We start from the raw sequence: 115,343 nt of genomic DNA, 5'->3' as shown, positions 1-115,343 counted from the left end.
CCTCAGCCTGACAGGCAAGAATTAAAGATAACTTAAGAATTCAAACCGCTGATCCGCTCCGCTCTCAGCGCAGCCTCACAACTCAGATTATTGTGAGATAATCGCCGCAACAATCGGAGAAAAACCATGACACACAGCACCTCACTCAACGGCCAAGTGGCGCTCATCAGCGGAGCCGCACGCCGCATCGGCGCAGCAATTGCCCATACCCTGCACCACGCGGGCATGAACGTCGTCATTCACTACCGCAGTTCGGTCAAAGACGCAGAACAACTGCAACTGGCACTGGAAGCCCAGCGCCCCAATTCGGTTTTACTCTTACAAGCCGATCTGCTGCAAACCGAGACGCTGCCCAAATTGGTCAAAGAAGCCACTCAGAAGTGGGGACGGCTCGACCTGCTGGTGAACAACGCCTCCAGTTTCTACCCCACCGAAGTCGGCCAGATCACCGAGGCACACTGGGATGACCTGATGGGCAGCAACCTCAAAGCGCCGCTGTTTCTCTCCCAAGCCGCCACCCCCGCGCTGCAAAAACAGGGCGGCAACATCATCAACATCGTTGATATTCACGGCCTGCGCCCGCTCAAAGGCCATCCCCTTTACTGCGCTGCCAAAGCGGGCTTGGCCATGTTGACCCAATCGCTGGCCAAAGAGCTCGGCCCCGAGATCCGCGTCAATGGCATCGCGCCAGGTTCCATTCTCTGGCCTGAAGGGGAAGCGGAAGTCAGTAACGCCGTGCAACAACAGATCACCGAACAAAGTGCGCTCAAACGTCAAGGCGGTGCTGAAGACATTGCCAACACCGTGCTCTTTTTGGTGCGCGATGGCGGCTACATCACCGGACAGATCATTGCTGTGGACGGTGGCCGAATGCTCAGCGAACGTTAGCCTAAATTAAGTCGGCGCAGTATAACCAATAATCGAAGCTCACTCTTGCAGAAAAATGGCCGACAGCTAGGGCAACCATTTCGTTCATATTACAAACGTGCCCGCATCATCATGAAAAAACTTAATTTAGCGCAACAATTTTGGCTGCTCGGTGGCCTGTTTAGCATCGTGCTCTGCTCGGCGATGGGCTTTCTTTTTATCACCACTTCGTCTATTAGCCAGCTCAGTTGGCGCACCGCCCATCTGGACATTCCCGCTCTCAATCACGCCCACCTGATTAAGCTGAATGTGATCCAAGTCCAGCAGTGGTTGACCGACATCAGTGCCACTCGCGCTCGGGACGGCCTTAACGACGGTTTCAAAATCGCAGCGCAAAGTGCTGAGGCATTTCATAAACAAGCCCAACAACTCCAGCAGCTTTACCCACATCACAGCGACGAGCTTGAGCAGATGGAACAGAGTTTTGATGCTTATTATCAAACCGGAAGAAATATGGCACACGCCTACATCAACGGCGGCCCCGAGGCGGGCAATTTGATTATGAGTGAGTTTGATCGTGTTGCCGAAACCCTCAGCGAGCAGGTTGATCTGCTGCTCAAAGAAGTCACCACACGCACCCAACAAACCGCCGAAGAGCAAGAGTCTGAACTACGCCATCTACACGTTGCAGTAGCCGCCAGCTTTGTGCTGCTCGCCACCAGCATGATTTTGATCATTGTGGTTATTTTACGCGCTTTTGGCGCGTTTCCGATCATTCTTAAACGGCTTAAAATGCTCGCTCAAGGCCATCTTACCAGCGATAAATTGAACATCCAGCGCGACGATGAAGTGGGCCAACTCGCCCGCAGCGTTGAAGAGACCAGTCACAGCCTAAAAACGGTGATCAAACAGATCTCTTGTGCATCAGACCATGTCGTCAACGCTGCCGATGAACTCTCCAGCAGTACCCTTCACACCCGCAATCACATGCAACTGCAACAGAACGACATCGAACATATGGCACACTCCATTCAAATGATGAGTGGCGTGGTACTTGAAATTTCTCAAAATGCCTCCTCAGCAGAAAAATCGGCACAACACGCCAAGGAAGAGGCCAGCAACGGCAAACAGGTGGTCAATATGACCATTGAGGCCATCAACGCCTTGGCCGATGATGTAGAAGCCTCTTCGCAAGTGATTAATAAACTGGATAAAGAGAGCAATAATATTGGCGGTATTTTAGACGTGATTCGGGGCATCGCCGACCAGACCAATTTATTGGCTCTGAATGCCGCCATTGAAGCGGCGCGCGCAGGTGAACACGGGCGTGGCTTTGCGGTGGTGGCCGATGAAGTGCGCGTTTTGGCTCAACGCACCCAAGAGTCCACTCAAGAGATTCAACAGATGATCGAGCAATTACAGTTCAATGCGCGCAACGCGGTACAGGCGATGGAACAAGGGCGCAATCGAGCCGAAGAGAGTGTGAAAAAGGCGCGTTCCGCTGGAGAACGACTGCACAGAATTACCACAGCGGTCAAAACCATCAGCAGTATGATCAGCCAAATTGCCGCAGCGGCCACTCGTCAGGGGAAAATGGCTCAGGAGGTGAGTCACAGCATCAGCAATATCCGCAGCAGTTCTCATGCGACCGCCGAAGATGCCAAACAGACGGCACAGTCCAGCGAGACTCTGCGCAGCTTAGCGCTGCAAATGGAACGGGTGGTCAGTCACTTTCAAACCACACCGTCCAGATCGTGATAACAGCCTCTAGCTTTTAGAGACGTAGCGATGAAACATGGCTTTATGAATGTCGCCCAAACTGACCACCCCCAACAGACGCATACCACCCTTTTCTTCTACTGCCACGGGGATACGCCGCAGCCGTTGCTGCACCATTTTAGAAGCCGCCCGTAAAATGGGCAGTTCAGGATCAACAAACAGCACCTCATCACTCATTAAATCCGATGTTTTCAGTGAAGCAATATCGCCGTAATTATCCGACAAAGTTTCAAAATCAATCGTCGCCATACCGTCCATGATGTCCGCCAAGCTCGGAAAAAGATGGTGTAATACGTCTCGCTCCGCGATAAAACCCACCATTTTATCATCGTCTGTCACCACCGGCAGGCCACTGATACGATAAAGACACATAATCGAAGCCACCTCCATCATCGGGGTTTCAGGGGTAACGGTTCTGACCGCAGTAGACATAATGTCTTTAATCAACATTCTCGATTTGCTCCTAAATAAACGAATTACATCAGGCATATGATGCATCAAATTACTTTTTATCACAAGAAACTGAAGAGGAGCTTAGCTCCGCTTCAGACCAGAGGCGGCAGACGTTTAACCCGTGACCACTCGTTTCAATTGCGCCCATTTCTCTTTTACCGAAGTGGTGCGAATGGTCTGTAACAACTCAGCCAGCTTGAAGGCGTGATGACGCTCATAAACCACACCCACTTGCGGCATATCCGCCAAACCCACGTCACGAGCGTGTTCCACAAACCCCTGGTTTTTTCCAGAAAAAAGCACCTGGCATGGTGGTCGGAATCACCAGCACATAAAACAAAGCACGGCCAATAATCGCACTGCTCACGGTCATCAAGGTCAAAGCAGACAGCGTCCACACATTACTCAACTCCCCAAAAGCCATCGACAACGCCAGCACAACGGAAGCGGCCAACAAACCATTTCTAAGCCAATAAGGATAACCGTAGGTGGTCACTTGCTCATAGAACGAAGCCGCCCCCTCACTGTGCGCCGCTTTCAAATCACGACCATGAGCAAACAAACCAACCCCTTCCAAGGCCAAACCCAGCGCAACGCTCAAAGAGAGCAGCGTTGCTAACTCAGAGGTTAAACTGCCTCGTAACAGCGCCACCAGCATCAACAGCAACGCCCCCAAAACCAAACCGGTACCGGTAAAGGTCGCTGCCGTCTGCCAATGATCCCAAAACGGACGCGCTTTGATGCGGTAGAGCTTGTACATAAAGTACCCTCCCAACGCCACACCCAACAGCGCCAACAGAGCCGAGCCTTTTTGTGCCAACAGAGCCAGTGGTGAATCAAAAAAGTTAAACAACGTGTAACCCGCCAAACCAGCAAAAAAGGCCGACACACCGGCAATCTCACGACTGACCGGCGAATGCTTGAGGTTGTAAAAACCGCGATAAAAATAGTGGGGTTTGCCCAGATGCAGGGTGAGCTTGAACAAACCAACGCCCATCAAGGCCACCAAAACCAACAACGCCGGTAAAAAGGCCGAACTCTCTTTGAAATCCACAATCGCAGCCAAGCCCAACGAGCCCGCCAACGCCAACAAAACAAACGCGCCCATCACCGCCTGCACACTGAGGGTAAAAGCAATGTGAGCATTTTCATGGGAACCCAACAGACGCTTCAAATTCCAAGAACGCTTGAAACCGTGTTTCGGATCCAGCTCCGGTTTAAAAATACCCTGCTTATCGTCTTGATGGTATTTCAACGCGGTACTGTCCACCCGTGTCATGTCACGCGGTGGCGTGGCTTTTTGCTCAAAACGGATGTTTGGATGAGTAATCTCAGGATCAGGAAAACCAGGAATGGAAACCTTAGCCTGCTCACGCCCTTCAGGGATGTTTTCGATCACGCCAAAGTCCAGCGCCTTACCCAAACAAGCTGAGACACACGCGGGTTTCAAGCCTACTTCGAGGCGATCCACACACATGTTGCATTTGCTCACCTCGCCCTTAACCGGATCAAGCTGCGGCGCGTTGTACGGGCAAACCCAAGTACAATAACCACAACCGAAACAGATGTCGGGGTCTTGCAACACCGCACCGTATTCGGCAAATTTGGTGTACGCCCGCGTTGGACAGCCCTTCAAACAGACCGGATCATCACAATGGTTGCAGGCCATTGAAATGTTCATCCGCTGGTAAGCAGGATAGGTTCCCCCCTCCACAAACCCCACCGAACGGAAAGAGATGTGAGCGGGATTGTCGTTTTTCTCGCTGCACGCCGATTCACAAGCGTGACAGGCGATGCAGTTATCGGCATTAAAGAAGAAGCCGTGCTGTTTGTAGCGATTGGGGTTATCACTTACGCTCTCATCGCCATTAATATTTAGGCTCTGACCGTAAAGTGAGTCTCCCTCAGCGGTCGTATCAATGGGCAGACCGTAACGGTTCTTCTCTTGGCTGGTTGGATCGTTAAGCAGCGCGTACGCTGGTTCATTTTCTCGTCGTTGAAACATACTTACCCCTTAAAACGTACGCATTTCCATGCTTAATTTAGCTGCTGCCTGCTGATCATCCAATTTTTCAATCCGCACCGCCGACTGTTTGTAAGCCGGTTGACGCGAATGAGGGTCTAACAGACCCAAGGTCAGGCGATTAGCGCAGTCATGGAAGTGAAAAGGCAAAAAGACCATGTTTTTCGGCACTCGCTGAGTCGGTTTGGCCATCACGATGGCATCAGAACGACGCGAGACCAAACGCAGATACTCCCCTTCCAAAACACCCAGTTCATGCGCCAGATCGGAGTTGATTTCGATAAAAGGGATCGGGCTGTATTTGTTGTTTTCACCAATCTTGCCGGTCTTGGTACGACCGTGCCAATGCTCAACCAAACGCCCCGTATTGAGCCAAATAGGAAACTTCTCATCCGGCACTTCGTTGTTATCAATAAAGGGCAGAGGGATTAGTTTCGCTTTGCCATCGGGATAACGGAAGGTGGTCGGCTCGGTGTAAAGACGCTTGCCGCCTTTAGGCGGTACCTCACCGTTTTTCCGCTGCTCTTCGGTGTAAGGCCACTGAATGCCACGGTGTTTTTCGATCAGCTCGTGATCCAAACCGGAGATGTCCGCCAACCGCCCCTTGGATAAACCGCCCATCTCCAAAAAGATGTCTGGCGCTTTTTCAGGGAAGGTCACTTTGCCATCAGAGTTAAAACGCTCCGCCATGCGGTTGAAAATCCACAAATCAGGCTGCGCTTCACCCGGTGCCTTACTGATTGGGGTCACCAAATTAATCCGTCGTTCGGTGTTGGTCATTACCCCCTCTTTCTCCGCCCATGTACCCGCTGGCAGATAAACGTGAGCGTATTGGGCGCTCTCGGTGTCCTCATAACAATCCTGCACCGCGCAGAACTCCAACTTCTCCATCGCTTTGCGAATCCGCGAGGTGTTGGGCAACGAGGACATGGGGTTGGTGGCAATCAACCAGATGCCTTTGATCTGCCCCGTTTCGATGGCCTGATAAATATCGGTCTGGAACATGCCGCGTTTTTTCGGGAAAAACTCAGGGTCAATGTTCCAAAATTGAGCAATCTCTTCACGGTCTTGTGGGTTTTCCAACGCCCGATAATTGGGCAGACCAGAACAAGACGACCATTCGCGGGTTCCCATCGCATTGCACTGGCCTGTAATGGAGAGGCTGGTGCCACCGGGTTTTCCGATGTTGCCGGTCAACAAGGCCAAGTTGTTGATCCCCACCACCCCATCGGAGCCGTGAGTGGATTGGTTGATCCCCATCGTCCAGAACTGCATCGCCGCTCCGGCATTGGCAAACAGACGCGCCACCAAACGAATGCTGTCTTCGTCAATGCCACAGATCTTAGCTGCCGTGGTGGGATCGTATTTGGCCACCTCTTCTCGCAGCGCGTCGATGCCGTTGGTATTGGCTTCGATGTAGGCTTTATCTTCCAACCCTTCATCAAGGATCACGTGCATAAAGGCGTTCTGCAACACCACATCCGTACCGGGAGTGACGGGCAGATGAATGTCGGCGTTTTGCGCCAACATGGTGACCCGAGGGTCAATCACGATCAGCGGAAATTTACGTTCTTCCTGTGCCTCTTTCATCCGCCAGTAAATGATCGGATGCTGCTCAGGCAAATTGGAACCCCACGCGATCAGACAATCGGTGTGCTCAAAATCTTCGTAACAGCCCGGCGGGCCATCGGAACCAAACGAACGTTTGTAACCGGAAACCGCCGAAGCCATACACAAGGTGGTATTGCCGTCGTAGTTGTTGGTGCCGATCAGACCCCGGGTTAATTTGCCCAGCGTATAAAACTCTTCCGTTAGCATTTGACCGGTGGAGATAATCGCAAAAGAATCGCGACCGTACTTCTCTTGAATGCGGACAATTTCATCATGAACCTTATCCAGAGCGGCATCCCAATTGCTCTCTTGCCACGGCTGATGCCATTGATCACGAATTTTTGGGATCAAACCCCGTCCGGCAGAATCAAACAGCTCATGTTCAACAATGCCTTTCAGGCACAGTTTGCCCCGATTAACGTCGGCATCGGCCACGCCACGAGAGGAGACCGGTTTGCCTTCTGCATTAAGACCCACTTCGATGGAACAGCCGGTGGAACAGTAACCGCACGCGGCGTACTTCCACTCCACCACGCCTTTATCGGCGATCTTAATCGGATTCTTTTTACTCCGTCCAAACAGCATACGACCTCCTACTCTGCCAGTGGTTCTGGGGTCAATTGCAACTGCACCTGACCCGCTTCAACCCGCACCGGAAACAAATTGGCACAGCCTTCGTCCACGCCCAGTGCTTTGCCACTGGTGAGATCAATTTTCCAGTTGTGCAGCGGGCAGGTGACGGAATTGCCGTGCATAATGCCCTGCGACAACGGCCCTTGTTTGTGCGGGCAAGCATCTCGAATCGCATAAACCTGATCATCCGAACCGCGAAACACGGCAATCTTCAAATCACCTTTATTCACCACCCGAGCACCCAAAACGGGAATCTGATCCAATGCCACTACGTTAATCCAATTGCTCATAACCTAAACCTCCACAACTTCAATGGAACGGAATTCATTCTCTTCTGCACCTTCAGCACGCGCTTTCCAAGGGTCAATCTGAGACTGTTTCTGTCCCACTTTAAAACGCTCATGCAGACGTTTGCGCTCCGCTTCGTCTTCCACCACACATTGCTTAATATGTTCCAGCCCCACTCGTTCCACCCACGGTGCGGTGCGTTCTAAATAGTGCGCCTCTTCACGATAAAGCTGGGTGAAAGCACCACAATATTCCAGCACCTGCTCTTCCGTATCAATCTTGCAGAGCAGATCGGTCATGCGCAGTTTAATCCCGCCGTTGCCACCGACATGCAGCTCGTAACCGGAATCGACACAGACCACCCCAAAATCTTTAATCGTCGCCTCAGCGCAGTTACGCGGGCAACCGGAGACCGCCAGCTTAAACTTATGCGGCATCCACGACCCCCACGTCAGCTCTTCCAGCTTGACCCCAAGGCCGGTGGAGTCTTGAGTACCAAAACGACACCACGTTTTGCCCACACAGGTTTTCACCGTTCGCATCGCTTTACCATACGCATGACCTGAAACAAAACCGGCAGCGGAAAGGTCTTTCCACACCAGCGGCAGATCTTCTTTTTTGATCCCCAACATATCAATCCGCTGGCCACCGGTGACTTTCATCTCCGGCACATCAAATTTATCGCAGACATCCGCAATCGTACGCAGGTCTTTCGGGGTACAGAGACCACCAAACATGCGCGGGATCACCGAGTAAGTGCCGTCTTTTTGAATGTTGCCGTGCGCCCGTTCGTTGATAAACCGCGATTGAGCATCGTCTTGATACTCTTCAGGCCAACGCGCCAAAAGATAATAATTCAGTGCAGGACGACAGGCGGCACAACCGTCTGGGGTCTTCCATTCAAAGAAATCAAACACCGCTCGCATGGATTTCAGTTCATGCGTTTTGACCGCCGAGATCACATCATCGTGGCTGTGCTCGGTGCAACCACAGAGTGCCTTTTTACTCGGTGCAGCGCTGTAACCTTCACCGACGGTGCTGGCCAATAAAGACTCCACCAAGCCGGTACAGGAACCACAGGAGGCTGATGCCTTGGTGTGGGCGCGCACATCGTCCAAGGTAAACAGGCCTTGGGTCTGAATCGCACAGACAATCTCACCCTTGCTAACGCCGTTGCACCCGCAAATCTCAGCGCCGTCGGATAACATCGCCACCCGCGCTTCATCACCGTGTCCGGCATCACCCAAATCGTGCTGACCAAACATAATGGTGCTGCGGAAATCACTGATGTCGGTGCCTTCACGCAGCAGTTGGAAATACCACGTACCGTCCATCGTGTCACCGTACAACACCGCACCCTTGATGCGGTTGTCGCGGATCACCAATTTTTTGTAGACCCCTTGCGAGGGATCTTGCATCAACAAAACCTCATCGCCTTCGCCTTCATTAAAATCACCGGCGGAGAAAAGATCAATGCCGGTCACTTTCAATTTGGTCGAGGTAACGGAACCCTCATAAAGGCTGTAACCCAACTGAGCCAAATGGTTAGCACAAACTTTCGCCTGCTCAAACAACGGAGCCACCAAGCCGTAGCAGTTGCCACGATGCTGAACACACTCACCGACGGCGTAAATTTTAGGGTCATAACTCTGCATGGTGTCGTTCACCACCACGCCGCGCTCGCAGTAAACACCCGAATTTTGCGCCAATTCGATGTTGGGGCGAATACCCACCGCCATCACCACCAGATCTGCATCGATCTTCGAACCGTCGGCAAACTGTACCGCCGTAACCCGCTCATCACCCAAGATCGAAGCCGTCTGCGCTTCCATCATAAAGGTCATACCCCGCTCTTCGAGCGAGGCTTTTAACATGGCCGAAGCCGGAGGATCCAACTGACGCTCCATCAAGCTGTCGAGCAGATGCACCACGGTCACATCCATGCCCTGTTTCATCAGGCCATTGGCGGCCTCCAGCCCGAGCAGACCACCGCCGATCACCACCGCTTTTTTATGCTGCTGTGAAGCGGCCAGCATGGTGTCAACATCAGCAATGTCTCGAAAACCCAACACACCTTGTTTATCAATGCCCGGCAGAGGAATCATAAACGGGTTGGAACCCGTGGCCAAAATCACGCGGTCGTAATCGGCGGTGGTGCCATCGGCACACACCACCCGCTGTTGAACACGGTCAATTTCGGTGACCAGCTTGCCCGTATGCAGAGTGATGTTGTTTTCCGCGTACCATTCAGGCGTATTCAAAATAATATCGTCGATGGTCTGTTCACTGGCCAGCACAGGCGAGAGCATAATACGATTGTAATTACCGTATGGCTCCGAGCCAAAGACGGTGATTTCATATTTCTCTGGCTCCAGCTTCAGCAGCTCCTCAACCGCACGCATACCTGCCATGCCGTTACCCACCAGTACCAAACGTTGTTTCATTTTTTTGACCTCGACAAATGCCCACTTGAGGGGCTTTAAAGATTGATTTGTTACTTAAAAAGCAAAATACATACCACTTAAAGATATATGTTTTTTAATTAAATAAACTATTGATTATTAATTACTTTTATAAAACACTTCTCTATTGACCCATCTGAATAATCTTAAATCGGGCATAAATTAGTGCCTAGACAAAAAAATGCACCAATTTGGTGCTGACAAAAAACCCCTGAACAACACCCCACTACCGCAATTGAGGTATGAGCTAAAGCAGCACAACTGATCTAATCAAGACACCACAGTCCACCTTAATGGCTACACTTCAGCGTAGTCAGGAACTGAATTGTACAACAGGCAAAGGAAAGCCCATGACACTCAAAAAAATCTTTTATATCCCCCTGTCGATTTTTCTCTTCGGCCTCAGCGCTCTGGCCAGCGCCGTTGCCGAACACGGTGCAAGAGACCCCCACCCGCAGCAAGTTGATCCAGTTGGTCATGAGATTTTTTTCAACGCCGCTGGTCTCTATCTGATTCAACTGCAAAATGACGATGTTCTTGTTGTACAAGCCGATGCCATTCTGGACAAAAAGGTCTGGGAAAAAGCCTCTGGAGGGAAACACGACCATTACAATCTCTTTGCCAAAGACAAAAACTACATCTGCCAATTGATCAGCCAAAAAGAGAAACAAGATGCGGTCGATAAGATGCTAACCGACTACAGCCAACAGGTGAAAACGGTCTTTGATCAACGTCGCAAAGCAGCCACTGAGAAAAAAATTGCCAATCAAGAGTTACCCAAACAGGGGTTGAAAGACAGCAGCGCAAGGGTAGTGAGCATGTCAATACACACATGGTCGGGCTGACTTCTGGGCAATATAAATTAGCGTGCAGTAAAACCTAGGCGAGCATAACCACCATTTAATCCATCCAACTGTAGGGGCAATCCCTTGTGGTTGCCCTAATTACGATTGATTATTGTTTTGGGCATACACAAGGGATGCCTCTACGGGTACGGCAAAAATTTGTGCTTACGTTCAACAAAACCGTTTTAAGCAACGAATAAAAAATCAACCTACAAAACCTCTTCAACCTCTTCAGCCACCACCTGCTTATCAATCTCTTCCCGAATCCGACCAAAGTCCGCTGGTCTAACGTACTGCATCAGCTCTTTGCCTTCATCGTCTACAGTAATCGCCAATCCCTGTTTGGGGTAGAGCCAATACGCGATGTTCTCTTTTAAAGTAATCTTCTCATCCGGCAAACCAAAACGACGCAATAACAGCTCAGGCTCCCAATTGATCGTCGGCAAATAATTCAGGCTGCGAATTTTCCAATCCACAATGGTGTTCAGATCCGCCTCGGTCAGCTCGTATTTCAATGAACCACTGGGCATAGGAGAACGACTCACATTGCGCTTGGCAAACTCTATTAACTGCGCTTGAGTCGCCTCAACCTCACAGATCAAACCCACCCGCAGACCCGACAACAACACATTTTCAAAATAGGCTTCCAGAGCAAGCTCATTATCTGGGTTTTGAAACAGGCCAACGCTGGCCGGTTTGGCCACTTTGACCCGCGCCTCTTGCAAAATCGATTGACCCAAAGTCAAACCAAACACCTTCAAATCACCGTTAGCCAACACCTCATGCTGCCACGGCAGATCCGTCATGCGATAAGTGCGATCACTGGGAGCCAACACCCAAAAAAGCCAAACCAACACCGGCAGAGCCAGCAACGTATATTTTAATATTCTCATGTTGATTCTCTACTCCACCGCACCGGCTGACATCGCCTGCTGATCGGCATGATAGGACGAGCGCACCATTGGCCCACTGGCCACATGCTGAAAGCCCATCTTTTTCCCGATCAACGCCAACTCATCAAACTCCTCAGGAGTGACAAAACGCGCCACCGGCAGATGATCGCGGCTCGGTTGCAAATACTGCCCCAAGGTCAACATCTCACAGCCGTGGGCGCGCAGATCCAACATCACCTGCTCCACCTCAGCCAGCTCTTCACCCAAACCCAACATCAAACCGGACTTGGTAGCGATGCCCTTAAAGCGCGCCTTGAAATTTTTCAGCAGATCCAACGACCACTGATAATCCGAGCCAGGACGAGCGGCTTTATAAAGGCGCGGCACCGTCTCCAAATTGTGGTTAAAGACGTGGGGCAAATTCTGACCCAAAGCCTCCAGCGCCACTTCCATACGACCACGAAAATCAGGCACCAAGACCTCGATCTGAATTTTAGGATTAGCCGCTTTAACCTCAGCAATGCACTCGGCAAAATGCCCTGCACCGCCGTCACGCAGATCGTCCCGATCCACCGAAGTGATCACCACATACGAGAGCCCCATCAGCTGAATGGTCTGCCCCAACTGCTTGGGTTCATCTTTATCCAACGGGTTAGGCCGACCGTGAGAGACATCACAAAAGGGGCAGCGACGGGTGCAGATGTCACCCATAATCATAAAGGTCGCCGTACCGTGGCTGAAACACTCGCCCAAATTGGGGCAGTTAGCCTCTTCACAAACGGTGTGCAAATTTTTCTCGCGCAGCAGCTTTTTCAACTGCTGTACTTTGGGATCACCTTGATGGGCGGCGCGAATCCAGCGCGGTTTACGCACCATTTTTTCGGTGCGTTTGATCTTCACTGGAATGCGCGACAACTTGGCCGCGCCCCGTTGGTGGTGTTCAGGATCAAGGCGAGAGGGGGCAGTAACGGAGGTTTTATCAGACATAATCGTTAGGAAATTCAGTGGTAAAATGAGGGCTATTGTAACCCAGTTCCATCAGCAAATGCTCGCTCAGACGCGCTCGCACCTCAGCCAAAGAATCTTCCACACCCAAATCGTGCAGCCGCGTCACCTTCAGACCCTGATAACCACAGGGATTGATGCCCGCAAAGGGGCTTAAATCCAGATCGACGTTCAAACTCAACCCGTGATAACAGCGCCCGTGGCGCACGCGCAAACCGAGCGCGGCCACTTTAGCCGCATCAACATAAACCCCCGGCGCATCTGCTCTGGCCAGTGCCGTAATATCGTATTCCGCCAGCAGCTTAATCACGCTCTGCTCCATCAACGTCACCAACTGGCGCACGCCCAACTTACGTCGGCGCAGATCCAACAACAGATAGAACATCAACTGACCAGGTCCGTGGTAAGTCACCTGCCCACCGCGATCCACCTGCAAAACAGGAATATGACCGGGGTTGAGCAGATGCTCTGCCTTACCCGCTTGGCCTTGGGTAAAGATCGGCTCATGCTCCAGCAGCCAAAATTCATCGAGACTCTCTGGTTGACGCTGATCGGTAAAATTCTGCATCGCGTGCCAGATCGGTTCGTAATCACACAATCCCAATTGACGCACAATCAAATCATCTTGAGCCATCACAGCGCCATTAACACCTGCTTACTGGCGGTCAAGGCACGGTAAATGTCATCCAAATGCTGCTGACTGGTGGCGTTGACCGTCACCGTCAGCGAGGTGAATTTACCCTTGCTGCTGGGGCGATTTTTCACCGCACCCTCACCCAGATCAGAAACGTGCTGGCGCACAATGGAGATCACCAAGGCTTCAAATTCAGTGGAGTTTTTGCCCATCACCTTGATAGCAAACTGACAGGGAAACTCAATTAAACTCTCTTCGCTCATGATTTATCCTCCTGCAGACGACACTGTTGGCGTTTAAATATTTGATAACAGTCCCGCAGGGTCTTCCAAACCTTCCCTGGCAGACCGGAACCCACAGGCTGACCGTCTAACTGCGTTACCGGCACCACCTCACGGGTCGAGCTGGTGAGCCAAATCTCATCTGCACTCTGTAACTGCGCCAAAGGCACCTCCTCTTCTCGGTGGGGCAGACCGTATTCAGCGGCCAGCTCCAAGACCAGATCACGGGTCACGCCTGGCAGCAGTTTGGCACTTTTCGGTGGCGTGATGATCACCCCTTGCTCAACAATAAAAAAGTTACTCGCCGAACCTTCGGTAACCACAGCCGGTTTTCACCAGCAACGCTTCACTGGCACCGGTTTCATAGGCCTGCTGTTTAAGCAGCACATTGGGCAACAGAGCGATGGTTTTCAGATGGCAATACTCCCAACGAATGTCGTCCATCGTCACCGCTTTGATGCCATTGTTTATCACCTCAGGCGACAGAGGAAGAATCGGGTTGCTCATGGAGAAAACCGTTGGCTGCATCGGTTCTGAGACCACATGATCGCGCCGTGTCTGCACCCCTCGCGTCAACTGCAAGTAGACGTTCTGCTCTGGCTCGCTGCTGTGATCCACCACCTGCTGCAAAATGTGTGTCCACTCAGCCTCGCTGTGCGGATTGGCCAGACGAATGCCATCCAAACTGCGCTGCAGACGCGCCAAGTGCTGCGGCAGACGGAACAGCTCACCGCCGTAGGCGGGAATCACTTCGTAAACACCGTCACCAAACAAAAAACCACGATCCAAAACCGATATTTTCGCCTCAGATAAAGGCAAAAACACACCGTTCAAATAGGCCACGCCACGCATAACTGCACCTCTTTCCAACGTTAAATCAATCTTCAACAACGAAAAAGCGCAGCCAATGCTGCGCTTTCCCTAAGCAAGCATACCGATGAGATTAGTTAAAACGAGTCAATGGACTCCAACACCGTATCCCAACTGCGCTGGAAGAAATTGCCCTCAGGCACCTCTTTCAACGCCACCAACGGCTGCTCTTTCACCAATTTATCAAACAGATGCACCTGCACTGTACCCAAGGCCGTGCCTTGTGTTATCGGAGCGGTAATCGGCTCTTGCAACTCCATATTGGCTTTCAAATCGCCGTACTGATCACGCGGAATGGTGATGTAAAAATCATCACTAACGCCCAACGGCAACTCACTCACTTCGCCCTTCCAGATCCGTGCGCGATTCAACACCTGATCTTTGCTGTACAACTTGTAAGTACGGAAAAAGCGGAAACCGTAATCCAGCATCTTCTGACTCTCACGAGCACGGGATTTTTTGCTCTTAGCGCCCAATAAAATCGAAATCAGACGCATCTCACCCCGTTTCGCCGAACTGGCCAGACAATAACCGGCGGATTCGGTGTGACCGGTTTTCAGACCATCAACGCTGCTGTCACTCCAGAGCAGTTTATTGCGGTTGTACTGCGGAATGTTGTTATAAACAAACTGCTTTTCCGCGTACATTTTATACTGTTCAGGAAAGTTATTAATCAGTGCGCGCGCCAGCTTGGCCAGATCTCTCGCGCTGGTGTAATGCTCTGCGTGAGGCAAACCGGTGCTGTTCATAAAATGCGTATCAGACATGCCCAAGCGATCCGCATAGAGATTCATGTGACTGACAAAACTGTCTTCGCTGCCCGCCACAAACTCCGCCAGAGCCACACTGGCATCGTTACCTGATTGAATGGTCAAACCACGCAGCAGATCTTTCACCGACACCTGTTTGCCCACTTCAATGAACATGCGGGAGCCTTTCATACGCCAGGCTTTTTCACTGATGGTCACCAAGTCAGCGTCGTTAAACGTGCCTTTTTCCAACTCATTGTAAACCACGTAAGCGGTCATCAGTTTAGTAATGCTGGCAGGCTCAATGCGCGCACTCGACGCACGATCCATCAAGGTATGGCCACTGTCAAAATCAATCAACAAGTAACTTTTGGCCGCAATCGACGGCGGAGCCGGAATCGGCATTGGTGCTGCATTCGCCACTAAGGTGAAAAAAAACAGCACCAAACTAAGAAGTGTTGCAACAAACAAGTGCCTACCGTTTTTCAGCTCAGAGGCAACTTCAGAAATAGAAAACATGTGGGTAATAATCACTCTGCTAAAGATCAAAAAGGGAAGAATGGTAACGCGCTTCCAAATAAAAAGGTAGATCTAGTCCGCATCGCGCAATAATGAGTAAGAAAATATACCCTCTTGTTCCAAGCTCTGCGCCACTTGATCGGCCTGCTGCTGATTTTGCAAAGGCCCAATACGCACCCGATAAAGCTTAGTAGGATCACGGGCGGCATAAAGCGTTACACCCTGACGACGGAAGAGACGCTGCAAACGACGCTGCATCGCCCATGCATTAGCCTCTTCACGGTAAGCTCCCACTTGAATCGACAACCCCACTGACTCATTTGATTCAACTTTATCGAATTCTCGTTTTTCGCCCTCAGAGGAGAGATCCAAAGCCCGCACCTCAACCCGCCCCGTACCGGTAGCCAAAATGCCCAACTTAGCCGCAGCGGCGTAGGAGAGATCAATGATGCGCTTGGCGTGAAACGGGCCACGATCATTAACCTTGGCAATGATCTTACGACCGTTGTCCAGATGGGTAATTTCAACGTAAGTTGGCAGAGGCAAGCTGCGATGTGCCGCCGTCACAAGATACATATCAAAGGGTTCGCCGCTGGAGGTGCGGCGACCGTGAAATTTGCTGCCATACCAAGAAGCAATGCCCTTCTCCTGATACCCCTTGCTGCTCGGCATGACGTAATAACGTTTGCCAAACACCACATAAGATTTGGGATTACCGTACCGGCTGCGCGGCTCCATCTTAGGAATTGGGTCACGAATCTGAGACGGGTCTAAAACTCGACCCGGCCCATCGCCCTCATCGGGTTTAAGCGTTGTCCCACCGCACGCACTCAACAGCAGCGCAAACAACAGAACAAAAGGAAAACGCATCACTGCGAGAGACAGCACACTACTTAATCATCTCTTGTTGACGCTTTTTAGCGATCTCTTCACTCAATTGATAGACCGCCATCGCGTACATGGCACTGTGATTGTAACGGGTAATGACATAAAAATTATGCCGCCCCAACCACACATCTGCGCCCTTTTTTTGTACAAATTCAGTAACGCTAAAGCGCTCACCTTTTTTGGCATCAACAGCAAAACCGGCTTTTTTCAACTGCCGTGCAGAGCGTTTTGGTTTCAGTTTTTTACTCAACAGCGACTTATAAGCATCCCCTTCGGGAAACAGCTGTTCCGTAACGGGCTGTCCCATTTTCCAGCCGTGACGCTTAAAGTAGTTGGCTACACTGCCAATCACATCGGATTTACTGTTCCAGAGATCTCGTTTGCCATCACCATCAAAATCCACCGCGTACGCACGATAGCTGCTGGAGATAAACTGCGGCATCCCCATCGCTCCAGCGTAAGAACCGGTCACCTTAAGCACATCAATAGACTCTTGCTCTTGCAAGAGTAAAAAGTGCTCCAACTCTTTGGTAAAAAATTTAGCCCGCTTGGGGTAATCAAAGGCCAAAGTGATCAACGTATCCAACACCGGCAGCGTACCCCAGCGTTTACCGTAATAAGTTTCAACGCCAATAATGGCCACAATGATCCTAGCGGGTACACCGAATTTTTTTTCCGCTCGTTCCAGCAAAGCGCGGTTGTCCCGCCAAAAGGCCACGCCTTTATTGATGCGATTGTCGGTCAGAAAAATACGCCGATACCGGTGCCACTGCATAACGCCTTCCGCCGGTTTGGCCATCGCTTTTAACACGACGTTTTGTTTCTCAGCGCCGCGAAATAACTCGGTCAACATCGCCTTATCCAGTTGATGTTTTTTTACCATCTTCTGAATAAATTGACGCACATCTTGACGATCACTGTAAGACGCTTGCGTTAACGAAGCGGCCAACAACAACACCGAACCCACAATACCCTGCAAAAGTTTACTGTTTTTCATATCCCTATCTTGCCAATAGTCGTCGATCTGATTGAATGGACATAAGAATGCCGAAACCCACCATTAGGGTCACCGCAGAGGTTCCCCCATAACTCACCAGCGGCAACGGCACTCCCACCACGGGTAACATGCCGGTCACCATACCAACATTCACCACTAAATAAACAAAAAATGTCATGCTCAAACTGCCTGCCAACATACGCGCATAACGATCTTGCGTCTGTGCAGCAATCATGAGGCCACGCACCACCACCAACAAATAGAGCAGCAGCAGCACCACCACCCCAAACCAGCCAAACTCCTCGCCAAACACCGCAAAAATAAAATCCGTCGAACTCTCTGGCAAAAAATCCAGCTGCGACTGCGAGCCGTTCAACCACCCCTTGCCATACAACCCCCCACTGCCAATGGCAATTTTAGATTGAATGATGTGATAGCCCGACCCCAAAGGATCGGATTCAGGGTTTAAAAAAGTCAACACCCGTTGCCGCTGGTAGGCGTGCATAAAAAAGTACCACATCACCGGCACCATCGCTCCAGCCACAACCAACAGACCGACGATCAAACGCAAACGCATACCCGCAAAAAAGAGCACAAAAAAACCGGCACTGCCAACCAAAATCGCCGTACCCAAATCCGGCTGCATACCGATCATCACGCAAGGCACCAGCACCAACAACATCGCCATCAAAATACGCACCGAACGGGGCGGCATGGCAAAGGCACTCAAATACCAAGCCACCATCATCGGCACTGCCAATTTCATCACCTCCGCAGGTTGAAAACGGATAAAACCAAGGTTAATCCAACGCTGTGCGCCTTTGCCCATTTCACCAAAAAACAGCACCGCCAACAGAGCCAGCAGGCCAAGCAGAAACAGCCACGGCGACCAGCGTTGCAAGGTTTGTGGTGAGACCTGCGCCAACAGCAACATGCCCACATAAGCCGCACCCAAATGCATTGCCTGTCGATTAACAATTCGCACACTCTCACCACTGGCGCTGTACAACACCAGCAAACCCACACCACAGAGCAGGCTGATCAAGATCAACAGAGACCCATCCAGATGAAAAAACTGCAAGATCATCCGCGACAGAGATGTAGGAGGGTTATTCTGACGTCGATCGTAACCGTAATAAGCCATCGACCTACTGCTCCTTCCGTGAGGAGGCAGCCCCTTCATCAAGATAATAATCTAAAATTTTACGCGCAATCGGTGCCGCCACCGAACCACCGCCGCCACCGTGCTCCGCGATCACAGCCAAAGCAATTTTCGGCTGATCAAGCGGCGCAAAAGCAACAAACAGAGCGTGATCCCGCAGTTTATAAGCCAAGGTTTTGGCATCGTATTTTTCATCTTGCCCCAAGCTGTAAACCTGTGCTGTACCGGTTTTTCCAGCAATCCGATAGGACGCATTAAGAGCCGAGCGTCGCCCTGTCCCTTGAGGTGCATACATGACGCTCTCCATAGAGTGAATCACCGCCTGCCACGTTTGCGCTTTAATGTCATTCAACGGCGTTAACAACTGACTGCTGCTCAACTTCACTTCACCGCCCAAAATATCTTGTGACCCCATCAATAAGTGTGGCTGTACTCGTCGCCCCTTGCTGGCAATCACCGACGTTGCCACCGCCAACTGCAACGGTGTAACCGTCATATAGCCTTGGCCAATGCCGGTAATGATCGTCTCTCCTGGATACCACGACTGTTTGCGATTGCGCTTTTTCCAAGCACGTGACGGCATAATGCCACTCGCTTCACCAGGAACATCAATGCCAGTACGATGACCAAAACCAAAGCGCTGCATAAAAGGTGAAAGCCGATCAATGCCCAGCTTCAAAGCCAAATCGTAAAAATAAACATCGCAAGATTGAGCAATGGACTGCTCCAAATTAACCAAACCATGACCGCTGCGCTTCCAGTCTCGGTAACGGCGCGCTTCATTGGGCAATCGATAAAACCCCGCACAAAACACACGATCATGGACTGAAACCACACCCTCTTCCAAACCAATCACACCCATCATCGGTTTGATCGTTGAACCAGGCGGGTATTGACCCGACACACTGCGATTGAAGAGCGGTCGTTCATCATTGTTACGCAATAAATCGTAATTTTTCTGGCTGATGCCATTTACAAATAGATTCGGATCATAAACCGGCTTACTGACCAAAGCCAAGACCTCACCGGTGCGCACATCCACCACCGCTGCCGCTCCGCTGTAATCGGCTAAGGCTTTTTCTGCTGCCGCCTGCAAACCTGAATCCAAGGTCAAATAGAGGTTTTTACCTGGCAAGGGGGCTTTTTTATCCAGTTCCTGCACCACTCTCCCCTGCACATTGACCTCTACCTGACGAAAGCCCACTTGGCCATGCAGCAAATTTTCATAATATTTTTCAATGCCTGTCTTGCCCGTATGGGTTGTGCCACTGTAACGAGCACGATCCAATTTTTTAGCTTCACGCTCATTAATTCGTCCCACATAACCAACCGTGTGTACGGCCAACTCTTTCAGTGGATAACTTCGATTCAGACGCACCACCACCTCAACCCCCGGAAAAAGGTGGCGATGCACTGAGAATCGAGCCACTTCCTGATCGCTCATATTAAAACGTACCGGCACCCCCTCTGAAGCACGTTTACGTCGATTGAGTTTTTTAAAGCGTTTGATGTCACGTTCACTCAAAGAGACGTACTGCTGCAACTGCTGCAAAGTCTCTTCCATTGAGGCAACTTCTTCGGCGGTAATCTCCAAACGATAGCTGGGAAGGTTTTGCGCCAAGACCACCCCATTACGATCAAAAATTTGCCCCCGAGTGGGGGCAATCGCCATCAGACGGACGCGATTTTTAGTAGAGAGGGTTAAATAATGTTCGTGATTGACTTTTTGCAGCAGAAATAGCCGTGCCAGCAAGACCACAATGATCAAACCGCACAACAGCCCAGCCAAAATCGCACGCTCACGAATGACTCGGGCTTCCCCACTGAAGTCACGTATTCGATCTCGTCGAGCCATAAACGCCACTCTATTGAAAACACCAAGAGAGACAAAACAATCCTGATTTCAAAATGGGATAAAACATGTGCTCAACAACTAGGTCGCATCATTTCCATAGCGAGTTATTGAATCAACAATCTCTTGTTTAGCCGCTGCTGCATCAGCCCAACCGTCCACCTTGGCCCACTTACCCGGCTCCAAAGCTTTGTACTGCTCGAAAAAATGAGAAATCTCATGCAAAAAGGTTTCGGGCAAGTCTTCCAGTTCATGCACATCTTTATACTGGCGGGTCAATTTATCAATGGGTACTGCGATGATTTTGGCATCCACACCGGATTCATCTTCCATACGCAGCATGCCCACCGGACGTACGGCAATAATCGCGCTGTTCAGCAAAGGCACCCGAGTGATCACCAACACATCCACCGGATCACCGTCTTCGGACAAGGTGTGGGGCACAAAACCGTAGTTGCATGGGTAATGCATGGCGGTACCGAAAAAACGATCCACAACCAACCCCCCGCTCTCTTTATCCAGCTCATACTTAACTGGCTCACCTTGTGCTGGGATTTCAATCACAACGTTCACTTCATCTGGAACGTTGTCACCAATGTCTAACTTATCCAAGTTCATAACGCACTCACTTCATCCGTCGAAAAGAAGGCATTATACAAGCATTCTCAATCCTAAGTGGCAGCAACAGAAACATTGCAAAATCGAGGCTCTGAATCACATTTAAAAGCTTTTAAGCATAAATCCTACAAAATTCTCAAGAATGCCAGATAGTGGTAACCGTTACTCAGACCTACGGTGAGTCCGTCTATTGACCTCATCCAGCCACTGTGAAAAAGTTAACCCGTTGTGACAACAACAGCAAAAAGGGGTCTGAAAAGAGCCTGTTACCGATCTCCGAAAAAAAGAAGATGGGTATGCGAAGATGAAATCTCTCGATAAAAAGAGACACCAAATCGAGACTTAAACAGCTGTAGATCTCCACTCACAACAACGTGATGGAGAGAGACAAAATGAAATGATCACCCATACAATAACCAGGGTAGGAGGTTCCAAGGGCGATGAAATTTAAACTCATAACTTTACCAATTCTTGGCTTAGCAGCACTCTTTTCTATGCAGAGTGTCCAAGCTCGTTCCGTTAACATTTCACCAGAGTTGCCTTACGTGGACATTACCTATTTTGGTAAAAAAGTCCGTATCGAACGTATTCAAGACCAGAAACACAAACTCACCAACGGCTTTGCAAAAACCTCACGCAAATGTCCTCCTTTCTGCGTTCAACCGATGAAAGCAGCCCCTGGGGTACGCACGGTTGGCGAAATGGAAGTGCTTGACTTTCTGCTCACCAAATCCAAAGACGGCAGCGGCATGTTGATCGATGCACGCACCCCACAATGGCATAAAAAGGGCACCATCCCCGGTTCCGTTAACATTCCCTTTACCATCACCAGCGCACCAGCGGACGACCCCAACTTAGGTCAAGTCCTGAAAGCACTGGGAGCGAAGAAACAAGGCGCGGATCTTTGGGATTTCCGCAATGCCAAATCACTGCTGCTGTTTTGTAACGGCCCTTGGTGTGGTCAATCCCCCCGTGCGATCAAAGGTCTGATGCGCGTCGGTTACCCACCTGAAAAACTGCACTACTTCCGTGGCGGCATGCAGACGTGGCAACTGCTGGGACTCACCGTGGTAAAACCGGGTAAATAACCCAGTTTCGACAGATGACAATCATTAAAAGGCATGCAGAACACTTCATGCCTTTTAATACCTAAAAGTGAAAAAGAGTTATACTGACGTTCACTTAAAAACAGTGTGATTTATAAACCCCATTGGTCAAGCGTCAATTACGCTTCGACAGACCTTTTTTTACTCGGCGGAGGGAGCAACATGAAAATTTCGCTCACCGTTTATTCGGCAATCATATTCACAAGTTTGCATTCAATGCCGCTGTTGGCGGCCACCGACAACGGAGACGCACTGTCTTCGATTGAACGCGCTATTTTAAAAGCAGCCGGAACGGAAGTAGCTGAACCCGTAGAAATCAATGCTGAAGCAACAAAAGCCCCAAAAGCCGCTGTTGTGGTCAGTAAACCAGCACCAAAATCCAAAGCAGAACTTAAACCTGAAATCAAAATCACCACGGCTCCCATGGTCAGCGCACCCGCTGAGTCCAGTGGCGATGTCAGTCTAGACTCCTCCTTTCTCTCCATTCAGCAAGCCATATCCAATGCGGTTGATGAAGAAGCAGGGGCAAAAGAAAATACCAACAGCCTAGCAGCCGAGCTGGACAAAGAGGCCACCGAAACCGAGCTGATTCAAAATGCGATTCAAGGTTTCAGTGCCACCATCAACGACTCTAACGATCCTTATCTACAGAGTCTAAGCTCCGAAGTGGATGATGAAGGGGAGACAGTCGCTGATAGTGGTGATGATACCGAACCGAGTGTTGACCTCAATGCAACAGGCGACGCGCAGTGACAATGTTCTTACTGCGCCCACCTTCACTCTGCCGGTATTGGTTGAAGAGACCACCTCTCAAGCCACCATTACGGTCAAACCAGGTGAAAGTCTATCGGGTATTGCAGCTCGTCTTTATGGCGATGCACAAGCGTATCAACGTCTATTTGATGCCAATCGTGACATCATTTCGGATCCTAACAAAATCCAGCCCGGACAGAAATTGCGTCTACCAACCCGTTAAACGCATTGCTCCAATAGACTTCAACCAAGGGAGGAATTTATCTTCCCTTTTTTTGTCTGCTGTTCAGTGAATCACCACCTTCAACTCCATAAACTCAGGCGCGTAATCGTATGGCGAGTCCATTAGCGGGTTCATCAAAGAGCGCAACCAGTACAGCGCACTGGCCATTTTTTTAGGATCATCGAGAAAAAAATCGAACACCACTTTAGGCTCTGGATAAGGGGTCTCCTCGTATTTGGCTTCCGCCATAACCCCAACAGAATTCAGACAAAACAGCAGCAACAGTAACATTTTCATCGTTTCTCTCCTGCTAGAGTCAAAGTATAGGTCTAATCTGATAAACAACTCACCAACTGCGCCGTTAAACGCCGCATCAAATCAAAATAGAGCGCCTCTCCAGCGGGCAAATCAGCCCCCAAGGGATCCAATACGTCAACTTTAATCGGCAAATTAGCCACCACCGAATTCAACAGACGGGCATCGTACTGCGGTTCAAAAAAAGCACAACGAATGGCATCAGACTGTATTTTTTTACGCAACAAGCGCAGCCGCTTTGCCCCCGCTCTCTGGCTCAAATCCAACACAAGCGCCCCCGTTGCTGCCAAAGCGTAACGGCGCTCAAAATATTGATAAGCGTCATGATAGACCAAGTAGGGTCGATTCTGAATCGGCGCCAAGCGCAACTTAATTTCCAAATGCAAGGCCTGTAACTGTTTCAGAACTCGTTCCGCATTGGCCTTGTAGCGCTCTTGATTACGGGGATCACGCTGACTTAACAGCACCGCCAAACGCTGCACAATACGTTTCGCATTAAAAGGATCCAACCAAAGATGAGAGTCTATCTTCACCCCCTCATCCAACAACTCCGCCACGCCACCATGATTATGATCGTGATGCCAGACACCGCCGTTTCGCAGCGGCAACCGCAACAGACTCGGCTCCTGTAACAAGCTCAAACTCTGCACCGAAACGGGCAACTGCCCAACCACTTTGGCCAGCGAGGATTCCACTGTAGCGCCCAGCCACAGCAGAATATCTGCTTGTTGCAACATACGAATGTGACTCGGCTTCAGTGAAAAATGATGCGGCGAAACCCGACCTTTAATCAACAACTGCGGCTCTGCCACCCCCCGCATCACCGCACTGGCTAGAGAATGCAGAGGCTTAATGGAAACCACCAGCCGAATCGCCGCCTCAGAACGAGCCTCTTGGCTTACGGACAAAACCACCCACAATAGAAACAGCATCCACCTATTTTTTAAAATAAAGCGCATTTCCCTCACCACACCCCTCAAAAGATCAGTAAAATCAGCCCGAATGCATCAACCCAAAAGCCCAGCATGACAAACAAGCACTCAATAATTCTCAAATGCGACCAGCTCAGCCATCAGTTTCAAGGCCAAGAGGTACTGAAAAACATCAGTTTTGAACTGCGCGAAGGAAAAATCCTCACCCTCATCGGCCCCAATGGCTCTGGCAAAAGCACACTGATCCGCCTTTTGCTCGGCCTACTCAAACCGCAACAAGGCCAGATTTACCAGCGCCCCGACCTACGCATCGGTTACATGCCGCAAAAGCTGCACATCAACCCCAGCCTACCTCTCACCGTGGCACGATTTCTCACCCTGAATATGCCAGTTGACTTATCGCAGCAGCAGACTATTTTAGAACTCACTGAAATCCAAGCCATTTTGCACAAACCGTTGCAAAAAGTCTCCGGCGGCGAGATGCAGCGCCTGCTGCTTGCTCGTGCTCTGCTGCGCGAACCGAACTTGCTGGTACTGGATGAACCAGCGCAAGGCGTTGATATCAACGGCCAACAAGAGCTGTATCGCATCATCGCCCAAGTACGTGACGAACAGGGTTGCAGCGTCTTTATGGTCTCCCACGATCTACATCTGGTGATGGCCGCCAGCGATTTTGTTATCTGTCTGAACCACCATATTTGCTGCACGGGGCACCCCGAATCGGTCAGTCAGCACCCTGAATACCTGCGCCTGTTTGGCGCTCTGGACAACAGCATGGCACTCTACAACCACCACCACGACCACCAACACGACCTGCACGGCAATATCCTGCCTCATTCAGAGCCAAATAAACATGGATGATTTTATCTACCGCGCCATCCTTGCCGGTCTGTTGGTCGCGGTGGTCGCAGGCCCCATGGGCTGTTTTGTCGTCTGGCGACGCATGGCCTATTTCGGTGAAGCCATCTCGCACTCGGCGCTGCTTGGCATCGTTTTGGGTTTTCTTATGGGCTTATCTCCCACCTTTGGCGTACTGTTGATCACCGTTGGTCTAGGGCTGTTTTTAGCCCTTTTGCAACGCTGGCAACCGCTGGCCAACGACACCCTCTTAGGTATTTTTTCCCACACCAGTCTCTCGTTGGGGCTAGTGGGGTTGGGCTTTCTTGAAAACCAACAACTGGATCTCTACGCCTTTCTGTTTGGCGATATTTTATCGGTCACCAACGAAGAGCTGTGGATTATGGCTGGGGTTAGCCTGCTAAGCCTGCTTGTGCTGGCCTATCTGTGGCAACAACTGCTGGCGGTCACCCTGCACGAAGAACTGGCTCAAGTTGAAGGGGTTTCACTGTTTCGCAGCCACGTCGTCTTTGTCATGTTGATTGCGGTATTGGTGGCCGTAGCGCTCAAAGTGGTGGGTATTTTATTGATCACTTCTCTATTGATTATTCCCTCTGCTGCGGCACAACGGCTGGCCAACAGCCCCGAACAGATGGCGTTTGGCTCCATTGTGATTGGCGCTCTGTCGGTTTTAATCGGCATTCAAGCGTCCCTTTGGTGGGACAGCCCAACCGGCCCTTCCATTGTGGTCACCGCCAGCCTCTTTTTTCTGCTCTCCAATTTATTGCCACGACGACACTAAAACAGAACAGATAAAAAACGGTGGCCTAAGCCACCGTTTTTTATCAATCACCGTCACCTGTTTTTAAGGCGCAGTAGCAACAAAAGTCCCACTGTACGCATTATCTTCACCCGCCAAAGCGTAACTGCTCAACAGGCCTTGTGCCTGCGCACCGACAAAGTTCACACTGGCACTGCCGCTCAAGGGCTGAGTAACAGAAGTCGCCGTAATATAATTACCATCTAAAACAAGGCCACCCTGAGCTGCGCTGCTCAACGACGTCGGCGCAATGCTCTGCGCACTCAAGGTTTCAGTACTGTCCATAAAATCCGCGCTGATTTCATATTTATCAATCTGCATAGCACCAAAATCAACCTCTACCTCAACAGAGGTCAATTGCCCCGTATTGACACTGGGGCTATGTGCAGTAGACAAGGTTCCACCCACAATCGTGGTGTAATTAACCGTACCACTCAACGCACGTAACTGATCAGCAGTGGTCACTTGAGAGCCATAAACATAATGCACACTGGAACCATTGCTCTGTTCAACATCGTTAGAGAACGCTCGCCAATCGCCTTGCCAACGCCCCCAACCCACATCCACTCCCGCAACCTGCACCAAACCGGTGTCTCTTAACAGAGCATTGCCTGCTAAAAACGCAACTCGGTTCTCTTGCCGCCCCAACGCTGAAACGGCATTATCCACCCGTTGACCTGAAGCAATGTCAGTACGCTGCTGCTCAACTGAAAAAGCACCGTTTGCTTCACCTGCTTGCACCCCCGAGCTGTTGCCAGAAAACTGACCGGAAGCGGATTCTGACGACCAAGCGGCCAACGCAACTGAACCGGCAACGGGTGCACTGCCCCGTCCACCCACCACACCCACAGAATTAAACTGTTCTTCTGGATTGGCCTGTTTACCTACGGCATTAGGCTGTTCAGAAACCGTTGTCGTGATAGTTGACAACATGCTGACAGAAAGTTGATCCGCATCAGGATGCATGTTGCTCAAACTCGCCATGATGCCCTCAACACCCTCAGAATCATCACCACCGCTCGCGGGCATATCCGCATCGAACACCACCCCAGGAGGAGCTAACAAAGGCCGAGCCTGGGAGGCCGCGGTAGCAACATGAAAATATTCATCATTGTTGAACACTTTCTCCCCCGCATCGTTGCTCACCACAATGCTGCCATCCACAACACCGCCATAAAGTCCGCTTTTACCTGCACCACAACCGGAATCACAAAGCTGCAAACCGTAATGAGTACCCCGAATGCCGATGGTCGCCACCCGAGTTGCAACCCGATAATTAGATTTGTTCAGGTGCCCCACCGCGCCAGTAATGGTGCGAAATCCCCCGCGCAAGAGGCGGAAGAAACTCCGCTCACGTCCGTTTTCACTGCCTTCGTAACGGTACTCCTCGATTTTAAACTCCGTTGAAGGGCGCAAAGCCAATAAAGCACCGTCTTTCATGCGTAACTGAGTGGTGCCAGCAGAACCAGTGATCAAGGTATCCCCAACATAAACTCGGCTGTTACGGTTCAATGAACGCAGCGCACCGGCATCCCGACGCGCCTGCAAAACAGAGGTGGTCATCAACACACGACCAACCGAGTTGGCCAAGGGCAAACTCACCTTGGCCACCACGGGCATCGGTTTAGCGGACTGCTTTTTAGGTAAGGTTACAACGGGCTGACCTAAGGTTTCCGTGGAAACCACTTGACGCATCGGTTTCGTAACACTCTTCTCGGTTAAGTAAGACGGCAGAGTTAATAGCGCTCCAACCCTCAAACCACGCACCTTGCCGCCCGCAAAAGCACTGGGATTAAGGCGCAGCAGATCAGCAACCAAATTTTCTTGAAGACGTTTGTTACCAGGAGCCAAACGGCGCGCGATGATGCTCAGCGACTGGCCACGTTTGACTTTCCAACCACCGTCAGCCGATTGATTTAAAGAGGCGGACGTTTGTTTCGCTCTTAGCAACGGTTTATCACCCTTGAGGGTGTAACGCGGCAACTTAAGGCGAGCACCTGCCGATAAACTGTCCGCTTTTCCAGAAGGAAATGCATTTTCGTTCAAACGAACCAACGCCTTGCGTAAACGAGCCTGCTGTTTGCCCTTATTTGGATAAAGTTGGCGAGCAATGGAGTAGAGTGTATCGCCCCGTTTTACCTGCCAATAACCCGTTGAACGAGCGTTATCCGCCAAATTTGCTGCCGCAACCGGCGTTATCAACCACGATGTCGGCAACATCACTGCTGCAATCACGGCGGCGAGCCATAGGTTTTTACTTGTTGTACGCATGGCTTATCCTCAACCTAGTTAGTTCATTCCTGAAAACAGTATCAGCACCTTCTTAAGGTGAAGTTATCTCCTAACTGTCAAAGCTCCATCCTTCGAGCGAACAGAAAAAAGATAACGCATCGCCTTAACCACAACCGTGACGAAGATAACATTCTTTTCTAATACTAATTTATCTCATAGCGCAGACGAAGATCGCCATAAAGACGATCGTATCGGCCTAAAGCCGAATTGGAGTCATTCACCAAATAGCTCGCTCGGCCACGAAGACTCCATTCCTTAGCAAACAACCACGCCCAATCGGCACTCACATTGATGTAATCGTCTTCGCGATTTTTTTTATCATCGGTCAAGTCAAGGTGCGCACCAAATTGGCTGCGCTGATAAGAGAGACTACTGGAGAGGGTCGATTTTGGCGTCAGAGTAAACTGCGCCCCCGCCTTTAAACCAAAATAATCCCGCTCCGCAGTTGCTTGCGCTTCCAAGGTAGACTCATCGGGCTTCTCCAAGCCCAAATAGCCATTCACAAACAACACCGGTGACAAAGCAGATACGAAATTCTCCGTTAACCCCAACCCCCAAAGCACACCGCTTGAGTTACGCACCGAATCCACGGGGTAATCCAATTTACTCAATTGAGCAAAAGAGGAGAGTTGGCGCTGCTGGTCCAAACGACGACGCCACTGACCATTTAACGCCGCTGTATTACGAAACGCCTCACCATCCAACAGATATTGGCTTAACTGGCCACTCCATTGATAACGATCTTGTTTTTCTATAAAAACCATACCGCCATTCAACTGCACCGTACCATTATCGAAGGTTTGCTCCTTGGCATAACCTCGATAATCAAGCGCACCAGACACAAAAAAGGAGCGTCCTTGAGTGAGAGGACGATTGAAACGATACAGCCCCGACAAAACAGCGTAGCCATCTTCTCGCTTCACACTGTTTGCATTCAAGCGCACATCCAATGCCCCTAAGCTAATCCGCTCATCACTGGGTGCTGCATTAAGATTCGAATCATAACCTGCCCCCAGTTCAATAAAACCTTGCGAGGTGGTGCGATAACGTCCCGACTTAAGGCGAATGGCGTCCATATAGCGTTCAATTTTTGCCTTAACCTGAGAGGGCGGGCGGCTTTTCAACACCTGTTTAAACTCGTGTCGAGCCCGATCGTACTCTTCCAGTGCAAAATAACCACGCGCCAACTCCAAGCGAGCCGCGCGATTATTCGGCTGCAAGGCCAAAACCCGTTCCAGCGCAAACACACCCTGACCGCTGTTGCCAGAATCAATGGACAGCATAGCATAATAATAATCAAATTCTGGATCACCTTCCATCTCTTTCAGGTGTTTTGTTGCGTAAACGTAACCGTCCATGGTTTGGCGTTCAGTGTGAAACTGCACCAATTGTTGCAACTCAAACTCTGCCACGGCAGGAGCCGACAACAGAGCAGTGCCAATCAACACAAGCGGCCACATTAACTTGACCATGAATTAATACCCCAAAGACATCGAATTACGGTTGCGAATTTAGCAAAAATTCAGCGGCGTTTATAGCATTAATTGCCCGACCCAGTGCGATAACGAGACAAAACCAACCCTCTAAACACGCTGCTGGCTTGAACTTTAGCCCACCGCCCCCATCTTATGGGGACGTATTTATGCAGCCCAGGAAAACAGAAAACTTATGAAACGCATCGTGCTCTTTTTAGCCACCAATCTGGCCATTGTACTGCTGCTCGGCATTGTAATGAGCCTGTTCGGAATCAAGTCCAACAGCATCGGCGGCATGTTGTTTATCGCCTTTGCTTTTGGCATGGGCGGTTCGTTTATCTCGCTGGCACTCTCTAAATGGATGGCCAAACGCTCCACTGGCGCGCAGGTGATCGAACACCCCAGCAACCACACCGAGCGCTGGTTGCTGGAAACAGTACAACGCCAAGCCACCCAAGCTGGAATTGGAATGCCCGAAGTGGCCATTTACGACTCTCCCGAAATCAACGCCTTTGCCACCGGCATGAAAAAGAACAGCTCCTTGGTCGCAGTCAGCACTGGCCTCTTGAACGACATGAGCCAAGACGAAGCGGAAGCGGTACTGGCGCATGAAGTCAGTCACATTGCCAATGGCGACATGATCACCTTGGCGCTGATCCAAGGCATCATCAACACCTTCGTTATTTTTGTTGCCCGCTTGATCGCCAGCGCCATTGACTCAGCCCTTTCCAGCAATGATGAAGAAGGCGAAGGCTTGGGTTTCTTTGCCTATATGGCGGTGGTGTTTGTTCTGGAACTGATACTGGGATTTTTTTGCCAGCACCATTGTTGCCTGGTTTTCACGCAAACGCGAATACAGCGCCGATGCAGGTGCAGCACGTTTAAGTTCTCCACAAAAGATGATCGCTGCTCTGGAACGGCTGAAAAACAACCAACCCTCACAACTGGACGGTCAGTTGGCGGCGTTTGGTATCGCCAGTGGCGGCGGTTTTTCGCGCTTCTTCTCCAGCCATCCGCCTTTAGAAGAGCGCATCGCAGCCTTACGCACCCAACTCTAAACCCTCTTTTTTTCAACTTCAAACCGAATCGGTCAACAGCAAAAGCAGCTGTTCGACCGCTGTTTCCAACTCCGCATCGTTATGCAACGTCATCAACTTAGGGTGAATGAGCTGATCGTACTGCTGCGCCCGTTGCAATCGCAATTCGATAGACTCTCCCCCCTCTCGGCCTCGATTTAACAGACGCTGGCGCAAGGTTGATGCAGAAGCGGATACCAAAATGGGGCGCAGATCATACTGCCTGCTCGCCTCGGCCAAATATTCACGCGAGCCGTTAATCACCACATTCAGCCCCAACTGCAACCAGTGGTCAATCTCAATACCGATGCCATAACGGAAACCGTGACTTTGCCAAGAGAGCGAAAACAACCCCAAACGCTGCCGAGTGCGCCACTCCTGCTCGCTCAATACAATGTGATTTTCCGCCTCTGGAGCAGCCGGACGGGTGATGTAACGATGGGCAAACAACACCGAATCATCAAATTGCAAACGCTGTCGAGCGGCGGCCATCAGCGCATCCTTACCCACCCCCGAGGCCCCCATCAGATAAAAAAGGCTGCCAACCTTAACCCCTTCCAGTTCCGAAGTTCGCGCCTCATAACCGCCTTCATGATCATCAAACATAAAATACTCCTTCAACAACCCAATACATTCACCTCAAGCATCGTGCCCCAGATCAATAACGATCTTTAAGACGTTGATAATGCTCTGCCGAGTAACGCAAAAAGCGGCGTTCTTTATCGCTCAAAGGACGTACCCGTTTGGCCGGTGAACCCAACCACAAATAACCGCCTTCCAATACCTTGCCAGGAGAGACCAAACTGCCCGCCCCCAACATCACTCCAGACTCTAAAACAGCACCATCCAAGACAATCGCCCCCATGCCGACCAAGACATAATCTTGCACCGTGCAGCCGTGCAAAATTACCTTATGCCCCACGGTCACACCGTCACCGATCAGCAAGGATTTTCCACCTGGTGCGTATTCGCTGTCGTGACTGACGTGCAGCACCGAGCCGTCTTGAATGTTGCTGTGTGCACCGATGCGAATTTTTTCCACATCACCGCGAATCACCACCGTCGGCCAAACCGAACTCTGCTCACCGATGTGGACATCACCAATCACCACCGCATCCGCATCAATATAAGCGCTGGCTGCAATGGTGGGCTCTATTCCAGCAAAAGGGCGAATCGACATAACAGCTCCTCAATCGTTGTTTATCACATGGGCTTTTCACCATAGCATTTAAATTCCGCTCTGAAACTTTTTTACCGGCATAAAAAAAGCCCTCATCTAAGTGAGGGCTAAAGGAGAGAAACTCTAATTTATTTGTTGGTGCGTCGGCGCAGTCCCAGCAGTGACAGAGCAGCCAACAGAGCCAGAGGCAATGAACCACCACCGCCACCACCTGTGCTCGCAGCTGGAACAGCCGTCACCTCAACAGTAAACGGCCCAACACTGACCGAACCGTTGCCATCACTGACCGTAATGGTGATGTTTTCATGGCTACCCACATCTGCCGCCGTTGGAGAACCATTCAGAACACCGCTGGCGCTGAGCGTTAACCACGCTGGCGCATTCAACACACTGTAGGTCAAGGCATCCCCATTGGCATCCGTAGCATCAAGGGCGTAGCTGTAGCTCTGCCCTGCCACCACCGTTGCCGTCGGCACTCCGTTGATCACCGGCAGAGCGTTCACCACCACCGTGTGTACTTTTGTCGCTGTATTGCCAGCGGCATCGGTTGCGCTAAAGGTGATGTCATAAGATCCGCCAACGGCGGTGTTCAGAGCCGTGGCACGATCATCGCTGACGACAACACTGCCAGAAACCAGATCCGTTGCTGTTGCTGACGGTGCGCTAAACGTGCCACCAACGGCAATCAAGCTATCGCCACCGATCAAGGTCAGAGTAGGCGCAATGCTGTCTTGCACCGTGACCGTTTGAGACACCGTACTGCTCAAGCCATTGGCATCGGTCGCTGTCCAAATAACAGTGGTATCACCCATTGGGAAAGCGGCGGGTGCATTGTTACTCAACGTAACAGCGAACAAATCAATGGTCGTCGGCTGACTCAGCACAACCGAGGTGGTAACTCCGGTCGCTTCCTCAGTCACATCCGCCGGAGCGGTGATGGTAGGCAAGGTGGTGTCTTGCACCGTCACAATTTGTGTTGCCGTGCTGCTGTTACCATTGGCATCGGTGGCCGTCCACGTCACCGTGGTGTCACCCACAGGGAATCTGGCCGGAGCATCGCTGCTGACCGTTACGGCAAACAAGTCTGAGGTTACGGGTGTCCCCAGCGTCACCGCTGTCGTAACACCAACCGCCTCAACCGTCACCGCTGCTGGAGCAGTGATGGTTGGAGCCGTGCTGTCCGCTACGATCACCACTTGAGTGGCACTGCTGTTCAGACCATTGGCATCCGTAGCCGTCCAGTTCACGGTGGTATTGCCAATAGGGAAGGTTGCCGCTGCATCACTGCTGACGGTCACCGCCGACGCATCTGTCGCTGTGGCACTGCCAAGCACGGCGGCGGTCACCGTGGTGTTTGTACCTGTTGCTTCAACGCTAATACCCAATGGAGCGGTGATCAACGGCGCACTGATATCGGTAACAGAAATATCTACAGTCGCCGTTGCAGAAGCCCCGCCGTCATCGGTCACCGTCAATTGGAAACTCATGGGTACAACGCTGCTGGCGCTCAAAATCGGCGCGGTAAATGTGGCACTGTCGGTATTCGCTCCAGTCAAGACCACCGTATCACCCGTAAGCTGAGTCCAAGCATGGGAGGCAATCGTACCTAGAGCCGTGTCTGTACCCACACCACTCAAAGTGACCACTGCACCTTCATCAACCGTCTGAGGAAGACCAGCATCGGCGATTGGAGCAACATTGGCGGCATTATTGGTGGTGGCCGAGTTCACCACCGATTCCGATGCCGTCACACTGGCGGTGTGATCAATCAAAGCTGGATCGGTGACGTTAGCCACCACCGCAATGGAAGCCGAGGTATTCGGCAACAAGCTGCCCAAAGCACACTGAATCAAAGGATAAGTCGGTGGCACCGTTACTGGAGCACCGGCATTGAGATCAATACAGGCCGTCCCTTGACTCGGTGTTGCAGAGACAAAACTCAAACCCGCAGGCATCTGATCAGCAACCACCACATTGGTGGCTGTGTCCACAGGGTCGTTATTGGCAACCGTAATGGTGTAAGTTAGCTGACTGGCATTTATCGGCACCGTACCAGCGGGCAGAGTATTGGTGATGACCAGATCAACTGTGGTCTCTTTGACCGCCGCAGAACCAACATCCATATCAAGCACCAGATCCGCTGGCGCAAGATCCGTATCCAAACCCCAAGCACCGGCAATGTAGGTGGTCTTGGCTGCCGCCACGCTGTAGCCAAACATGTCATCCAAAACACCCGCAGGTGATTGCCAAGTTTGGGCAGGATTTGTGAGACTGCTGTAAGTTGCCCAGCTGGAATTGATTCCAGTAGGTTTATCAAAAATATAAGCCGTACCAATGGCCGATGCTGCTAAGACACTCGTCACCGCAAAGCCAACACCAGGATCAGCACCCAAGGAGTTATTAAAGCTACCCACCAAAATACGTTCCGATGTCACCGCCACACTGCGACCAAAACTCCCACCTAAAACAGGCGTAGGCGACGTTAACATCGCAGACTCCACCACCGTTGGAAACAACGCAGGAAGTACAGGAACAGGCCAACCGGCAGCCGGTTTTTCGTAGACAAATACCGCTCCAGAATCAAGAGCGGCACCATTATCAAAATGAATCGCACTGGCCACAATGGTATTACCATTGATCTCCACATCAAAGCCGAGACGCTGTGAACCACTGGCACCATTATCAACCGCCAAAGCCAATGCTGAAAAAGTCAACTCTGCGCTGGGGTTAGCATTAACGGCTAAATCAGCCCAACCACCCGCTGTCGCTGGCTTATCAAACACATAAACCGCCGCGTTGTTTTTATCCGCCAAATCACCATTGACGGCAATCATATTGCCATCAATGGCAACGCTCATTCCAAAGTAGGGCGGTGGAGTATTAACCGCAATGACTGCTGGAGCGATGATCTTTGGAACCACCAAAGGCTGCAAAACAGCCACTTCATTATGTGGAACCACACTTGCCCAACCCGCAACGGGTTTCTCAAAAATATACGCAGCAGAGGTTGCCGCTGTAGAAAAATTCCCTGGAGACCCCCATTTACCCACCACCACCGTACCACCTTGGATGGCAACCGAGTGACCAAACAGAGATACTCCAAGCGGGGTTGTTGGAACAAGCTGTGCGACTTCATTGGTCACGCCGACATTTGACCAGCCACCAACCGGCTTTTCAAAAACATACACCGCACCATTTTTATTGGCTTTTGCATCAGCACCAATGACAATCGTATTACCATCAACCGCCACGCTGACCCCAAAACCGTCTTTATCTGCTCCAACACTGGCTGCCAAAGTGGCCACCTGTGTCCAAGCACCATTCACACGTTCATAAACGTACGCTTTACCAGGAGCGACCACAGGTACTAAAGGCACGGGCAGTGACATATTAACCCCCGCCGTCGCCAAATTTTTACCCGCTACTTGCGGCACACCCACTACCATCGTATTGCCATCCGTGGCAACACTCAGGCCGGTCAAATCACCTGCTTGCTGAGCAAGACCTGGTAACAAAGAAGCCGCGGGCACAGAAGATAAAGCAACGTCCGTTAACGTCGCGTGTACCGAAGCAACGGCCAGCAAAGCCACCGCTCCTGTCACCAATAAACCATGCCTTAAGTGAAGGCCTTTTTTTAATTTCGCTATCATCACGTTCTCCATGTGTTCATCTAAATTTAGGTCAGCATTTTCTGCACTGAAACCGTTTTTTCTATTATCGTTTTTGTAAAAACAGGAGGCTGATCCAATGCCGTAAGTTAGTTTTAACAGCCGACTCTGATATTTTTCCAAAAATCTATTTCTTAAAATCGTTAAGACTATTCTGTCATTTTGAAACAAGCGATACTCAACCGCACATCAGCCCCAACCCACAGCCTAAGAATAAAAACAAACCCTTTAAAATCAACGTCAGAAAAACAGAGACCAATGGAAATCAGGGCATAAAAAAACCCCTGACTAAGCAGGGGTCAAAGGAGAGAAACTCTAATTTATTTGTTGGTGCGTCGGCGCAGTCCCAGCAGTGACAGAGCAGCCAGCAGAGCCAGAGGCAATGAACCACCACCGCCACCACCTGTGCTCGCAGCTGGAACAGCCGTCACCTCAACAGTAAACGGCCCAACACTGACCGAACCGTTGCCATCACTGACCGTAATGGTGATGTTTTCATGGCTACCCACATCTGCCGCCGTTGGAGAACCATTCAGAACACCGCTGGCGCTGAGCGTTAACCACGCTGGCGCATTCAACACACTGTAGGTCAAGGCATCCCCATTGGCATCCGTAGCATCAAGGGCGTAGCTGTAGCTCTGCCCTGCCACCACCGTTGCCGTCGGCACTCCGTTGATCACCGGCAGAGCGTTCACCACCACCGTGTGTACTTTTGTCGCGGTGTTTCCAGCGGCATCCGTTGCGCTAAAGGTGATGTTATAAGCTCCAGCAACGGCGGTGTTCAGAGCCGTGGCACGATCATCGCTGACCGCCACACTGCCAGAGACCACATCCGTTGCCGTAGCTGACGGTGCGCTAAACGTACCCCCAACGGCAATCAAGGTACTGCCACCCACCAAGGTCAAGGTGGGTGCAAGGCTGTCTTTCACCGTAACGGTTTGAACCACCGTACTGCTGTTGCTATTGGCATCGGTTGCCGTCCACGTCACCGTGGTATCACCTACTGGGAAGGTGGCCGGTGCATCACTGCTGACCGTCACTGCGAACAGATCACTGCTGCTCGGCTGGCTCAAAACAACGGTGGTTGCCACCCCTGTGGCTTCAACGATCATATTGGCCGGTGCGACTAAACTCGGCGCTTGGCTGTCATTCACCGTCACAATCTGAGTGGCGCTGCTGCTGTTGCCGTTGGCATCCGTGGCCGTCCACGTCACCGTGGTGGAACCCAGCGGGAAGGTGGCTGGGGCATCGTCAATCGTTGTTACGGCAAAGGCATCGGACGTGATAGGTGAACCTAAAACAACCGTGGTGCTGCTACCGACGGCTTCTACGGTGACATCAACCGGAGCGGTAATGGTGGGCAAGATGGTGTCTTCCACGGTCACCAGCTGTGTTGCTGTGCTGCTGTTGCCATTGGCATCGGTGGCCGTCCAGATCACTGTGGTATCGCCGACAGGGAAAGTCGCCGGAGCGTCATTACTGATAGTGAACGAAGAGGCATCTGTAGCGCTGGCGGTGCCAAGAGCCGCTGAACTCACACTGGTATTAGTACCGGTTGCCTCAACGATGATGGGCAGAGGTGCAGTGACCACTGGGACAGTGACATCATTGACCGTTACATCCACCATCGCCGTGGCGGTCAACGCTGTCGCCGCTACGCCACCGCTGTCTGTCACCGTTAGCTTAAAACGTAATGGCAAAACACTGCTTGCCGTCAATGTCGGCGCAGTAAAGGTGGCGGTGGCGGTGTTTGCTCCTGTCAACGCAACCGTATCCCCTGAAACTTGCATCCAAGCATACGAAGCAATCGTACCTGGTGCCGTATCTGTACCCACACCACTCAAAGTCACCAGATCACCCTCATTGACCGTCTGTGCAAGGCCCGCATCGGCGGTGGGTGCAACATTAACCGAACTACTGGTAACAGAGGCGTTGTTAAGACTTTCACTGGCAATCACACTGGCTGAATGATCAATCGCCACGGGATCAGTGACATCGGCCACAACCGTAATGGTGGCTTGACTGTTGGGAGCCAAAGTACCTAAAGCACATTCAAGATTGATTGATGCTGTATTCGCAATTGGAGCGACTCCCGTATTCAAATCAATACAGGCTGTTCCTTGAGAAGACGTAGCTGAAACAAAGGTCAATCCTGCTGGCAGTTGATCTGTCACCACCACGTTGGTGGCCGTGTCGATTAGGTCGTTGTTGGCCACCGTGATGGTGTAGGTCAGTTGATCACCAGCAACAGGCACTGTTCCCGCAGGCAAACTGTTGGTGATGTTTAAAATCACAGTGGCTTCTAGTACTGCGGCAGAACCAACGTTGTTGTCCACAATGCCATCAGCAACAGCACCTGGAGCAGAACCCTGTGCTGGAAGATCCGTATCCAAGGCAAAACCACCGGCAACGTAAGTGGTATTGGCCGCCGCGACACTGTAACCAAACATGTCATCAACAGAACCTACCGGAGACTGCCAAGGAGCTGCGGGAGTCAAAACAGGATTATACGTTGCCCAACTTGCACCCAAAGGTTTGTCAAAAATATAAGCTCGCCCCTGCGGTGCATTGGCTGCCGTTGGCGCCAATGCATCACCTACCAAACCAAAACCACCCACAATGGGATCCGCTCTCAAAGCAGGGTTAGTAAAGGTACCCACCAAAACACGATCTTTTGTCACTGCCACACTGCGTCCAAAGGACTGAAATGCTATTGGAGTAGGCGCTGTCAGCATTTTTGTTTCAAAACCAGAAACCCAGCCAGCCAGCGGTTTTTCAAAAACAAATACGGCCCCCGCATCTTTAGAAACCACCCCAAAAAGCGAGGTCGTATCAAAACGCGTCGCACTGGCAACAACGGTAGAGCCTTTAATATCCACATCAAAACCAAAACTACGTGATCCATTTTGACCATTATCCAAAAGATCAATAGCCGGGGATAAAGTCAGAGTCGCCGTCGGCGCTGCATTAACCCCTAAAGAAGCCCACCCACTTGCAACTGGCGCTGGTTTTTCATACAAATAAAGCGCCCCAGCTCCTAGCAAATCCCCTCCCACAACCACCGTCTCGGTACCCGCAACCGGATCTGAATCAATAGCCACACTCATACCGAACTGCTCTGGAACTGTGCCTAGAACAGGAGGGATCGCAGCAGGATTAGCGCCGATCAAAGGCTGCAAAGTTGCTGTCTGCGCAAGAGGAACAGCAGAAGCCCAGCCCGCGATGGGACGCTCAAAGATATAGGCAGCCGGAACGCCACCCCATTGTCCCACGACCACAGTGCCACCTTTAATATCTACCGCATGACCTAAATAAGTATTGGATGCAGACAGCGCCACTCCGGCGATCAAGGGTAATAATTCTGCCGTTTCTGTCGTAATGGCCGTATTCGACCAACCTCCAACGGGTTTTTCAAAAATATAGGCTCGACCTTGTTTATTTGTTGCTCCATCGGCACCCACCACAATGGTATTACCATCCACTGCCACACTGGCACCAAAGCCATCTTTATCCGCACCTGTACTGGCTACCAAAGTGGCAATTTGAATCCAGTTGCTATTGACATCTCGCTGATACACATACGCCTTACCGGGAGCCTGTAAAATAGCTGGATTCACTGGCGATGTCGTAAGAAGATTGGCGCCAAAAGAATTACGATTTGCCCCCGCCATCTGTGGCGCACCAATAACCAACGTGACACCGTCCGTGGCGACACTCAAGCCGGTCAGATCACCCGCTTGCTGAAAGGCTTCCGGCAAAGTAACACCACCCACCGTTAAAGACGTTGCTGGGCTGATTGTTAGCGGATTATCAACCAGCGTTGCTGAAGCTGGCGCAGCAACCAAAGCCGCCATCACACTCATTGCTAATAAACTTTTTCGCCCAAAGCCATTTTTTCTCACCTGAGTTATCATCACCAACTCCATCTGTCTTTATTAATTTAAATAATTATGTGACCGACATCACAACATTTTGAATTTTGTACGCATGTCGCTTCCAGATAAAAGAATTTACACGCTGTAAGCTACTTTTTAGCAGCGCCTTCTTATATTTTTCCAACAAATCATATTTAAACTTCCTTCATTATTTTAAACACACAGGTGAAAAAATAAGGCGATCTATGGCCAGCAAAAACAACAAACAAGGAGTAAAACTAATTTAAATCAGAAGGTTATGCTGAAGTCAAAATCAAGGGGGAACAAAGAATCCCTACCCCGAACGGGGCAGGAAATAGATTAACAACAAATCAGTGGCGTTGACGCAAACCCAGCAGAGACAAAATCAACAACAGGCTAAACGGCAATGAACCACCGCCACCGCTGCCGCCACTGGATGCTGCCGTCACTTCAATCGCAAAAGACCCCGTAGTGACAGAACCGTGGCCATCACTGACCGTGATATTGATCCCCTTATGACTGCCCACATCTGCCGCAGTAGGCGTACCACTCAACTGACCACTCGCGCTCAAGGTCAACCAACTGGGCAGATTCTGAGCCGTGTAACTGAGCACATCGCCTTCCGCATCCGTAACGTCCAGTTGATAGCTGTAAACCACCCCAGCGATCACACGTGCCGTCGGCAGCCCGTTCACCACCGGCAACGCACTGACAATCACCGTACGAGTGACCGTTGCAGCAGAGTTACCCGCCGCATCATCAGCATCGTAGCTGAGCGAATAACCGCCCGCCGTCGCAGTGTCCACCGCACCAACACCGTTGATATTGGCATCCGCATCCACGTTGTCACTGACCGTCGCCCCCGGATCAACAAACAGAGCGCCCTCACTGACAATCAAGGGATTAGCGCCGATCAACACAATCGTCGGCGCAATTTGATCCGTCACCAACACAGTGCGGGTCGCCTGAGCCACATTGCCTGCCACATCCGTGGCTTGATACACCACACGGTAACTGCCCAGAGCAGAGGCATTGACGTTATTGGATAAGGTCAATACCGTAACAACAGGATCAACATTGTCCACCGCCGTGGCACCGGCATCGCTATAAATCGAACCCAAGGCAATGATGAGCGTATCTCCTCCCGTAAGGGTTATGACCGGCGCGCCAATGTCTTTTACCGTCACCTGACGAGTCACACTGGCCGCCACATTCCCCGAGCCGTCCTCAGCGTTGTAGGTCAAGCTGTAAACCGCCGGAACCGCCGTATTCACCGCTCCCGTCACCACCAAAGCAGCGCTGAGATCACCCTCAAAAGAGTCCACTACTGTGGCCGCTTCAACGTAGCTGGAACCAATATCAACCTCGATGGCAGCACCCGTATTAAGCGCAATCAGCGGCGGCGTCGTATCACTGACGGTCACCGCTCGACTCACCTGCAACGCGGCATTATTGGAGCTGTCTGAAACGTCGTAAGTGACCGTATACACACCCAGAATGGCGGTATTTACCGGATTGAGCGTGACAATACTGGCCGTGATGTCACCTTCATAATTGTCATTGGCCGTCGCCCCCATATCGCTATAAACCTCACCGGCTTCAGCCGTGACCGTCGCACCGCCCAGTCGAGTGATGATCGGCAATGTGGTGTCCACCACCGTGACCGTACGGGTAGCCGTAGAGCTGTTATTGGCCACATCCGTAGAGCTGTAAATCACACTGTAGACACCCAAAACCGCGCTATTAACTTGGCTATCCACTGTGACCGTCGGGGTGGGATCGACGTTATCAACCGCTGTCGCACCCAGATCGTTGTAGATTGAACCCACTTCAATGCTGACATTGCCACCGTTTAAGCTGATCACCGGCGCACTGATGTCCGCCACCGTCACGGTGCGACTGACTTGAAGCGCACTGTTGCCTGCGTTATCCAACACATCGTAAGTCAGAGGATAATCCCCTGCCAGCGCCGTATTGACCGCACCGCCAACCCGCATTGAGGCGCTCAAATCACCATCCAGAGTGTCACTGGCCGTGGCCGCTTCAACGTAAATAGAACCCACATCAAAGATCACCGGCGTACCCGTATTCAAGCTGATCACTGGCGGCGTGGCATCCACCACCGTGACCGCACGGCTAATCTGTGTGGCCGCATTACCCGCTGCATCCAAAACATTGTAAGTAACGGTATAAGCACTCGGTATCAGAGTGTCGGGCAACCCAGCAACCACGATATTGGCGCTCAGATCACCGTCCAAGCTGTCGCTCGCCGTGGCACCCGCATCGTTGTAAAGGGTCGCCGCCTCATGAGTAATGGGTGTGGTTCCCAATAAACTCAGCACTGGCGGGGTGATGTCTAACAAAGTCACACTGTGAGGCAGAGTGGATTGACCGCCGTTGTTGTCCGTCACCAAAACCTGAAACAGCAACGGGTTCACCGTAGCCGTCACCAGCGCAGGCGCATCAAAAGCCGCAACAGACGTGGCACTATCACTCAACGTCACCGCCTCACCCCCAAGCTGACTCCAAACATAACTGACCAGCGTGCCGTCCAGATCCACGCTTGCCGAAGCATCTAAAGAGACCCCCAATGTACTTTCATTCACCGAGGCTGGAGTTGCGCCCAGATCAATCACCGGTGAGGCATTGATCACCGTATCGGCATCGGTGGCGCTGTTGTTGGCCAAAAGATCATCGGTCTCATTGCTGCTGACGCTGGCCGTATTAGAGAGATGAATGCCTGTTGCCGATGCGCCCGCATTGGCTTTGGCATTAGTAGTCAGGTTCAAGGTCACCGTAGCACTGGCAGGCGCGGCATTGATCACCCCTAGATGACAACGTAATTTAGGCAGCGCAGTAAGATCACAGCTGCCCTGACTCGCCACTGCCGAAACCAGCGTAAAACCGTCTGCCAACAGATCCTCAATAACCACCCCGCTGGCCGCATCCAGCAGATCGTTATTACTCACCGTGATGGTGTAAATCAATGGATCACCAATATTCAGAGCCGTACCCAGCAGACCGTCTGTTTTTGTAATGGAGAGATCCACTGTCGAGGTCTGTTTCACCTGCACTTCGCCTACATCCAATTCCGGCAGCGAATCCAACGGAGCCAGATCAATGTCCATTCCCCACGCACCCGCAACATAGGTGCTGCGATTGAGCGCCACACTGTAACCAAAGAAGTTATTCAACTGCGCTACAGGAGCCTGCCAAGTGCTGTGAGCAGAAACCGCTGACCAACCGGCAGCGGGTTTTGTAAATAGAAAAACCGATCCCGCCTCTTCCGTGGCTGAATGTCCTTTAGAGATCAAGCCTGTCACCGCATCAGGCCAAGGCACAACGGGATCGGGTGGCAGTACCGGAGTAAAACCAAAATTAGGATTACGGTAGCTGCCCACCATAATATGATCCCCCCAAACACTTACACTGCGGGCAAAACCTTGCCATGGAGACGGTGTCGGCGCAGTCAAAAAAGCATTCTCAGTAGCCGAGATCCACCCACCCACCGGCTTAACAAAGACAAACGCTGCACCCGCATCCACCGCCCCCGCAGCATCGTATTCAGGCGTGCCCACCACCACCACATCGCCTTGAATATCAACAGCAAAACCAAATTTAGGCAGCAGATCAGTAATCAGCACCGTTGATGCAGAAAGCTCCGCCGTCGCCGTTCTGACCACCCCCGTATCACTGCCATTCAACACACCATCGCCATTACTGTCTACCCAACCCAGAGCCGGTTTCTCGAACAGATAAGCCACCCCTAAACGTCGATCCATACCCCCGCCCACCACCACCGTAGAACCGTCTACGGCGACACTGATGCCAAAACTGTTGGGCGGGGCAGAAGTCCCCAAAGCGTCCACCAGCAGAGGCTGCAAAATCGCACTCTCGGTTTGCGAACTGGCTGAAGGCCAACCGGTGATGGGTTTTTCATAAACATAAGCTGCCGAAGTGCCTTTAGCACCGCCATCCCACTGCCCAACCACCACCGTATCGGCATCAATATCCAGCGCGTGGCCAAAAAAAAGCATTGCTACCAAGAGCCATACTTGGAGCCAAGACCAAATCTTCCGTTTTATCCTGCCAGCCGGTATTGGGCTTCACAAACAGATAAACCGATCCACGACGTACCGAAACACCCTCAGCACCCACCACCACCACATCACCGTCCACAGCCACGCTGATACCAAAACTGTCATGCGAAGCGCCATTAGAGGCGCTCAAGGTTGCCATCTGCGTCCAAACACCAAACACTTTCTGATAGAGACGCACCTCGCCCAAACCTGGCACACCGTAAGAACCCGCCGTATTGCCGCCCGTGGCTTTAGGCGCACCCACCACCAAAGTAGTACCATCGGTGGCTACGCTGTAGCCAGAAAGATCACCACTCAAACCATTCACTGCCAAAGGCAATATCAAATCTGGCGGTTGCAATGCCTGCAGAGGAGCCGCGATAAAGACGCTCATAAAGAGCGCCGCAAGTAATTTACGCAAGCCTATGATTTGCTTGGCCAACATATCTCATTCTCCATTTTGATCAACATAAAGCGCGCAAAAAAATCGGACTGCCTGTTATGCCAACAAAGTGAACAAACAGAAAAGCCGCCGTCTAGCAGAGGCTAAACGGCGGCTTTTTTATCGAAGTCAGCAGCACAACCTTTATTGCATCAGGTAATCACCGACGCAGATTCACGTCCAGTACGTGAAAGCATATCGGCCAGCTGCAAAGCAACCTGAAGCAGATCTGCCAACGCCGCTTGAGGATCCAAATCATGTTGATCAACATCGCCTTCGAAAGATTCCAGATAGATTCGCAAGGTCGCACCCACGGTACCGGTTCCCGACAGGCGATAAATAATGCGAGCGCCATCCGCAAAAATAATACGAATACCCTGCCCCTCACTCACGGAAGCGTCGATGGGGTCGGTGTAAGAAAAATCATCCGCCAAGACCACCGTGCGTGAGGCCAAGGTTTGACCCATTAAAGCACTTAACTGCGAGCGCAAATGATCCATCACACCCGCAGCGACATCTAACCCCAACTCCTCGTAATCATGGCGAGTGTAATAGTTACGCCCAAATTTTTGCCAATGAGACTTAACGATTTCCGCCACACTCATTTTACGCACCGCCACGATATTGAGCCAAAACAGCACCGCCCAGAGGCCATCCTTTTCACGCATGTGATCGGAACCGGTGCCAAAACTCTCCTCACCACAGAGACTGATTTTGCCCGCATCCAATAAATTGCCAAAAAATTTCCAACCCGTCGGCGTTTCGTAACACTCAATCCCCAGCTCCTTTGCCACTCGATCCACTGCCATGCTGGTGGGCATGGAGCGCGCCACCCCACTCAAACCGCGCCGATACCCGGGCAACAGATGAGCACTGGCCGCCATCACCGCCAGACTGTCACTGGGGGTGACATAAAAATGCCGCCCCAAAATCATATTGCGATCCCCATCACCATCAGAGGCGGCACCAAAATCAATCCGCTCCGCACCATTCAACAGCGACACCAGCTCTTTGGCATGTACTAAATTAGGATCAGGATGGCCGCCACCAAAATCGAGCAACGGCTCCCCATGAATCACAGTGCCCTTTTCTGCCCCCAAACGCCGCTCCAAAATCTCTACAGCATAAGGCCCTGTAACGGCGTGCATACCATCAAAACGCATCCGAAAACCGCCACTAAATAAACCACGAATCGCATCAAAATCAAATAGATGCTGCATCAGGTCGGCGTACTCTGCTACTGGATCAATCACCTCAACGTCCATGTCAGCCAGTTGATAACAGCCCAAAGTTTCCAAAGGCAAATCATCCGCGTCATCAATACGATACTGCTGCAACACTTTACTGCGGCTAAAAAACGCCTCAGTCAAAGACTCCATAGCTGGCCCGCCGTTAGCCGCATTAAACTTAATGCCAAAATCCCCATCCGCTCCACCAGGATTGTGGCTGGCAGAGAGAATAATGCCGCCAAACGCGTGATGTTTACGAATCAAAGCCGACACTGCGGGAGTTGATAACAATCCATTTTGACCCACCAATACTCGCCCAAAACCGTTAGCAGCCGCCATTTTCAAAATAATCTGTGCCGCTTCACGGTTGTAAAAACGACCATCACCACCAAGAATCAGTGTCTTTCCCTGATAAGCAGCTAAACTATCAAAAATCGCTTGAACAAAATTATGTAGATAGTGCGGCGCCTGAAATCTCAACACCTTTTTACGCAATCCAGAGGTGCCTGGTTTTTGATCATCAAACGGCACACTCGCAACCAATAAAGTTGTCATCGTTAAACTCCTTGAAAATGGGTTAATATTTGGCTATCGAGGCCGTAAGCCTAGATAATGAATAAAAGTAATCGAAAACCAAGAGCAAGTCCAAAAACCCGTCTGACAACGGCACACTATCTGCCAAGCAAAAATAGGATAGCGGTTGCATCTGCTGGCTAAATCGGGCAGCATTCTGGGGAAAATAACCTTTATTATCAAGATCGTCCGTACAGCGTTTTAAGAGAAGCCCCAATTGAGCCGTATTCAGCCCATAATAATGAACCGTGATTCCTCGTGGCTCTGCTGTTTAGCGGATCACACAATGGCATGCACCATTGCCCCGCTTGGAGGGAAATCTTGAATAGTTTGGCAGCCATCATACCTTACGCCTATGGAGTGCTTGCGCTGCTGTGGGCTATTATTCTGTTTGCCTATCTACGCTACTGGAAGATATTCCCCGCTCAAAGCCGTTCAATACGCTTATTGCTGCTCACTTTGGCGATTGTCAGTATCAGCCCACTCACAGAGAACATCTACCGCCTACTGGCAAACACATCTCAACCCGAAGTTCAGCTGCTGCCCTTATTAACTGGCTTTTTCAGTGCCATTGCCGTTCTCGTAATTATTATTCTGCGCGTCTTGCCTGCTCTGCGCCGCGAAGCCGAAGGCAACTCACTGGAAACAAAAGCCGCCGAAAAAGAGTCCAAAGCCGCTAAGTTCCATATTTCCCCTGAACTGCAAGTGATGCTAGAACACACCCCCAACCTCTCCTACTTTAAGAACAGCCGCTCTCGTTACGTTGCCGTCAGCCAACGTTTTGCCGATTTCCTCGGTCGTCCCATCGACGACATCATTGGCAAAACCGACTACGAGCTGCTGCCCAACGACATTGCTGCTGAACTGCACAAACTGGATCGTGAAGTCTATCGTTCCGGCCGAGCCATTGAATCAATGGAATCGGCACTGAAACGCGGCGATGGCCAGATGCGCTGGTTAAGCAGTCGCAAACACGCTTTTCGTTCCGAACATGGCAATATTCTCGGTATTCTCAGCATCAGCGACGATCTAACCGAGCAAAAATTAAACGAACGTGCGTTGTTGATGAATCAGTACGCCATGAACAGCGCCAAAGAGGGCATGTTCTGGATCGACAGAGAATCAAAATTCATCTACGTCAATGAAACCGCCTGCCAAATTTTAGGCTACAGCCAAGAAGAGCTGCTCAGTATGCGGATGCCCGATGTGCTAATGAACATCACCGAAGAGTTGCTGGAAACCATCTGGGAGCAGATTCAAAACCACCAAAACACCACCTTTGAAGCCACCCATCTACGTAAGAACGGCACCGAATTCCCCATTGAAATCAGCGCCAATTACCTCGAACACGAAAACAAAGAGTATTGCTGCCTCTTCACCAGCAGCATCGGCAAACAGAAAGACGCCGAACAGCAGTTGCAGCTGGCAGACAAACTGATTGAAACCACTTCAGAAGGCATTCTGGTCTCCGATCCAGAAGGCTTTGTGACCTCAGTTAATTCTGCTTTCACCGCCAACAGCGGCTACGAACCCAATGACATCATTGGCGAACAGGTCAATGTCCTCTACTCGGGACACCACGAACAAAAATTCTATCAAGAACTGTGGGAGAGCTTGTATCACTACGGCCGGTGGCAAGGGGAGATCTGGAACCAACACAAAAATGGCACGCTCTACCCTTCTTCTTTACAGATCAGTGCCATCTACGACAGCAACGGTTATCTGATCAACTACGTCAGTATTTACAGCGATACCAGCTTACAACAAGAACACCAGCGTCGCTTACACAAGCTCGGCTATTACGATGGCCTAACGGGTCTGCCCAGCCACCCACTGCTGAATGATCGCCTGCTCACCTCCTTATCTCACGCCCAACGCGAGAAGCACCAAGTCGCGCTGCTCTACATTGATCTGGATAACCTCAAAAAGGTTAACAACGCCGCCGGTCACGCCACAGGCGATCAGCTGATCCAAAACATTGCCGAACGACTGCAAACCTGCCTGCGCGAGGTAGATACCTTAGCGCGCATTTCAAGTGATGAGTTTGTCGTTATTTTGCCCGAATTGCAGCAGCTAGATGAAGTAAAACGCAGCGCCGATAAAATGCTAGACGTTATTAGCTCTCCCATCACTCTGGCCGAACAAGAATTCAAAATTTCCGCCAGCATCGGCATCAGTCTCTACCCAGACGACGCCACTGACAGCAACCAACTGACACAACAGGCCAAACACGCTCTGCAACACGCCAAAGACAACGGCTGTAATCGCTACCACATTTACCGCGAAGCGAGCCAAAACGCCGATTCAAGCCCCGAAGAGAGCGCTGAAAATCAGACAAAAATCAATTCAACAGATCAATCGTGACCCACCCACTTCAAACAGACGTTTGACCTTTCGCAGCTAACTTTTTACCCTGCGAGGCACACTCTGCTCTGGATGCTCCCCGTGACTGTTTTAAACAACCTACATAAAACCTTTCAAACCTGCCTACTCAAAGATCAGCCCCACTTTCTACGCCGCTGGCGCGGGTTGAAAAAACGCGCCCAACAGGGCAAACCCCACATCCACGATCTGGAAAAACTGCAAACGCAGATCACCGCCTCTCAACAACGCCTTGCTCAGCGCATCGAAAACAGCCCCAAGCCCGAATACGCCGACAATCTACCGGTCGTGGCCGCCAAAGAAGAGATCATGGCCTGCATCGAGAAGCACCAAGTTCTGATTCTCTGCGGTGAAACCGGCTCCGGCAAAACCACTCAACTGCCAAAAATATGTCTGGAATTGGGGCGTGGCTGTAAAGGTCTCATCGGTCACACCCAGCCGCGCCGTCTGGCTGCTCGCAGCGTTGCCGCCCGCATCGCCGACGAACTAAAAAGCGAGCTGGGCGGCAGTGTCGGTTATAAAGTCCGCTTTGGCAGCCAGATCAGCGAGCAACAGGGCTACATCAAACTGATGACCGACGGCATTTTATTGGCGGAGATTCAGAGCGATCCACTGCTGTGGCAATACGACACCCTGATCATCGACGAAGCCCACGAGCGCAGCCTCAACATTGATTTTCTGCTCGGTTATTTCAAACAACTGCTGCCCAAACGCCCCGACCTCAAACTGATCATCACCTCCGCCACCATCGACCCCGAACGCTTTGCCAGCCATTTTCACAACGCCCCCATTCTCAACGTCGAAGGGCGCAGTTATCCGGTAGAGGTCCGTTATCGCCCTCTCTACAACGATCAAAACGACGAACAAGACCGCGATCAAAACCAAGCCATATTGGATGCCGTAGATGAGCTGAGCCGCGAACCCCTTGGCGATATTTTGATCTTTCTCGCAGGCGAACGTGAAATCCGCGACACCGCCGAAGCCCTGCGTCGTCACGCCCTGCCGCACACCGAAATTTTGCCCCTGTTTGCTCGTCTCTCCAACAGCGAGCAACAGAAGATCTTCAAACCCCATCGAGGCCGCCACATCGTGCTGGCCACCAATGTCGCCGAAACCTCCCTGACCGTGCCAGGCATTCGTTATGTAATTGATCCCGGCTTGGCGCGCATCTCCCGTTACAGCCTGCGCAGCAAACTGCAACGCCTACCCATTGAAAAAGTCTCACAAGCCTCCGCCAATCAGCGCAAAGGCCGCTGTGGACGTGTCGCCGCCGGTATCTGCATTCGACTCTATGATGAAGAAGATTTTCTGCAACGACCTGAATTTACCGAACCGGAAATCCAGCGTACCAATCTGGCGGCAGTGATTTTGCAGATGAGCAGCCTCAAATTGGGCAAAATCGACCACTTTCCCTTTGTCGATAGCCCCGACCACCGCCTGATCAACGACGGCTACCGCCTGCTGCACGAGCTGAGTGCAGTCAACTCAGAGCGCCAATTGACCCCCTTAGGAGTCAAACTGGCACGGCTGCCCATCGACCCACGACTGGGGCGCATGTTGCTGGCCGCCGATCAAGAGGGCTGCCTCAAAGAAGTGTTGATCATCGTCAGCGCCTTGGCAGTGCAAGACCCCCGCGAACGACCACTGGAAAAACAACAGGCCGCCGACCAAGCTCACGCCCTGCACCGGCATCCGCAGTCGGACTTCCTCAGCCTGCTCAACCTCTGGAACCACTACCAACAACTGGCTGGTGAGCTGTCACAAAACCGGCTGCGCAAACAGTGCAAAAGCCTCTTCGTCTCTTACCTACGCATGCGCGAATGGATCGAAACCCACAAACAATTACGTGGCCTGATGAGTGAAATGAAGCATCGCAGCAACGACAGCGAAGCCGAATACGATGCCATTCACCGTGCCTTGTTAAGCGGCTTGATCAGTCATGTGGCTCTCAAAGGCGAGGAGCGAGAATACCTCGGTACCCGCAATCGCAAACTGCACATTTTCCCTGGCTCTGGACTGGCTAAAAAAGGCTCCAAATGGATCATGTCCGCTGAAGTCACCGAAACAGGCCGCGTCTACGCCCGCACCGTGGCTAAAATTGATCCGCTCTGGATTGAAAAAATAGCCCCCGAGCTGCTGAGCCGCAGCTACTTTGAAGTCCACTGGCAAAAACGCAACGCCCAAGTAGGCGCCTACGAAAAAAGCGCGCTCTACGGTCTGATCATCAATGAAAAAAAACGCATCAACTACGGCCCCATCAACCCCGCTGAAGCTCATGAAATATTTTTGCGTGAAGCCTTGGTAAACGGCAACTATCAGACCAAAGCCGACTTTTACCACCACAATCAAGCCTTGTTAGCCGAAGTTGAACAACTGGAAGCCAAATCACGCCGCCGCGATATTTTAATCGACGAAGAGCAGCTCTACGACTTTTACGCCCAGCGTATTCCTAGCGAGATCTATAACGGCCCCGCCTTTGAACGCTGGCGTAAAAAAACCGAGCAAAACGAGCCTAAGATGCTGCATCTGCAAGTCGAAGAGCTGATGCAACACGACGCCGAACAGGTCACAGACGAGCGTTTTCCCGATCAGTTTGACGTCGCTGGAGCACACCTGCCCTTGAGCTACCACTTTGAACCGGGCAGTGACGATGACGGCATCACCCTGAAAGTACCGCTGGCGATACTCAATCAGATCCCCTCTGGGCGCTGCGAGTGGCTGGTACCTGGCCTGCTTGAAGAGAAAATGATCGCGCTGATCAAATCACTGCCAAAAAATCTACGCCGTAATTTTGTCCCCGCACCCAACTACGCCCAAGCGTGTTTACAGGCACTCACTCCCTCCAACACACCGCTGTCACAGGCAATGGCGGATCATCTGCTACGCATGAGCGGTGTTCGTGTTCCAAACGAAAGCTGGCAACCCGCCAACGTGCCTCTGCACCTGCAGATGCGTTTTGAAATCGTCGATGCTAAAGGCACACTGCTCAAACAAGGGCGCGATTTAAAACAACTGCAACAGGGTTTGGAAAGCTCAGTGGAAGCCAGCATCAGCCAAGCGCCCGAGCACGGTTTTGAACAAACTAACATCACAGCTTGGGACTTTGGCACACTGCCCGAATCACTGGAACTGGAACAAAACGGCATCACTCTGATCGGTTACCCCGCTTTGAATGTAGAGGGCAAAAACCTCGCGCTGAGGCTGTTTTCCAGCAAAGAAAAAGCCCAAGCGGTAATGCCCGCAGGGCTGTGTCAGCTCTACAAAATGCAGCTCAACGAGCCGCTCAAATACCTGCGCCGCAAACTGCCCAACATCCAAAAACTCTGTCTTTCCTACCACCGCATCGATAACTGCGCTCAACTGAAAGAAGATTTGATCGACGCGGCTATTTTAACCGCTTTTGTCCGCTCAAAACCGCAACCACAAGAGAGGAAACGATTTTATAAACAGCTTGAATTAGGCAAAAGCCAGTTAATGGAGCAGAGCAATCAGTTAACAACTTTGCTGGAAAAAATTCTGACCCATTACCAAAACATTCAGGTGAAAATCAAAGGCAATATCCCCCTCAATCAACTCGAAGCCATCACTGAAATCAAAGAGCAACTGGCACATCTGATCTACGCCGGTTTTTTGCCTCAAATCCCACTGGAGAATTTACGCCACTACCCACGTTACTTGCAGGCTATTTTACGCCGACTGGAATCACTGGAACGTGCGCCAACAAAAGATCGACAGCACCGTCTAACTCTGCAACCGCTCTGGCAAGCCTGTAAAACTCAATTGGAAAAACAGCGAAATAGGCCATTGGAACAACAGCCTGAACTGGAAAAACTGCGCTGGATGTTAGAAGAACTGAGGGTTTCACTCTTTGCTCAGCAACTAGGAACAACGGCACCCATCTCAGTCAAACGGATTGAAAAACAACTGCAACGGCTTAAAACCTCAGAGTAAACACAAACGCTACATCGGCTGCACTGAAGACAGCGATGTCTTACCGACAACACGCTTCAACAGGGAGCGTAATTTTTTAATGCTTTGCGCACCCAATAGAGCATTGCTCACTTTGCCATCGTCCACCACCACAAAAGTGGGGGTGGCACGAATGCCCAAAGCGCGCGCCAGGACTGCATCACCCTGCACATTCAACTTGACCACATTGTCATTTTCCAACATCAAACCGTCCACCAGTAGGGTCATGTCACGGCACGGCGCACAGCGATCACTGTAAAAGTAGAGCAACACTCGACCTTTCGGTTTAAAAAAAGACGTGTTCGCCATATCAACGACTCGCCGTCCTCTCATCCGCAACAACGAAAAATAGAAGGAAAACTGATACAACAGAACAACACTTACCACTCCGACCACAACATAAAACATTACTGACATAACGGCGCACCTTTGATTGTCTATCCAAGACTCAACCACCCTGCAACATTTCCGCCTCTCTTTGCTCTAAAAACGCCCAAAAGCTAAAGTGCAGAAGTACTGTCTTCCTTGAGTGTCATATATATGAAACAAGTTCAGATTATGACATTCAGCTGAATCCAGTCTTAAAAGCAGTACGACTCTTGCGAGTATTTTGTGACCGACATCTCAATAATTAAGAATAAAGTCTAAAGCACACCAAAACTATCAAAGTCACCAGCTAATGTAGGAAAATCCCCGCTCTTGCAACAACATCAGATCATCTGCCCCACTGGGAACCACTTTAGCAAAATCAAGCATATCCTTCTGCTCCCACTGCAAGGATTTCATCGTATTCTCACAGGCATGAAACGCCACGCCGTAATCGGCCAACGAACGTACTTTTTGCTGCACTTTTTCCGACACAGGGCGCTTAGGATTTTTAGCCAACAGATGAATCCCCTCAGCGAACACCTCCACCACAATCTCCACATCGTCGCCGTATTTACGCAGCACCGCCCCCACTGAAAAGAGAATGTGATCATGATAAGCCGGATCGGCTTTATTCAGTTGATACACCACTTTATGCGGAGAACTGTCATCAAAATGGCTCTCCGTGTGATGTGCCCAGAGGCTCATCGGCGACAAAAGCAACATCGACAACAGCGCTAATACGCTGTTTTTTCTACTTAAAAATCTCTTCATGCTCTTCTTCCCCTTAGTTTTTTAAACTTTTATTCACCACCTCAAACAGATCTTTGGATAGATCTTGCTCGGCAAGGCGCTGTAATTGCCCCTTCATCAATCCTTGGCGGTTTTTATCGTAACGTGACCAGCGACTCAGAGCTGTGGCCAAGCGCGCCGAAATTTGCGGATTGAATCGATCCAGCTCAATAATTTGATCCACAAAAAAACGATACCCTGCGCCATCCTGTTGATGAAACACCACTGGATTGCTCATCGCAAAAGCCCCCAACAACGAGCGCACCCGATTCGGGTTTTTAAGATCAAAATCAACGTGCTGGCGCAAGGCTTTGATCTGCTCCAGTGTGTCAGGCAACTGCGCCATCGCCTGTAAACTAAACCATTTATCCATCACCAAACGGTCTTGCTGCCACTGCTGATAAAAACGACTTAAGGCCGCTTCGCGCACCTCTCCCGCCACCCCGTTCGAAGCCTGTAACGCCGCCATCACATCGGTCATATTGCTGCCCGCTGCAAACTGCTGCTCAACAAGCTCCAGAGCTGCCTCGTTTTGCAGACTCACCAGATAGGCCAACGCGACGTTTTTCAGCCGCCGTTTGCCGATGGAACGAGCATCCGGTGAATAGTCACCCTCGGTCAGGTTGGCTTGGTAAACCGCCGTAAAACGCCCCTCTAACGCTCTTGCCAACGCCACACGAACAAACTCACGTGCCGCGTGAATGGCATCCACATCAATCACCGCCATCTGCTCAGCCAACATCAACTCCGACGGCAATGTCAGAGCTTCAGCGGCAAAAGCGGGATCGGCGGCAGATTCTTGCAATAATTTGGAAAAAGCCGCCACAAATGCCTCAGGCAACTGCAATTTTGCACCGCTTTGCACTGCTTTGACTAACTTAAGCAGCAAACCCTGAGCAAACTGCTGCCCCGCTTCCCAACGATTAAAGGCATCGCTGTCGTGCGCCATCTGCAAAGCTAATGACTCATCACTGCGCTGCATCTGTAAAATCACTGGCGCTGAAAAACCGCGCAACAGAGAGGGATGAGGCTGCTTCTCTATATCCTCAAAGACAAAACTCTGCTCGGCCTCCGTGATCTCCAACACCCGCTCAATCCCATCGGCTTCTGTTTCACCCTGCAACCGCAAGGGCAACGCCTCGCCACTGGACGAGAGCAAACCCATACGCAGCGGAATCTGCAACGGCAACTTCTCATCAGCAGGCTGCCCAGGTGTAGTGGGAGCTTGCTGCTTAAAAGTTAAGCGGTACTGTTTTTTCTCCGCATCAAAGGCTTCTGATACCTGCAACTGAGGCGTACCCGCTTGCGAATACCAGCGCATAAACTGGCTCATATCACGGCCATTGGCATCGGCCATCGCGGTGACAAAATCCTCACAGGTGACCGCTTGACCATCAAAACGCTCAAAATAAAGATCCATACCGTTACGAAAACCCGCCTCACCCAGCAAAGTGTGCTGCATCCGAATCACTTCAGCGCCCTTTTCATAGACGGTCAGGGTGTAGAAGTTATTGATCTCCATATAGGCTTCAGGGCGAATCGGGTGCGCCATCGGGCCACTGTCTTCAGGGAATTGACGGGCGCGCAACATGCGCACATCTTCGATGCGTTTCACTGCCCGCGAACCTAAATCAGAGCTGAACTCCTGATCACGGAAAACCGTCAAGCCCTCTTTAAGGCTAAGCTGAAACCAATCCCGACAGGTGATGCGGTTGCCGGTCCAGTTATGAAAATATTCATGCCCGATAACCGCCTCAATGCCCTGAAAATCTTGATCGGTGGCCGTATCGGAATTGGCCAAAACGTATTTGGAGTTAAAGACATTCAAGCCCTTGTTCTCCATCGCGCCCATATTAAAATCATCCACCGCCACGATCATGTAAACGTCCAGATCGTAAACCAACCCGAAGGTCTCTTCATCCCACAACATCGCTTTTTGCAATGAAGTCATGGCGTGAGCGCATTTATCGCGGTTGTGATGTTCAACAAAAATGGACAACGCAATTTCACGTCCATCGGGTGTGGTATGGGTGTCATTAATCTGTGCCAAATCACCGGCCACCAACGCGAACAGATAGCTGGGTTTGGGAAAGGGGTCGTGCCACGTTGCCCAATGGCGACCGTTATCCAGCTCACCTGAATCGGTTTTATTGCCGTTGGAAAGCAGCACCGGATAGGCTTTTTTATCCGCCACGAGGGTGGTGGTAAAGGTGGCCATCACATCGGGGCGATCAGGGTAGTAGGTTATTTTTCGAAAGCCCTGTGCTTCGCATTGGGTGCAGAAATTGCCACTGCTGCGATACAAGCCTTCCAGCGAGCTGTTTTTTTGTGGATAAATGTGCGTCTCAACCTGCAATAAAAACCTCTCCGGCACGGCATGAATCAACAGGCCATTTTCCGAGATTTGATATTCGTTCTCTGTTAACCTGCGACCGTCAATGACCAGCGATTTCAGCTCCAAAGCTTCACCGTCCAACCACAAAGAGAGGTTGTCTGTCGCCTCATTGTTGCGATGCAATTTCAGTTCGGAGTAGACGCGCGTGGCCTGATCCTCCAATTCAAAACGCAAGGCCACCTCCTCCAGCCAGTAGTTCGGCTGACGGTACTCTTTAAGATAAATGGTCTTAGGTGCAGCAGGATTGTTCATGGGTCGTCTCGCAGCGGCTCGAAAATGATCTGCTACGCTACCGCAGCAGGATAAAAATAGGAAGTCCTATCCAGCCTTATGCACGATTCAATTATTTTTTCGATCTTTCTTATCTTCAGTGGTGCCGCTCTGCTGGCCACGCTCGCGCTCTACGCTCGGCAAGCACTGTTGGTGGCCTACATTGCCATCGGCCTGCTGTTTGGCCCTTCGGGGCTGTCACTGGTCTCCGATCCCAGCCTGATTCGCGACATTGCCGATGTGGGTATTATTTTTCTGCTCTTTCTACTCGGACTCAATTTGGAGCCGCAAGAGCTGAAACGGCTGCTGCGCGAAGCCACCTTGATCACTCTGATTTCCTCCGCGGCCTTTGCTCTGCTCGGTTTTCTGGTGGCGTTTTTGTTTGGTTTTGCGCTACTGGACAGCCTGCTGATCGGCGCAGCGATGATGTTCTCCAGCACCATTATCGGCCTAAAACTGCTGCCCACCACCGCACTGCATCACCAGCGCATGGGCGAGGTGATCGTCTCCGTGCTGCTACTGCAAGACATGCTCGCCATCACCGTTCTGTTGTTGCTGCAAGGCTTTGGTAACAGCCACAACCCCTGGATCGACATGGCACTGCTGCTCGTTTCTCTGCCTGCGCTGATGCTGTTTGCCTATTATTTTTCCAAATACGTCATCACTCACCTGTTGATGTCTTTTGATCAAATCAAAGAGTATATTTTTCTGCTCGCCATCGGCTGGTGTCTAGGTCTGGCCGAACTGGCAGAAGTGATCGGCCTCTCTCACGAGATCGGTGCCTTTATCGCCGGTATTACCTTGGCTACCAACCCCATCGCCCGTTATATCGCCGAAAACCTCAAACCGCTGCGAGACTTTTTCTTGGTGATGTTCTTTTTCGCCCTCGGTGCGGGCTTTAATTTAGCGATGCTGCCTGACGTGCTGCTGCCCGCTTTGGCTTTGGCGCTGCTCTCGCTGTTGTTTAAGCCGTGGTTATTCAAGCGGCTGCTTCAACAGGGTGGTGAACAACAAAAAAGTGCTCACGAAATAGGGGTACGCTTAGGCCAAATCAGCGAATTTGCTCTGTTGGTGGCCATCGTGGCTTCGGAAACCGAACTGCTCAGCCCCAAAGGCTCATACCTGATTCAAGCCGCCACCATTATCAGCTTCACCATCTCTTCGTATTGGATCGTACGTTTTTATCCCACTCCAATGGCGGTGGATGCGAAACTGAGACGGGACTGAAACAGGCATAAAAAAACCCCGCAGTTGCGGGGTTTTTTCATCAAAGTTCAAATTGCCTCAGCGCAAAAAACGCCGTCTCTGCATCAGCAGTATAAACAGTGTTAACAACATCAAAGGAGCCAACGCACCGCCACCGCTCTTCGTAACAACCGGTTTGGCCGCCACAGTAACGCTGATAGTAGCAACCTCCTTCGAACCTGTAACCGAATCGGTAATAGTGTAGGTAAAGCTGTCATTGCCAGCAAAGTTCGCCGCCGGTGTGTAGGTGAACGTACCGTCACCGTGATCCAAAATCGTGCCGCCATTGGCACTGCTTTGATCCACACTGATCGTGGCCAAAGCAGCCAATGAACTACTGGCTAATAAATTAGCTGTGGTGAAACTGCCATTAAAAACGATATCCTCTACAACATCTGCCGCAATGTTTGCATCTCGACTCGGATTGACCGTGATGGTTACCGTTCCTGTACCTTGCGCCAAGCCATTGGTAATCGTGTATTGGAAGCGATCTACACCATTAAAATCTTTTGCGGGTGTGTAACTGAATTTACCGTTGGCCTCAACACTGACCGTACCACCCTTAAGACTACGAGCATCAAAACCCACCACACTGAAGGTCGGATTCAGTGAATTATCAATGTCCACATCGTTTTCTAACAGACCATCAATCTGACTGTTTACATTTGGATCTCCTATCAAAACAGCATCTTCATCAACACTGTAAAGATCTTCCGTTGCTGTCGGTGGATCAGGCACCGGAATCACATTAACGGTAACCGTTACCGCTTGTGAGCTGGCACCCTTGTCATCTACCACTACAAAGTTAAAAACGCCTAGCCCATTGAAGTTGGCATCTGGAGTAAAGACAAAGGTGCCATTAGGGTTAACCACCACGGAACCACCGCTAGCAGACACCTGTCCGGCTTGAAAGGTAATCGCATCACCATCAACGTCGGAGCCAGCCAACTGACCGATTTTTACTGTATCTTCATTGACAATCAAAGAGGGCATATTATTCGCAACAGGTGCATCGTTCACTGCCGTCACCGTCAAATCAACACTGCCAGCGTTATTATTCACATCCAGATAACCAAAGGTATCATTACCGAAAAAATTCAGCGGCGGCGTATAAGAGACCGTGCCATTGGCATTCCTCACCACCGTGCCACCTTGAGCACTGCTGGTCATACTGTTTACTTCACCGATTAACAGTTGAGCATTTAATCCTGCCACGGTGGTCACCGTATCTTCACTGCTGATATGAACCAAGGGTGCCGTGGTACTCACCACAACATAAACCGTTGCCGTTGCACTCAATGCCGGATCACTGATACCCACATTGCTCAAGGTATAGGTAAAGCTGTCTTGACCGTTGTTAAAACCAGGGTTAGGCGTGTAAGTAAATGTGGCATTGGCGCTGTTTAACAACAACTGACCGTTGCTTGGAGTGGTATTGGATGTCACTACCAGACCCAAACCTTCAATGTCCTCGTCATTGGCCAGCACACTGAAATTTTGTATCACCGCGCCATTGAGCGACACCATGACATCATTCACCGCCACCGGAGCATCGGCGACAGAGGTCACCGTAATGCTCACCGTACCGACATCCTGATGGCCATCAGGATCCTTCACCACATAACTAAAATGGTCTGAACCATGGGAATTCAACGCCGGAGTATAAACAAGGCCGCCTGCGGTCGCTGCTATGGCAACACCGTTGGCACTAAACTGATCGTGGCTGGCGACAATCAACAACGCTGTTTGTCCCAAATCAGGATCCGTATCATTTAGCAATAAATCGGCGTAGCTGATAGAGATCGCGGTATCTTCTAAGGTGGTTGCCGTATCATCCAAAGCAACCGGCGGATCGGGCAAATTTTCCACCGTTACCGTCACCGTCGCCAGTACAGAAGGTTCATGTTGGTCATCAGCGCTAAAGATAAACGTATCAACTCCAACAAAATTAGCATTCGGTGTGTAACTGAACGCACCCGTTGTCGCATTGATATTGGTAATCGTGCCATTGGCCGGTTGATTGATGCTATAGGTTACCGAGCCTCCATCGGGATCGTTGCCAATAACAAAACCGTTTTTGGTCACATCCTCAAACAGGCTCAAACCCTGATTGTTCGCCAACGGCTGAGCGTTTGCCTCAGTACTCACACTGCTTTGATTGTTGTTCAAATTGGTATCGTCTTCTGGATACTCAATACTGGCTGTGTTGCTAATGCGTTGCGCACTGGCCGGTGCCGTTGCCACAATGCTGACACTGGCAACCCCTGAATTACTCGGAATTTGAGCAAAAGTACAGTTCACCGTTCCGGCTGCTTCCACGCAACTACCCGTACCCTGTGTCACCGCCGCCGATTGATAGCTTACATTGGCTGGCAACACGTCCGTCAACACCACTTGAGTCGCATCAACCAAAGGATCGCTGTTGGTAATCGACAGAGTGTAGGTCACGCCTTGACTCAAACGCACCACCTTATTGGCACTGCTTCGACTCACGACTCCAGAGGCCGTACTGTCTGTTTTAACCACATTCAATGCGGCCACACTGTCAAACAGATACGCCATGCCCGTGCCTGCAATAAACGTCGGCACCGCTGTCGTTAAAGCACACTGCTTAACGCTGCCAAACGCCGTCATCTCAATACCCGTACACGAGGGCGCACCAGCGATCAATACATTGCCAGAGACCGCCACAGAATAACCGTACAAATCACCGCTGGCCGGTGTTGCTGCCAACTTTTTCACACTGGAGATCATTACACCGCCAACGGCACCGCTCGCCCAGCCCGCCACCGGTTTGCTAAACAGATACATTGCACCGGAATCAACCTCCGCAACCAAAGGTGCTAGCACAGCCTCTTCGCTGCGCGGCGCACCCACCACCACCGTATCCGCCGAGATGGCAACACTGTGACCAAAATTATCTTTACCCGCTCTGTCTGCGGCATTCAGTTTCACCGTTTCCGTCAACAATCCCATCCAGCCGTTAAGGGGTTTCTCAAAAATAAACGCCGCCCCTGAACCGCTGCTGGTATTGACTCCAACCTTATTTGGATCACCAAACGCGCCCACCACCACCACGTCGTTAGAGACATCAACACTGAAACCAAAGTGAGCCGTACCCTCACGCGCAAAGGCTCGTAAGGTAGCCGATTCAGTTAAGGGCGTAGGCGAATGCCAGCCTGCTAAAGGCTTAACAAACACATAAACCGAACCGGCCGCATCCACAAAACCTGACACACCACCATCATCACCATGAGCGCCAAGCACCACCGTGTCTGCGTCAATGGCCACACTCACGCCCAGTGCATCACTGTCACAGGCATCACCGTCCATTAACATGACAGCCTCATTCTGTGAGCCACTCCAGCCTGCAACCGGCCTAACAAAGACAAACGCGGCTCCCGCATCAACACCTTGAGACGCAAGCCCTTTACACAAAATACCAACCGGTGGTGTTACGTCGTAACTCGGTGCGCCAACCACAACCACACCTGCAGAAATATCAACCGAATGACCAAAACGAGTCGAACCAGACAGAGCCAACTGCGGATCTAGTGGACGTAAACGCGCCGTCTCAACCGTAGGCCAGCCATTGGCTCCTTTCACATAAACATAAACAGAAGGCTGAGTTGCGGCACCATTGGGCATATCCCAAGCACCCACAACAATGGTGTCACCACTGATGGCGACACTGTAGCCCAAACGATCCCCAAACGAAGTAGCTGTATTTAGGTGAGCCACCTCTTGCCAAATTCCGTGCTGTTTCTCATAAACCACCGCCGCTCCAAAGGTATCCGCAGCCCCGACGGAATCAGCTCCAACAACCGCCGTACTGCCATCAATTGCCACACTCAAACCAAAACGATCACCGGCAATACCCCGACTATCAACCAGCCTCACCGGAGAAAAAAGCGGATCAACCACCACGGGGTAAATCGCATCTCGATCATCCACACGCAAACTCAAGGTATTGCCCGCCAAAACCATGCGGGAAGGCAATTCACGTCCCGTAGCATCAAAAGCGTACAGTTTGTCGTAAGTCAGTTGAGAACGTTGTTTTCCATCCAGAAAGTGCAACGTTTGATCTTTTAATTGTGGAGTCAAACTGCCAGAGAAGGCCAAGTTCAAAATCAGCTCGCCACGCTGTTTAGAGAGCGGTTGAGCAAACGTAAATCCCTGCTCCAAACCCAATGGGCTGTCCAGATACCATTCGGTCAACTGTTGGTACTGTTTTTCCAAGCGTTTGCCATTCACCTGCAAAGAGGGCGTTTCTGCGAAAATCGTCTGCTGGCCATCACCGTAAGAGTGTAAAGACATCTGCACCTCACCCACAGCACTTTTGATACTCAATGCCTGAGCACTCAAGCGATAATCCATCGAATGATGTCCATTCATGCTACGTTCGGCCACTCCATTAACCAGCCGCCACGATGGCTGCGCCCACGTTTGAGACACCGCAGCCAATAAACTGGCAGGCAATGCATCAAGAGTTTCAGGCGAAGAAGATGAAAAAACCGGCAGGGAGAAAAAAGCGCCCAACAGCAACAGCACACACTTTTCAATCCCGAATCGAAAATCTACACGATGGTTATGAGTACCGCTCATACTTTTCATCCTTTAACACTTGCCTAAAATGGACGCTTTAAGTTGTCAAAAACTTAAAAAACTCTTAACAAAAACTTGGTTATTCAAGCTATTACGTAACATATCTACAATAAAAAACCACTATACAAGTCTTCTTTCACATTCCTCTTACATATGAATATGTGAGCATAAAAGCATCTTATCGAAAACGGAAAGGTGAACTTTTTCACAGCCACAATCTCTGATCTCTCAAGTGTTGAAATTCAACGCTACTCACCTTTATCCCAAAGGCGGGTGATGGCTTGGCTCCCCTGACCAAGTTCCAGCTTCCCAGCTGGGTCATCTATTTTCCCCAAGGTAAGTTACCTTGGGGGCTGTTTTTTCAAGCCTCTGTTGCAGGCATTAACCATTCATCCAACACCTGATGCACATCCGCCACCCCCTGTTTTTTCAGTGCCGAAAAAAGCTGTAAAGTAGCCTCAACCCCCTCTGACTCCAATTCATCTCTGACTTTAAACAACACCGCATTGGCCGCATTGCGACTCAATTTATCCGCTTTGGTCAATAAAATGTGCAGTGCCACCCCCGACTGAACGCTCCACTCGACCATATTCCAATCCTGAGGCGTGAGCGGCAGCCGCACATCCATTACCACCACCAACCCCTTTAAGGGTTTTCGCTCAGCAAAGTAGGTCTTTAAGGTATTTTTCCAATGCGCCCTCATGCTGGCGGGCACCTTGGCATAACCGTAACCGGGCAGATCCACCAAATAGACCTCCTCAGCGACGGTAAAATAATTCATCAACTGCGTCCGACCTGGGGTTTTACTGGTACGGGCTAATTTATGATTGCGAGTAATGGCATTGATCGCGCTGGACTTGCCTGCATTGGAACGACCAGCAAACGCCACCTCAGCTAAACTCGGCGGCAATTGCGACAATTTATTGGCGCTGATAACGAACTCTGCGGAAAAATAGGCTGAATTCATGAACGATACATCTCCTAAAACGAGAAAGGGCAAACCCCATTATCAACATAATTATGTTGATCTGTGCCGCATTTTAGCCAGTTACGTAATTTTTTCTGCACTTTTACCTCATTTAGGCCACTTTCGAGCCTTGAGGAATTTGATTGTGGCGAGTACTTTGGTAAAATTTGCGGGTTTTCCAAATCACAATTCAACGCAGATGATCGGCGTTAGAACTTTTATGTCCCAGGATGCACGGAGTGTAGTAAAAATGAACAAGTCTTTTTTTGCCGGTATTGCTTGTCTTGCCATCAGCCTAACCAACCCTGTTTTCGCCGCCAATGATGCTACCGCTGGCAAAGCAAAATCCGCACTCTGTGCCGGTTGCCACAGCACTGATGGCAACAGCATGGTACCCATGTTTCCCAAACTCGCTGGACAACACGCAGGTTACCTCACCAAACAACTGGTTGATTTCAAAGCAGGCACCGTGCGCAGTGATCCCACCATGGCCGGTATGGTTGCCGGTTTAAGCGAAGAGGACATGTCTGATTTAGCCGCCTACTTTGCATCCCAAACCGCCACCCCAGGAGCCGCTTCTGACGCAGCCAAAGCCGCAGCGGGTGAAACCATCTTCCGTGGCGGCATCACCGACATCGGTGTTGCTGCGTGCGCAGGCTGCCACAGCCCCACCGGTCACGGTAATCCTGCCGCTCATTTCCCCAGTCTGGCCGGTCAACACGCCGCCTACATCATCAAACAGTTAAACGACTTCAAAGCAAGCACTCGTTCTAATGACGCCGGTAAAATGATGCGTAACGTGGCCAAACACATGACTTCAGAGCAGATCGCACAAGTCGCTGAATACATCTCTGGCTTGCAATAGCAGCCGGTCGATTAGTAAGCAAGGTCAAAAAGGGAGTGGCTTTTCACTGCCTTTATTTTTATCAACACGAACTAAAACAAACACTCAGCGTCTCAGCAGCAAGTAAATGGCATGACACTGGCTTAATTGGACAAAAATTGAGCAGTTGATCACACAATTTACTTTCCTAAGCATGATGTTATTTTGATCTGGGTTACACTTTCCAATGCCGATCTGCGGCGAAAATGTGACCCCCCACTACTTAGAGATAAAATCCATGGGAAAATTATTAACCATATTCTTTGCAGCCACTCTCAGCCTCATGGTTGCAGGTTCCTCCTTGGCAGCCGAAGCCTACGAAGAGTACGAGCCACTGACCAGCCCCCTCTCACACCCCGCAGATAAAGTCGAAGTCATTGAATTTTTTTGGTACGGCTGCCCTCACTGTTACGACTTTGAACCCCACATCAATGCCTGGGCCACAAAAAAAAACCCGCCAACACCCTTTTCACCCAAATCCCCGCCATCTTCAACCCAAAATGGGAACCACACGCACGCGCCTTTTATGCCGCTCAAATGTTGGATCTGATGGGGCGATTTCATCACGCCCTCTTCAGTGCCATGCACAAACAGAAACGCAAAATCTACACAGAAAATGCCATTCTCGATTTTGTGACCGAACTCGGTATGGATGAAAAAGCCTTTAAAGAAGCCATGCACTCTTTTGCCGTCGAAACCAAAATTCGTCGCAGCAAGCAGTTAGTCAAAGCATCGGGGATTCAAGGTGTGCCAGCAGTGATCGTCAACGGCAAATACCGCACCTCTGGCAGTTTGGCGGGCAGCTACCCGCGCATGGTCGGCATTATCGACGAGCTGGTGGCCGAAGAGTTGGCTCTGCTACCTCAGCCAGCCAAACCCTAAACTGGAAGCCCGCCTCATGGAATCGAGCAGCGCATCAGCACCTCAGCAAACAAGGCAGTCACTGCGGCTGCTCAGTTACAACATCCAAGTGGGCATCACCACCCGTACCTATCGTCAATACTTTACCGGCGGCTGGAAACACCTGCTGCCCTACAAAGGCCGCAGCGAAACCCTCGTCGCCATTGCCAAACAGGTTGAACACTACGACTTAGTGGCACTGCAAGAGAGTGATTCAGGCAGTCTGCGCAGCGGTTTTATCAACCAAACCGAGCAACTGGCCAAACTGGCGCACTTCCCCTGCTGGCACGAACGCACCAACCGTCGTATTGGTCATCTGGCCAGCCACAGCTTGGGAGCCATCTCACGTCTGCAACCACACTCGGTGAGCCAATTGGCACTGCCGGGCTTAGTGCCTGGACGAGGCGCGTTGTTGTTAAAGTTTGGTGCAGACGGTAAAAAATTGGCGGTGATGGTGGTTCATCTGGCGCTGGGAAAACGGGCACGGCAAAAACAACTGCTTTACATCGCGCGTATTTTGCGCCGTTTTGAGCACGCCATTATTATGGGCGATTTCAACACTTCGTTAGAGAGCAGCGAAATGCGGCTCTTTTTTGAGATGGCCAACTTGCAACAACCGGAACTCTACTTTAATACCTGGCCCAGTTGGCAACCAAGAAAGAATTTCGACCACATTTTGGTTACTCCAGAAATAAAAGTCAGTAAAGCCGAGGTGCTGCCAAGCGAATCAGACCACCTGCCCATTAGCCTTGAGGTACAACTGCCTTCCGACTGCACTCTCTACCCACCAACCATCAATCACTAAAAAAATCAGCGCCACCAAGATCTGGATCTCACCCATCACTCTGATCAAAACGCTCAACCACCACCTCTAATAGCTGCCGTGCGATTTCCAGTTTGCTGCTCTTCAGTAATTTTTTCTGCCCACCTGGCCAGAACAGATGCAGCGCATTATTATCGGATTCAAAACCACTGTCCTCAACACCGACCCAATTGGCGGCGATCAGATCCAAACGTTTACGCTGCATTTTATCCAGCGCGTACTGCTCAAGATTTTCCGTTTCAGCGGCAAAACCGACACAAAAAGGGCGCTCATCTTCATCCAGAGCTGAGACCTCGGCCAAAATATCGGCATTGCGCCGCAACTGCAAAACCAACTCCTTGCTGCTTTTTTTAATCTTCTCTGCGCTAGGCTGCTCTAAACAATAATCCGCCACCGCTGCACAGGCGATAAAAATATCCTGCCCAACCACCTGCTGCATAACCGCCGTGTGCATCTGTAGCGCGCTTTCCACCTCGGTACGCAACACCCCCGCAGGCGTGGCCAGTGCAACCGGCCCACTCACCAAGCTCACCTCAGCCCCCGCTTCCGCCGCCGCCTGTGCCAAAGCAAAGCCCATCTTGCCGGAGCTGCGATTACTGATGTAGCGCACCGGATCAATTGCTTCATGGGTTGGACCTGCGGTGATCAGCAGTTTCACTCCGACTAAAAAAGGCTCAACGGGGCTGAAAAACTCCACCACCTCTGCCAGCAACGCCTGCGGCTCCAACATGCGCCCCACACCCACTTCGCCACAGGCCTGCTCACCGGAACCCGGCCCCAGCAGATGAAAACCAAAAGAACGCAGCCGCTGCACATTGACCTGCGTCACCATTTTGCTCCACATGACGCGATTCATCGCCGGAGCCAGCCAGATCGGCGCTTCGCTGGCCAAACACACGGTGCTAAGCAGATCGTCTGCCAGACCGTTGGCCAATTTGGCCATCAGATCGGCACTGCACGGCGCAATCAAAATCAGATCCGCCCAACGCGCCAGCTCAATGTGGCTCATGGCCGCCTCTGCTTGCGCATCAAACAGCGCGCTGCGCACCGCCTCTCCCGAGAGCGCCTGCAACGTCAGAGGGGTAACAAATTGGCTGGCATTAGCGGTCATCACCACCCGCACCTGCGCTCCGGCTTTTTTCAGTAAGCGCACCAATTCCGCACTTTTGTAAGCGGCAATGCCACCGCTGACACCCAAGACGATTTTTTGATCCAGCAGAAAGGCCATAGACAACATGCTCCAAAGTAGTGAACGGGTCTGATATTTGCTGAAACTCATTCTCACCAAAAACCATCAAGGAGTAAACCATCGCCATCACCGATTGGCCCGCCGAAGAGCGTCCCCGTGAGAAATTACTCGCCCAAGGCGCACCGGCGCTCTCTTCCGCCGAACTGCTGGCGATTTTTCTACGCACCGGCATTCCCGGAAAAACTGCCGTTGATCTGGCGCGGGAGCTGTTACACGAACACGGTGGTTTGCGCGCACTGCTGCAAGCCGATCAGCAACGATTTTGCCAGAGCAAAGGTTTGGGCAGCGCCAAATACGCCCAACTGCAAGCGGTTTTAGAGATGAGTCGCCGCCACATGTTGGAGCAGTTGCAGCGCGGAGACAGCCTGACCTCACCGCAAGCGAGCCGAGACTACCTGCTCAGCCAGTTGCGCGACTCGCCTCATGAGATTTTTGCTTGTCTGTTTCTCGACAATCGCCATCGAGTGATTGTCTATGAACCGCTGTTTCGCGGCACCATTGATGGCGCGAATGTCTACCCAAGAGAGGTGGTGAAAGCGGCATTGAAACACAACGCGGCGGCGGTCATTTTAGCGCACAACCATCCTTCAGGAGTAGCGGAACCGAGCCAAGCGGACGAAGCCATTACCCAACGACTGAAGCAAGCTTTGGCCTTGGTGGACATTCGGGTTTTGGATCATATTATTGTCGGCGATGGGGTGACGGTTTCCTTGGCCGAGCGGGGGGTGTTGTAACTTTTTTCAAGCGTAATCCAACTCTTAACCCGAACTCCACGCCCGAGGCCGTTTCATACCGGCCAACTTACACGCTTGTTTGACGTACCCGTAGGGAAACAGCTCGAAAATAATTTGCTTTGCAGCCTTTTTATTGCACTCATTTTCATCGGCAACAAATTTCATCATATGGCGAATGTCAGGCGCAATCCGGTGTTCATAATAATATTCCCGCATTCGATGCAACACCGGCCAATGCCCCTCGATCAACTCAAGCCCTTCCGTTTCCGCCAAAGCCATCGCAACATCGGCATTCCAGTCATCTGGATCGACCAAATAACCTTCTTTATCTGTGGGTTTTTCTATCTCCATCGTTCATCCTCTCCATGTACATTTTCAAATGACACGCAATTTAACAAAAAAACGGCGCATCTCACAGCTACACCGAACCGTGATCACACCGCCAACATCAGCCGTTCTGATGGAACTCAATGACATTTCTATCCTGATCTCGGATAAACAGCATCGTGCCACCGTTGGGCAATTCAATCGGCCCTTCGGTAATGATAACGCCCAACGCTTCAATCTTCTTTTGCACCGCTTTCAAATCATTCACATCCAAAGCAACGTGGGTGTAACCCGGGTATCGCTCTGCCACATCCATCAAAATATTATTGCCCAGCCCTGCATCCGCATTAAGGATCAGGTTGATATTCACCCCTGACGGATGTTCCATAATTGCCACCGGCTCAGGACCAATGGGACCGACCAAAAACACAAACCCCAGTTGTTCATAAAAAGCCCGTGCGGTAGCCATGTCGCTGACTCGGATGCCAATGTGATTAACACCTATGATTTCTTGCATAACAGACCTCTTTTTAAGGGAGCACATGTGTTCAAATTTCCATTTGAACCTACTCCACCAAGAATTATTCTTCCTAACAGCACTCATTTCCAAAGCCATCACACTCCTACGCATCCCCATTGTCAACGCTGCCCAAGGTGGTTATGGTAGGTTTTTGAAACCACCAGCACCTAACTATGAAGCCAGACCTCCCCTTAGCCACCCTCTGCCAAGCCAGCATCCGCATCGCCAAACAGGCCAGTGAAGTGATTTTAGAGGTCTACAACAGCAGCCGTTCACTACAGATCGAACACAAAGACGATGAAACCCCCGTCACCAACGCCGACTACGCTGCCCACCACCTGATCGTCGCCGAGCTGGAAAAATTGCTGCCCGCTTTCCCCATCCTCTCCGAAGAATCGATCCACGTCTCCTTTTTGGAACGCAGCCGCTGGCAGACCTACTGGCTGGTAGACCCCCTCGACGGCACCCGTGAATTTATCAAACGCAGCGATCAATTCAGCGTCAACATCGCCCTGATTCACAACCACCAGCCCATCTTAGGGGTGATCTATGTGCCGGTCTTTGGGCACCTCTATTACGCCCACCAAAACGCCGGAGCGTGGCGACAAAACAGCAGCGACAGCGCCTTTCCCATTCAGACGCGGGAATTGGATCTCAACAACGTCACCCTCGCCAGCAGCAGCAACCCAGGCGGGCCGCGCCAGCAAAACTACATCGCCGCCCTGCCACCCCACCGCATCATCCCCATGGGCAGCTCGATCAAATCCTGCTTGGTGGCCGAAGGCGCAGCGGATCTCTACCCCCGCCTCGGCCCCACCTCCGAGTGGGACACCGCCGCCGCACAGTGCATCGTCGAAGAAGCCGGAGGCCAGATCACCCACCTCAATCTCAAACCGCTGCGCTACAACACAAAAGCCTCGCTGCTCAACCCCCACTTCTTAGTTTTTGGTGATCCCCATCACGACTGGTCGCAATACCGACGCTGAGCTACACTGCCGCCCAACTTTTCATCCTCACTGCGGTCAGTAGTACACACACCCACGCCCCCATTCAACGAGGAACAGCCATGAGCCAAACTGAAATTCGTTTTGCCGTCGAAGGCATGACTTGCGCCGCCTGCAGCGGACGCATTGAACGCGTGCTGAACAAACTGCCAGGTGTAATAAAAGCGCAAGTCAACCTCGGTACTGCGCAAGCCAGCATCAACTACCTACCCGAAACCGTCAGCCCAGCGCAACTCTATGCGCGCATCAACAAACTCGGCTTTCAGGCCATTGAAGCCGAACAAGAGAACAACGCAACCGAAAGCCTGCAAGAGCGCGAGCAGAACAACCTCAAACAGCGGCTGCGGTTTGCCCTGCTCTTCACCCTGCCGCTGATCCTCATCAGCATGGGGCCGATGTTCATCCCCGCCCTCAGCAACGCCATGCTGGAGTTGATGCCACAAGGAGGCTGGCATCTGATGGAGCTGCTGCTCGCCACGCCAGTGCTGTTTGGCGCTGGGCGCAGTTTTTACCGTCACGGCTGGAGCGAGCTGCAACAGCTTGCCCCAGGAATGAACACGCTGGTGATGTTTGGCAGCTCCGCCGCGTATTTTTATTCTCTGCTGGCCTTGCTGCTGACCGCAGCTCTTTCCCGCCGGTACCGCCAACAGCTATTTTGAAGCGGCGGCGGTGATCGTGACCCTGATTTTGCTTGGTAAATACTTGGAAAGTGCCGCCAAAGGCCGTACCTCCAGCGCCATCCGCAAGCTGGTAGCGCTGCAACCCAAAACCGCCACCGTAATCCGCAACGGTGAGGCAGAATCCGTTCCCATCGAGTCGGTACGCACGGGCGATCTGATCTTGGTCAAACCGGGCGAGCGCGTCCCCGTCGATGGCGAAGTAACGCAAGGCAGCAGCTTTGTCGATGAAGCGATGATCAGCGGTGAACCGCTGGCGGTGGAAAAAAACAGCGGTGACAAGCTCATCGGCGGCACGATCAACCAGAGCGGCGCACTGCACTTCGAAGCCGAGCAGGTGGGTGAAAACACCCTTTTAGCGCAGATCATCCATTTGGTGGAAGAGGCGCAGGCAGGCAAACCGCCGATTCAGATGATGGCGGATAAAATCGCCGCTGTGTTTGTCCCCATCGTCTTGCTGCTGGCCAGCATCACCTTTATCACTTGGTTGCTGATCGGGCCAGAACCGAGCCTCAACTACGCTTTCGTAGCCGCCGTCTCTGTACTGGTCATTGCCTGCCCCTGTGCGATGGGGTTGGCCACACCGACGGCCATTATGGTCGCCACCGGCAAAGGGGCGGAGCTGGGTCTGCTGTTTCGCAAAGGCCCGGCGCTGGAGGCGTTAGCGGAGATCGACACCGTGGTGCTGGATAAAACCGGCACCGTCACCAAAGGTTTCCCCGAGCTGGTGAAAATCATCGCCCTGCACGGCGATGAAAACCAGCTGTTGCAGTGGGCCGCCAGCGCCGAGAGTCAAAGCGAACACCCCATTGCCAAAGCGGTGGTAAGCGCCGCGCAGGCACGCAACCTCAGCCTCAGCGCCGCCACGCAGTTTCAGGCTGAAGTGGGCTTTGGTCTCAGTGCCGAGGTGGAGGGGCATAACATCGAGATCGGTGCCGAACGGCTGATGCTGAAGCTGGGGCTGGATCTGGCTCCCTTGGCCGCCGAGGCCGAGGTGCAGGCCAAAGCCGCTGCCACGCCGATTTTTATCGCCGTCGATGGTGTTTTGGCTGGGCTGCTGGCGGTGGCCGATCCAATCAAAGAGGAGAGCCGCAGCACCGTTGCAGCTCTAAAAGAGCGGGGCTTGAAGGTGATGCTGCTGACCGGCGATCATCCCCACACCGCTCAAGCGGTGGCCGATCAGGTGGGCATTGACAGCGTGATTGCCAATGTCTTACCCGCCGACAAAGCCCGTGAGGTGAAACGACTGCAACAAACGGGAGCGAAAGTGGCCTTTGTCGGTGACGGCATCAACGACGCTCCGGCGCTGGCACAAGCAGAGGTGGGCATCGCCATCGGCACGGGTACCGACATCGCCATTGAAGCCGCCGATGTGATTCTAATGTCCGGTCAACTGCACGGCATCAGCAAAGCGATCAAGCTGGCACAGCAGACCCTAAAAACCATTCGGCATAATTTTTTCTGGGCGTACGCCTACAACGTCGCTTTGATTCCCTTGGCAGCGGGGCTGTTTTTTCCGCTGACGGGCTGGTTATTAAACCCGATGATTGCCGCTGCTGCGATGAGCGTTTCATCTCTGTTTGTGGTCAGTAACAGTTTGAGGTTGCGACGGTTTAAGGCCTAATGGCCTCAAGGAACAACTGATGTTACGCACGAAATAAGAACGCTAGGTAGGGGCGGAACATTTTCCGCCCTTGCTCTGGTTCCCACGGTCTTTCGTGGAAACCAGAACGTGCCTTCCAAGTCTTGCGACAATAATTAAATCTGGGCTTCCCACTTTGAAAAAGGGGGATCGAGGGGGATTTGCTCCTGCTGGTTTTTATCGGCGCACTGCCCTTCGGTTAGTGCTCCCTACGAAACCGTGCAATACCGTCTTTGATCTCGCGGATCAAACGCCCCGCTAAGTCGTAACTGTATTCACTTTGGCTCACCTGACCTTGGATGTTTTCGGTTTTAAAGCGGATTCGCCCCAGTTTGTCGCGCTCTTTTGTGGCTTCGTCTAGGCTGGTTTGGTACAGGGTCTAGGCGTTGTTCACTTGGCGGCTGGCAACGGCAAAGTCGGTATTAAAAGTGTTGCTCACCGAACCGTTGATGCTGCCCGCCCACGTTTGTCGGGTGTTTAAAATACCGTCATAAGCGTAACTCAACACCTCTCCGCTGGGCGTGGTAATGCTCTCCAGTTGGCCACTGCTGGGCGTGTAACCATAGACAAAGGTGCCTCGGGGCAGGATCAACTGCGTCTGCTTGCCGCTGCTTGGATTGTAGAATAATCATTTATTTCACCAAAAACTCCTTTGACTCCCTTAAAAAATTGATCAAATTACCTCCTCCCGCACCATCCACATCAAAAAACAAATACCAAATTGAGAAAGACAAAGCAAACAGGCCAATCAAAATCATCTCATGCGGATATTCACCAAAAGATTTATCCATGCTATTAGGAAACTTAGAAAATTTATATTTTTTAAAATACTTAATTCCAGCATAAGTAAAATTAACCCCCATCGGAAATAAAACAAAAACCACTCCCAATGTAAAAATACTATACTGAAAAAATTCTACCCAGTTATTGATTTCCAACACTAGCTCCTACAGCAGCCCCAACAGCCGAACCATGCGAACCATGCGAACCGTAATTTGGAGTCAACAATTCATAAATATATGTATCAACTGGACGGTAAATATTGTTCCCAATCTTACCAAAACCATATCCAAGAAAACCACCAGAGCCACCATAAGCAGCACTTCTAGCAACTTGTGATAAATCAAAATTAGCTCCGCAACCAGAATTATTTCCATCCAACTGTTGGTAAGCACTGTTTATTGCTCCAGCAGCAGCACCAAATCCAATGGCTTTTAAAGCCGTTTGGCCAAAGCCACCTAAAGCCCCTGTAACAGCAGCCATAGCTAATCGACCGGCATCAAAATTTCCTGATTGATATTGGTTATAACCTTCAAATCCAGTATTAGCAGTAGCTCCCACCACTTGAGAAATCCACAACCCATCAGGATCAATAAAACCAACAGGATCACCCAAAACATACCCATAAAGATTAGCATCCCCACCACCAAATCGGATCGGGTCTTTATTCGTCCAGCGGCCACTCCAAGCGTCGTAGTCTCTGGCTCCAAAACGGGTCAGTTGGGTGTCGTGGTCGTAAATCCCTCCGGCAAATCCAAAGGGTTGAAAACCCGGGTTGCTGTCTTGGCTGATGTTGCCCCAAACATCGTAGTCGATCCGCTGCACAACGTCACCTGTGGCGCTGTTGATCACCAACCTCGGGCTGCCCAGTTGATCGGAAATAATCCGATAGCGGATGCCGTTTTTGATCATGTAGGCCGGTACATTGGCTTTATCGGCGTAGATAAATTGGCTGACGACGGTGTTGTTGCCGTCCAGTTCCGCCACCGGATTGAGCTGATCTTGGTACAAAAAGCCTTGTACCCATTGACCGTTGCGCTTTTTGCCCATTCTGCGATTTTGCCCGTCGATGAGGTAGTCGATGGTTTGATTGGCTTGAGCAACGCGGATCAGATTGCCCAACAGGTCGTAATGGTAGTTTGTTGTGCTGCCGTTGTCGGTTTTGCTTTGCAATTCACCGTTGGCTCTGTAGCCGTAGGTGGTTCCTGCGTAATCCAGCAGCCGATCTTGAGGGTCGTAATGGGCGATCAATTGGCCATTGAGGTGGGTTCGATTGCCGTTGCTGTCGTAACCGTAGGTGGTGCTGAGGCCGTCTTTGATCTCGCGGATCAAACGCCCCGCTAAGTCGTAACTGTATTCACTTTGGCTCACCTGACCTTGGATGTTTTCGGTTTTAAAGCGGATTCGCCCCAGTTTGTCGCGCTCTTTTGTGATTTCACCTATGGTGATCAATCAAATTCTGGTGGATCAATATTTTTCTTGAATAAATTTACCACATCACTACTGCTAGTCATAACAGTCCTTGTTTCCACCCCATTAACAACAAACCATTCAACAACAAACGATACGGAAGCATCAGAAAAAACACCCCTAAATTTGCAGTTTTTATTATCAAAACATTTCCCACCAAAATAACGAATCACTCCAGGGTATTCAAGTTGGCGATCACCCCAAGCATTATACATATCCGTTACATTAAGCCCATAAGAACAATCTTTGAATGAAACAGTGATTTTTTCCACATATGTCTTTGGAAAATCAAAACCTACTCCATAAGGAATTCTACCATTAATCAGGCAGGCATCATTTCCTGACAAACAACCAGTAACAGTAAAATTATTTCTTTGAAAGTCAACCTCAACAATTTCCACACCAACCCCACTGGGAAGAATAAAATTTGAAACTGTTTCAGCTAATGCAAAGGTTGAAAAAAAATAGCTCATAAAAATTACAAAATATATATACATCATGGGACAACTACCAGAACATTATCACCACTATTGTTGATTCTATTCCTAGTGTTTCGATCAAAAATCATGCAACCCTGTGAAGCACTTTGATTCCCCCGTCTATTATCTCCATGTATTTGAAAAGCACTTCTCCCATACATGTTTTCGTTTGACTGAGGAGTCAATGGAAGAACTCCTAGCCCTGTATTAGGACTATCTACTTGCTGACCAATGTCATACGTACCTTGCGGAATAGGCCCAACATTTGGCACATTTTGCATGTTGGGATTATTTAATCCCTGACCATTACCAGAATACCCATCCCCTATATTTACAGCAGCCCGATTACCATTGATATGTGTTAACCGGCCTGTCGTTTGACTGTACTGCCATACCAACCCATCAGGATCAATAAAACCAACCGGATCACCCAAAACATACCCATAAAGATTAGCATCCCCACCACCAAATCGGATCGGGTCTTTATTCGTCCAGCGGCCACTCCAAGCGTCGTAGTCTCTGGCTCCAAAACGGGTCAGTTGGGTGTCGTGGTCGTAAATCCCTCCGGCAAATCCAAAGGGTTGAAAACCCGGGTTGCTGTCTTGGCTGATGTTGCCCCAAACATCGTAGTCGATCCGCTGGACGACTTCACCTGTGCCGCTGTTGATCACCAACCTTGGGCTGCCCAGTTGATCGGAAATAATCCGATAGCGGATGCCGTTTTTGATCATGTAGGCCGGTACATTGGCTTTATCGGCGTAGATAAATTGGCTGATGACGGTGTTGTTGCCGTCCAGTTCAGCCACCGGATTGAGCTGATCTTGGTACAAAAAGCCTTGTACCCATTGACCGTTGCGCTTTTTGCCCATTCTGCGATTTTGCCCGTCGATGAAGTAGTCGATGGTTTGCTTGGCTTGAGTAACGCGGATCAGATTGCCCAACAGGTCGTAATGGTAGTTTGTTGTGCTGCCGTTTTCAGTTTTACTTTGCAATTCTCCGTTGGCGCTGTAGCCGTAGGTGGTTCCGGCGTAATCCAACAGCCGATCTTGATTGTCGTAATGGGCGATCAATTGGCCATTAAGGTGAGTTCGATTGCCGTTGCGGTCGTAACCGTAGGTGGTGCTGAGGCCGTCTTTGATCTCGCGGATCAAACGCCCCGCTAAGTCGTAACTGTATTCACTTTGGCTGATCTGACCTTGGATGTTTTCGGTTTTAAAGCGGATTCGCCCCAGTTTGTCGCGCTCTTTTGTGGCTTCGTCTAGGCTGATTTGATACAGGGTCTGGGCGTTGAAGCTTGTTTGGCTGTTGGCCAGTTCTCCAAAATTGTTGTAGCTGTTGTTGCCTATAACACTGCCCAAGGTGGTTTGCTCTTTAACCTTTCTTCTCATTCCCTATATAAAACATTAGAAAAACAACCCTTTCCTAGATTTTCAACTTCGGCCATATCATCAACCTCAAATTCAGAATAAGTAATTTCAACACCACTTTCTACAACATTACTATCAGATTTATCATGATTCCCAACCTCTATTAATTTCCTTATTCCAGAAAATAAATAACGAACTGGCTTTTCATTTAATTCAAGATGACCACCTTCATTTAAATCCTCATTACTTTTTGCTATATTTAATGCTTTTTCCATAGCATATTTTTCATCATCAGCCTGAATAAGATACACATTTTCATGAACTAAAATAGAGTCAGAATTTCCAACTTTAAGCTCAAAATAAAATATAGCATGAGCACAATACCACATAGCTATTTACACCTCTTTTCTTTGTTTCTTTCGCCCCGAGCCTTTAACTCTTTTTCTAATCTTTTTTTATCCTTACTGCTTATTATAGGGTTTTTAAGACGATCTTTAATGACATCTGTAGGAACTCCTATCAACCCCGTATCTCTCACATTTTGCCGTCCCCCTTTAGAAAACATCTTATCGCCAATAAATAATCCTATGCCAAAACCAACTACAGCACCAACTACAGCACCTGGAGGACCAGCAATCGCACCACCCCCCATTGCTCCTGCTACAGGATTCAACCCATCAGGATCAATAAAACCAACCGGATCACCCAAAACATACCCATAAAGATTAGCATCCCCACCACCAAATCGGATCGGGTCTTTATTCGTCCAGCGGCCACTCCAAGCGTCGTAGTCTCTGGCTCCAAAACGGGTCAGTTGGGTGTCGTGGTCGTAAATCCCTCCGGCAAATCCAAAGGGTTGAAAACCCGGATTGCTGTCTTGGCTGATGTTGCCCCAAACATCGTAGTCGATCCGCTGCACAACGTCACCTGTAGCGCTGTTTATCACCAACCTCGGGCTGCCCAGTTGATCGGAAATAATCCGATAGCGGATGCCGCCTTTGATCATGTAGGCCGGTACATTGGCTTTATCGGCGTAGATAAATTGGCTGATGACGGTGTTGTTGCCGTCCAGTTCAGCCACCGGATTGAGCTGATCTTGGTACAAAAAGCCTTGCACCCATTGACCTACCGCCGAACCAAGTCCAGCTGAAGCAGAGCCGACAAGAATGTCTTACCACCCTACAACGGAGCCATTACCTCCACCGAACCACTCAACGGCGACACCTCCGGCAACCAGCCCATGCCAAACACCACCTCATAATCCGCTTCAAACTGACCCGCTTGATTGCAGACAAACGCCTCTTGCAGGCGTTGCAGTTTTTGCCGCCCCATCAGACCTCGCGCTCGCTGTGAAGCCACGTTGTGCGCGCCCATCGCTTTGATGGAACGCATCAATTCCGTGACACTCTCAAACTCACGCTGATGACGCTCCACATCCATCACCGGATCTTTAAAACCCGCCGCCAACAACGCATCACCGATGTCGTGCATGTCCACAAAACGATTCACATGCACCTGCTCATCCACCTGCGCCCACGCCTGTCGCAAATTTTGCAACGTATCCATCCCAAACGTGGTGAACATCAGCAGACCGCCCGGTCGCAACACCCGCGCAAACTCACTGAACAGCCCGGTGAGATCTTCGCTGCACCACTGAAGGGTCAAGCTGGAAAAAATCAAATCAACGCTGTCAGTTGCCAACGGCAAACGACGCGCATCAGCGCACAACAGCCCCGGCTTTCGAAACCAACCCGCCCGCTTCGAAGTCCGTTTCAACATGCCCTCTGACAGATCCAAGGCAATCTGCTGCGCTTTGGGGTACTGCTTACGCAAACTGACCGTGCCTTGCCCCGTACCGGTACCAAGATCCAACACCACCTTAGGAGTAAAATGAACCCACCCCAATCGCTCCAGCAAATGGGCGCAGACCTCACGTTGCAACTCCGCCGCGTTATCGTAGCCTGCCGCTGCGCGCTCAAACGAACGGCGAATCTGCTGACGATCCAACTCAACTTCAGCCATCGGTAAACGCCCTCAGTTTGGCAGTAAACAGCTCAGGATGGGACAGAAAAGGCGCATGACCTGCGTTGGGGAACAGCTCAATTTGTAAATCAGAGCGCAGTTGCAACAAGGACTCGGCCACCGCTTGCGGTACCAAACCATCTCGCTCACCTAAAAAAACCGCCAAAGGCGGTTTCAGCTGTTGCAGATCGCTGCGCAGATCCGCCGTGTTTAAAATGTGCAAACCGAGCAACAGACTGGCCTCCGAAGCCGCACCTCCTGCGGCCAAAGCCACCTTGAGCTGCTTCAACACCGCTTTGGAGTCGGCACTGCCCCGCACCTGCAAGGCCAAAAAACGCTGCAAGGTGACGGACAAATTTTCTCGCAACGCACTCGAAAACCCCACCAGCACCTCTGCTTTGGTGGCCGATGGCCAGTTTTCAGCTTGGACAAAACGCGGCGAAGCCGCGACCATAATCAGCTTGGAAACCTTGGCCGGAAAACGCGCCGCCAAACGCAGCGCCACCATTCCCCCCAAGGACCAACCGAGCCAGACAGAGCTTTCGCTCACCTGCTCTGCCAAACGCTCGACCATCTGTTCCAGATCAGCCACCGGACGGTCTGACTCACTGCCAAACCCCGCCAGATCCAAAGCCGTCACGCGGTAAAACGACTCCAACCTTGGAATTAAACTCTGCCACACACCACGGTTCAACCCCCAACCGTGCAGCAAAACCAGATGCGGCTTGACCATTTAGAGCGCCATCACCGTCATGCCACGATCCCCAAATTGCTCCACATTGGCCGCACTGGTGATCACCGCCACACTGGCCAGCTCCGGTTTTAGATAGGTTTTTGCAACCCGTTGTAAGTCCGCAATGCTCACCCGCAAAACACCGTTACGATAGCGTTGGCGCTGCTCAGGGGTGCGATCAAACAACGCTTGATGGAAGGCTTTTTTCGCTTCACCAGAAGGTGAAGAAGGTTTATCCAGCCCGCCAATAACGCCTAAAATCGCCTCTTCCAGCGCGTCATCGCCATGCTCTTCGTTTAACAACCACTCAACGGCCTTATCAAAATCGGCCAAAGTCTCATCTAAACGGGGGTCACGATAAGAGAAGAAACGAAACGCCGCTGCACTCGGATCGTGACTGGCACCGCCACCGTACGCCCCGCCCTGCTCACGAATGGCACGATGCAAATAACCGTTGCGCAGGAAACCGCCCAAGACACCCAAGGCAGGCGCATCAGGATGATCCACCGCCACCGTCGGATAGGCTTTGGCACAGAAGTTCACCTGTGTGCCTGTGGTCCAAATCTGTTTCACCTGCTTTGGCTCAAAGGGCAAAGAAAAGGGTTTCGCTGCCTTTGATGGCAGATCTACAGCATTCCAAACCTCAGCCACCTCGTGTTGCAACGACCCCATCTGCTCCGCTTCCGCCACCAGCAAAAATTGCCGTGGCTGCGCCGTCAGCTCGCTGTGCAAGGTTTTAAACTGCCCTGCCAACGCTTCCAGGTTGGCGCGCTCATTGAGGCTGTCATCCAAGGCCTTGAGCGCCTGAATACCCGCCAAACCCCGCTGTTGATGGCTCAGCGCCGCACTGGCCGAAAGGCCGCTGGATGCCGCCATCATCGCCAAGGCGTGGCCTTGACCGGTGACGCTGCGCTCCGCACGGGTACGATCTTGAGCGATCAGTTCACGAATGCGATCCAGCTCATCAAAACGCGCCTGCTTCACCGTACTGGAAAGCAGCTCTGCTAAAGCACGATTGTTACGATTCAGTGCCTTAGAAGAGAGCATGAAATAGCCCTTGATGGCGTTTACATCGTCCACCTCACCGCTCACCGCTGCATTGGAACCGATGCCACCGCTGACGCTTGATTGCTGCGCTTGGGTCTCTAAATAGCTGTTCTCACCCACCCCCAGCTCAGTCAGGCAACTGCTGTAATAGGGCAGCAGTTGCACCTGCTCTTGACTTAAATGCGGCAGATCAAAAATCACCTTCTGATAGACCAAACCGTTGGTACCTTGCCGGTAGAGAGTCGCAGACTGCTCGCCCCACGAACACACCTCACCCACTGGAGTGGCGATCTCCACCGGCACATCTTCCAACCCCACTTTGGGCAAAATGCTCATGTCGTCTTTCATCTGCTGACGCGCTTCCAGTGCAGCGGCTTGCTCCACCACAGCCTGTTTTTCTGCATCATTCATCGCCGCTTTGATCTGCGCCAAACGCGCCGCTTCAGCCGCATCGCGGCGCGCACTCAAACCAGCATCGGGTTTCAAGCTCAGACGCACACGGTGTTGATTCTCCAGCAAAAGCGATTTCACCAAGCCTTTGATAAAGTCAGGATCTTGAATCTGCTCACGCAGGTTTGCCAAAACCGGATCAAGGTTCATCGCCGCCACAGGATCACCGCGATGAATGGCGCTGGACAGTCCCTCCAGAATCAGTTGCAAACCATAGGGGTAGCTGCCGCCGCCCACTTCTCGTTGGCTCATCTCTAACTGATGCAGAACCGCTTCGACTCGTTCTTGCGGCAGACCGTTTTCCGCCACCTCAAACAGCACCTGAAACACCAATTGCTCCAATTCGGCGGCTTTTTCAGGCGAAGAGCCTTCAATGCCGCAGACAAAACTCATTTCACGATTAGACTCTTCCAGACCACAGAGGGGCGAGGGCGCACTGCCCAAGTCACAGCTCTCCAGCGCGTGGCGCAACGGCGAGGCACCATCATCCAGCAAGACCCCAGAAAGCAGGTGCGCGTTCATCTGCGCCTTCAGATCAATGCTCTCTCCCAGCAGCCAACCCAGCACGATGTGGGTTTTATTCTCGCTGTCTGGCTCATCAAAGGCGTAATTCTCTTCCACCACCAGTGGCGCGTGGTAACGCTGTTCCAGACCCACACTGATCTCTTCATCCAGAGGTTCAAAACGGTGCAGCACTTGCGCTTCAAATTTACGCTGATGCTCCACCGCTGAAATATCGCCGTAGGTCATGAAAATAGCGTTAGAGGGGTGATAATGAACGCGATAAAAGGCTTTCAGCTCTTCGTAACTCAGATCAGGAATGCGTTCAGGTTCACCGCCGCTGTTGAAGTGGTAGGTGGTGCTGGGAAAAAGGTGTTTGCTCACAGTCTGCCACAGGGTACTGACCGGCGAGCTCATCGCGCCTTTCATCTCATTGAACACCACCCCTTTGTAGACCAGATCACTGTCAGGATTGCTGGCTTCTTCAAATTCAACCCGATGCCCTTCTTGAGCAAAATCAAGTTCGTCCAGACGAGAGAAAAAGACCGCATCCAGATAGACATCCAGCAGGTTGTTAAAGTCTTTACGATTCTGGCTGGCAAACGGATAGGCGGTCCAGTCCGAGCTGGTGAAGGCGTTCATAAAGGTGTTCAGTGAACGGCGGATCATCATAAAGAAGGGATCACGCACGGGGTATTTTTCACTGCCACAAAGGGCGGTGTGTTCCAACATGTGCGCCACACCAGTGGAGTCCGTTGGCACGGTTCGTAGCCCAACCAAGAAGACGTTTTCGTCGTTGTCCGCGTGCAGATGGTAGTGCATCGCGCCGGTTTTTTTATGCCGGTACTCTTCCACCACCACATTCAGCGAATCAATTGCTTCACTGCGCAGCCATTCAAATGTCGAGTGAGTCTCTGGAGCGGTTCTGTCCTGTGCCATAAAAAAGCGTCCACCTTAAAAGTTGATTTACAACGGATAGGCAAAAGATATATAGGCGCAGCGGAAGAATTTCAAGGGAGAAACAAGAGAAAGAGAGGTAAGCGGGTTCAAAAAGTCATTCAGAGTCATACCCGCGAAAGCGGGTATCCACATTTCGACGCATGGATTTCCGTCTGAGCGGAAATGACCGAAACAAACTTAGCCGACTTTACAGCTCATATCTTCACCACAGCACAGGGGTGATTTGATTTTGCCATGACCGTTAGGGCATTCGGAAATTTGCACTTCGCTGCCGTCATCCAATTTCAAACTGCCATCAACCAGTGGTGCATCGCATTTTGCACAGGTCGCATTAACCGCCATACCGCATTTTGAACATTCGTATGTTGCCATGAGTAAAACCTCGTAATTGAGTTGATGAGTGACACGTGTCGACGTAAAAATAGTGGATACGCCGACAAAGTTCAATGCTTATTATCCCACTAAATTAGTAGGTCTATTGCAATAAGGCGGCTTGCACAACCACTGGCAGTTCATCAACAGTGACAAATTCAAGCCGATCATTAAACCCCTCAGCCACTCCGGCTTGAATAAACACCTCATCAAAATCCGCATTGGATTCAACCTGCCCACCCGATTGATAGAGATCCAAAAAGGCACTGGCGTTTGGAGCAGCCGCGCTGCGATTCTGCCCCGTCACCACCTTACCCGCAGAGATCAATAGAAAGGCAATGCGATCAGAAATCAGCTCACCGCGCTCATTCAACAGAGTCAACCAACGACATGCACGGTTCTGACAGTCGTTGTGCTCCAGCAACGCTTCAGCCACCGCATACCAAATAGGTTCCCCAGCCGGATCATAAAACTCGATGCCCAATGAACGGTTTTGACAGCCGCCTGGATCAACATCGCCCAACCAAGGGTAACGCCCCAAACGATGTTCCGCAGTGAGGTTCACGGTGACACAATCGGCTCTGCCATCGTAACCCTGAGGATCACCGTTGCGATCAGGAAACGGCAAACGATAATTACCTACTTCATGGCCAATCAGATACGCCAGCAGATGGGTTTTGGCCTTTGCCAACGCATTCTCCTCATCAAGCGGATAATAACCGCTGCTGATCGGCAGACGAGCCAGAGCAAACGTGGCCGAAGCGATCAATAACATCAAGGCCATCAGTAACAGCACCACTCCAGATTGAGGCTTCAACATCGACCGCTACGGCAAAACAAAACGCTCGCCTACCTGAATTTTCTGCTCACCGCGCTGTAAAAAACAGTCACCGGATTCAGCCACCAACACCTTGTTATCAGGGGTAGCCTTAAAGCTCACTCTGCCATTCAGCCACAGAGCCTGATAAGATCCAGACAACAGACAACCGTTTAAACGCACCTTTTTAGGCCAATGTTTTTGCACCACTGGCACACTGACTTTTTTATCTAAAAACAGCTTGACAGGTTCTCGAAAAAACATCGGATAAAGTGTTTCTTCTGCCATTAAACCACCGTCACTGCCCATCGTTAATATCCACAATAAAATCAGCCTATGTTTCATCAACTGCCTTTAAAACCAGTGAATGCCAATAAAATCGACAGGCAACCCGCAGTTTCAAGCGAGGCTTTTCTATCAAAGCAGCACGGCTCATTTCACAGCTTTGCGCTGAAAATATCGCCCCACTCTGACGTTTGATTAGAGCAATAAAATCAAACAAGTGAGCTTCATTAACCGTTCTAAACACGACCTCCAAACCCAAACGTTGAACAGACAGAGTGTTTTCCATCGGATCAGGCAACAACTCAGGAGATAAAAAATGATAATCCAATGATCCCAGCCCCTCATCAAACTGCGCTCTGGCTGTTTTTAGGCTGGCCAATACAGACTCTGGGGAATGTTCTGAAAAATAGCCCAACTGCTTAAAACGCTTAAATTCAGCTTGATATTTATCCAGCAGAGCCGCATTTTCACGCCGTTCTTGCTGCTGATGCAACAACACACGCTGCTGAACACGCTCCTCTTGATAATGACCTTCTGCATCGGATATTTTCCCAGAGAGCAGCCATAATACAGCGGCCATCAGACAAAACGGCAGCAATAAACCCAGTTGAGAAAACCTATTGAAGGCGATCACGATCTGCACTCAACAGCAGAGAAAACGACACTGTTTTTTCTGCCATGGCCTCGGCATCCACAACCTCCAGCACTCCGGCTTTAGGTAAACGCTTATTCCCATGGCTGTCGCGCACCGAAAATTTCAGCTGGGTTTTTAACCGCTGTAAAAAATCACGGTACTGCTCTTCAACAGATTGACGAACCACTTCCGAAGACAAAACCCTGCCATCGAACTGAATTGTGGCCTCTTGCTCTGACCAACGCCAAGCCAATTTATCAACGGCCACTGCGGGAAACTGCTGCAACAAGCGGCTCAAATTATAAAAAAGCGCCTCATTGGAATACGCATTCTCTGCAACTAAAGCCGTGGTGCGTTGCACCCATGTTCTTATTTGAGCGCCATTAACACCCTCGATGCGTTTCTCTGCGGGCAAACTCTTTTGCAACGCTGCATTTTTCAGCGCCAAAGAGTCTCCTGCCTGCATTAACAGCACACTCTCCACAACACCAAGAGGCATCAATAAAAACATCAACAATACGCCATACCGTAAAAAGGGTTTATATTCCAGCCAGCCCCTTTTTGCTTCCAATCGGTAGTCTGGCGTTGCTGTTTTTGCCAACACAACAGGAACACATAAATAGAGAGGGTCACGATCCTGTTTACCGAATTGCGCCAATTTAGGCCACTCCAAAACCTGCACTGACAACGCATCACCGCTCTCAAGCCATTTGCGAGAGTATAAAAATTGTCGGGTTATTTTCAGCTCACGTTTGATCTGCTCTTCTCGCTGTTCGTGCTCCACAAATCGCAACAGACGACTAAAATAAAGTTTTTTCTCCACAAAAAACGATTGCCGAAAACTGTCACCGTGTTCGCTGACCAGTAAAACATTCGGCTCCGAGTCATCAGCTCCATCAAGCAACTCTTGGCAAACAAGGGCAAAACTGTGCAACTTAAACTGTTGGACTCCCGCAACAGAGAGCTGCTGAAAACACCGTTTCAACGCCTCTTTTTGCCCCAAACTCAGCAACAACAGACGCGCATCCTTACGTCCACTCATTTCACGCTGCTGGAACTGAACAGCAGTTAAAAAATCATCATCATACTCTTTTTTTAAGCGGCGCTGATGGAGTTTTTTCCGCTCCCAAAACCCCACATAAGGAACCGTTACCAAGCTCAATTCCTCATCCATTAAGTTAAAAACCACGCTCAATATTATTATTTTTTTAGCGGTAATAAAATCAGCCAAAGCCTGCTGACCCGCTGCGTTATTAACACACTCGATCTTGGATAAAAAATAACCCGACTGCCACGAACAGAGCCGAAGCGTTGCATCAGTGAAAAAATCAGCCATTTCATCGACCGGAGTCCAGCACTAAAATTAGATCATAAATGGGCGAAATCACCGACAGAATAATCCAAGCCATCAACAGGCCGAGAAACACCGTCACCAGTGGCTCAATGCTGACTTCAAATTTTGAAATTGACTCTTTAATATCACGATTGAAAAAATAGCTGACGTTTTTCAATGCCTCATCAACCGCACCGGTTTTTTCACCAACGCGCAACATACGCAGCATCAAGCTGGGAAACACCTCCACGGCAGCAAAACTTTGATGCACCCCACCGCCCTCGGAGATGCGTTGATACACCTGCTCCAGCGCCTGCTCAATAAAGCGATTATCCACCACCTTGGCACTCAGACGAATGCTCTCCAACAGGGTAATACCCGAGCTGTACATCAGTGCCAAATAAGCGATAAAACGCGCCAACTTGATCTTTTTAACCAGCGGCCCCAGCAACCAAACAGAGAGCAAGCAACGATCCCAGTACACAACAAAACGGGGGCTGTGTCGTTTTGCCAACAACACAGCAATACTCAGCACACCAAAACCTAAAACAAACAACCACCAATACGTCGCTATCAAATGTGAGGTCGCAATCAATGCCTTACTGTAAATAGGCAGCTCACCACCCGAATTCACAATAAAGCTCGTTAGTTGCGGTACCAAATACGCCATTAAAAAAATCGTCACCGCTAAAATCACCAGCAACACCACACTGGGATAAATAGAGATTTTTTTCATATGCGCCAACAGCTCATCTTGTTGACGCAACATGCTGTTCAAATCGGAAAATACCCGCTCTAAATTACCGCTCTGCTCACCCACGTTCACCATATTGATGTAAATGGAATCGAACAACTGCGGAAACTCTGCCAGAGCCGCAGAAAAAGTGGCACCTGAACTGACCTTTTCGATTAACTCCGAGGTGACCGAACGCAACAGCGGCGTTTGCAGGCTCTCCTCCAAATCTTGCAGCGCCTCAATCAACGGCACACCCGCCGCCAGTAACTGCTGCAAGTAAAAACTGAAATCTATCAACTCTTGGCGCGTCACTTTTTTTGCAAAAAAAGAAGTTCGAGAACAGAGTGAACAGCTCAGCAGATCCAATTTTTTCTGCTGCAATTTATCCTCTAACTCTCCCTCAGAAGTCGCCTGCAACTCACCTTTGACAATACCGCCCAGAGAATCCATCGCTCGATAACGATAATGAGGCATTAATAACCCGCCTCAAGATCAACCACCCGTGCCAGTTCGTGCAGAGAAGTCTGACCGGCTCGCACTTGACGCAAGCCATCTTGGCGCAGCGAGCAAAAGCCTTTTTCCAATAACAGCGCCAACATCTTCCGCTGACTGGCAGCCTGCACAATCAATTCATCCAGATCCGCATCCATACGCAACACTTCCATAATGGCAAAGCGCCCCCGATAACCTTGGTAATCACACGCCGCACAGCCCACCGCTTTAAACACCGCTCCAGAAAAATCATCCCTCCTTAACAGCTCCATTTCAGCCGCCAAGGGCTGATAAGCCTGTTTGCACTCCGGGCACAAACACCGCAGCAGGCGCTGCGCCACCACACCGATTAAATTACCCGCCAAAATTTCACTGGAAACACCCAAATCCACCAGACGCGCCACCACTGCCAGAGCCGAATTGGTGTGCAGGGTCGAATACACTTGATGGCCAGTCATCGCCGCTCGTAACGCCATCACCGCCGTCTCATGATCTCGAATTTCGCCGACTAAAATCAGATCGGGATCTTGACGCATCAAAGTGCGAATGCCGTTGGCAAAGTCGAGTTTCACCGCCTCATTCAGAGAAATCTGGCGCAACAATGAAGTTGGGTACTCCACCGGATCTTCCAAGGTCATAATATTGACCGTGTCGTGATTGAGCTGCTGCAACATCGAATAAAGCGTGCTGGTTTTACCGCTGCCCGTTGGACCGGTGACCAAAATCAAGCCCTCCGGTCGCCGCATCATCAACTGCAAACGCGCAAAATTGTTCTGCTCCAAGCCCAGCTCAGCCAGCTCCACCACGCCTTTGTGCCGATCTAAAATACGCAAAACAATGTTCTCTCCGTGCAGCGTCCGCACCGTGGAAACGCGAAAATCAATGGCGTGGCCGCGAATGGAGAGGCTAAAACGACCGTCTTGTGGCGCACGACTTTCAGCAATGTTCAGTTTGGCCATCACTTTCAAACGCACCACCATCGCCGACCAAAACTGCTCGTGCAGGCTGCGAATTTGACGCAGCACACCGTCAATGCGATAACGAATGCGTAAAAAACCGCGCTCCGGTTCAAAATGCACATCCGAAGCGTCCCGCTTGACCGCATCGACCAAAATAGCGTCCACCAGCCTCACCATTGGATTACGGTAATCCTCCTCAGCGGGCGTTTTATCCGACCTCTGGCGCTGTTCAATCTCAGCCAAAATGCCATTAATGGAGAGTTCATGGCCGTAAAAACGGTCAATCGCCCGTTTAATCTCCCCCTCACCGGCCAGTAAAGTGATGATCTCCAGCGGCTCTGCTTGCTGCGCACGAATGCGATCCAACGCAATCAAATCATGTGGGTCGGCCATCGCCACACTGAGCTGTTTTGTGCTGGCATTAAATTGAGTTGGAATCAGGCTGTGACGTTGAGCCAAGCTTTTTGCGACCCGATGCAACGCTTCTACATCGGGCAACAGGGTCTCCAAATCCACGCTCTGTTGCTCAAACAGTTCACCTAAAGCGTGACGCAGAAGAGACTCTGCCACAAACCCCAACTGCACCAATAACTTACCCAACGGTTGAGGAAATTTTTTCTGTTCAATCAAAGCAATATCGAGCTGATCTTGGCTTAAAATGCCTTTTTCCAGCAGCACGTCACCCAATCTTTTTTTATCACTTGAAATCAAGTTGCTCATTTTGGCATTGACTCAATCATCACCTGCCAACCTTGCTGCAAACTCTCCTCGCGCAACTGCACATAACCGTATAACAGAGCCACGTAAAACAAGCCAAATAACAGCAACCACAAACCTTTCAGCGCTGTTCTTTTCCAGCCAGCACGTCGAGCCAAGGCGCGGTTTTCTGGATAAAAAATCTCTTCTGGCTTAGAAAGTAACGGAGTGACCGATTCAACTTCAGACACCTCGTTCAACTCATTTTTTAAAGGCTCTAAATTTAATTTCATGCTTATTTTCCCTTGGCTAAAAAGGGCTGAAACTGTTTTAACTCGGTTGCCAAACTGGCACTGCTGATCACCGTTGGACGCAGAAAAATCAGCAGTTCGGTTTTTTGCACCACTTCTTTTGTGTAGGAGAACAGTTTGCCTAGCAGCGGCAACTCACCAAGGCCAGGCAGAGAAAAACGCTCCTGCTCCAGTTTGTCCTGCATTAAACCGCCAATAATGGCAATTTCACCAGAGTTCACCGTCAACATCGACTCCATTTCGCGCACTTGTATTTCCGGCACTCGGCTCACCACCCCAGCAAACGCCAAGGCTGGATTGGGGTCATTCACAAAACCCAAAATGCGCGATATGGTCGGGCGGATGTTCAATAACACCTGCTTAGAGGCACTGATATACGGGGTCACATTCATCACAAATCCCACCGGCACCGTATTCACCTGCGTTTCAAAGGTGGTGGTCACCACCCCCTTATCCACAGAGGTGTCCACCGAAACGGTAAAATAAACGCGGTTATCCACCACCTTTAATACCGCCGTTTGATTGTTTAAGGCCATAATTTTCGGGCTGGAAATCACCTTAATATCACCAAACTGCTGCAACAGACGCAGCGTACCGCTCAAATCAGCAAGGCTGCTGCTGCCCTGCAAAGCCAAAGAGAAAAAAGGCGCGGCGTTTAAGTTCGCTCCAATCGTATTTTGTACCAGATCCACACCCTGCAAACCGCTGCTCAGCAGCGACCAATCCACTCCCATCTGGTAGGCATCGTTTAAGGTCACCTCCACCACCGTTGCTTCCACCAGCACCTGCCGTTTGATGCTGGCCAACATCTGTTTTATGTAGCTGGCTATTTTGCGCTGCTGTTTTTCAGTGGCCTTGACCATCAAGTAACCCGCCTCCCTATTCACCAGCACCAAATTGCTTTTTTTATCCTCTGCTGACTCTCCCAACAGCTGCTTTATATTTCCTTCCAAACTGTGCCAAAAATAGTGCTCAGAGCTGTTTTCCACTTGAGTTGAAGAGTTATTCGAACCGCCGCCACCGGCCTGCTGACTAAAACCAGTGGAGGAGATTTGCGTGGCAAGATCCACTCGACTGAGGCTTTTACGCGCAATATTGACGTACTCAATCGGGTAAGAGGCAAAATAAGGTCGATCTTCTTCAACCAATAAATACCCCTGTTTAAGCTGATAACGCAGCGGCACCTGCAAGGCGATTCGATCCAATAAAACCAACAGCGGTTGATCCATTGCTTTTAACGTCACCTTGCCCTGAATATTGCCGACAATATCAAGATTGATCCGCGCATCTTTGGCCAACGCAAACAGCAGTTGTTTGATCTCCACTTGATGCACCAGCAGGGTGTAGCGCTCTTGCGACAGCGCTTGTTTGATCTTTTTGGTGCTGAACGCTTTACTGGGCTGTTTTAATAAAATAGGGCGTACTTTTTCAACCGTTTGGTATTGCAAATGGCCAACAGATTTTTCTATGTTTGCGCTGTGACAGGCAGACAACAGCAGACTCAGCAGCACATAAAAGAGCCTTGATTGCAGTACTGTTGTTATTCTTATCATCATCTCTGGCGAAGAAATGCAAAATAAAAGCCATAACTATAAAAGAACACCGCTCCCACGATACCCAATCGCCTTCCGATTAAAGCGGTACATCCATTCCTCAATACATAACTATTGATCAAGCCACCCTCTTCAAAGCCGTTAGCAACAACAGCAAGCCACACTGATAACTATTGGTATTTTATGGAGATTTTAACTATGGCCAGCCTGTTTGACTTTCGTGATGCCGCCAAAAAACAGTTGAATGACATTACAGAAATTTGTCACCAATGTTTCTCTGCCGATTATTTTGACGGCGAACATTACATCAAACTGTGCGAGAAAAAACGCGCCGCCAAACAGCGCCTGCACCGCATTGACTATATGTATCGCCTCTCCGTGGCCGTCTCCGAATGGAACGACAGCGTGCCCTACTACGCCCCCGACAAAAGCCCACTGAAATTGGCACACACCGGCCACCCACACCCCACCCAATCAATTTAGGCTATATCAAGATAGAAAACTCTAGGGGGTCGAACTAAAGACGTTCCAAGTCGCAAAGAGTATGATTACCGCCTCTTGCGACCCTCGCCGTTACGATCTTTACCACCCTCTTCAAGGGTCGCGCTGACTGCCTCAAAGGAGAACGTGCATGATCAAGCCTCACGGTTCCGATTCGCTGAACCCCCTATTTGTCTACGACACCGCCCAACACGACGCACTGAGCAAAGAAGCCGAAAGCCTGCCTTCCGTAATGATCAGTTCCGCTGCCGCTGGTAACGCCGTCATGATGGCGGGTGGTTACTTCAACCCTCTGACCGGTTTTATGAACGTCGCTGATGCCATGAGCTGTGCGGAAAAGATGTTCACCACCAGTGGCCTGTTCTTCCCAGTGCCGGTGCTGAACTTGGTTGAAAATGCCGATGCTGTGAAAGGTGCAACACGCATCGCCCTGCGTGATCCCAATGTGGAAGGTAACCCCGTTTTAGCCATTCAAGACGTGGAATCCATCGAAACCGTCACTGCTGATCAGATGGCCAGCATGACCCAAAAAGTCTACGGCACCGACGACAGCGAACACCCTGGTGTAGCGGCCTTCAATGCGCACGGCACCGTCGCCATTGCCGGTCCGATTCAAGTGCTGAATTTCAGCTACTTCCAAACTGAATTCCCCGACACCTTCCGCACAGCGGTCGAGATTCGCAATGAAATCAGCGAACACGGTTGGAAAAAAGTGGTGGCTTTCCAGACCCGCAACCCCATGCATCTGGCGCACGAAGAGCTCTGCCACATGGCAATGGATCGTTTGGGCTGTGATGGTCTTGTGATCCACATGCTGCTCGGCAAATTGAAGCCCGGCGACATCCCCGCTCCCGTGCGTGATGATGCCATCCGCAAAATGGTTGAACTCTACTTCCCTGCCAACAGCGCGATGGTGACCGGTTACGGTTTCGACATGCTCTACGCCGGTCCTCGTGAAGCGGTGCTGCACGCCCTGTTCCGGCAAAATATGGGTGCGACTCACTTTATCATTGGTCGTGACCATGCTGGTGTGGGTGATTATTACGGTGCGTTCGAAGCGCAAGAGATCTTCGAAACCATCCCCGCAGGCACAATGGAGATTGAGATCTTCAAGGCCGATCACACCGCTTACTCGAAGAAACTCGATAAAGTAGTGATGATGTGTGAAGCACCCGATCATAAAAAAGAGGACTTTGTCCTGCTTTCTGGCACCAAAGTACGCGAGATGCTAGGAAAAGGCATCGCACCTCCTCCCGAGTTTTCACGCCCTGAAGTGGCGAAAATTTTGATGGATTATTACCAGAGTTTGAAAGGCTAAACAGAGGGGCGAACCGATGTGTTCGCCCTTTTTTAGTTAATAAAAAAGCCCCATTGAATCATCGACGGGGCTTTTTTCGTTTTATAATGCACATTTTTGGAGAAAAAATCATGGCTCGCACCCCATCCACCATGCTCGAACTCGGCACCCCTGCCCCCGATTTCACCTTGCTCGATCCCCGCAGTGAAAAACAGGTCTCACTAAACAACTTTACTGGACAACCACTGCTGGTAGCCTTTATCTGCAACCACTGCCCTTATGTAATCCAGATCCAAAACGTCTTTGCCACCTTCGCGATGGAGTACCAAGAACAAGGCTTAAACGTGGTCGCCATCAACTCAAACGACGTGCAAAACTACCCCGATGACAGCCCTGCCAAAATGATCGAAACCGCCCAGCAAGCCGGTTATCTGTTTCCCTACCTGTTTGATGAAACTCAAGACGTGGCCAAAGCCTACCGCGCCGCCTGCACCCCTGATTTTTTCCTCTTCGACGCGCAGCACCGGCTGGTCTATCGCGGCCAATTTGATGATGCCCGTCCAGGCAACGACACCCCTTCCACCGGCATGGACATGAGAATGGCGGCGGATGCACTGCTGGAAGGCAACCCAATCCCCAGCGAACAGAAAGCCAGCTTGGGTTGCAACATCAAATGGAAAGCGGGTAACGAACCAAATTATTAACAACAGATAAGCCTATAACCCACGTAGGGCGCAGCAACCGAAGGGCGGTGCGCCGATCAAATCAAGAAAGAGAAAATCCCCCTAGATCCTGAAGTATCTCCACAAAAAAAAGCCCCTAAACAGGGGGTTTCACAAGAGGCAAAACAACTTCATCATCTTCAAAATGATCGGTGTGCCCGAAATCCCTCAGAAAAATTCTGTTTGGGGCTCTTGATAAGCGTATTGTGATACAAATCTTCAATGGGAAAAATCATGGTATAGTCATCCCAATTAAGATTCCCATCTTCTACCTCAAACCTCAAAAAATCACCAATTCTCTTATATCTGTCGCAATCAGGATGAGCATTTCCATAGAGAAAAGGGGCAAAATCCACCATTGAACGATGACCATCATTGAAGTCAATCGCAAGAATATGGCTCCTTAAATGAGTAACGTTAATAATTTCCATTTCTGCCACTTCAAACCCTGCGTGTAATGCTGATTGGAGTAATGTGCTTCTTTCTAACAAAATAGTCAATCCACTTTTCAACGATTTCATCTGCTTTTACTTCAACAAACTCCTTAAACTCTCTTCTCTTTTTTATTTCAAGTCCCATCTTGATCACTATTTTTTGCACCAAACCATCACGCATGTGTATTTCAGCTTTAGACTCCATTCCTTGGTATTTTGCATGAATGTGTATTGGTTCATGCTCATTGCTGTAAAAGAAGAGGATGAGTCCTAAGTACTCGTATATTTTTGGCATTTTAGTCCCTGACATGAAGATCTATTTACCCAAGTAAATCAACATCTTAAACAAAAAAATTCCCTAAAAATGGGCTTTTTTCACAAGAGGAGATTTTCTTTTCCAACGCCTTATAATACGGCAATCACGTTACAGAACAGATCCCAACCACCACCATGAAACAAACACAAAATCAACACTACAGTTGGGCGCGCCTGCGCCAGATGGCACTGGAGCACAAACGCCTCCTCATTCTGGCCAATATCATCGCCCTCTTCGCCACTCTGGCCAGCGTACCGATTCCACTGCTGCTGCCGATGTTGGTGGACGAGGTGCTGCTCGACCAAGCAGGAGCGGCGCGCGCCACTATCGACGGCCTCTTTCCCAGCGAATGGCACAGCCCCGCGCTCTACATCCTTGCCCTGTTGGCGCTCACCCTGCTGCTGCGCCTGAGCGCCTTGCTGCTCACCGTCTGGCAGGCGCGCCACTTCACCCTGATCTCCAAAGAGATCATCTTTCGGATGCGCCGCGACCTGCTGCAACGCCTGCCTCGCGTCGCCATGAGCGAATATGAAACGCTGGGCAGTGGCCGTGTGGCCGCCCACTTTGTCACCGACATGGAAACCGTTGACCACTTTGTCAGCAACTCCGTGAGCAAATTTCTCATCGCCGTCCTAACCATCCTCGGTACGGCATCCATCCTGCTCTGGATCCACTGGCAATTGGCGCTGCTGATCCTCTTTTTTAACCCCATCGTCATCTACTTCACCACCGTATTGGGCAAAAAAGTCAAACATCTAAAGAAAAAAGAAAACCACGCCTTTGAACTGTTCCAACAAGCCCTAACTGAAACCCTCGATGCCATTCAGCAGATCCGCGCCGCCAACCGTGAACAACACTATCTACAGCGTTTGATCCAACACGCCCAGCAAGTGAAACAACACGCAGGCGAATTTGCGTGGCGCAGCGACACCGCCAACCGCCTTAGCTTCGTGATTTTTCTGTTTGGCTTTGATCTGTTTCGTGCCGGAGCCATGTTTATGGTGCTCTACTCGGATCTCAGCTTGGGCGAGATGTTTGCCGTCTTCGGCTATCTCTGGTTTATGATGGGGCCGGTGCAAGAGGTGCTTAACATTCAGTACGCCTTTTACGCCGCCAAAGCCGCCCTCACGCGCATCAACAGCCTCTTGGAGCTCAAGCAAGAAGCCCATTATCCGGCGCTGAAAAACCCCTTTGCCGCCCAGCAGAGCGTGGGGCTGAGCTTAAAGAAAATTCGCTTCGCCTACGGCACGCATCCCGAGGTGTTACGCGGCATCAATCTGGAGATCAAAGCAGGCGAGAAAATCGCCTTCGTCGGTGCCAGCGGCGGTGGCAAATCCACTTTGGTACAGTTGCTGATCGGCCTCTATCCGGCGCAGGGGCAGATCAAATTTAACGGCGTTCCCGTCGAACAGATCGGCTGGCAACGGGTGCGTGAACACGTCATCGCCGTGCTACAAAACCCGGCGCTCTTCAACGACACGGTGCGCAACAACCTCACCTTGGGGCGCAACACCGACCTCGCACACATCAAGCAAGCCGTAGAGATAGCCCAGCTAAGCGACACCCTCGCCGCGCTGCCCGCCGGTTTAGAGACCGTCATTGGCCAACAAGGGATGCGCCTCTCGGGCGGTCAACGGCAACGTTTGGCCATCGCGCGCATGATCCTCAGCAATCCACAGGTGGTGATTCTCGACGAAGCCACCTCCGCACTGGACAGCGACACCGAAAGGCGACTGCACCGTGCCATGAGCGACTTTCTCAAAAATCGGACCACCCTCATCATCGCCCACCGTCTCAGTGCGGTAAAACAGGCCGATCGCATCTACGTTTTTGAAGACGGCCTGATCAGCGCCGAAGGCCAGCACCAACACTTGCTGCAACAAGACGGTTTGTACGCCAAACTGTACGGCGAAGAGAGTGGAGCCAAACCGACATGAGTCGCCTGATCCTGTTTAACAAACCTTTTGATGTACTGAGCCAATTTACCGATCCCAACGGGCGACGCACCTTGGCCGATTTCATTCCGATCAAAGAGGTCTATGTGGCCGGACGGCTGGATCGAGACAGCGAAGGGCTGCTGCTGTTGACCGACGATGGCCATCTGCAACACCAGATCAGCCACCCCACACAAAAACAGCGCAAAACCTATTGGGTGCAAGTGGAGGGCAACATCAGCGAGAGCGCCCTAACACAGCTGCGCCAAGGGGTGCCGCTCAAAGACGGCCTCACTCGCCCCGCACACGCTCACGCCATCGAGGAGCCAGCAGACCTCTGGCCACGCAATCCGCCGATTCGAGAGCGCCAACAGATCCCCACCCAGTGGCTGCAACTGAGCATCAGCGAAGGCCGCAACCGCCAAGTGCGGCGCATGACCGCCGCCGTCGGGCTGCCCACCCTGCGCCTGATTCGCGCTCAAATCGGTGACTGGAACCTCGATGACCTAGCGCAAGGCGCATGGCGTGAGATCAGCCTACCTCGCCCCACACCCCCAACCCAACCGCAGAGAAAACCGTATGCCAAACAGCGCCGAAAATCAGCCCAGCCTCGAAAACATCGCCAAAAAACTGCTCGCTGAGTGTCGCCACGGCGTACTCTCCACCCACTCCAACGCCGTGGAGGGCTACCCCTTCGGCTCACGGGTACCCTACGCGCTGGATCAACAGGGCAGAGTGATTATTCTCATCAGCCAATTGGCGCAGCACACACAAAACATTCAGGCCAACAAACGGGTCTCCTTAACCCTTTGGCAAACCACCCACGAACAGCAAGACATTCAGCAACAACCGAGATTGGTTTATTTGGCCGATGCAGAGCCCCTTCCCGAAGATGAAGAGAATGCCTTTAGCCTCTATTTTCAAGCTTATCCTGACACTCAAGACTATTACCAAAACTTAGATTTTGCGTTCTATCGTCTAAAACCGATCAAACTGCATCTGGTAGCGGGCTTTTCACAGGTCAAATGGCTTAACACAGAGCTATTATTCAACAAAAAAAGCAGCTAATAGCGGAATAAAGGCGATTTTTGTGCAGGGTTTCTTCCTTTTCCATCGAATAATGTGGCACTATAAGATCCAATGAGACCTTATTTATTATTTCATGGATTGAACTAATAAGGAGCACGCCATGTACAAACTGATCACCCTGCTTTGCCTGCTGGGTCAGGCTCTGTTCTTCAGCACCCTCAGCTGGGCTGGAAATGCAGCCAACCTTTTGATCAACACCCCTCTGTATGTCTTTTTACCGCTGAAAAATCGTGCGCCCGCCAATCAATTGCTGGCAAGAAAAAGAGTTCATTTCAGCAGCGAAGAGGGCAATAAACTGCGCCTACTGTTTAAAAAAGCCAATGGTTTTACCTTTTTCAGTGCTGGGATGCCAAAAAATAACAGTCATCGCCCAGAAGAATTTTTGAAAAACTTAGATCGCCTCTCAGCCGCCGTTGGTTACGCCTTTCAAACCCAACGCAACTACCAAGTGGCCTTTATGCTCGGCACCGACAGGCTAATGCACAGCCACATCGGCAGCTGGGATGCCGACGATCAAAACTGGGTCAGTGTCACCCTTGGCGTTGACCTATTCCATTGAACAATCGTCTCTGCTCAGAGCTTGAAAAACGGATTCAACAGATTGAACCAACTTTTAAGCTGCACAGCCAACACGCCGTCAGCGGAGGTTGCATCAACCGCTGTTATCAACTGGTCGGCTCCACTCAAAATTATTTCCTCAAGCTCAATCACGCCTCGCAACAGCAGATGTTTGTCGCCGAAGCAGCAGGCCTGAATGAGTTACACCAGAGCCAAACCCTACGCACCCCAAAACCGCTATTGAGTGGCATTATTGGCGAACAGAGTTTTCTATTGATGGAGTTTATCGACTTCGATCAGCACAGCGGCAACCAGCGCCAACTGGCCGAGCAATTGGTGCAGCTCCACCAGCAGAGTGCCACCCAGTTTGGCTGGAGCCAAAACAACACCATTGGTGCAACGCCACAATGCAATCAACAACAAAGCGACTGGCTTACCTTTTGGCGCGAACAACGTCTGGGGTTTCAGCTCAAACTGACGACCAAAAAAGGCCACAGAGGAAAACTACACGAGTTAGGCGCTGAACTGCTGGAAAAGATGCCGCACTTTTTTGCCAACCACCAACCGCAACCGTCCCTGCTGCACGGCGATCTTTGGGCTGGCAATGTCGCCTATGCAAACGGTCAACCCGTTATTTTTGATCCAGCGGTCTACTACGGCGATCGTGAAACGGATCTCGCCATGAGCGAGCTGTTTGGCGGTTTCAATGCTGAATTTTACGCCGCCTACCAACATCATTGGCCACTGGATGCGGGCTACTCTGTACGCAAAACCCTCTACAACCTCTACCACATCCTCAATCATCTGAATCTGTTTGGCGGCAGCTACCAAACTCAAGCGGAAGGGATGATGCAAACACTGCTGGCCGATGTGCGCTAGAGCTGCCAATCAATCGGCGTTTGCCCTCTCTGCTGTAAAATAGTATTGATCTGCGAAAAGGGTTTGCTGCCAAAAAAGCCACGATAAGCCGACAACGGTGAAGGATGCGGAGCCACCAAAACAGCGTGTTTCTGTCGGTCGATGATCTGCCCCTTGCGCTGCGCGTAAGCGCCCCACAAAACAAACACCAAAGGACGATCCAGCTCATTCAACACCGCAATCACTCGATCTGTAAATGTCTCCCAACCTCGGCCTTGATGGCTGTTGGCCGCACCGCTCTGCACGGTCAAAACGCTGTTGAGCAACAACACCCCCTGCTCCGCCCACGGCAGCAGATAACCCGAACGGTTTTCAATCCCAAGATCCTCTTTTAGCTCTTTATAAATATTAAGCAACGACTTAGGCAACGCCACCTCCGGTTGTACCGAAAAACAGAGGCCGTGTGCATGACCAGGAGTGGGGTAAGGATCTTGACCTAAAATCACGACTTTGACCTGATGCAACGGGGTGTGATTAAACGCAGAAAACCACTCGCTTGCGCGGGGGAAAATCACCTTGCCTGCGGCTTTCTCAGCCTTTAAAAAAGCCTTCAACTGCAACATGTAATCCGCAGAAAATTCTTCTTGCAGCGCCGTTCTCCATGGTGCCTCCAATTGAATTTCAGCCTCACTCATGGCGACAGTCGCTCAACCTGCCAATGGTTATTAAGCCAGCGGTAGGCAAAACGATCGTGCAAACGACTCTTCCGCCCCTGCCAAAACTCAAAGGTCGAGGGCAACAAACGATAGCCACCCCAGCGCTCTGGGCGTGGCACCTTACCATCGGGGTGCTGCTGCTCCAGCGCCACCACCTTGGCCTCCAGCTCTGAACGATGCGCCACCACACGGCTCTGTTCAGAAGCAGCGGCGCTAAGACGACTGCCCAGAGGACGAGAGTGAAAATAGGCCTCCGCCTCAGAGGCGGGCAGTTTTTCCACCTGCCCCACCAAACGCACCTGACGATCCAGTTTAGGCCAATAAAAGAGCAGCGCCGCTTGCGGATTAACCGCCAAATCATGCCCCTTGGCACTGCCGTAATCGGTATACCAAGCAAAACCAAATTCATCAAAATGTTTCAACAAAACAATACGCGCACTGGGCAGACCGTTCTCATCCGCCGTGGCCAAGGTCATCGCCGTGGCATCTTCAATCCCAACCTCCAGCGCCTGCTGCAACCAAAGTGAAAATTGCTCACGGGGATTATCATCCAAATCAGAGCGATTCAACTCACCGGCGCAGTACTCACGACGAACATCTCGTTGATCTTTCATAGCGAAAAACTTACCCTTGAACACTGAAAAACAGACGTTATTAAACCACAGCTCGAACACACAAACATGACTTCAATCAAAGCCTACTTAATTAGACCATAATGACCTTAGAGCCGACTCTTCCACTGCTGGAAAACCTCTATTGGATCACTCTGTTAGCCGTTTTTTTCTCCTCAGCCTCTGCCGTGCTAAAAGCAGGAGGTAAGCAATTTGATCTCTTTGGGGTGGTCATTATTGCCATCACCACCGGTTTGGGTGGGGGTTCACTGCGTGACATGCTGTTAGATCGAGATGTCTTCTGGATCAAAGATCAGATCTTTTTTATCGCCTCCCTCAGTGGAGCCATCAGCCTGTTTATCGCAGCTCGATTTTGCAGCCTCTCGCCAAAATATTTTCTACTCGCTGACTCAGCAGGGCTAGCCACCTTTGCCATCGCCGGTACACTGGTCTCAATGTTGGCAGGAGCCGACCCTCTCGTTGCCAGCTTTATGGGGGTCATGACCGGCACAATGGGTGGCATTTTTCGGGATGTCATCTGCAACGAGACCCCCGTGGTTTTTAGCAGCCCACTCTACGCCACCGTCGCTTGGCTGGGTTCTCTGCTCTTTATTGGCCTCTTATTTATGGGGCATGAGAGCGGCAGCGCCTCTCTCATAGCCGGGTTGACTATTTTTTTATCACGATTATTGGCGGTTCATTATAATCTCAACCTACCCCGCTTCCGTTTTAAAAACAAACCTTGAGTATCATCTATGATCTTTAAAAGCCAAACCCCGTGGCCGTGGCGACTGCTGCGCATCATTGTCATTAGTGCCGCTGCTGCTTGGCTGCTGCTACCGCAAGCCGAAACCACCCCAGACAATCAGGCGCAAACACCGCCTACTGCTCCATCGCAACCGCTCAAGTACGACGACTGACGGAAAAGCGAGCCAAACTCTCCATCGCTTCACGATAGGGAGTGTCTGGTAAGTAACTCAACGCCTCAATGGCCAGATCCGCTTCTCGCTGAGCAAACGCCTGCGTCTCTTCCAACGCCCCCGTGGCCTGCACCGCCAACATCACCTCATCGATCATCTCACGCCCCCCCTCTTCAATCGCCTTGCGTATCAATGCCGTCTGCTCGGCGGTGCCGTTACGCATGGTCAAGATCAGCGGCAAGGTCGGTTTGCCTTCCGCCAAGTCATCACCGACGTTTTTACCCATCTCCTCACTGGAGGAGCTGTAATCCAACACATCGTCAATCAACTGAAAAGCCGTCCCCAGATGCATGCCGTAACGCGCCAAGGCCTCTTCTTGCTCTTGTGGTACTTCAGCCAACACCCCACCCAACAGCGCCGCCGCTTCAAATAATTTGGCGGTTTTGCAGTGGATCACCTCTAAGTAGGTCTCTTCCGTGGTGTCCGGCTCATGCACGTTCAACAACTGCATCACCTCGCCTTCGGCAATGATGTTGGTGGTCTGGGAGAGAATCTCCATCACCCGCAGGCTGCCCACCTCCACCATCATTTCAAAGGAGCGCGAGTACAAAAAGTCACCCACCAACACCGCCGCTTCATTGCCCCAGATGGCATTGGAAGTGTCTTTACCCCGACGCAGTTCAGAGGCATCCACCACATCGTCGTGCAGCAACGTCGCGGTGTGAATAAACTCAATGATAGCGGCCAAATTAATCTGCCACTGGCCTTTATAACCTGCCGCCGCCGCCGCCAGCAAAACGATCTGTGGCCGCAACCGTTTGCCGCCACTGCCGATAATGTAATGGCTTAGTTGATTCACCAGCACCACCTCCGACTGCAAGCGGTGACGAATCATCTCATCCACTGCGTCACGTTCGTTGGCAATAAGGGCTTGGATCTCTTTCAATAACATGACAGTCTACACAGAATGCTTTAAGTAGTGCGCATGCTAGAAATGGCCAGCGGGAGTGTCAAGGTAAACCGGAAAAATAACTTTCTCATTGACCAATTTCTAATCTCTGGTATAATCGCGCGCTTTTCGATCACTGTTTTTAAAGTCGAGGCGGAACATGTACGCGGTAATTAAAACTGGCGGTAAACAATACCGTGTGGTAGTGGGTGAAACCCTGAAAGTTGAAAAACTGGAACTCAACGAAGGCGAATCGCTGGAGTTGGACTCTGTATTGATGATCGCCGATGGCGAAGAGATTAAGGTCGGCGCACCTTATCTGGACGGCGGCAAAGTCACTGCAACGATCAAATCACACGGTCGTGGCAAAAAAGTGGACATCATCAAGTTCCGTCGTCGGAAACATCATCGGAAACAGATGGGTCATCGCCAGAGCTACACGGAATTAGAAATCACAGCCATCAACGGCTAAGTCACAACAAATTTAGAGGAACAGGCAATGGCACATAAGAAGGCAGGCGGCAGTACTAATAACGGTCGCGATTCAGAGTCAAAACGTCTTGGTGTAAAACGCTACGGCGGCGAAACGATTAACGCAGGCAGCATCATCGTGCGTCAGCGCGGCACCCGTTTCCACCCTGGCACCAACGTCGGTTGTGGCAAAGATCACACCCTGTTTGCAAAAGCAGACGGCGTAGTGAAATTTGAAGTCAAAGGGCCTTTGAAGCGCAAGTACGTCACCATCGTAGCTGCATAAGTTTCGGCTTTGAGACGCAAAAAAACCCCGCTTCGGCGGGGTTTTTTGTTGGTGCAGCATTTATAATCCCCCTCTAAGCCACAGCAACACAGGCGGTTACATCATGAAATTTGTTGACGAAGTCCATATCAAAGTTTTTGCTGGAGACGGTGGCAACGGCTGCGTCAGTTTTCGCCGTGAAAAATACATCCCCCGTGGCGGCCCCGATGGCGGTGATGCCGGTGATGGCGGTGACATCTACCTGATCGCCGACAGCGAACTCAACACCTTGGCCGATTTTCGCCACACGCGCAGCTTCAGCGCCCAGCGTGGCCAGAACGGCATGAGCCGCAACTGCACCGGTCGGCGCGGCGACGATCTGGAAATCCCCGTTCCCGTTGGCACCCAAGCCTTTGACAAAGACACCGGCGAGCAGTTGGGAGATTTGACCAAAATCGGCCAACGCATGATGGTCGCCAAGGGCGGTTTTCACGGTCTTGGCAACGCGCGCTTTAAAAGCTCCGTCAATCGCGCCCCACGTCAGCACAGCAACGGTTCCGAAGGCGACCACCGCATCTTGCAACTGGAGCTAAAACTGCTCGCCGATGTCGGTCTGCTAGGCTACCCCAACGCCGGTAAATCGACCTTTATTCGTGCCGTCTCATCAGCACGCCCCAAGGTGGCCAACTACCCTTTCACCACCCTCTACCCCAATTTGGGCGTGGTCAGCATCGAGCAGTACCGCAGCTTTGTGGTTGCCGACATTCCCGGTTTGATCGAAGGGGCTGCCGAAGGTCACGGCCTCGGCATTCAATTTCTCAAACATCTGACCCGCACCCGCTTGCTGCTGCACATCATCGACATGGCTCCACTGGACGACAGCAGCCCCGCCGAAGACGCTAAAAAACTGCTGTACGAACTGGAAAAATTCAGCCCCGAACTGGCAGAACAACCCCGCTGGTTGGTGCTCAATAAACTCGACCTGCTGCCAGAAGAGGAGCGCGAAGAACGCTGTACCGAGCTGGTCAAACAGCTCGGCTACAACGGACCGATGTTCCAAATCTCTGCCTTGCAGAAAAACGGCACCCAAAAAGTCTGTTATCAGATCATGGAATACCTAGAAGAGCTGAAGCGGGAGGCGAATTCTCAGGAGTCTGGCGCGTGACACGCCACAGCCTCATCGACAGCCAACGCTGGGTGGTAAAGATCGGCAGTGCGCTGATCACCGATGACGGCAAAGGTCTCGACCTGCAGGCGATGCAGGCCTGGGCAAAACAGATGGCCGAGTTGCACCAACAAGGCCATCAACTGATCTTGGTCTCCTCTGGCTCAGTGGCCGAGGGGATGAGCCGCTTCGGTTGGCAGACACGCCCCAACACTCTACACGAGCTGCAAGCGGCGGCAGCGGTAGGTCAAATGGGCTTGGTGCAAGCCTATGAAAGCAGTTTTCAAACTTATCAAATCCGCACCGCACAAATTCTACTCACCCACGACGATCTCGCCGACCGACAACGCTACCTCAACGCTCGCAGCACCCTGCGTACCTTGCTGAAATTGGGTGTGATTCCGATCATCAATGAAAACGACACTGTGGCCACCGATGAGATTCGTTTTGGTGATAACGATACTTTGGGTGCTCTGGTGGCCAATCTGGTCGAGGCTGACACATTGGTTATCCTCACCGATCAAGAGGGGCTGTTTGATCAAGACCCGCGCCACAACCCCAATGCTCAACTGATTCAAGAGGGAAAAGCCGAAGACAGCAATCTGCTGGCGCTAGCAGGCCCCTCAGCAGGCACCCTCGGACGCGGTGGCATGACCACCAAAATTTTAGCTGCCGCCCGTGCCGCTCGTTCCGGCAGCCAGACGGTGATCGCTTCTGGACGTGAAACCGATGTCCTGCCACGGTTGAAACAGGGAGAACGGATCGGCACCTTGTTAACTCCCTCTCAAGAGCCGCTGATGGCACGCAAACAGTGGTTGGCCAATCAGCTCAAAGTACGCGGCCAACTGCATCTGGATGCCGGTGCCAGTCGCATGATCCAGCAGAACGGCTCCAGTTTGTTAGCGGTGGGGATTAAAGACGTCAGCGGTCATTTTGTTCGTGGTGATGTGGTTGCTTGTCTGGATCAAAATGGCAATGAAATTGCTCGCGGCTTGGTCAACTACAGCGCCCTTGAAACGCAGAAGATCAAAGGCCAATCGAGCCAGAAAATTGCAGAGTTATTGGGTTATGTGGATGAACCAGAATTGATTCATCGGGATAATTTGGCTTTGACTCGGTAAGCTGGAGGCAAACATTTTTTGCCTCAACGCCTCACAAGCTCTCTTCTAAGAGCGACGCAAAGAAGAGGGGCTTGTTCCAGGCATAGTCAATTCCTCAGCCTCAGTATCCCGATGCAGTTCACCAATACCACCACCAAAATTGATTTTCCACTCCAGATCACTGCGTGAATCAGCGTAATCCAGTGCCGTATGCAGCTCCACTTTGCCAGATTTAAACAACGCATAGAGAGATTGATCAAAGGTCAACATGCTCTCGTGCCCACCACCCTTGGCCATCGCCTCTTTGACCTTGTGGAAATCCCCCTTACGGATCAACTCAGAAATGTAGGGGGTGACAATCATCACCTCCATCGCTGGAACCCGTTTGCCACTTTTACTCGGCAGCAGCCGCTGAGAGATGATTGCATTCAAATTCAGGGAGAGATCCATCAAAATTTGGTCGCGCATCTCATGGGGAAACAGATTGATGATGCGATCCATCGCCTGATACGCATTCACCGCGTGTAAAGTCGTCACACAAAGATGTCCTGTATCCGCATAAGTTATGGCCGCCTCCATCGTATCTCGATCTCGCACCTCGCCAATCACCACCACATCCGGTGATTCGCGCACCACCTCACGCAACGCACTGCGATAGGAGTGGGTGTCCAAGCCTACCTCACGCTGATCCACAATCGACTTTTTATGTTCAAAACAATATTCAATCGGATCTTCAATGGTCAAAATATGACCGGCATGATGAATGTTGCGATGATCCAACATCGAAGCCAAGGTAGTGGATTTTCCTGCTCCCGAGGAGCCGACCACCAGCAGCAAACCCTTTTTCACCAAAATCAACTCTTCCAACACCGAGGACAGATGCAACTCTTTGACAGTGGGGATCCGCGCTTTAATAAAACGAATCACCATCGAGACTTCGCCTTTCTGCTTAAAAACATTGATGCGAAAACGACCAATATCAGGCTGACTCAAACCCAAATTACATTCCAGTTCACGCTCAAAGTCCCGCCGCTGCTCAACACTCATCAAACCGTGCGCCAATTTGGCCACCACCCCTGGTTCAAGACGGTTTTTATGCACCGCCACCATCTCACCCTCAATTTTCAAACTCGGTGGTGCGCCGGTTGAAAAGAGCAAGTCGGTGGCATTTTTATCCACCATCAACTGCAAATAAGATTCTAATGCACTCATAAAGCTGACCTCGGTTCAAATCCCTTGAGAAAAAGGCATCTCAAATCACTCATCATGCTCTTCAATAGAGAGCTGCACATTGTCGGCCATCAAACTATCGCTGTAATTACTTTCTAATTTCAAACGCAAACGCAGATCATTCACCGATTCCGCATTACGAAAACCGTCTTCCGGCGCAATCGCTTGTTCGACAATCAAATTAAAAATAGCGTGATCAAAGCTCTGCATCCCCACTTCGGTTGATTTACTCATCAACAATTTCATGGCTGAAATGTCACCTTTCAAAATAAGGTCACTCATCAACGGCGTATTGATCAAAATCTCAACCGCCGCCCGCATCCCATCCCCACTAATGGCACGAATCAAACGCTGCGAGATCACTGCGCGCAAATTCAACGAGAGATCCAATAACAACTGCTGACGACGCTCTTCTGGAAAAAAGTTAATGATGCGATCCATCGCCTGACTGCTGCTGTTGGCGTGTAAGGTTGCCAAACAAAGATGCCCCGTTTCAGAAAAAGCAATCGCATGTTCCATCGTTTCACGATCTCGAATTTCACCAATCAAAATCACATCTGGCGCTTGACGCAAGGAGTTTTTCAGCGCAATTTCAAAGGACTCCGTATCGGTTCCCACCTCTCGCTGACTGACCACACAGCCCTTGTGTTGATGGACAAACTCCACCGGATCTTCAATGGTAATGATGTGACCAAAACTGTTTTCGTTACGGTAATCAATCATCGCCGCCAAGCTGGTGGATTTACCCGAGCCCGTACCTCCCACCACAATAATCAAGCCCCGTTTCGCCATCACCAAGCCAGTCAAAATCGGCGGCAAAGAGAGGCTATCAAAACTGGGAATGGTGGTGGCGATCACCCTCAGTACCATTGCCACACTGCCACGCTGCACATAGGCACTGATGCGAAAACGAGAAATGCCAGGCAGGCTGATGGCAAAATTACATTCGTTGCTGGCATCAAATTCTTTCGCCTGCCGGTCGTTCATAATCGAACGGGTCAACAACTGCGTGTGCGCCGGTTTCAGACGTTGATGAGCCAGCGGCTCTAGCTTGCCGTTAAGCTTCATCATCGGCATCGTGCCAGCAGTGACGTACAGATCAGAACCGCCTTTTTTCTTCAGCAGGCGTAACATATCGTGCATGTATTTAATCGCGGAATCACGATCCATAAATTAACTCCCACACCATCGTTCTCCTCCTAACCTGCCTCTATTTTTTATTTTTTTGTATCACTGTTATTTTTAAAGTGTATCTGGATTGGCCGCTTTTCTTACCGCCTCTTCTCGGCTCACTTCGCCTTTTTGCAACAGACGTTTCAAATTTTGATCCAGAGTTTGCATACCGATGCCCTGACCGGTCTGAATCGCCGAGTACATTTGCGCTACTTTATCCTCACGGATCAAATTTCGAATCGCCGGAGTGCCGATCATAATTTCATGAGCCGCCAGCCGACCACCGCCAATTTTTTTCAACAGGCTCTGTGAAATTACCGCTCGTAAAGACTCCGATAACATGGAACGTACCATCGACTTTTCTGCCGCTGGGAAAACATCCACAATTCGGTCAATGGTTTTCGCCGCCGAACTGGTGTGCAAGGTACCCAGAACCAAATGCCCTGTTTCAGCGGCAGAGAGCGCCAAACGAATCGTCTCCAGATCGCGCATCTCACCGACCAAAATCACATCGGGATCTTCGCGCAGCGCCGAACGCAACGCCTCATTAAACCCCAAGGTATCACGATGCACTTCACGCTGATTAATCAGACATTTTTTACTGACGTGTACAAATTCAATTGGATCTTCAACGGTCAGAATGTGCGCCATCTGGGTGTCGTTGATGTGATTGACCATCGCCGCCAAGGTGGTGGATTTTCCCGAGCCTGTCGGGCCGGTGACCAAGACCAAACCACGAGGGTAATCGGCTATTTTTTTAAAAATATCTGGAGTAGCGAGCTGTTCCAAGCTTAATATTTTAGAGGGAATGGTACGAAAAACCGCACCCGCACCGCGATTATGATTAAAGGCATTGACTCGAAAACGCGCCAAACCAGGGATTTCAAAAGAGAAATCCGTTTCCATAAACTCCTCATAGGTTTTGCGCTGCTTGTCGTTCATGATGTCATAAATCATCGCATGTACATATTTATGATCCATCTTAGGCGCATTGATTTTACGCACATCACCGTCCACCCGAATCATCGGCGGTTCACCTGCCGACAGATGCAGATCCGAGGCGTTGTGTTTAACTCCAAACTCCAATAACTGCCGAATCTCCATAGACACTCCAAAAGATAAAAAACCTTAACGAAACTGCTGCATAATGGAGCAGTTATACAACGTGATGCAAGCCTTGATTTCCAAAGCTCAATCGGCACAATACTCAAAACAGACTTCCCTTACCGCTGTCAATCGAAGTATTTTTTATGAACACCCTGCAAAATAATCTGCACACCATTCAAAATCAAATCCAAACGGCAAGCCAAACTTACCAACGCCGCAACGTCCACTTGCTGGCGGTCAGTAAACGCCATTCCGCCTCAGCCATTCGCCAGCTGTACGCTTTAGGCCAACACCACTTTGGTGAAAGCTATCTGCAAGAAGCGCTTATAAAAATAGCTCAATTAAATGACCTAGACTGCCATTGGCACTTTATTGGTCCTATTCAATCCAATAAAACCCAGCAAATCGCCCAACATTTTGCGTGGGTACACAGCGTGGATCGACTCAAAATCGCCCAACGGCTCAGTCAACAGCGGCCAACGGATCTACCCCCGTTGAACATCTGCCTGCAGGTCAACATCAGCCAAGAGGCGAGTAAATCAGGACTCTCACCAGAGGAGTTGCCTGAACTGGCCAAAGCGGTGAGCAAGCTCGCCAATCTGCGCCTGCGTGGTCTGATGGCCATTCCAGCGCCACAAAAAGAGTTTGCCCGCCAACGCGCTGAATTCCGTAAACTGGCGCAAATCCAGCAACAGTTGATTCAACAAGGCCATCCTCTGGACACCCTCTCAATGGGAATGAGCAACGATCTCAAAGCCGCCATTGCCGAAGGTTCCACTCTGGTGCGCATCGGCACCGCTCTATTTGGTCAACGACAAAACTAACTGACCTCACATTTTTTATTTTTCTACGGAGAACAGCTCTTCCATGTCAACCCAAAACATCACCTTTATCGGCGGCGGCAATATGGCTCGCTGTCTGATTGGCGGTCTGATCAGCGACGGTTTTATTGCCAACAACATCACCGTAGCCGACCCCGATGAAAACAGTCTCAATCACTTACAACAGCGCTTCGGCATCCACACCAGCACAGATAATCTCAGTGCCATTCAAAACGCCGAGGTGGTTCTGTTAGCGGTCAAACCCCAGCTGCTGCACGATGTGATCGAACAACTCAGCCCCACCCTAAAAAAGCAGCAGCCGTTACTGGTCTCCATCGCCGCTGGGGTACGCGAGCAGAGCATCACTCAGTGGCTTGGTTTTGCCCTGCCCATTGTGCGCAGTATGCCCAACACCGCCTCACTGGTGCAGAGCGGAGCCACGGGGCTGTTTGCCAACGACAAAGTAAATCTTGAGCAAAAAAACAGCGCTGAATCCATTTTGCGCGCCGTCGGGCTGACCCTCTGGGTTGAAGAGGAGTCCCAATTGGATGCGGTCACCGCTCTCTCCGGAAGCGGTCCGGCTTACTTTTTTCGGGTGATGGAAATCATGCAGAAGAGCGCAGAAAATTTAGGCCTGAGCCAAGATCAAGCGCGTTTATTAACCCTACAAACCGCCTTTGGTGCAGCCAAATTGGCACTGGAGTCCAGCGACGATCTCACCACGTTGCGCCAAAACGTCACCTCCAAAGGCGGCACCACCGCTGCCGCCCTGCAACATCTGCAACAAGGCGGCCTAGAAAGCCTATTTGATGGTGCCCTCAAAGCCGCCCACGCCCGCTCCATTGAGCTAGGCAACCTGTTAGGAGAGCAATAATGGATGCCAACTACGGCGGCAACGCCCTCAGCTTTTTGATCAACACCGTGGTGGACATCTACGTCACGGTCATTGCAGTGCGGTTTTTAATGCAGATGGTACAGGCGGATTATTACAGCCCTGTGGCGCAGTTTGTGGTCAAAGTAAGCAACCCCTTACTGATGCCCCTGCGCCGCATCGTGCCCGGCTTTGGCGGCCAAGACATCGCTGCACTGCTGCTCTGTTGGTTGCTGCTGCTGGCCAAATTGGCACTGCTCAGCAGCATGGCTTTGGCCATCAATGTCGCGGGGTATCATCTGATCACGCAAGAAACCTCCCTACTCAGCTTGATGATCTTGGCCGCCGTCGATCTGCTCGGCCTGTTTTTCAGCATTTTTTTCTTTTCCCTCATCGTGCAAGCACTGCTCAGCTGGATCAATCCTGACAACTACAATCCCGTTACTCAACTGCTCTATCAGATCAACGCACCGCTGCTCAGACCGGTACAGCGCCTAATTCCTCCTATCAGTGGCATCGACCTCTCACTCATCGCGCTGCTGCTGGGGCTGCAACTGCTAAAAATGTTGCTGATTCCACCGCTGCTCAGCTTGGCTTAAGGATGCGACACGCTGGCGCATTTGGTAAACTGCGTCGGATAACACACTCCCTGCTTTGGTTTCTGGATACGTAATTATGCCCAACCCCCTGCCTGCCGACTCCGTTGGTTTGGTTCAACCCCAAACAGCGCATTTTGCTGAGCCGTTGCCTCTGGACGGCGGCAAAGAGTTGCCGCAGTACGATCTCATCTACGAGAGTTACGGTCAGCTCAACGAGCGCAAATCCAACGCTATTTTGATCTGTCACGCCCTCTCAGGCGATCACCATGCGGCGGGGTATCACCGCCTTGGGGATAAAAAACCGGGCTGGTGGGAGAGCGCCATCGGCCCTGGCAAGGCGATCAACACCGAGCACTTTTTTGTCGTCGCAGTCAACAACCTCGGCGGCTGCAAAGGCTCTACCGGACCTTCCAGCCTCAATCCAGAAACTGGCAAACACTACGGCCCTGATTTTCCCATCGTCACGGTACGCGATTGGGTCAACAGCCAGCAGCGTTTTATGCGTTATTTGGGCATTGATGTCTGGGCGGCGGTAATTGGCGGCAGCTTGGGTGGGATGCAGGTGTTGCAGTGGTCGATGGATTACCCCGAACAGATCAAAAATGCAGTGGTCATCGCCGCTGCGCCCAAGCTCAGCGCGCAGAACATCGCTTTTAACGAAGTGGCGCGCCAAGCAATCATCTCCGACCCCGATTTTTACGCAGGGCGTTATTACGAACACGATGCCAAACCCCGCCGTGGGGTGATGCTGGCGCGGATGTTGGGTCACATCACCTACCTCTCCGACGATGCCATGCGCGCCAAATTTGGTCGTGAGCTGCGCTCGGGCAAGATCAACTACGGTTTTGATGTGGAGTTTCAGGTCGAAAGTTATTTGCGTTATCAGGGGCGTTCTTTTGTGGATCGTTTTGATGCCAACACCTATTTGCTGATGACCAAAGCACTGGATTATTTCGACCCCGCCGCTGAACACGGCGACAGCTTTGCGGCCGCCCTTAAACCCGCCACAGCTCAATTTTTGGTGTTGTCCTTTACCTCCGATTGGCGTTTCGCTCCCAGTCGTTCACAAGAAATTGTGCAAGCACTGGTGGAAGCAGGCAAGTCGGTCAGCTACGCCACCATCACCGCCAATCACGGCCACGATGCCTTTTTAATGCCGATTCCTGATTACCTCACTATTCTCAGCGCCTACCTACAACGCATCGCCGACGAGTTTCCCGCATGAATCAGAACAGCACCGACCTGCAAGGTCGTCCCGATCTACAGATCATCAGCCAATGGATTGAACCTGGCTCGCACATTCTCGATCTGGGCTGCGGTGACGGCACCCTGCTTGCCTACTTGCAACAGCACAAACAGGTCACAGGCTACGGCTTGGAAATTGATCCGAACAACATCGCCGAGTGCATTCGCAAAAACGTCAATGTAATTCAAATTGATCTTGATCAAGAAGGCTTAAGCAGCTTTGCCGACCACCATTTCGATTATGTGGTTATGACCCAATCCTTACAGACCATGCACGTACCGGATCGCCTCATGGATGAGATGTTGCGCATCGGCCAGCAAGCGGTGATCTCTTTTCCCAATATGGGGCATTGGAAAAGCCGCTTTCAGCTCGGTTTACGCGGCCAAATGCCCAAGACCCGCGCTCTGCCCCACGAGTGGTACAACACCCCCAACATTCATCTTTGCACCCTGCACGATTTTGAACGGCTCTGTCAGCAGCACAACGCTCAAGTGCTCACCCGTGCGGTACTCGACAATCAACACCGCTCCACCCTACGCACGCGCTTGCTGCCCAATTTCTTTGGCCAGATCGCCCTCTATCGTTTCCAGAAAAACAACACCGAAGCGAAAACCCCATGCTGATCGTTATCTCCCCAGCCAAAACACTGGATCTCAAACCCAATCCGATCCAAAAACAGAGCCAACCGACGCTGCTTGAGCATTCCCAGCAGCTCAACAATCGCCTGCGCCAGCTCTCTGCGCTGGACATCAGCGAGCTGATGAAGGTCAGCAGCAAGATCGCTGAACTCAATTTTGAGCGCAACCTCGCATGGCAGCCCCCCTTTGATCTCAACAACGCCAAACAAGCCCTTCTGGCGTTTAAAGGCGATGTTTACACCGGTCTGAACGTGGAGAGTTTTTCTGCTGATGATCTCGATTACGCCCAGCAGCATCTGCGTATTCTATCGGGACTTTACGGTCTGTTAAAACCACTGGATTTGATGCAGGCTTATCGTTTGGAGATGGGCAGCCGTCTCAGCACCAGCCGAGGCAAAAACCTCTACCAATTTTGGGATCAGATTGTCACCGATGAGTTAAACTCGGTTTTTCAAACAGAAAATGAAAAAGAACCGCTTTTAATCAACCTTGCTTCCAATGAATATTTCAAAGTGATAAAAAAATCGAACTTAAAGGCCAAAATCATCACACCTATTTTTAAGGAGTATAAAAACGGCGACTATAAAATCATCGGCATCTACGCCAAACGCGCACGGGGTCTGATGAGCCGTTTTATTATTCAGAACCGCATTGCAAACGCGGAACAGATCAAGACCTTTAGCCATGAGGGATATGCCTTTAACGCTACCCTCTCTTCTGAATCCGAATGGGTTTTTAGTCGCAATCGAACACTGGACTGAACATGAAATTAACTTTAACCGTGGTTGTGAATGGCGATGCCATTCTCGATTACGACCGTAACAGCGTGACCATTCCCCCTCGCCAGCAAGAGTACTTACTCAGTTTGGATGGCAAGATGTCAAAGGGCATTGAGTTGGAAGGTGAATTTTTCCGTGATCCCAATACCCTGCAACGGGGACGTTTTATCGCCAACCATATGATTCAATCGCTGCTGTACGAAAACGATCAGATTGCCTCCGCCTGCTGCGCTTATCTGGCCGAACGGCTGCCGCAGTTGCAACAGGTGATCGCCACAGAGAATGACAAACAGGTGGCCATCGAACTGGTCTTTGACCGCCCTTACCAGCACCAACAAGAAGTACAGTTCGTGCGTCCAGAACAGCTTAACTGAGGGTCGATGGCTCTAACCAAAAACGCACCTTCTCCGTCAGTTGATTGCGTTTGAAAGGTTTGGCCAAATAGTCGTTCATGCCCGACGAAAAACAACGTTCAATGTCTTGGGGCATCACGTTAGCCGTCAGCGCCACAATGGGCACCGCCTCACGTTCACCGTTCTGCTCTTGCAACCTCATCTTCTCTGTTGCTTCATAACCATCCATCTCCGGCATCAAACAATCCATCAATACCAGATCATAAATCTTGTCCGTAAACGCCTCCAGTGCTTCGCGGCCATTGTTGACCACCGTCACAGTCAATCCCTTGGACTGCAAAATTTTACGGGTGGTCATCTGATTAATCACCACATCCTCCACCAGCAACACCTCGCCTTGTAAACTGCTGTTCTCATCCGTGCTCACTGGAGATGGCAATAACTCCACCTGTGGATCAATCGACAGCGGCACACTGAACCAAAAACGGCTGCCCACACCCACCTGACTGGAAACGCCAATTTCACCGCGCATCAGATTCACCAGCTCTTTACAGATCGCCAAACCCAACCCTGTACCGCCATAAACCCTCGTAGTAGAGCTGTCCACCTGAGTAAAGCGCTGAAACAGCACATCTTGCGCGCTGGCTTCAATGCCAATGCCTTGATCCGTGACCTCAAACAGCAAAATCAGCTCGCGCCCGTGAGTGGCCTGCAACGAAACTGAAAGCGAAACTGCCCCTTCACTGGTAAATTTAATCGCATTGCTGAGCAAATTACTCAACACCTGACTCAACCGAGAGGAATCACCCAAAACACGTCTCGGCAGTTTTTCATCCAGCTCGTAATTTAAGACCAGTCCTTTCTTCATTGCCAATGGCACCATCACCCCAGCGACACCCTCACAGACCTCCTTCAGATCAAAAGAGAGCTGTTCCAGCTCCACCTTGTCCACCTCAAGGCGGGACAGATCCAAAATATCGTCCAGCAACTTGAGCAGAGATTCCGCCGAATTTTGTGCCAAGGTGACGTAAGCGCGTTGCTGATTTTCCAGTGGCGAGGCATCCAGTAACTGCAAGGTACCCAACACCCCGTTCATCGGGGTGCGCACCTCATGGCTCATATTGGCCAAAAACTGCGTTTTGGCTCGATTGGCCGCCAACGCTTCATCCCGTGACCGACGCAGCCCTTCCACCAACTCATCGTTCTGAAATTGCAGCCGTAACGAGCTGTCCAAGGCTTTGTGCAGATGTTCGGTGCCACTGACGATGATCAAGACCAATAACCAGGTCATCACCCCCAAACTGATGCCGACCTGATTGCCCTGAAAAAAGAACATTGCTCCTAAAGGCACAATAATCGGCAGTGAAAAAACGTAAAAGACTTTCGGTACCGGTGACATCAGAGGCATACCCCCCACCGCCATGCCCACCAACACAAAAGCCACAAACACCATGTGCAAGGGCGAATCCAAAACAAACAGTAAAATACCGGCGATGCTCCACGCCAACCCCATCAAAAAGGCCCCCCATGTGGCGCGCTTCAACCACCTATCAACAGAGCAAGAATTAGGGCGATAGAAGTGCATCAACCAAAAAACAATGCGCATACCGCTAACCAACAAAATATAAACAAGCCACAGTGATACCCAGAGGGTATCCACTTGACCCCAAATGACAAAAACCAGTAATAGCGCATCAATCAGGGCAACCAAGTAACCAGCCAGCCCCTGTTTGTAGAGCATGCCGACCTTAATGCTATGAATGGTCTTTTCATGCTCTGCATTGAGCAACGTCGTTGTCATCAGTACAACATCTCTTCCATACCCCAATTAAACCGAACCATAACGTTCTGTACCTCGCATCCAACGTTGAATCAACGGCTGTACCGCATCTGGAAAATCAGCCCGCATCAGCTCCGCCAATCGTTTGATTTCTGGCAATAACGCGGCATCCCGCTGCAGGTCAGCAATCATAAACTCTACCAGCCCCGTCTGACGTGTACCTAACACCTCACCTGGCCCACGCAGACGCAGATCTTCTTCAGCAATTTCAAAACCGTCGTTCGTCGCCCGCATCACCGCCAACCGCGCCCGCGCTGCTTGACTCAAAGGTGCTTTGTAAAGCAGCAAACAACTGCTGGCCACCGCCCCTCGCCCAACTCGACCGCGCAGTTGATGCAGCTGCGACAGCCCCAAACGCTCGGCGTTTTCAATGATCATCAAAGAGGCATTAGGCACATCCACCCCCACCTCGATCACCGTGGTCGCCACCAGCAGATCCAACTCGGCGGCCTTAAACTGCGCCATCAATTCTGATTTCTCTTTGGCCTTCATCCGGCCATGAATCAAACCGATACGACAACCCAGCAACGCCTCACGCAAATATTCAGCAATCGCCTCCGCCGCTTGGCACTGCAACAGCTCCGACTCTTCGATCAAGGTGCAGACCCAATACACTTGCCGCCCTTGCAAGCAAGCCTGTGCCACCCGAGCCATCACCTCATCACGGCGCGCCTCGCTGATCGCCACGGTTGTCACCGGCGTTCGCCC

Annotated in this window: 100 protein-coding genes and 4 pseudogenes (1 of these 104 cut by a window edge); 40 read left to right on the top strand and 64 right to left on the bottom strand. The window is 51.0% G+C overall.

The window, feature by feature from the left end:
- Positions 1–156: 156 nt before the first annotated feature.
- Both Q9O24_06115 and Q9O24_06110 read left to right on the top strand, forming a co-directional pair.
- The gene (locus Q9O24_06115) at positions 157–888 is read left to right on the top strand and encodes a pteridine reductase (protein MDQ7074722.1); all 732 of its coding nucleotides are present in this window, start codon (positions 157–159) and stop codon (positions 886–888) included.
- A gap of 111 nt (positions 889–999) precedes the next feature.
- Entirely contained in the window at positions 1,000–2,625 is a 1,626-nt protein-coding gene (locus tag Q9O24_06110; GenBank protein ID MDQ7074721.1) for a HAMP domain-containing methyl-accepting chemotaxis protein, read from the top strand.
- 9 nt (positions 2,626–2,634) lie between these two features.
- On the opposite strand, the gene Q9O24_06105 is transcribed toward Q9O24_06110, so the two are convergent.
- The 5 genes and pseudogenes from Q9O24_06105 to nirB form a co-directional block, all read right to left on the bottom strand.
- The gene (locus Q9O24_06105) at positions 2,635–3,096 is read right to left on the bottom strand and encodes a CBS domain-containing protein (GenBank protein MDQ7074720.1); all 462 of its coding nucleotides are present in this window, start codon (positions 3,094–3,096) and stop codon (positions 2,635–2,637) included.
- A 117-nt stretch (positions 3,097–3,213) separates the two neighbouring features.
- A pseudogene (locus tag Q9O24_06100) lies at positions 3,214–5,104 on the bottom strand (DmsC/YnfH family molybdoenzyme membrane anchor subunit).
- Between the two features lie 9 nt (positions 5,105–5,113).
- On the bottom strand, positions 5,114–7,318 hold the full coding sequence (locus Q9O24_06095; protein ID MDQ7074719.1) for a nitrate reductase: 2,205 nt from the start codon (positions 7,316–7,318) through the stop codon (positions 5,114–5,116).
- 8 nt (positions 7,319–7,326) lie between these two features.
- Positions 7,327–7,656, bottom strand: a complete 330-nt coding sequence (nirD, locus tag Q9O24_06090) for a nitrite reductase small subunit NirD (protein MDQ7074718.1) — start codon at positions 7,654–7,656, stop codon at positions 7,327–7,329.
- Between the two features lie 3 nt (positions 7,657–7,659).
- Positions 7,660–10,098, bottom strand: coding sequence for a nitrite reductase large subunit NirB (nirB, locus tag Q9O24_06085; GenBank protein MDQ7074717.1), 2,439 nt, complete (start codon positions 10,096–10,098; stop codon positions 7,660–7,662).
- A gap of 368 nt (positions 10,099–10,466) precedes the next feature.
- Between nirB and Q9O24_06080 the strand changes: the two genes are divergently transcribed.
- Positions 10,467–10,961, top strand: a complete 495-nt coding sequence (locus Q9O24_06080) for a hypothetical protein (protein MDQ7074716.1) — start codon at positions 10,467–10,469, stop codon at positions 10,959–10,961.
- A 209-nt stretch (positions 10,962–11,170) separates the two neighbouring features.
- On the opposite strand, the gene Q9O24_06075 is transcribed toward Q9O24_06080, so the two are convergent.
- The 11 genes and pseudogenes from Q9O24_06075 to ppa form a co-directional block, all read right to left on the bottom strand.
- Positions 11,171–11,854 carry a hypothetical protein gene (locus tag Q9O24_06075; protein ID MDQ7074715.1) on the bottom strand — a complete coding sequence of 228 codons (684 nt, stop codon included), beginning with the start codon at positions 11,852–11,854 and terminating at the stop codon, positions 11,171–11,173.
- A 9-nt stretch (positions 11,855–11,863) separates the two neighbouring features.
- Complete coding sequence (gene lipA, locus Q9O24_06070) at positions 11,864–12,841, bottom strand: lipoyl synthase (GenBank protein ID MDQ7074714.1); 978 nt, start codon at positions 12,839–12,841, stop codon at positions 11,864–11,866.
- Positions 12,834–13,493, bottom strand: a complete 660-nt coding sequence (gene lipB / locus Q9O24_06065; protein MDQ7074713.1) for a lipoyl(octanoyl) transferase LipB — start codon at positions 13,491–13,493, stop codon at positions 12,834–12,836. The genes lipA and lipB overlap by 8 nt, the downstream gene beginning before the upstream one ends.
- The gene (locus Q9O24_06060) at positions 13,493–13,756 is read right to left on the bottom strand and encodes a DUF493 domain-containing protein (GenBank protein MDQ7074712.1); all 264 of its coding nucleotides are present in this window, start codon (positions 13,754–13,756) and stop codon (positions 13,493–13,495) included. The genes lipB and Q9O24_06060 overlap by 1 nt, the downstream gene beginning before the upstream one ends.
- Positions 13,753–14,626, bottom strand: a pseudogene (locus Q9O24_06055) (D-amino acid aminotransferase). The gene Q9O24_06060 and the pseudogene Q9O24_06055 overlap by 4 nt, the downstream one beginning before the upstream one ends.
- A 95-nt stretch (positions 14,627–14,721) precedes the next feature.
- Positions 14,722–15,864, bottom strand: a complete 1,143-nt coding sequence (locus tag Q9O24_06050) for a D-alanyl-D-alanine carboxypeptidase family protein (protein MDQ7074711.1) — start codon at positions 15,862–15,864, stop codon at positions 14,722–14,724.
- Between the two features lie 120 nt (positions 15,865–15,984).
- On the bottom strand, positions 15,985–16,800 hold the full coding sequence (locus Q9O24_06045; GenBank protein MDQ7074710.1) for a septal ring lytic transglycosylase RlpA family protein: 816 nt from the start codon (positions 16,798–16,800) through the stop codon (positions 15,985–15,987).
- Between the two features lies 1 nt (position 16,801).
- The gene (gene mltB / locus Q9O24_06040) at positions 16,802–17,797 is read right to left on the bottom strand and encodes a lytic murein transglycosylase B (GenBank protein MDQ7074709.1); all 996 of its coding nucleotides are present in this window, start codon (positions 17,795–17,797) and stop codon (positions 16,802–16,804) included.
- A gap of 4 nt (positions 17,798–17,801) precedes the next feature.
- A complete protein-coding gene (gene rodA / locus Q9O24_06035) occupies positions 17,802–18,884 on the bottom strand; it encodes a rod shape-determining protein RodA (GenBank protein ID MDQ7074708.1) in 1,083 nt (360 codons plus the stop codon).
- A gap of 61 nt (positions 18,885–18,945) precedes the next feature.
- Complete coding sequence (gene mrdA, locus Q9O24_06030) at positions 18,946–20,814, bottom strand: penicillin-binding protein 2 (GenBank protein MDQ7074707.1); 1,869 nt, start codon at positions 20,812–20,814, stop codon at positions 18,946–18,948.
- 78 nt (positions 20,815–20,892) lie between these two features.
- A complete protein-coding gene (gene ppa, locus Q9O24_06025; protein ID MDQ7074706.1) occupies positions 20,893–21,429 on the bottom strand; it encodes an inorganic diphosphatase in 537 nt (178 codons plus the stop codon).
- A gap of 494 nt (positions 21,430–21,923) precedes the next feature.
- On the opposite strand from ppa, the gene Q9O24_06020 reads away from it, so the two are divergent.
- The 3 genes from Q9O24_06020 (at position 21,924) to Q9O24_06010 (ending at position 23,511) form a co-directional block, all read left to right on the top strand.
- Entirely contained in the window at positions 21,924–22,517 is a 594-nt protein-coding gene (locus Q9O24_06020) for a rhodanese-like domain-containing protein (GenBank protein MDQ7074705.1), read from the top strand.
- 180 nt (positions 22,518–22,697) lie between these two features.
- On the top strand, positions 22,698–23,288 hold the full coding sequence (locus tag Q9O24_06015; GenBank protein MDQ7074704.1) for a hypothetical protein: 591 nt from the start codon (positions 22,698–22,700) through the stop codon (positions 23,286–23,288).
- Positions 23,266–23,511, top strand: a complete 246-nt coding sequence (locus Q9O24_06010) for a LysM peptidoglycan-binding domain-containing protein (GenBank protein MDQ7074703.1) — start codon at positions 23,266–23,268, stop codon at positions 23,509–23,511. The genes Q9O24_06015 and Q9O24_06010 overlap by 23 nt, the downstream gene beginning before the upstream one ends.
- Positions 23,512–23,574: 63 nt before the next feature.
- Here Q9O24_06010 and Q9O24_06005 read toward each other — a convergent pair whose 3' ends face one another.
- Both Q9O24_06005 and Q9O24_06000 read right to left on the bottom strand, forming a co-directional pair.
- Positions 23,575–23,808: a hypothetical protein gene (locus Q9O24_06005; GenBank protein MDQ7074702.1), complete on the bottom strand. Its 234-nt coding sequence runs from the start codon at positions 23,806–23,808 to the stop codon at positions 23,575–23,577.
- A gap of 32 nt (positions 23,809–23,840) precedes the next feature.
- Positions 23,841–24,785, bottom strand: coding sequence for a zinc ABC transporter substrate-binding protein (locus Q9O24_06000; protein ID MDQ7074701.1), 945 nt, complete (start codon positions 24,783–24,785; stop codon positions 23,841–23,843).
- Between the two features lie 66 nt (positions 24,786–24,851).
- On the opposite strand from Q9O24_06000, the gene znuC reads away from it, so the two are divergent.
- Together znuC and Q9O24_05990 are read left to right on the top strand one after the other, a co-directional pair.
- The gene (znuC, locus tag Q9O24_05995; protein ID MDQ7074700.1) at positions 24,852–25,619 is read left to right on the top strand and encodes a zinc ABC transporter ATP-binding protein ZnuC; all 768 of its coding nucleotides are present in this window, start codon (positions 24,852–24,854) and stop codon (positions 25,617–25,619) included.
- Entirely contained in the window at positions 25,612–26,397 is a 786-nt protein-coding gene (locus Q9O24_05990; GenBank protein ID MDQ7074699.1) for an iron chelate uptake ABC transporter family permease subunit, read from the top strand. The genes znuC and Q9O24_05990 overlap by 8 nt, the downstream gene beginning before the upstream one ends.
- A gap of 63 nt (positions 26,398–26,460) precedes the next feature.
- On the opposite strand, the gene Q9O24_05985 is transcribed toward Q9O24_05990, so the two are convergent.
- Together Q9O24_05985 and Q9O24_05980 are read right to left on the bottom strand one after the other, a co-directional pair.
- The gene (locus tag Q9O24_05985) at positions 26,461–28,686 is read right to left on the bottom strand and encodes a FecR domain-containing protein (GenBank protein ID MDQ7074698.1); all 2,226 of its coding nucleotides are present in this window, start codon (positions 28,684–28,686) and stop codon (positions 26,461–26,463) included.
- 164 nt (positions 28,687–28,850) lie between these two features.
- Entirely contained in the window at positions 28,851–30,155 is a 1,305-nt protein-coding gene (locus Q9O24_05980; protein ID MDQ7074697.1) for a tetratricopeptide repeat protein, read from the bottom strand.
- A 220-nt stretch (positions 30,156–30,375) separates the two neighbouring features.
- Between Q9O24_05980 and htpX the strand changes: the two are divergent.
- Positions 30,376–31,240, top strand: a pseudogene (htpX, locus tag Q9O24_05975) (protease HtpX).
- A gap of 18 nt (positions 31,241–31,258) precedes the next feature.
- On the opposite strand, the gene phnN reads toward htpX, so the two are convergent.
- The 7 genes from phnN to Q9O24_05940 all read right to left on the bottom strand — a co-directional run bounded on the left by phnN (position 31,259) and on the right by Q9O24_05940 (position 46,307).
- Positions 31,259–31,864 (bottom strand): ribose 1,5-bisphosphokinase, encoded by a 606-nt coding sequence (gene phnN, locus Q9O24_05970; GenBank protein ID MDQ7074696.1) that lies wholly within the window; start codon positions 31,862–31,864, stop codon positions 31,259–31,261.
- A gap of 52 nt (positions 31,865–31,916) precedes the next feature.
- Complete coding sequence (locus Q9O24_05965; protein MDQ7074695.1) at positions 31,917–32,438, bottom strand: gamma carbonic anhydrase family protein; 522 nt, start codon at positions 32,436–32,438, stop codon at positions 31,917–31,919.
- Positions 32,439–32,566: 128 nt separating this feature from the next.
- Positions 32,567–36,088, bottom strand: a complete 3,522-nt coding sequence (locus tag Q9O24_05960; protein ID MDQ7074694.1) for an HYR domain-containing protein — start codon at positions 36,086–36,088, stop codon at positions 32,567–32,569.
- Positions 36,089–36,426: 338 nt separating this feature from the next.
- The gene (locus tag Q9O24_05955) at positions 36,427–40,020 is read right to left on the bottom strand and encodes an HYR domain-containing protein (GenBank protein ID MDQ7074693.1); all 3,594 of its coding nucleotides are present in this window, start codon (positions 40,018–40,020) and stop codon (positions 36,427–36,429) included.
- A gap of 332 nt (positions 40,021–40,352) precedes the next feature.
- Positions 40,353–44,039: a DUF5011 domain-containing protein gene (locus Q9O24_05950; protein MDQ7074692.1), complete on the bottom strand. Its 3,687-nt coding sequence runs from the start codon at positions 44,037–44,039 to the stop codon at positions 40,353–40,355.
- A complete protein-coding gene (locus tag Q9O24_05945; GenBank protein ID MDQ7074691.1) occupies positions 44,008–44,526 on the bottom strand; it encodes a hypothetical protein in 519 nt (172 codons plus the stop codon). Before Q9O24_05945 ends, Q9O24_05950 begins: the two co-directional genes overlap by 32 nt.
- Before the next feature lie 149 nt (positions 44,527–44,675).
- Positions 44,676–46,307 carry an alpha-D-glucose phosphate-specific phosphoglucomutase gene (locus Q9O24_05940; GenBank protein MDQ7074690.1) on the bottom strand — a complete coding sequence of 544 codons (1,632 nt, stop codon included), beginning with the start codon at positions 46,305–46,307 and terminating at the stop codon, positions 44,676–44,678.
- A gap of 339 nt (positions 46,308–46,646) precedes the next feature.
- Between Q9O24_05940 and Q9O24_05935 the strand changes: the two genes are divergently transcribed.
- Together Q9O24_05935 and hrpA are read left to right on the top strand one after the other, a co-directional pair.
- Entirely contained in the window at positions 46,647–48,689 is a 2,043-nt protein-coding gene (locus Q9O24_05935; GenBank protein MDQ7074689.1) for a PAS domain S-box protein, read from the top strand.
- Positions 48,690–48,770: 81 nt separating this feature from the next.
- Entirely contained in the window at positions 48,771–52,658 is a 3,888-nt protein-coding gene (gene hrpA, locus Q9O24_05930) for an ATP-dependent RNA helicase HrpA (GenBank protein ID MDQ7074688.1), read from the top strand.
- Positions 52,659–52,667: 9 nt separating this feature from the next.
- On the opposite strand, the gene Q9O24_05925 is transcribed toward hrpA, so the two are convergent.
- The 3 genes from Q9O24_05925 to pepN form a co-directional block, all read right to left on the bottom strand.
- Positions 52,668–53,093, bottom strand: a complete 426-nt coding sequence (locus tag Q9O24_05925; GenBank protein ID MDQ7074687.1) for a thioredoxin family protein — start codon at positions 53,091–53,093, stop codon at positions 52,668–52,670.
- A gap of 252 nt (positions 53,094–53,345) precedes the next feature.
- On the bottom strand, positions 53,346–53,816 hold the full coding sequence (locus Q9O24_05920; GenBank protein ID MDQ7074686.1) for a DsrE family protein: 471 nt from the start codon (positions 53,814–53,816) through the stop codon (positions 53,346–53,348).
- 13 nt (positions 53,817–53,829) lie between these two features.
- Positions 53,830–56,481, bottom strand: a complete 2,652-nt coding sequence (gene pepN, locus Q9O24_05915) for an aminopeptidase N (GenBank protein ID MDQ7074685.1) — start codon at positions 56,479–56,481, stop codon at positions 53,830–53,832.
- A 78-nt stretch (positions 56,482–56,559) separates the two neighbouring features.
- Here pepN and Q9O24_05910 point away from each other — a divergent pair, with 78 nt between their 5' ends.
- Positions 56,560–57,726: a cation:proton antiporter gene (locus Q9O24_05910; protein MDQ7074684.1), complete on the top strand. Its 1,167-nt coding sequence runs from the start codon at positions 56,560–56,562 to the stop codon at positions 57,724–57,726.
- Between the two features lie 57 nt (positions 57,727–57,783).
- Here Q9O24_05910 and Q9O24_05905 read toward each other — a convergent pair whose 3' ends face one another.
- Together Q9O24_05905 and yihA are read right to left on the bottom strand one after the other, a co-directional pair.
- Complete coding sequence (locus tag Q9O24_05905) at positions 57,784–62,349, bottom strand: Ig-like domain-containing protein (protein ID MDQ7074683.1); 4,566 nt, start codon at positions 62,347–62,349, stop codon at positions 57,784–57,786.
- A gap of 361 nt (positions 62,350–62,710) precedes the next feature.
- Positions 62,711–63,316 (bottom strand): ribosome biogenesis GTP-binding protein YihA/YsxC, encoded by a 606-nt coding sequence (yihA, locus tag Q9O24_05900; GenBank protein ID MDQ7074682.1) that lies wholly within the window; start codon positions 63,314–63,316, stop codon positions 62,711–62,713.
- A gap of 250 nt (positions 63,317–63,566) precedes the next feature.
- Here yihA and Q9O24_05895 point away from each other — a divergent pair, with 250 nt between their 5' ends.
- The 3 genes from Q9O24_05895 to Q9O24_05885 all read left to right on the top strand — a co-directional run bounded on the left by Q9O24_05895 (position 63,567) and on the right by Q9O24_05885 (position 65,904).
- Positions 63,567–64,181, top strand: coding sequence for a c-type cytochrome (locus tag Q9O24_05895; protein ID MDQ7074681.1), 615 nt, complete (start codon positions 63,567–63,569; stop codon positions 64,179–64,181).
- Positions 64,182–64,736: 555 nt separating this feature from the next.
- Complete coding sequence (locus Q9O24_05890; GenBank protein ID MDQ7074680.1) at positions 64,737–65,081, top strand: DsbA family protein; 345 nt, start codon at positions 64,737–64,739, stop codon at positions 65,079–65,081.
- A gap of 16 nt (positions 65,082–65,097) precedes the next feature.
- Entirely contained in the window at positions 65,098–65,904 is an 807-nt protein-coding gene (locus Q9O24_05885) for an endonuclease/exonuclease/phosphatase family protein (GenBank protein ID MDQ7074679.1), read from the top strand.
- Positions 65,905–65,932: 28 nt separating this feature from the next.
- Here Q9O24_05885 and coaBC read toward each other — a convergent pair whose 3' ends face one another.
- Positions 65,933–67,150: a bifunctional phosphopantothenoylcysteine decarboxylase/phosphopantothenate--cysteine ligase CoaBC gene (gene coaBC / locus Q9O24_05880; GenBank protein MDQ7074678.1), complete on the bottom strand. Its 1,218-nt coding sequence runs from the start codon at positions 67,148–67,150 to the stop codon at positions 65,933–65,935.
- An 80-nt stretch (positions 67,151–67,230) separates the two neighbouring features.
- Between coaBC and radC the strand changes: the two genes are divergently transcribed.
- The gene (gene radC, locus Q9O24_05875; protein MDQ7074677.1) at positions 67,231–67,905 is read left to right on the top strand and encodes a DNA repair protein RadC; all 675 of its coding nucleotides are present in this window, start codon (positions 67,231–67,233) and stop codon (positions 67,903–67,905) included.
- A gap of 24 nt (positions 67,906–67,929) precedes the next feature.
- Here the strand turns inward: radC and Q9O24_05870 are convergent, their stop codons facing one another.
- Both Q9O24_05870 and Q9O24_05865 read right to left on the bottom strand, forming a co-directional pair.
- Positions 67,930–68,256: a TusE/DsrC/DsvC family sulfur relay protein gene (locus tag Q9O24_05870; GenBank protein ID MDQ7074676.1), complete on the bottom strand. Its 327-nt coding sequence runs from the start codon at positions 68,254–68,256 to the stop codon at positions 67,930–67,932.
- 97 nt (positions 68,257–68,353) lie between these two features.
- A complete protein-coding gene (locus Q9O24_05865) occupies positions 68,354–68,749 on the bottom strand; it encodes a VOC family protein (protein ID MDQ7074675.1) in 396 nt (131 codons plus the stop codon).
- A 176-nt stretch (positions 68,750–68,925) separates the two neighbouring features.
- On the opposite strand from Q9O24_05865, the gene cysQ reads away from it, so the two are divergent.
- The 3 genes from cysQ to Q9O24_05850 all read left to right on the top strand — a co-directional run bounded on the left by cysQ (position 68,926) and on the right by Q9O24_05850 (position 72,057).
- Positions 68,926–69,738, top strand: a complete 813-nt coding sequence (gene cysQ, locus Q9O24_05860; GenBank protein ID MDQ7074674.1) for a 3'(2'),5'-bisphosphate nucleotidase CysQ — start codon at positions 68,926–68,928, stop codon at positions 69,736–69,738.
- An 80-nt stretch (positions 69,739–69,818) separates the two neighbouring features.
- Entirely contained in the window at positions 69,819–70,415 is a 597-nt protein-coding gene (locus Q9O24_05855; GenBank protein MDQ7074673.1) for a cation transporter, read from the top strand.
- 16 nt (positions 70,416–70,431) lie between these two features.
- Positions 70,432–72,057: a copper-translocating P-type ATPase gene (locus Q9O24_05850; GenBank protein MDQ7074672.1), complete on the top strand. Its 1,626-nt coding sequence runs from the start codon at positions 70,432–70,434 to the stop codon at positions 72,055–72,057.
- Between the two features lie 397 nt (positions 72,058–72,454).
- Here Q9O24_05850 and Q9O24_05845 read toward each other — a convergent pair whose 3' ends face one another.
- The 19 genes from Q9O24_05845 to mshL form a co-directional block, all read right to left on the bottom strand.
- The gene (locus Q9O24_05845; protein MDQ7074671.1) at positions 72,455–72,667 is read right to left on the bottom strand and encodes a hypothetical protein; all 213 of its coding nucleotides are present in this window, start codon (positions 72,665–72,667) and stop codon (positions 72,455–72,457) included.
- A 40-nt stretch (positions 72,668–72,707) separates the two neighbouring features.
- Entirely contained in the window at positions 72,708–73,013 is a 306-nt protein-coding gene (locus Q9O24_05840) for a hypothetical protein (protein ID MDQ7074670.1), read from the bottom strand.
- On the bottom strand, positions 73,000–74,307 hold the full coding sequence (locus Q9O24_05835; protein ID MDQ7074669.1) for an RHS repeat-associated core domain-containing protein: 1,308 nt from the start codon (positions 74,305–74,307) through the stop codon (positions 73,000–73,002). The genes Q9O24_05840 and Q9O24_05835 overlap by 14 nt, the downstream gene beginning before the upstream one ends.
- Positions 74,304–74,798, bottom strand: coding sequence for a hypothetical protein (locus tag Q9O24_05830; protein MDQ7074668.1), 495 nt, complete (start codon positions 74,796–74,798; stop codon positions 74,304–74,306). The genes Q9O24_05835 and Q9O24_05830 overlap by 4 nt, the downstream gene beginning before the upstream one ends.
- A 23-nt stretch (positions 74,799–74,821) precedes the next feature.
- Positions 74,822–76,162 (bottom strand): RHS repeat-associated core domain-containing protein, encoded by a 1,341-nt coding sequence (locus Q9O24_05825; GenBank protein MDQ7074667.1) that lies wholly within the window; start codon positions 76,160–76,162, stop codon positions 74,822–74,824.
- 26 nt (positions 76,163–76,188) lie between these two features.
- The gene (locus tag Q9O24_05820; protein ID MDQ7074666.1) at positions 76,189–76,560 is read right to left on the bottom strand and encodes a DUF4288 domain-containing protein; all 372 of its coding nucleotides are present in this window, start codon (positions 76,558–76,560) and stop codon (positions 76,189–76,191) included.
- Positions 76,561–76,562: 2 nt separating this feature from the next.
- Complete coding sequence (locus Q9O24_05815) at positions 76,563–77,288, bottom strand: RHS repeat-associated core domain-containing protein (protein MDQ7074665.1); 726 nt, start codon at positions 77,286–77,288, stop codon at positions 76,563–76,565.
- A gap of 62 nt (positions 77,289–77,350) precedes the next feature.
- Positions 77,351–78,193, bottom strand: coding sequence for a malonyl-ACP O-methyltransferase BioC (gene bioC / locus Q9O24_05810; GenBank protein ID MDQ7074664.1), 843 nt, complete (start codon positions 78,191–78,193; stop codon positions 77,351–77,353).
- Entirely contained in the window at positions 78,186–78,926 is a 741-nt protein-coding gene (gene bioH, locus Q9O24_05805; GenBank protein ID MDQ7074663.1) for a pimeloyl-ACP methyl ester esterase BioH, read from the bottom strand. The genes bioC and bioH overlap by 8 nt, the downstream gene beginning before the upstream one ends.
- Positions 78,927–81,863, bottom strand: coding sequence for an insulinase family protein (locus tag Q9O24_05800; protein MDQ7074662.1), 2,937 nt, complete (start codon positions 81,861–81,863; stop codon positions 78,927–78,929). It abuts the gene before it with no gap.
- 198 nt (positions 81,864–82,061) lie between these two features.
- The gene (locus Q9O24_05795) at positions 82,062–82,256 is read right to left on the bottom strand and encodes a hypothetical protein (protein ID MDQ7074661.1); all 195 of its coding nucleotides are present in this window, start codon (positions 82,254–82,256) and stop codon (positions 82,062–82,064) included.
- 103 nt (positions 82,257–82,359) lie between these two features.
- Positions 82,360–83,076 carry a hypothetical protein gene (locus Q9O24_05790; protein MDQ7074660.1) on the bottom strand — a complete coding sequence of 239 codons (717 nt, stop codon included), beginning with the start codon at positions 83,074–83,076 and terminating at the stop codon, positions 82,360–82,362.
- A 6-nt stretch (positions 83,077–83,082) separates the two neighbouring features.
- On the bottom strand, positions 83,083–83,418 hold the full coding sequence (locus Q9O24_05785) for a hypothetical protein (GenBank protein MDQ7074659.1): 336 nt from the start codon (positions 83,416–83,418) through the stop codon (positions 83,083–83,085).
- Positions 83,408–83,992, bottom strand: a complete 585-nt coding sequence (locus tag Q9O24_05780) for a hypothetical protein (protein MDQ7074658.1) — start codon at positions 83,990–83,992, stop codon at positions 83,408–83,410. The genes Q9O24_05785 and Q9O24_05780 overlap by 11 nt, the downstream gene beginning before the upstream one ends.
- Positions 83,976–85,328, bottom strand: coding sequence for a hypothetical protein (locus Q9O24_05775; GenBank protein MDQ7074657.1), 1,353 nt, complete (start codon positions 85,326–85,328; stop codon positions 83,976–83,978). Before Q9O24_05775 ends, Q9O24_05780 begins: the two co-directional genes overlap by 17 nt.
- Position 85,329: 1 nt before the next feature.
- The gene (locus Q9O24_05770) at positions 85,330–86,535 is read right to left on the bottom strand and encodes a type II secretion system F family protein (protein MDQ7074656.1); all 1,206 of its coding nucleotides are present in this window, start codon (positions 86,533–86,535) and stop codon (positions 85,330–85,332) included.
- Positions 86,535–88,232: an ATPase, T2SS/T4P/T4SS family gene (locus tag Q9O24_05765; protein MDQ7074655.1), complete on the bottom strand. Its 1,698-nt coding sequence runs from the start codon at positions 88,230–88,232 to the stop codon at positions 86,535–86,537. Before Q9O24_05765 ends, Q9O24_05770 begins: the two co-directional genes overlap by 1 nt.
- Positions 88,229–88,501, bottom strand: a complete 273-nt coding sequence (locus Q9O24_05760) for a hypothetical protein (GenBank protein MDQ7074654.1) — start codon at positions 88,499–88,501, stop codon at positions 88,229–88,231. Before Q9O24_05760 ends, Q9O24_05765 begins: the two co-directional genes overlap by 4 nt.
- Before the next feature lie 2 nt (positions 88,502–88,503).
- Positions 88,504–90,030, bottom strand: coding sequence for a pilus (MSHA type) biogenesis protein MshL (mshL, locus tag Q9O24_05755; GenBank protein ID MDQ7074653.1), 1,527 nt, complete (start codon positions 90,028–90,030; stop codon positions 88,504–88,506).
- 225 nt (positions 90,031–90,255) lie between these two features.
- Here mshL and Q9O24_05750 point away from each other — a divergent pair, with 225 nt between their 5' ends.
- From Q9O24_05750 to Q9O24_05740, 3 genes are all read left to right on the top strand, one after another.
- The gene (locus tag Q9O24_05750) at positions 90,256–90,555 is read left to right on the top strand and encodes a hypothetical protein (protein ID MDQ7074652.1); all 300 of its coding nucleotides are present in this window, start codon (positions 90,256–90,258) and stop codon (positions 90,553–90,555) included.
- A gap of 148 nt (positions 90,556–90,703) precedes the next feature.
- Positions 90,704–91,891: a sulfate adenylyltransferase gene (sat, locus tag Q9O24_05745; protein ID MDQ7074651.1), complete on the top strand. Its 1,188-nt coding sequence runs from the start codon at positions 90,704–90,706 to the stop codon at positions 91,889–91,891.
- A 110-nt stretch (positions 91,892–92,001) separates the two neighbouring features.
- Positions 92,002–92,574, top strand: coding sequence for a thioredoxin family protein (locus Q9O24_05740; GenBank protein MDQ7074650.1), 573 nt, complete (start codon positions 92,002–92,004; stop codon positions 92,572–92,574).
- 158 nt (positions 92,575–92,732) lie between these two features.
- Here Q9O24_05740 and Q9O24_05735 read toward each other — a convergent pair whose 3' ends face one another.
- Positions 92,733–93,023 (bottom strand): DUF2442 domain-containing protein, encoded by a 291-nt coding sequence (locus Q9O24_05735; protein MDQ7074649.1) that lies wholly within the window; start codon positions 93,021–93,023, stop codon positions 92,733–92,735.
- A 10-nt stretch (positions 93,024–93,033) separates the two neighbouring features.
- Complete coding sequence (locus Q9O24_05730; GenBank protein ID MDQ7074648.1) at positions 93,034–93,321, bottom strand: DUF4160 domain-containing protein; 288 nt, start codon at positions 93,319–93,321, stop codon at positions 93,034–93,036.
- 155 nt (positions 93,322–93,476) lie between these two features.
- Between Q9O24_05730 and Q9O24_05725 the strand changes: the two genes are divergently transcribed.
- The 5 genes from Q9O24_05725 to Q9O24_05705 all read left to right on the top strand — a co-directional run bounded on the left by Q9O24_05725 (position 93,477) and on the right by Q9O24_05705 (position 97,802).
- Complete coding sequence (locus Q9O24_05725) at positions 93,477–95,279, top strand: ABC transporter ATP-binding protein (GenBank protein ID MDQ7074647.1); 1,803 nt, start codon at positions 93,477–93,479, stop codon at positions 95,277–95,279.
- Positions 95,276–95,917 carry a pseudouridine synthase gene (locus tag Q9O24_05720; GenBank protein MDQ7074646.1) on the top strand — a complete coding sequence of 214 codons (642 nt, stop codon included), beginning with the start codon at positions 95,276–95,278 and terminating at the stop codon, positions 95,915–95,917. Before Q9O24_05725 ends, Q9O24_05720 begins: the two co-directional genes overlap by 4 nt.
- The gene (locus Q9O24_05715) at positions 95,856–96,344 is read left to right on the top strand and encodes a pyridoxamine 5'-phosphate oxidase family protein (GenBank protein ID MDQ7074645.1); all 489 of its coding nucleotides are present in this window, start codon (positions 95,856–95,858) and stop codon (positions 96,342–96,344) included. The genes Q9O24_05720 and Q9O24_05715 overlap by 62 nt, the downstream gene beginning before the upstream one ends.
- Before the next feature lie 121 nt (positions 96,345–96,465).
- A complete protein-coding gene (locus Q9O24_05710) occupies positions 96,466–96,924 on the top strand; it encodes a hypothetical protein (GenBank protein ID MDQ7074644.1) in 459 nt (152 codons plus the stop codon).
- Positions 96,921–97,802: a fructosamine kinase family protein gene (locus tag Q9O24_05705; GenBank protein MDQ7074643.1), complete on the top strand. Its 882-nt coding sequence runs from the start codon at positions 96,921–96,923 to the stop codon at positions 97,800–97,802. Before Q9O24_05710 ends, Q9O24_05705 begins: the two co-directional genes overlap by 4 nt.
- Here the strand turns inward: Q9O24_05705 and ung are convergent.
- Both ung and pdxH read right to left on the bottom strand, forming a co-directional pair.
- The gene (gene ung / locus Q9O24_05700; protein MDQ7074642.1) at positions 97,799–98,476 is read right to left on the bottom strand and encodes a uracil-DNA glycosylase; all 678 of its coding nucleotides are present in this window, start codon (positions 98,474–98,476) and stop codon (positions 97,799–97,801) included. The genes Q9O24_05705 and ung overlap by 4 nt on opposite strands.
- A complete protein-coding gene (pdxH, locus tag Q9O24_05695) occupies positions 98,473–99,111 on the bottom strand; it encodes a pyridoxamine 5'-phosphate oxidase (GenBank protein ID MDQ7074641.1) in 639 nt (212 codons plus the stop codon). The genes ung and pdxH overlap by 4 nt, the downstream gene beginning before the upstream one ends.
- Before the next feature lie 101 nt (positions 99,112–99,212).
- Here pdxH and Q9O24_05690 point away from each other — a divergent pair, with 101 nt between their 5' ends.
- Together Q9O24_05690 and Q9O24_05685 are read left to right on the top strand one after the other, a co-directional pair.
- Positions 99,213–99,854 (top strand): trimeric intracellular cation channel family protein, encoded by a 642-nt coding sequence (locus tag Q9O24_05690; protein MDQ7074640.1) that lies wholly within the window; start codon positions 99,213–99,215, stop codon positions 99,852–99,854.
- A 9-nt stretch (positions 99,855–99,863) separates the two neighbouring features.
- Entirely contained in the window at positions 99,864–100,028 is a 165-nt protein-coding gene (locus Q9O24_05685) for a hypothetical protein (GenBank protein ID MDQ7074639.1), read from the top strand.
- Here the strand turns inward: Q9O24_05685 and ispB are convergent.
- Complete coding sequence (gene ispB / locus Q9O24_05680) at positions 100,012–100,980, bottom strand: octaprenyl diphosphate synthase (GenBank protein ID MDQ7074638.1); 969 nt, start codon at positions 100,978–100,980, stop codon at positions 100,012–100,014. The two genes, Q9O24_05685 and ispB, sit on opposite strands and share 17 nt — an antisense overlap.
- Before the next feature lie 157 nt (positions 100,981–101,137).
- Between ispB and rplU the strand changes: the two genes are divergently transcribed.
- The 4 genes and pseudogenes from rplU (at position 101,138) to proB (ending at position 103,999) form a co-directional block, all read left to right on the top strand.
- Positions 101,138–101,449, top strand: a complete 312-nt coding sequence (gene rplU / locus Q9O24_05675) for a 50S ribosomal protein L21 (protein MDQ7074637.1) — start codon at positions 101,138–101,140, stop codon at positions 101,447–101,449.
- Between the two features lie 27 nt (positions 101,450–101,476).
- Entirely contained in the window at positions 101,477–101,734 is a 258-nt protein-coding gene (gene rpmA, locus Q9O24_05670; protein MDQ7074636.1) for a 50S ribosomal protein L27, read from the top strand.
- Between the two features lie 103 nt (positions 101,735–101,837).
- Positions 101,838–102,860 (top strand): annotated as a pseudogene (gene cgtA, locus Q9O24_05665) (Obg family GTPase CgtA).
- 14 nt (positions 102,861–102,874) lie between these two features.
- On the top strand, positions 102,875–103,999 hold the full coding sequence (proB, locus tag Q9O24_05660) for a glutamate 5-kinase (protein ID MDQ7074635.1): 1,125 nt from the start codon (positions 102,875–102,877) through the stop codon (positions 103,997–103,999).
- A 45-nt stretch (positions 104,000–104,044) separates the two neighbouring features.
- On the opposite strand, the gene Q9O24_05655 is transcribed toward proB, so the two are convergent.
- From Q9O24_05655 to Q9O24_05645, 3 genes are all read right to left on the bottom strand, one after another.
- Positions 104,045–105,190 (bottom strand): PilT/PilU family type 4a pilus ATPase, encoded by a 1,146-nt coding sequence (locus tag Q9O24_05655; protein MDQ7074634.1) that lies wholly within the window; start codon positions 105,188–105,190, stop codon positions 104,045–104,047.
- A 45-nt stretch (positions 105,191–105,235) separates the two neighbouring features.
- Positions 105,236–106,378: a PilT/PilU family type 4a pilus ATPase gene (locus Q9O24_05650; GenBank protein ID MDQ7074633.1), complete on the bottom strand. Its 1,143-nt coding sequence runs from the start codon at positions 106,376–106,378 to the stop codon at positions 105,236–105,238.
- 72 nt (positions 106,379–106,450) lie between these two features.
- The gene (locus Q9O24_05645; protein MDQ7074632.1) at positions 106,451–107,485 is read right to left on the bottom strand and encodes a type IV pilus twitching motility protein PilT; all 1,035 of its coding nucleotides are present in this window, start codon (positions 107,483–107,485) and stop codon (positions 106,451–106,453) included.
- 146 nt (positions 107,486–107,631) lie between these two features.
- Here Q9O24_05645 and Q9O24_05640 point away from each other — a divergent pair, with 146 nt between their 5' ends.
- The 7 genes from Q9O24_05640 to Q9O24_05610 all read left to right on the top strand — a co-directional run bounded on the left by Q9O24_05640 (position 107,632) and on the right by Q9O24_05610 (position 112,816).
- On the top strand, positions 107,632–108,312 hold the full coding sequence (locus tag Q9O24_05640) for a YggS family pyridoxal phosphate-dependent enzyme (GenBank protein MDQ7074631.1): 681 nt from the start codon (positions 107,632–107,634) through the stop codon (positions 108,310–108,312).
- A gap of 43 nt (positions 108,313–108,355) precedes the next feature.
- Positions 108,356–109,183 carry a pyrroline-5-carboxylate reductase gene (proC, locus tag Q9O24_05635; GenBank protein ID MDQ7074630.1) on the top strand — a complete coding sequence of 276 codons (828 nt, stop codon included), beginning with the start codon at positions 108,356–108,358 and terminating at the stop codon, positions 109,181–109,183.
- Positions 109,183–109,779 carry a YggT family protein gene (locus Q9O24_05630; protein ID MDQ7074629.1) on the top strand — a complete coding sequence of 199 codons (597 nt, stop codon included), beginning with the start codon at positions 109,183–109,185 and terminating at the stop codon, positions 109,777–109,779. The genes proC and Q9O24_05630 overlap by 1 nt, the downstream gene beginning before the upstream one ends.
- A gap of 76 nt (positions 109,780–109,855) precedes the next feature.
- On the top strand, positions 109,856–111,004 hold the full coding sequence (locus tag Q9O24_05625; GenBank protein ID MDQ7074628.1) for a homoserine O-acetyltransferase: 1,149 nt from the start codon (positions 109,856–109,858) through the stop codon (positions 111,002–111,004).
- Positions 111,001–111,648, top strand: coding sequence for a methionine biosynthesis protein MetW (gene metW, locus Q9O24_05620; GenBank protein ID MDQ7074627.1), 648 nt, complete (start codon positions 111,001–111,003; stop codon positions 111,646–111,648). Before Q9O24_05625 ends, metW begins: the two co-directional genes overlap by 4 nt.
- Complete coding sequence (gene yaaA, locus Q9O24_05615) at positions 111,642–112,424, top strand: peroxide stress protein YaaA (protein ID MDQ7074626.1); 783 nt, start codon at positions 111,642–111,644, stop codon at positions 112,422–112,424. Before metW ends, yaaA begins: the two co-directional genes overlap by 7 nt.
- 2 nt (positions 112,425–112,426) lie before the next feature.
- A complete protein-coding gene (locus tag Q9O24_05610; protein ID MDQ7074625.1) occupies positions 112,427–112,816 on the top strand; it encodes a hypothetical protein in 390 nt (129 codons plus the stop codon).
- On the opposite strand, the gene Q9O24_05605 is transcribed toward Q9O24_05610, so the two are convergent.
- Positions 112,809–114,596 carry an ATP-binding protein gene (locus Q9O24_05605; protein ID MDQ7074624.1) on the bottom strand — a complete coding sequence of 596 codons (1,788 nt, stop codon included), beginning with the start codon at positions 114,594–114,596 and terminating at the stop codon, positions 112,809–112,811. The two genes, Q9O24_05610 and Q9O24_05605, sit on opposite strands and share 8 nt — an antisense overlap.
- A 27-nt stretch (positions 114,597–114,623) precedes the next feature.
- Positions 114,624–115,343, bottom strand: partial view of an ATP-dependent DNA helicase RecG gene (recG, locus tag Q9O24_05600; protein ID MDQ7074623.1) — the 3' end only. The gene runs 1,365 nt beyond the window's last position; only the last 720 of its 2,085 coding nucleotides appear in the window; the start codon falls outside the window, past its right edge; the stop codon is at positions 114,624–114,626.

It is taken from the genome of Gammaproteobacteria bacterium (assembly GCA_030949385.1).
Lineage (GTDB): Bacteria > Pseudomonadota > Gammaproteobacteria > JAUZRS01 > JAUZRS01 > JAUZRS01.
This window is presented reverse-complemented; position numbering and strand designations above follow the sequence as displayed.

Bases quoted from the DNA above. Each gene is read 5' to 3' on its own strand.
- Q9O24_06110 (MDQ7074721.1), top strand. From the start codon at position 1,000: ATGAAAAAACTTAATTTAGCGCAACAATTTTGGCTGCTCGGTGGCCTG.
- Q9O24_06105 (MDQ7074720.1), bottom strand. From the start codon at position 3,096: ATGTTGATTAAAGACATTATGTCTACTGCGGTCAGAACCGTTACCCCT.
- Q9O24_06095 (MDQ7074719.1), bottom strand. From the start codon at position 7,318: ATGCTGTTTGGACGGAGTAAAAAGAATCCGATTAAGATCGCCGATAAA.
- nirD (MDQ7074718.1), bottom strand. From the start codon at position 7,656: ATGAGCAATTGGATTAACGTAGTGGCATTGGATCAGATTCCCGTTTTG.
- nirB (MDQ7074717.1), bottom strand. From the start codon at position 10,098: ATGAAACAACGTTTGGTACTGGTGGGTAACGGCATGGCAGGTATGCGT.
- Q9O24_06080 (MDQ7074716.1), top strand. From the start codon at position 10,467: ATGACACTCAAAAAAATCTTTTATATCCCCCTGTCGATTTTTCTCTTC.
- Q9O24_06075 (MDQ7074715.1), bottom strand. From the start codon at position 11,854: ATGAGAATATTAAAATATACGTTGCTGGCTCTGCCGGTGTTGGTTTGG.
- lipA (MDQ7074714.1), bottom strand. From the start codon at position 12,841: ATGTCTGATAAAACCTCCGTTACTGCCCCCTCTCGCCTTGATCCTGAA.
- lipB (MDQ7074713.1), bottom strand. From the start codon at position 13,493: ATGGCTCAAGATGATTTGATTGTGCGTCAATTGGGATTGTGTGATTAC.
- Q9O24_06060 (MDQ7074712.1), bottom strand. From the start codon at position 13,756: ATGAGCGAAGAGAGTTTAATTGAGTTTCCCTGTCAGTTTGCTATCAAG.
- mltB (MDQ7074709.1), bottom strand. From the start codon at position 17,797: ATGAAAAACAGTAAACTTTTGCAGGGTATTGTGGGTTCGGTGTTGTTG.
- rodA (MDQ7074708.1), bottom strand. From the start codon at position 18,884: ATGATCTTGCAGTTTTTTCATCTGGATGGGTCTCTGTTGATCTTGATC.
- mrdA (MDQ7074707.1), bottom strand. From the start codon at position 20,814: ATGGCTCGACGAGATCGAATACGTGACTTCAGTGGGGAAGCCCGAGTC.
- ppa (MDQ7074706.1), bottom strand. From the start codon at position 21,429: ATGAACTTGGATAAGTTAGACATTGGTGACAACGTTCCAGATGAAGTG.
- Q9O24_06020 (MDQ7074705.1), top strand. From the start codon at position 21,924: ATGCAGAGTGTCCAAGCTCGTTCCGTTAACATTTCACCAGAGTTGCCT.
- Q9O24_06015 (MDQ7074704.1), top strand. From the start codon at position 22,698: ATGAAAATTTCGCTCACCGTTTATTCGGCAATCATATTCACAAGTTTG.
- Q9O24_06010 (MDQ7074703.1), top strand. From the start codon at position 23,266: ATGCAACAGGCGACGCGCAGTGACAATGTTCTTACTGCGCCCACCTTC.
- Q9O24_06005 (MDQ7074702.1), bottom strand. From the start codon at position 23,808: ATGAAAATGTTACTGTTGCTGCTGTTTTGTCTGAATTCTGTTGGGGTT.
- Q9O24_06000 (MDQ7074701.1), bottom strand. From the start codon at position 24,785: ATGCGCTTTATTTTAAAAAATAGGTGGATGCTGTTTCTATTGTGGGTG.
- znuC (MDQ7074700.1), top strand. From the start codon at position 24,852: ATGACAAACAAGCACTCAATAATTCTCAAATGCGACCAGCTCAGCCAT.
- Q9O24_05990 (MDQ7074699.1), top strand. From the start codon at position 25,612: ATGGATGATTTTATCTACCGCGCCATCCTTGCCGGTCTGTTGGTCGCG.
- Q9O24_05985 (MDQ7074698.1), bottom strand. From the start codon at position 28,686: ATGCGTACAACAAGTAAAAACCTATGGCTCGCCGCCGTGATTGCAGCA.
- phnN (MDQ7074696.1), bottom strand. From the start codon at position 31,864: ATGTTTGATGATCATGAAGGCGGTTATGAGGCGCGAACTTCGGAACTG.
- Q9O24_05965 (MDQ7074695.1), bottom strand. From the start codon at position 32,438: ATGTCGATTCGCCCTTTTGCTGGAATAGAGCCCACCATTGCAGCCAGC.
- Q9O24_05960 (MDQ7074694.1), bottom strand. From the start codon at position 36,088: ATGATAGCGAAATTAAAAAAAGGCCTTCACTTAAGGCATGGTTTATTG.
- Q9O24_05955 (MDQ7074693.1), bottom strand. From the start codon at position 40,020: ATGATAACTCAGGTGAGAAAAAATGGCTTTGGGCGAAAAAGTTTATTA.
- Q9O24_05950 (MDQ7074692.1), bottom strand. From the start codon at position 44,039: ATGCTTTTTTTTGGCCACGCGCTGGATATTGATGCCGATACGGTGGTG.
- Q9O24_05945 (MDQ7074691.1), bottom strand. From the start codon at position 44,526: ATGTTGGCCAAGCAAATCATAGGCTTGCGTAAATTACTTGCGGCGCTC.
- Q9O24_05940 (MDQ7074690.1), bottom strand. From the start codon at position 46,307: ATGACAACTTTATTGGTTGCGAGTGTGCCGTTTGATGATCAAAAACCA.
- Q9O24_05925 (MDQ7074687.1), bottom strand. From the start codon at position 53,093: ATGTCAGTAATGTTTTATGTTGTGGTCGGAGTGGTAAGTGTTGTTCTG.
- Q9O24_05920 (MDQ7074686.1), bottom strand. From the start codon at position 53,816: ATGAAGAGATTTTTAAGTAGAAAAAACAGCGTATTAGCGCTGTTGTCG.
- pepN (MDQ7074685.1), bottom strand. From the start codon at position 56,481: ATGAACAATCCTGCTGCACCTAAGACCATTTATCTTAAAGAGTACCGT.
- Q9O24_05910 (MDQ7074684.1), top strand. From the start codon at position 56,560: ATGCACGATTCAATTATTTTTTCGATCTTTCTTATCTTCAGTGGTGCC.
- Q9O24_05905 (MDQ7074683.1), bottom strand. From the start codon at position 62,349: ATGAGCGGTACTCATAACCATCGTGTAGATTTTCGATTCGGGATTGAA.
- yihA (MDQ7074682.1), bottom strand. From the start codon at position 63,316: ATGAATTCAGCCTATTTTTCCGCAGAGTTCGTTATCAGCGCCAATAAA.
- Q9O24_05895 (MDQ7074681.1), top strand. From the start codon at position 63,567: ATGAACAAGTCTTTTTTTGCCGGTATTGCTTGTCTTGCCATCAGCCTA.
- Q9O24_05890 (MDQ7074680.1), top strand. From the start codon at position 64,737: ATGTTGGATCTGATGGGGCGATTTCATCACGCCCTCTTCAGTGCCATG.
- Q9O24_05885 (MDQ7074679.1), top strand. From the start codon at position 65,098: ATGGAATCGAGCAGCGCATCAGCACCTCAGCAAACAAGGCAGTCACTG.
- coaBC (MDQ7074678.1), bottom strand. From the start codon at position 67,150: ATGGCCTTTCTGCTGGATCAAAAAATCGTCTTGGGTGTCAGCGGTGGC.
- Q9O24_05870 (MDQ7074676.1), bottom strand. From the start codon at position 68,256: ATGGAGATAGAAAAACCCACAGATAAAGAAGGTTATTTGGTCGATCCA.
- Q9O24_05865 (MDQ7074675.1), bottom strand. From the start codon at position 68,749: ATGCAAGAAATCATAGGTGTTAATCACATTGGCATCCGAGTCAGCGAC.
- cysQ (MDQ7074674.1), top strand. From the start codon at position 68,926: ATGAAGCCAGACCTCCCCTTAGCCACCCTCTGCCAAGCCAGCATCCGC.
- Q9O24_05855 (MDQ7074673.1), top strand. From the start codon at position 69,819: ATGAGCCAAACTGAAATTCGTTTTGCCGTCGAAGGCATGACTTGCGCC.
- Q9O24_05830 (MDQ7074668.1), bottom strand. From the start codon at position 74,798: ATGAGCTATTTTTTTTCAACCTTTGCATTAGCTGAAACAGTTTCAAAT.
- Q9O24_05820 (MDQ7074666.1), bottom strand. From the start codon at position 76,560: ATGTGGTATTGTGCTCATGCTATATTTTATTTTGAGCTTAAAGTTGGA.
- bioC (MDQ7074664.1), bottom strand. From the start codon at position 78,193: ATGGCTGAAGTTGAGTTGGATCGTCAGCAGATTCGCCGTTCGTTTGAG.
- bioH (MDQ7074663.1), bottom strand. From the start codon at position 78,926: ATGGTCAAGCCGCATCTGGTTTTGCTGCACGGTTGGGGGTTGAACCGT.
- Q9O24_05800 (MDQ7074662.1), bottom strand. From the start codon at position 81,863: ATGGCACAGGACAGAACCGCTCCAGAGACTCACTCGACATTTGAATGG.
- Q9O24_05795 (MDQ7074661.1), bottom strand. From the start codon at position 82,256: ATGGCAACATACGAATGTTCAAAATGCGGTATGGCGGTTAATGCGACC.
- Q9O24_05790 (MDQ7074660.1), bottom strand. From the start codon at position 83,076: ATGTTGAAGCCTCAATCTGGAGTGGTGCTGTTACTGATGGCCTTGATG.
- Q9O24_05785 (MDQ7074659.1), bottom strand. From the start codon at position 83,418: ATGAAACATAGGCTGATTTTATTGTGGATATTAACGATGGGCAGTGAC.
- Q9O24_05775 (MDQ7074657.1), bottom strand. From the start codon at position 85,328: ATGGCTGATTTTTTCACTGATGCAACGCTTCGGCTCTGTTCGTGGCAG.
- Q9O24_05770 (MDQ7074656.1), bottom strand. From the start codon at position 86,535: ATGCCTCATTATCGTTATCGAGCGATGGATTCTCTGGGCGGTATTGTC.
- Q9O24_05765 (MDQ7074655.1), bottom strand. From the start codon at position 88,232: ATGAGCAACTTGATTTCAAGTGATAAAAAAAGATTGGGTGACGTGCTG.
- Q9O24_05760 (MDQ7074654.1), bottom strand. From the start codon at position 88,501: ATGAAATTAAATTTAGAGCCTTTAAAAAATGAGTTGAACGAGGTGTCT.
- Q9O24_05750 (MDQ7074652.1), top strand. From the start codon at position 90,256: ATGGAGATTTTAACTATGGCCAGCCTGTTTGACTTTCGTGATGCCGCC.
- sat (MDQ7074651.1), top strand. From the start codon at position 90,704: ATGATCAAGCCTCACGGTTCCGATTCGCTGAACCCCCTATTTGTCTAC.
- Q9O24_05740 (MDQ7074650.1), top strand. From the start codon at position 92,002: ATGGCTCGCACCCCATCCACCATGCTCGAACTCGGCACCCCTGCCCCC.
- Q9O24_05735 (MDQ7074649.1), bottom strand. From the start codon at position 93,023: ATGGAAATTATTAACGTTACTCATTTAAGGAGCCATATTCTTGCGATT.
- Q9O24_05730 (MDQ7074648.1), bottom strand. From the start codon at position 93,321: ATGCCAAAAATATACGAGTACTTAGGACTCATCCTCTTCTTTTACAGC.
- Q9O24_05725 (MDQ7074647.1), top strand. From the start codon at position 93,477: ATGAAACAAACACAAAATCAACACTACAGTTGGGCGCGCCTGCGCCAG.
- Q9O24_05720 (MDQ7074646.1), top strand. From the start codon at position 95,276: ATGAGTCGCCTGATCCTGTTTAACAAACCTTTTGATGTACTGAGCCAA.
- Q9O24_05715 (MDQ7074645.1), top strand. From the start codon at position 95,856: ATGCCAAACAGCGCCGAAAATCAGCCCAGCCTCGAAAACATCGCCAAA.
- Q9O24_05710 (MDQ7074644.1), top strand. From the start codon at position 96,466: ATGTACAAACTGATCACCCTGCTTTGCCTGCTGGGTCAGGCTCTGTTC.
- ung (MDQ7074642.1), bottom strand. From the start codon at position 98,476: ATGAGTGAGGCTGAAATTCAATTGGAGGCACCATGGAGAACGGCGCTG.
- pdxH (MDQ7074641.1), bottom strand. From the start codon at position 99,111: ATGAAAGATCAACGAGATGTTCGTCGTGAGTACTGCGCCGGTGAGTTG.
- Q9O24_05690 (MDQ7074640.1), top strand. From the start codon at position 99,213: ATGACCTTAGAGCCGACTCTTCCACTGCTGGAAAACCTCTATTGGATC.
- Q9O24_05685 (MDQ7074639.1), top strand. From the start codon at position 99,864: ATGATCTTTAAAAGCCAAACCCCGTGGCCGTGGCGACTGCTGCGCATC.
- ispB (MDQ7074638.1), bottom strand. From the start codon at position 100,980: ATGTTATTGAAAGAGATCCAAGCCCTTATTGCCAACGAACGTGACGCA.
- rplU (MDQ7074637.1), top strand. From the start codon at position 101,138: ATGTACGCGGTAATTAAAACTGGCGGTAAACAATACCGTGTGGTAGTG.
- rpmA (MDQ7074636.1), top strand. From the start codon at position 101,477: ATGGCACATAAGAAGGCAGGCGGCAGTACTAATAACGGTCGCGATTCA.
- Q9O24_05655 (MDQ7074634.1), bottom strand. From the start codon at position 105,190: ATGAGTGCATTAGAATCTTATTTGCAGTTGATGGTGGATAAAAATGCC.
- Q9O24_05650 (MDQ7074633.1), bottom strand. From the start codon at position 106,378: ATGGATCGTGATTCCGCGATTAAATACATGCACGATATGTTACGCCTG.
- Q9O24_05645 (MDQ7074632.1), bottom strand. From the start codon at position 107,485: ATGGAGATTCGGCAGTTATTGGAGTTTGGAGTTAAACACAACGCCTCG.
- Q9O24_05640 (MDQ7074631.1), top strand. From the start codon at position 107,632: ATGAACACCCTGCAAAATAATCTGCACACCATTCAAAATCAAATCCAA.
- proC (MDQ7074630.1), top strand. From the start codon at position 108,356: ATGTCAACCCAAAACATCACCTTTATCGGCGGCGGCAATATGGCTCGC.
- Q9O24_05630 (MDQ7074629.1), top strand. From the start codon at position 109,183: ATGGATGCCAACTACGGCGGCAACGCCCTCAGCTTTTTGATCAACACC.
- Q9O24_05625 (MDQ7074628.1), top strand. From the start codon at position 109,856: ATGCCCAACCCCCTGCCTGCCGACTCCGTTGGTTTGGTTCAACCCCAA.
- metW (MDQ7074627.1), top strand. From the start codon at position 111,001: ATGAATCAGAACAGCACCGACCTGCAAGGTCGTCCCGATCTACAGATC.
- yaaA (MDQ7074626.1), top strand. From the start codon at position 111,642: ATGCTGATCGTTATCTCCCCAGCCAAAACACTGGATCTCAAACCCAAT.
- Q9O24_05610 (MDQ7074625.1), top strand. From the start codon at position 112,427: ATGAAATTAACTTTAACCGTGGTTGTGAATGGCGATGCCATTCTCGAT.
- Q9O24_05605 (MDQ7074624.1), bottom strand. From the start codon at position 114,596: ATGACAACGACGTTGCTCAATGCAGAGCATGAAAAGACCATTCATAGC.